65 protein-coding genes and 1 other RNA gene are annotated in these 86,057 nt (G+C 71.6%); 44 read left to right on the top strand and 22 right to left on the bottom strand.

From position 1 onward, the window contains the following. Nucleotides 1-108: 108 nt before the first annotated feature. Entirely contained in the window at nucleotides 109-3,603 is a 3,495-nt protein-coding gene (locus ACZ6QQ_RS17590) for a discoidin domain-containing protein (RefSeq protein ID WP_465877403.1), read from the bottom strand. Between the two features lie 301 nt (nucleotides 3,604-3,904). Between ACZ6QQ_RS17590 and ACZ6QQ_RS17585 the strand changes: the two genes are divergently transcribed. From ACZ6QQ_RS17585 to ACZ6QQ_RS17575, 3 genes are all read left to right on the top strand, one after another. Then, entirely contained in the window at nucleotides 3,905-4,399 is a 495-nt protein-coding gene (locus tag ACZ6QQ_RS17585) for a hypothetical protein (RefSeq protein ID WP_465877402.1), read from the top strand. A gap of 6 nt (nucleotides 4,400-4,405) precedes the next feature. Continuing rightward, entirely contained in the window at nucleotides 4,406-8,833 is a 4,428-nt protein-coding gene (gene eccCb, locus ACZ6QQ_RS17580) for a type VII secretion protein EccCb (protein WP_465877400.1), read from the top strand. A 99-nt stretch (nucleotides 8,834-8,932) separates the two neighbouring features. Further along, the gene (locus ACZ6QQ_RS17575; protein WP_465877561.1) at nucleotides 8,933-9,892 is read left to right on the top strand and encodes a TIGR03885 family FMN-dependent LLM class oxidoreductase; all 960 of its coding nucleotides are present in this window, start codon (nucleotides 8,933-8,935) and stop codon (nucleotides 9,890-9,892) included. Nucleotides 9,893-9,980: 88 nt separating this feature from the next. Here the strand turns inward: ACZ6QQ_RS17575 and ACZ6QQ_RS17570 are convergent, their stop codons facing one another. Then, on the bottom strand, nucleotides 9,981-11,087 hold the full coding sequence (locus ACZ6QQ_RS17570) for a hypothetical protein (protein WP_465877398.1): 1,107 nt from the start codon (nucleotides 11,085-11,087) through the stop codon (nucleotides 9,981-9,983). Between the two features lie 34 nt (nucleotides 11,088-11,121). After that, a complete protein-coding gene (locus tag ACZ6QQ_RS17565; protein WP_465877396.1) occupies nucleotides 11,122-11,472 on the bottom strand; it encodes a PadR family transcriptional regulator in 351 nt (116 codons plus the stop codon). 252 nt (nucleotides 11,473-11,724) lie between these two features. Here ACZ6QQ_RS17565 and ACZ6QQ_RS17560 point away from each other — a divergent pair, with 252 nt between their 5' ends. Further along, nucleotides 11,725-13,368, top strand: a complete 1,644-nt coding sequence (locus tag ACZ6QQ_RS17560) for a lectin (RefSeq protein WP_465877394.1) — start codon at nucleotides 11,725-11,727, stop codon at nucleotides 13,366-13,368. Nucleotides 13,369-13,490: 122 nt separating this feature from the next. Continuing rightward, on the top strand, nucleotides 13,491-14,609 hold the full coding sequence (locus ACZ6QQ_RS17555; protein WP_465877392.1) for a polysaccharide pyruvyl transferase family protein: 1,119 nt from the start codon (nucleotides 13,491-13,493) through the stop codon (nucleotides 14,607-14,609). A gap of 28 nt (nucleotides 14,610-14,637) precedes the next feature. Here the strand turns inward: ACZ6QQ_RS17555 and ACZ6QQ_RS17550 are convergent, their stop codons facing one another. From ACZ6QQ_RS17550 to ACZ6QQ_RS17540, 3 genes are all read right to left on the bottom strand, one after another. Further along, on the bottom strand, nucleotides 14,638-14,844 hold the full coding sequence (locus tag ACZ6QQ_RS17550) for a hypothetical protein (RefSeq protein WP_465877391.1): 207 nt from the start codon (nucleotides 14,842-14,844) through the stop codon (nucleotides 14,638-14,640). Nucleotides 14,845-14,950: 106 nt separating this feature from the next. Beyond that, nucleotides 14,951-15,895, bottom strand: a complete 945-nt coding sequence (locus ACZ6QQ_RS17545; protein ID WP_465877389.1) for a GNAT family N-acetyltransferase — start codon at nucleotides 15,893-15,895, stop codon at nucleotides 14,951-14,953. Nucleotides 15,896-15,933: 38 nt separating this feature from the next. Continuing rightward, nucleotides 15,934-16,521 carry an alpha/beta hydrolase gene (locus tag ACZ6QQ_RS17540; RefSeq protein WP_465877388.1) on the bottom strand — a complete coding sequence of 196 codons (588 nt, stop codon included), beginning with the start codon at nucleotides 16,519-16,521 and terminating at the stop codon, nucleotides 15,934-15,936. A gap of 180 nt (nucleotides 16,522-16,701) precedes the next feature. Here ACZ6QQ_RS17540 and ACZ6QQ_RS17535 point away from each other — a divergent pair, with 180 nt between their 5' ends. Further along, the gene (locus tag ACZ6QQ_RS17535; protein WP_465877386.1) at nucleotides 16,702-19,833 is read left to right on the top strand and encodes a DEAD/DEAH box helicase; all 3,132 of its coding nucleotides are present in this window, start codon (nucleotides 16,702-16,704) and stop codon (nucleotides 19,831-19,833) included. Next, on the top strand, nucleotides 19,830-20,813 hold the full coding sequence (locus tag ACZ6QQ_RS17530) for an SWIM zinc finger family protein (protein ID WP_465877384.1): 984 nt from the start codon (nucleotides 19,830-19,832) through the stop codon (nucleotides 20,811-20,813). Before ACZ6QQ_RS17535 ends, ACZ6QQ_RS17530 begins: the two co-directional genes overlap by 4 nt. 198 nt (nucleotides 20,814-21,011) lie before the next feature. Here ACZ6QQ_RS17530 and ACZ6QQ_RS17525 read toward each other — a convergent pair whose 3' ends face one another. Beyond that, nucleotides 21,012-21,269 carry a DUF3040 domain-containing protein gene (locus ACZ6QQ_RS17525; RefSeq protein WP_465877383.1) on the bottom strand — a complete coding sequence of 86 codons (258 nt, stop codon included), beginning with the start codon at nucleotides 21,267-21,269 and terminating at the stop codon, nucleotides 21,012-21,014. Between the two features lie 447 nt (nucleotides 21,270-21,716). Here ACZ6QQ_RS17525 and ACZ6QQ_RS17520 point away from each other — a divergent pair, with 447 nt between their 5' ends. From ACZ6QQ_RS17520 to ACZ6QQ_RS17500, 5 genes are read left to right on the top strand one after another with little or no spacing between them, the layout of a single operon-like run. Continuing rightward, entirely contained in the window at nucleotides 21,717-23,909 is a 2,193-nt protein-coding gene (locus ACZ6QQ_RS17520) for a DUF1800 family protein (protein ID WP_465877382.1), read from the top strand. A gap of 7 nt (nucleotides 23,910-23,916) precedes the next feature. Further along, nucleotides 23,917-25,296 (top strand): DUF1501 domain-containing protein, encoded by a 1,380-nt coding sequence (locus tag ACZ6QQ_RS17515; RefSeq protein ID WP_465877381.1) that lies wholly within the window; start codon nucleotides 23,917-23,919, stop codon nucleotides 25,294-25,296. Continuing rightward, complete coding sequence (locus ACZ6QQ_RS17510) at nucleotides 25,293-26,843, top strand: ferredoxin reductase family protein (RefSeq protein WP_465877379.1); 1,551 nt, start codon at nucleotides 25,293-25,295, stop codon at nucleotides 26,841-26,843. The genes ACZ6QQ_RS17515 and ACZ6QQ_RS17510 overlap by 4 nt, the downstream gene beginning before the upstream one ends. Before the next feature lie 14 nt (nucleotides 26,844-26,857). Then, nucleotides 26,858-27,481 (top strand): FMN-binding protein, encoded by a 624-nt coding sequence (locus ACZ6QQ_RS17505; protein WP_465877378.1) that lies wholly within the window; start codon nucleotides 26,858-26,860, stop codon nucleotides 27,479-27,481. 55 nt (nucleotides 27,482-27,536) lie between these two features. Continuing rightward, nucleotides 27,537-28,259 carry an FAD:protein FMN transferase gene (locus ACZ6QQ_RS17500; RefSeq protein WP_465877560.1) on the top strand — a complete coding sequence of 241 codons (723 nt, stop codon included), beginning with the start codon at nucleotides 27,537-27,539 and terminating at the stop codon, nucleotides 28,257-28,259. A gap of 18 nt (nucleotides 28,260-28,277) precedes the next feature. Here the strand turns inward: ACZ6QQ_RS17500 and ACZ6QQ_RS17495 are convergent, their stop codons facing one another. After that, on the bottom strand, nucleotides 28,278-28,445 hold the full coding sequence (locus ACZ6QQ_RS17495; protein ID WP_465877376.1) for a hypothetical protein: 168 nt from the start codon (nucleotides 28,443-28,445) through the stop codon (nucleotides 28,278-28,280). Between the two features lie 158 nt (nucleotides 28,446-28,603). Next, entirely contained in the window at nucleotides 28,604-29,290 is a 687-nt protein-coding gene (locus ACZ6QQ_RS17490; protein ID WP_465877374.1) for a bifunctional DNA primase/polymerase, read from the bottom strand. Nucleotides 29,291-29,565: 275 nt separating this feature from the next. Here ACZ6QQ_RS17490 and ACZ6QQ_RS17485 point away from each other — a divergent pair, with 275 nt between their 5' ends. The 5 genes from ACZ6QQ_RS17485 (at nucleotide 29,566) to ACZ6QQ_RS17465 (ending at nucleotide 34,457) form a co-directional block, all read left to right on the top strand. After that, nucleotides 29,566-30,795 carry a helix-turn-helix domain-containing protein gene (locus tag ACZ6QQ_RS17485; RefSeq protein WP_465877373.1) on the top strand — a complete coding sequence of 410 codons (1,230 nt, stop codon included), beginning with the start codon at nucleotides 29,566-29,568 and terminating at the stop codon, nucleotides 30,793-30,795. A gap of 16 nt (nucleotides 30,796-30,811) precedes the next feature. Further along, on the top strand, nucleotides 30,812-31,381 hold the full coding sequence (locus tag ACZ6QQ_RS17480) for a flavoprotein (protein ID WP_465877372.1): 570 nt from the start codon (nucleotides 30,812-30,814) through the stop codon (nucleotides 31,379-31,381). Between the two features lie 217 nt (nucleotides 31,382-31,598). Then, nucleotides 31,599-32,498: a Nif3-like dinuclear metal center hexameric protein gene (locus tag ACZ6QQ_RS17475; RefSeq protein ID WP_465877558.1), complete on the top strand. Its 900-nt coding sequence runs from the start codon at nucleotides 31,599-31,601 to the stop codon at nucleotides 32,496-32,498. Continuing rightward, nucleotides 32,495-33,235, top strand: a complete 741-nt coding sequence (locus ACZ6QQ_RS17470) for a zinc ribbon domain-containing protein (RefSeq protein WP_465877371.1) — start codon at nucleotides 32,495-32,497, stop codon at nucleotides 33,233-33,235. Before ACZ6QQ_RS17475 ends, ACZ6QQ_RS17470 begins: the two co-directional genes overlap by 4 nt. An 82-nt stretch (nucleotides 33,236-33,317) precedes the next feature. Beyond that, nucleotides 33,318-34,457 carry a bifunctional RNase H/acid phosphatase gene (locus ACZ6QQ_RS17465; protein ID WP_465877557.1) on the top strand — a complete coding sequence of 380 codons (1,140 nt, stop codon included), beginning with the start codon at nucleotides 33,318-33,320 and terminating at the stop codon, nucleotides 34,455-34,457. 9 nt (nucleotides 34,458-34,466) lie between these two features. On the opposite strand, the gene ACZ6QQ_RS17460 is transcribed toward ACZ6QQ_RS17465, so the two are convergent. Further along, nucleotides 34,467-35,339 carry an alpha/beta fold hydrolase gene (locus ACZ6QQ_RS17460; RefSeq protein ID WP_465877369.1) on the bottom strand — a complete coding sequence of 291 codons (873 nt, stop codon included), beginning with the start codon at nucleotides 35,337-35,339 and terminating at the stop codon, nucleotides 34,467-34,469. 101 nt (nucleotides 35,340-35,440) lie between these two features. On the opposite strand from ACZ6QQ_RS17460, the gene ACZ6QQ_RS17455 reads away from it, so the two are divergent. The 5 genes from ACZ6QQ_RS17455 to ACZ6QQ_RS17435 all read left to right on the top strand — a co-directional run bounded on the left by ACZ6QQ_RS17455 (nucleotide 35,441) and on the right by ACZ6QQ_RS17435 (nucleotide 42,221). After that, on the top strand, nucleotides 35,441-36,769 hold the full coding sequence (locus ACZ6QQ_RS17455) for a glycoside hydrolase family 18 protein (RefSeq protein WP_465877367.1): 1,329 nt from the start codon (nucleotides 35,441-35,443) through the stop codon (nucleotides 36,767-36,769). Between the two features lie 330 nt (nucleotides 36,770-37,099). Beyond that, entirely contained in the window at nucleotides 37,100-37,306 is a 207-nt protein-coding gene (locus ACZ6QQ_RS17450; protein ID WP_465877556.1) for a DUF3311 domain-containing protein, read from the top strand. A gap of 6 nt (nucleotides 37,307-37,312) precedes the next feature. Further along, nucleotides 37,313-38,971, top strand: a complete 1,659-nt coding sequence (mctP, locus tag ACZ6QQ_RS17445; RefSeq protein WP_465877366.1) for a monocarboxylate uptake permease MctP — start codon at nucleotides 37,313-37,315, stop codon at nucleotides 38,969-38,971. A 216-nt stretch (nucleotides 38,972-39,187) separates the two neighbouring features. Next, nucleotides 39,188-41,467: a tetratricopeptide repeat protein gene (locus ACZ6QQ_RS17440; protein WP_465877364.1), complete on the top strand. Its 2,280-nt coding sequence runs from the start codon at nucleotides 39,188-39,190 to the stop codon at nucleotides 41,465-41,467. Between the two features lie 46 nt (nucleotides 41,468-41,513). Further along, the gene (locus ACZ6QQ_RS17435) at nucleotides 41,514-42,221 is read left to right on the top strand and encodes a hypothetical protein (RefSeq protein ID WP_465877363.1); all 708 of its coding nucleotides are present in this window, start codon (nucleotides 41,514-41,516) and stop codon (nucleotides 42,219-42,221) included. Between the two features lie 57 nt (nucleotides 42,222-42,278). Here ACZ6QQ_RS17435 and ACZ6QQ_RS17430 read toward each other — a convergent pair whose 3' ends face one another. Further along, the gene (locus tag ACZ6QQ_RS17430; protein ID WP_465877362.1) at nucleotides 42,279-43,025 is read right to left on the bottom strand and encodes a sulfite exporter TauE/SafE family protein; all 747 of its coding nucleotides are present in this window, start codon (nucleotides 43,023-43,025) and stop codon (nucleotides 42,279-42,281) included. Between the two features lie 92 nt (nucleotides 43,026-43,117). Here ACZ6QQ_RS17430 and rnpB point away from each other — a divergent pair. Both rnpB and ACZ6QQ_RS17420 read left to right on the top strand, forming a co-directional pair. Further along, an RNA gene (gene rnpB / locus ACZ6QQ_RS17425) (RNase P RNA component class A) lies at nucleotides 43,118-43,558 on the top strand. A gap of 234 nt (nucleotides 43,559-43,792) precedes the next feature. Further along, nucleotides 43,793-44,035 (top strand): hypothetical protein, encoded by a 243-nt coding sequence (locus tag ACZ6QQ_RS17420; protein ID WP_465877360.1) that lies wholly within the window; start codon nucleotides 43,793-43,795, stop codon nucleotides 44,033-44,035. Between the two features lie 80 nt (nucleotides 44,036-44,115). Here ACZ6QQ_RS17420 and ACZ6QQ_RS17415 read toward each other — a convergent pair whose 3' ends face one another. Further along, nucleotides 44,116-44,466, bottom strand: a complete 351-nt coding sequence (locus ACZ6QQ_RS17415) for a PPOX class F420-dependent oxidoreductase (RefSeq protein ID WP_465877359.1) — start codon at nucleotides 44,464-44,466, stop codon at nucleotides 44,116-44,118. Nucleotides 44,467-44,880: 414 nt separating this feature from the next. Here ACZ6QQ_RS17415 and ACZ6QQ_RS17410 point away from each other — a divergent pair, with 414 nt between their 5' ends. The 4 genes from ACZ6QQ_RS17410 to ACZ6QQ_RS17395 all read left to right on the top strand — a co-directional run bounded on the left by ACZ6QQ_RS17410 (nucleotide 44,881) and on the right by ACZ6QQ_RS17395 (nucleotide 47,642). Continuing rightward, a complete protein-coding gene (locus ACZ6QQ_RS17410; RefSeq protein ID WP_465877357.1) occupies nucleotides 44,881-45,600 on the top strand; it encodes a TetR/AcrR family transcriptional regulator in 720 nt (239 codons plus the stop codon). Nucleotides 45,601-45,769: 169 nt separating this feature from the next. Then, complete coding sequence (locus ACZ6QQ_RS17405; RefSeq protein ID WP_465877356.1) at nucleotides 45,770-46,510, top strand: hypothetical protein; 741 nt, start codon at nucleotides 45,770-45,772, stop codon at nucleotides 46,508-46,510. Beyond that, nucleotides 46,507-46,956, top strand: a complete 450-nt coding sequence (locus ACZ6QQ_RS17400) for a phage holin family protein (protein WP_465877354.1) — start codon at nucleotides 46,507-46,509, stop codon at nucleotides 46,954-46,956. Before ACZ6QQ_RS17405 ends, ACZ6QQ_RS17400 begins: the two co-directional genes overlap by 4 nt. A 5-nt stretch (nucleotides 46,957-46,961) precedes the next feature. After that, nucleotides 46,962-47,642: a DUF3618 domain-containing protein gene (locus ACZ6QQ_RS17395; protein WP_465877352.1), complete on the top strand. Its 681-nt coding sequence runs from the start codon at nucleotides 46,962-46,964 to the stop codon at nucleotides 47,640-47,642. A 10-nt stretch (nucleotides 47,643-47,652) separates the two neighbouring features. Here the strand turns inward: ACZ6QQ_RS17395 and ACZ6QQ_RS17390 are convergent, their stop codons facing one another. Both ACZ6QQ_RS17390 and ACZ6QQ_RS17385 read right to left on the bottom strand, forming a co-directional pair. Next, nucleotides 47,653-48,312, bottom strand: a complete 660-nt coding sequence (locus ACZ6QQ_RS17390; RefSeq protein ID WP_465877350.1) for a DUF6766 family protein — start codon at nucleotides 48,310-48,312, stop codon at nucleotides 47,653-47,655. A gap of 106 nt (nucleotides 48,313-48,418) precedes the next feature. Further along, the gene (locus ACZ6QQ_RS17385) at nucleotides 48,419-48,853 is read right to left on the bottom strand and encodes a DUF6789 family protein (protein ID WP_465877349.1); all 435 of its coding nucleotides are present in this window, start codon (nucleotides 48,851-48,853) and stop codon (nucleotides 48,419-48,421) included. A gap of 148 nt (nucleotides 48,854-49,001) precedes the next feature. Between ACZ6QQ_RS17385 and ACZ6QQ_RS17380 the strand changes: the two genes are divergently transcribed. Continuing rightward, complete coding sequence (locus ACZ6QQ_RS17380) at nucleotides 49,002-49,256, top strand: CDGSH iron-sulfur domain-containing protein (RefSeq protein ID WP_465877347.1); 255 nt, start codon at nucleotides 49,002-49,004, stop codon at nucleotides 49,254-49,256. A gap of 53 nt (nucleotides 49,257-49,309) precedes the next feature. Here the strand turns inward: ACZ6QQ_RS17380 and ACZ6QQ_RS17375 are convergent, their stop codons facing one another. The 3 genes from ACZ6QQ_RS17375 to ACZ6QQ_RS17365 all read right to left on the bottom strand — a co-directional run bounded on the left by ACZ6QQ_RS17375 (nucleotide 49,310) and on the right by ACZ6QQ_RS17365 (nucleotide 51,774). Then, on the bottom strand, nucleotides 49,310-50,335 hold the full coding sequence (locus ACZ6QQ_RS17375; protein ID WP_465877345.1) for a glycosyltransferase family 2 protein: 1,026 nt from the start codon (nucleotides 50,333-50,335) through the stop codon (nucleotides 49,310-49,312). Beyond that, a complete protein-coding gene (locus ACZ6QQ_RS17370; protein WP_465877343.1) occupies nucleotides 50,332-51,369 on the bottom strand; it encodes an iron-containing redox enzyme family protein in 1,038 nt (345 codons plus the stop codon). The genes ACZ6QQ_RS17375 and ACZ6QQ_RS17370 overlap by 4 nt, the downstream gene beginning before the upstream one ends. Nucleotides 51,370-51,555: 186 nt before the next feature. Continuing rightward, a complete protein-coding gene (locus ACZ6QQ_RS17365; protein WP_465877342.1) occupies nucleotides 51,556-51,774 on the bottom strand; it encodes a hypothetical protein in 219 nt (72 codons plus the stop codon). 458 nt (nucleotides 51,775-52,232) lie between these two features. Here ACZ6QQ_RS17365 and ACZ6QQ_RS17360 point away from each other — a divergent pair, with 458 nt between their 5' ends. The 4 genes from ACZ6QQ_RS17360 (at nucleotide 52,233) to npdG (ending at nucleotide 55,651) form a co-directional block, all read left to right on the top strand. Next, complete coding sequence (locus ACZ6QQ_RS17360; protein WP_363592098.1) at nucleotides 52,233-52,436, top strand: hypothetical protein; 204 nt, start codon at nucleotides 52,233-52,235, stop codon at nucleotides 52,434-52,436. A gap of 87 nt (nucleotides 52,437-52,523) precedes the next feature. Continuing rightward, a complete protein-coding gene (locus tag ACZ6QQ_RS17355; protein WP_465877341.1) occupies nucleotides 52,524-53,333 on the top strand; it encodes a histone in 810 nt (269 codons plus the stop codon). 56 nt (nucleotides 53,334-53,389) lie between these two features. Further along, the gene (locus ACZ6QQ_RS17350) at nucleotides 53,390-54,880 is read left to right on the top strand and encodes an RNB domain-containing ribonuclease (RefSeq protein WP_465877340.1); all 1,491 of its coding nucleotides are present in this window, start codon (nucleotides 53,390-53,392) and stop codon (nucleotides 54,878-54,880) included. A 72-nt stretch (nucleotides 54,881-54,952) separates the two neighbouring features. Further along, on the top strand, nucleotides 54,953-55,651 hold the full coding sequence (npdG, locus tag ACZ6QQ_RS17345) for an NADPH-dependent F420 reductase (protein WP_465877338.1): 699 nt from the start codon (nucleotides 54,953-54,955) through the stop codon (nucleotides 55,649-55,651). 44 nt (nucleotides 55,652-55,695) lie between these two features. Here npdG and panB read toward each other — a convergent pair whose 3' ends face one another. Both panB and ACZ6QQ_RS17335 read right to left on the bottom strand, forming a co-directional pair. Further along, complete coding sequence (gene panB / locus ACZ6QQ_RS17340) at nucleotides 55,696-56,574, bottom strand: 3-methyl-2-oxobutanoate hydroxymethyltransferase (RefSeq protein WP_465877337.1); 879 nt, start codon at nucleotides 56,572-56,574, stop codon at nucleotides 55,696-55,698. Between the two features lie 118 nt (nucleotides 56,575-56,692). Beyond that, complete coding sequence (locus ACZ6QQ_RS17335) at nucleotides 56,693-58,582, bottom strand: NAD+ synthase (protein ID WP_465877335.1); 1,890 nt, start codon at nucleotides 58,580-58,582, stop codon at nucleotides 56,693-56,695. Nucleotides 58,583-58,905: 323 nt separating this feature from the next. Here ACZ6QQ_RS17335 and glnA point away from each other — a divergent pair, with 323 nt between their 5' ends. Continuing rightward, a complete protein-coding gene (gene glnA / locus ACZ6QQ_RS17330; protein ID WP_326556599.1) occupies nucleotides 58,906-60,258 on the top strand; it encodes a type I glutamate--ammonia ligase in 1,353 nt (450 codons plus the stop codon). A 294-nt stretch (nucleotides 60,259-60,552) separates the two neighbouring features. Beyond that, the gene (locus ACZ6QQ_RS17325) at nucleotides 60,553-62,631 is read left to right on the top strand and encodes a S8 family serine peptidase (protein WP_465877334.1); all 2,079 of its coding nucleotides are present in this window, start codon (nucleotides 60,553-60,555) and stop codon (nucleotides 62,629-62,631) included. Nucleotides 62,632-62,719: 88 nt separating this feature from the next. Here the strand turns inward: ACZ6QQ_RS17325 and ACZ6QQ_RS17320 are convergent, their stop codons facing one another. Then, on the bottom strand, nucleotides 62,720-63,205 hold the full coding sequence (locus ACZ6QQ_RS17320; protein ID WP_465877333.1) for a hypothetical protein: 486 nt from the start codon (nucleotides 63,203-63,205) through the stop codon (nucleotides 62,720-62,722). Between the two features lie 154 nt (nucleotides 63,206-63,359). Then, a complete protein-coding gene (locus ACZ6QQ_RS17315; RefSeq protein WP_465877332.1) occupies nucleotides 63,360-64,322 on the bottom strand; it encodes a S66 peptidase family protein in 963 nt (320 codons plus the stop codon). A gap of 51 nt (nucleotides 64,323-64,373) precedes the next feature. Between ACZ6QQ_RS17315 and ACZ6QQ_RS17310 the strand changes: the two genes are divergently transcribed. The 5 genes from ACZ6QQ_RS17310 (at nucleotide 64,374) to mptB (ending at nucleotide 72,242) form a co-directional block, all read left to right on the top strand. Then, nucleotides 64,374-65,153 carry a type 1 glutamine amidotransferase gene (locus ACZ6QQ_RS17310; protein WP_465877331.1) on the top strand — a complete coding sequence of 260 codons (780 nt, stop codon included), beginning with the start codon at nucleotides 64,374-64,376 and terminating at the stop codon, nucleotides 65,151-65,153. Continuing rightward, nucleotides 65,150-68,224 (top strand): bifunctional [glutamine synthetase] adenylyltransferase/[glutamine synthetase]-adenylyl-L-tyrosine phosphorylase, encoded by a 3,075-nt coding sequence (locus ACZ6QQ_RS17305; protein WP_465877330.1) that lies wholly within the window; start codon nucleotides 65,150-65,152, stop codon nucleotides 68,222-68,224. Before ACZ6QQ_RS17310 ends, ACZ6QQ_RS17305 begins: the two co-directional genes overlap by 4 nt. Then, on the top strand, nucleotides 68,217-69,914 hold the full coding sequence (locus ACZ6QQ_RS17300; RefSeq protein ID WP_465877328.1) for a hypothetical protein: 1,698 nt from the start codon (nucleotides 68,217-68,219) through the stop codon (nucleotides 69,912-69,914). Before ACZ6QQ_RS17305 ends, ACZ6QQ_RS17300 begins: the two co-directional genes overlap by 8 nt. 151 nt (nucleotides 69,915-70,065) lie before the next feature. After that, nucleotides 70,066-70,758 carry a hypothetical protein gene (locus ACZ6QQ_RS17295; RefSeq protein WP_465877327.1) on the top strand — a complete coding sequence of 231 codons (693 nt, stop codon included), beginning with the start codon at nucleotides 70,066-70,068 and terminating at the stop codon, nucleotides 70,756-70,758. Nucleotides 70,759-70,799: 41 nt separating this feature from the next. Next, a complete protein-coding gene (gene mptB, locus ACZ6QQ_RS17290; protein WP_465877326.1) occupies nucleotides 70,800-72,242 on the top strand; it encodes a polyprenol phosphomannose-dependent alpha 1,6 mannosyltransferase MptB in 1,443 nt (480 codons plus the stop codon). A 110-nt stretch (nucleotides 72,243-72,352) separates the two neighbouring features. Here mptB and ACZ6QQ_RS17285 read toward each other — a convergent pair whose 3' ends face one another. Next, complete coding sequence (locus ACZ6QQ_RS17285; RefSeq protein WP_465877324.1) at nucleotides 72,353-72,664, bottom strand: hypothetical protein; 312 nt, start codon at nucleotides 72,662-72,664, stop codon at nucleotides 72,353-72,355. A gap of 180 nt (nucleotides 72,665-72,844) precedes the next feature. Between ACZ6QQ_RS17285 and ACZ6QQ_RS17280 the strand changes: the two genes are divergently transcribed. The 4 genes from ACZ6QQ_RS17280 to ACZ6QQ_RS17265 all read left to right on the top strand — a co-directional run bounded on the left by ACZ6QQ_RS17280 (nucleotide 72,845) and on the right by ACZ6QQ_RS17265 (nucleotide 85,768). Then, entirely contained in the window at nucleotides 72,845-73,744 is a 900-nt protein-coding gene (locus ACZ6QQ_RS17280) for a helix-turn-helix domain-containing protein (RefSeq protein WP_465877323.1), read from the top strand. Further along, entirely contained in the window at nucleotides 73,741-73,950 is a 210-nt protein-coding gene (locus ACZ6QQ_RS17275) for a DUF397 domain-containing protein (RefSeq protein ID WP_465877322.1), read from the top strand. The genes ACZ6QQ_RS17280 and ACZ6QQ_RS17275 overlap by 4 nt, the downstream gene beginning before the upstream one ends. A gap of 273 nt (nucleotides 73,951-74,223) precedes the next feature. Next, nucleotides 74,224-83,334 carry a LamG-like jellyroll fold domain-containing protein gene (locus tag ACZ6QQ_RS17270; RefSeq protein WP_465877321.1) on the top strand — a complete coding sequence of 3,037 codons (9,111 nt, stop codon included), beginning with the start codon at nucleotides 74,224-74,226 and terminating at the stop codon, nucleotides 83,332-83,334. 10 nt (nucleotides 83,335-83,344) lie between these two features. Next, the gene (locus tag ACZ6QQ_RS17265; RefSeq protein WP_465877319.1) at nucleotides 83,345-85,768 is read left to right on the top strand and encodes a DUF8189 domain-containing protein; all 2,424 of its coding nucleotides are present in this window, start codon (nucleotides 83,345-83,347) and stop codon (nucleotides 85,766-85,768) included. The last annotated feature ends 289 nt before the right edge of the window (nucleotides 85,769-86,057 follow it).

Here is an 86,057-nt window from a genome sequence, read left to right as displayed (position 1 = left end):
GGGTGCGTCGCCGCCAGGACGGGGGGTGTAGGCGCACTGGTGGGGGGGGGGGGGGGGGGGGCCGCCCCCCCCCCCCCCCCCCCCCCCCCCCCCCCCCCCGGGAGGGGGTTAGCTCTGGGGTTCGATCCAGATGTTGCGGTAGCGGACGTTGGCACCGGGGTCGCCGTGGTCCTGGAGCCTGATCGGGGCGATCGCCGGGCTCTCGGCGGCACCGCCACCGGTCGACCCGTTGATCTCGACGTTGTTGTGCACGGTGACGCCGTTCCAGACCACGGTCACCCGGGCGTTCTCGGTCTTGGTGGTGCCGTTCCACCGGGCCGCCCGGAACGTGATCTCGTACGTCTGCCAGGTCTCCGGCGCGGTCGCCCGGTTACTGTCCGGGGCCCGCTTCTGGTAGAAACCGCCGCACTCGTTGTCGGCCGGGGTGGTGTCGCCGAACGAGTCCAGCACCTGCAACTCGTACCGGTCCTGGAGGTAGATGCCGCTGTTGCCGCGCGCCTGACCGGTCACCTCCGGCGGCAGGTTCGGGATCCAGAACTCGGCGTGCAGCTTGAAGTCACCGAAGCTCTGCTTGGTCCGCAGGTCCCCGCCGAGCACCTCGGCCGAACCGCCGGACACCGGCCAGGTCGGGGCGGCCCCGTTGGTGTGCTCCCAGTTCGCCGACAGGTTCGTGCCGTCGAACAGGTTGATCCGGGTCGGCGGCGGCCCGGCGGTGCCGTACGCCTCGAACTCGTAGATCCGGGCCGCGTTGTCGGTGGTGCTGGTCGGTGCGGTGATGTTCAGCCGGACGTACCGTGCCTGGACCGGGGTGATGTTGTGCGTGGTGGTCGAGGCGGTGTTGCCGGTGACCGTGGCCGCGGTCGCCCAGGTGGTGCCGTTCGTGCTGGTCGCGAGCGTGAAGTCGCGGGTGTTCCAGGCGGTGTTCTCGGCCCCGGCACCGGCGTGCTGGACTACGAACCGGCTCACCGTCTGGCTCTGGCCCAGGTCGACCTGGAGCCACTTCGAGGCGCCCAGCGAACACCACTTGTCGGTGCCGCCGCCGGTGACGCTGCCGTTGACCGCCTTCGTCGGGCCCTCGTCGGCGTTGCACGAGGAGTCGGCGGTCGCCGGTTTGCCCAGGGCCAGGTTCGTGGTCGGCGGCGGTGCGGCGGCGCCGTACGCCTCGAACTCGTAGATCCGGGCGGCGTTGCCGCCGGTCTGCTCGCCGGCGGTGATGTTCACCCGGACGAATCGGGCCTGGACCGGGGTGATGTTGTGGGTGGTGGTCGGCGCGGTGTTGCCGGTGACCGTGGCGGCGGTCGACCAGGTGGTGCCGTTCGTGCTGGTCGCGAGGGTGAAGTCGCGGGTGTTCCAGCTCGCCTGCTCACCGCCCGCGCCCGCGTGCTGGAGGACCAGGCGGCTCACCGTCTGGCTCTGGCCCAGGTCGACCTGGAGCCACTTGCTGGTGCCGGTCGAGCACCACTTGTCCAGGACACCGCCGGTGACGCTGCCGTTGACCGCCTTCGCCGGGCCCTCGTCGGCCTTGCAGGAGGAGTCGGCGGTCGCCGGTCGGCCCAGCGCCAGGTTCGTCTGGGCGGTGGTGCCGGGGATGTTGTTCAGGGTGTACCAGGCCTCGGTGCTCCACAGCGACTGGCCGGTGCCCGAGGTGAACGGCCGGGGCGACCGGAGGTAGACCACCCGGTTGGGCATGAGGCCGGGGATGACCAGGCTCACCTTCTTGCCGTCCGCGGACAGGGTCGCCGACGAGACCGGCAGCGTCTGCAGGTCGAGCTTCGGGCCGCCGTACGCGGCGGTCGGCTGGTAGCGCCACTGCTGGACCTTGTACGAGGTGGACAGTGCCGCCGCGGTCGCCGCCGACAGGGGCTGGGTGTACTCCACGTCGAAACCGGTGGCGGTGGCCCGCATCGCCAGCATGTCGAAGGTGCTCGCCCCGTTCGGCGTCAGCTTCTGCAGGCCGTAGCTGAGTTTGCCCTCCTGACCCCAGTTGCCGCCCGCGCCCAGCCCACCGGCGTAGATCGCGCCGTCCGGCCCCTGGGTCAGCTCGGTGACACCCGCCTCCAGGCCCTGGGTCAACCGGAACAGGGCGCCCTGGTACTCGCCGTTGACCTTCTCCAGGTACGCCCGCTGGATCCCGCCGTACGTCACGTCGGAGATGAGCATCTGGCCGGCGAAGGTGCCGCTGTTCAGATAGACCGGGGTGCTCGGCGAGTTGGCGATCTCGTTCTGCGGCATCCAGAGCACCGGTGCGGTCGCCGGCCGGTTGTCGAACGGGCCGGCCGGGTTCATGTAGTGGTTGAAGAACCGGTCCTGCTTGACGTGCAGCAGCTTCGACGAGGGCAGCCAGCCGCCCTGGTTGTCGGTGACGAAGATGCCGCCCTCCGGACCCCAGCCGATGCCGTGCGGCGTACGCAGACCGCCCGCGACGTACGACACCGCGCCGGTGTTGCGGTCCACCTTGATGGTGGTGCCCCGGTTCGGGGCCGGCTGCGGGTCGGTGGTGTTGCCGCCCAGGTTGATCGAGACGGAGAGGTTGAGGTAGAAGAACCCGTCCTGGTAGAGCAGGCCGAAGCCGAACTCGTGGAAGTTGCCGCCGAACGGCCAGGTGGCGACCGTACGGTAGTTGTCGGTCACCCCGTCGCCGTTGGTGTCGTTCAACTCGGTCAGCCGGTGCTTCTCCGACACGTAGATCTTGCCATCCACGATCTTGATGCCCTGCGGCTCGCGCAACCCGCTCGCCACCCGCTGGGTCGTCACCTGGCCGGGACCGGTGTTGCCGGTCGTGTTGCCCAGGATCCAGACCTCACCGAGCAGGTTGTCGGTGCCGCCCCAGGTGGTGATCGCCAACCGGCCGTCGGGGAAGAAGTCCATCCCGGTCACCTGCGGCTGGAAACCGCTCGGGCGCAGGTTGGTCAGGTTGTAGCTCGGGTGCACGCCGGTCAGCGGCAGCCCGTCGCCGGGGGTGTCGGTGCTCGCCTCACACTGCTTCTGGCCCGGTGCGGTCACCCGTACGACGCCCGAGTCGGTGCTGAGCACCGAGTTCGGCACCAGCGTGTACCCCGAGGCGCCCGGCGGCTGCCAGTGCAGGGTGATCTGCTGGTCCGTACCGCGTTCGAAGTGGTCGATGCGCAGCGCGTGGTAGCCGGCGGTGAGGGTGATCGAACCGTCCACCGGCGGGTTCGCGCCGTGCAGGCCGTCGTGGTCGATGACCACCGTGTCGTCGATGATCAGGCGGGACCCGTCGTCGCTGTACAGGCGGAAGTTGTGCGCCCCCGGCTGGGTGACGTTGATGTTGCCGATGACCTGGGTGACGAAGTTGTCGGCGATCCCGCCGAAGTCCGCGGTGGTGGTCCAGTTGATCGTCGGCATCAGCTTGTCGACGTTCGGGGTCTGCCCCGGCTTCAGTACGCAGATCTCCTCCAGCGGCACCTGTACGTCGAAGACGCGCAGCGTGACACCGGGTTCCTGGGGCGGGACGGCGAGCGCACCGGGCAGTGCGCGCGGGGCCTGGGCCGGGCTGGCCGCCGCTGCCGAGGGCAGGGTGGTGGGCACGAGGAGGGTGAGGGCGGCGGCTACGAGGGCATGACGAAACAGTCGTCTGTCCATGGCGTCTCCTGGGCGACGGGGGTGGGACGGTCCACATGCGACGCGTGTCGGGAGACGCCCCCGGGAGACGCCGACTCGGGGGGACCTCTACGCCGACGGTGTAACCTCGCCGAAACGTCGCGCTGAGTTGGCGTCACACTAATCGACATTCGTCGAACTATCTATACCTTTCGGGTTCCGCACCCGAACTTCCGCTCGCCGATGCAAAAGCGTCCAACGCAGCACCAACGCAGCGCCCGATGGGGTCCGGCGGCGGAAGTGGTGTTCAATGTAGACGCGCCGAGCTCTGGGAGGATCCACGATGTCCGAGGTCGCCGTCGCGATCCAACCGCACACCCCCGTCGCGCCCGAACGGCTCGACGCCCTCGCCGCCGGACTCGCCGACGACCTCCGTGCGGTCCGGGGGCTGCGGATCGGCAACGCCGGCTCGACCGCCGTCGGCCCCGGCAAGTCACCCCAGGCGTGGGACCTCGGCACCCTCATCGTCAGCGGCGTCTTCTCGGCCGCCACCGTCGGCGCCGTCGCCCAGGTCCTCGTCGCCTACATCAACCGGAGTGCCGCCCGGTCGATCCGGCTGCGCCGGGGCGAGGACGAGATCGAGATCGTCGGCTCGACCCGGCTCGACGACCCCGCCGTGATCGCCCAACTGGCGCAGCTCCTCGGCGCCGAACCGTCGCCCGCGCCCCGGGCGGACGCCGCGCCACGAGCGGACGCGCCACGGGCGGTCGGTGGCCCGGGACGCCCCGCCGGCCCCGGTGGCGACGGCCGCCCCGGTGGCGACGGCGACGGCCGCTGACCGACCATGGGACAGCGCCTCGCCCTGCTCATCGCCAACGACCGGTACATCGACGAGTCGCTGTCCGACCTCTACTCGCCGCGCGAGGAGGCCCGCGACCTGCACAGCCTGCTGGCGGACGTCGACGTCGGCGCCTTCGACCACACCGTCCTGCTGGAGAACGAGTCGAAGAGCGCGGTCGAACGGGCCATCGAGACGATGCTGCGTACGGCCGGACCGGACGACCTGATCCTGCTCTACTTCTCCGGACACGGCATCCGCAGCAACAAACGCGGCCGGCTCTACCTGGCGGTGGCCAACACCGAACTCGACGCCCTGTCGTCCACGGCCGTCTCCGCCTCCTTCGTCCGCGAACTGCTCGACGAGTCCGACGCGGCCAGCTCCGTCATCCTGCTCGACTGCTGCTACAGCGGCGCCTTCGACGGGCAGGGCCTCAAGTCCGGCGACGACCCGGCGATCGACGGGGAACTCAGCGCCGGCTACGGGCGCTACGTCATCACCGCCACCAACTCCGTCGAACGGGCCGACGACGGGCGCCCCGCCACCGAGATCACGCCCCGGCTGCGCTCCGCGTTCACCGAAACGATCATCCAGGGGTTGAGCACCGGCGCCGCCGACATCACCGGCAACGGTCGGATCACCCCGGAAGACCTCTGGCGCTACGTCCGGCTGGAACTGCCGAGGCGGGCACCGAACCAGTCACCGTGCCAGTTCGGCCGGGCCAGTGACGAGATCCACCTCGCCCTGTCCCGGGACGGCCACCACCGGCAGCGCCGCCACCGCGACCAGCGGGAGATCCGCCTCGGTGACCTGCTCGGCCCGCTCGAACCCAACGACGACGTACGCCTCTGCGCCACCGAGTGGCGTCGGCGCGGACTGCTCAAGGTGCCGATCGGGCAGGCCCAGCGGATCGACCAACCGGCCGGCGAGCCGGTCTGGCTCGACCTCGCCTCCACCGAGGGACACCTGCTGCTGATCGGCCGCGCCGGCACCGGCAAGACCACCCTGCTGCGCAGCATCATCGGCGGGCTCGCCCTCACCCACACCGACCACGAGGTCGCGTTCTACTGCCTCGAATCCGGCGGGAACTGGCTCGGCCCGATGCGTCGGCTGCCGCACGTACGGGCGGTCGTCGGTGACGACGAGGTCGGCGAGGTCGGCGAACTGCTCGGCCGGCTCGAACTCGACGTGCAGCGGCGCAAGCAACTGTTCCGCGAACACGAACTCGAATCACCCACCAGCCTGCGCGCCAAGCGGGCGGCGCTCGGCTCCGGCCCGTACCCGGACGTCTTCCTCGTCGTCGACCGCTGGCAGGACTTCGCCACCCTGATCGACGACTTCGCCCCGCGCGTCATCGACCTGGCCAACAAGGGCCTGGGGTACGGCATCCACGTCGCCGTGCTCGACCGGAGCTGGCGGACCATCCCCGAGGAACTGCTCGAACTGCCCCAGGCGCGGATCGAGACCCGGCTGACCCAACCGCACGAGTCACTGGTCAACCCCGACCACGCCGGCCGGCTGCCGGCCAACGTCCCGGGTTGGGCCATCCACGGCCGGCAGACCTTCCGCATCGCCCTGCCCGATCTCAGCCTGAGCGACGTCGACGGCGAGACCGAGCCGGTCGACGGGGCACCGGACGGTGCGGCGGCGCTGGTGTCGACGATCGCGGCGGCGTGGCAGACGCCGGAAACGACCGGCAGCCCACCGGGGCACCGGACCACCGGCAGGCCGCAATCGGGCGTCGTGCCGGAGCGCCGTCCGGTCGAGCCGCCGCTGCCGCCGCCCGACGAGGTGCTGGCCGTGCTCGGCGTACCGGACTATGCGGCGCTGCTGGAGTTCGCCGGCACCGGCACTCCGGTCGGGCCCGACTACCTGCGGGTGCCGATCGGGGTCGACGAACACGGCGAGCCGGTGTTTCTCGACATCAAGGAGGCGGCCCAGGACGGCGACGGGCCGCACGGCCTGCTCGTCGGGGCCACCGGCTCCGGCAAGAGCGAACTGCTCCGTACGCTCGTCGCCGCGCTGGCGATGCGACACACGCCGGAGCAGCTGAACGTCGTCCTGGTCGACTACAAGGGCGGGGCCACGTTCGGCCCACTGGGCCAACTCCCGCACACCAGTGCGTTGATCACCCACCTCGCCGACGACCTGTCCCTGGTCGACCGGATGACCGACGTGCTGGAGAGCGAGCTGCACCGCCGGCAGGAGATGCTGCGCCGGGCCGGCAACCTGGGCAGCCGGCGGGACTACGAACGGGTCCGGCAGGGCGATCCGGGCCTGGCCCCGATGCCGTCCCTGCTGGTCATCTGCGACGAGTTCGCCGAACTGCTCACCGCCCGGCCCGAGTTCGTCGAGGTGCTCGTCCGGATCGGACGGATCGGCCGCGCGCTCGGCGTACACCTGCTCCTGGCCAGTCAGCGGATCGAGGAGGGGCGGCTGCGCGGTCTGGAGACGCACCTGTCGTACCGGATCGGTATGCGTACCTTCTCCGCCGCCGAGAGCCGGGCCGTGCTCGGTGTGGCCGACGCGTACGAGTTGCCCAACGCACCCGGTTACGGCTACCTCAGGGCGAACACCGCGCTGACCCGGTTCCGGGCCGGGTACGTCTCCGGCCCGTACCTCGCCCACGCCCCGGAGCCGCCGACCGGGCAGGAGGAACTGGTCGACCGTACCGTCCTCGACGTGGTGATCCGCCGGTTGCGCGGCAGCGGGCCCCCCGCCCGCCCGATCTGGCTGCCACCGCTCGGCGACCCACCCAGCCTCGATCGGCTGATGAAGCTCGTGGTGAGCGAGCGGGTCGGGCTGCGCGCGGCGGAACGCGACCCATTGACCGCGCCGGTGGGCATCGTCGACCTGCCCCTCGAACACCGCCAGGACCGGCTGCTGCTCGACTTCAACCGTCCGGACGGCAACGCCGTCGTGGTGGGCGCGGCACAGAGCGGCAAGAGCACCCTGGTCGCCTCGATCATCGCCGCGCTCGCGCTCACCCACACCCCACACGAGGTGCAGTTCCTCTGCCTCGACTTCGGCGGCGGCGCGTTGGCCAACCTGGCGAGCCTGCCGCACCTGTCCGGCCTCGCCACCCGGCGCGAACCGGAGGCCGTACGCCGTTCCATCGCCGAGGTGCAGACGCTCATCGACGAGCGCGAGGCCCGCTTCGCCCGGTCGAACATCGACACGTACGACGCCTACCGGCAGCGCAGGGCGAACGGCGAGTTCCCGGAGGACCGGTTCGGCGAGGTGTTTCTCGTCGTGGACGGGTGGAGTGCGCTGCGCCAGGACTACGAGGAACTGGACCCGGCGATCGTCGCCATCGCCGCCCGGGGACCGGGTGTCGGGGTGCGCCTCATCTTCACCGCGTCCCGGTGGATGGAGATCCGGCCGGTGCTGCGGGACCTCTTCGGCATCCGGCTGGAACTGCGGCTGACCGACCCGTCCGACTCGGAGATCGACCGCCGGGCCGCGCGGCACGTGTCGAGCGGGCCACCCGGCCGTGGACTGACCGCCGACAAGCTGTACTTCGTCGCCGCCGCACCCCGGATCGACGGCGGTTCGGGCAACGCCGGGCTGGCCGAGGCGACCGTCGGGCTCGCCCGACGCGTACGCGAGTGCTGGCCGGGGGAGCCGGCGCCGAGCGTACGGCTGCTACCCCGTACGCTCACCGCCGCCGACCTGACGAAGCTGGCCGACCCGGCGCGGCCCGGACTGCCGATCGGGGTCGACGAATCCGCCCTCGCACCGGTCTACCTCGAACCCGCCGTCGACCCGCACCTGCTGATCCTCGGCGACGCCGAGTGCGGCAAGACCAACCTGCTGCGGCACATCGCCCAGACGATCGTGGCGCGGCACTCCCCGGCCGAGGCGCGGATCGTGGTCGCCGACTACCGGCGTGGCCTGCTCGGCGCGGTCCCGACCGAGCACCTGATCGGCTACGCCACGTCCGACAAGGTGTTCAGTTCCCTGGTGTCCGGTCTCCGCGAGGTGATGCAGACACGGCTGCCCGGCGAGGACGTCACCCCGGCCCAGCTCAAGGACCGGAGCTGGTGGCACGGACCGGAGCTGTACCTGCTGGTGGACGACTACGACCTGGTCGCGACCGGTAGCGGCAACCCGCTGACGACCCTGGTCGAGTTGCTGCCGCAGGCCCACGACATCGGGCTGCACGTGATCCTGGCCCGCCGGGTCGGCGGGATGGCGCGGGCCCAGTACGAGCCGGTCCTGCAACGTCTGCGGGATCTGGCCAGCCCGGGGCTGCTGATGTCGGGCAACCGGGAGGAGGGGGCGATGTTCGGCTCGGTCCGGCCGACCCCGATGCCACCGGGCCGGGGCACGCTGGTTCGCCGCCGCGACGGCGTACAGGTCGTCCAGACCGCGCTCGCGGATCCCGAGCCCCGCGAGGTCAGCCACCCGGAAGCGGCACCCGCTCCGGGGTGACCCGCCACAGCGAAATCCTTCGCGGTGGCCGGATGGTTTTGGGACGGCCGTGCGGTGGGCACCTGTTCGGTGACAGTCGACGACGGCCGGGAGGTCCTGGTGACCACGTACGGGTTCCACGCATCGCACGAGCAGCTTCCGCCGAGCGAGTTGCTGCGTCAGGTCCAGGCCGCCGAGCAGGCCGGATTCAGCCGGGCGATGTGCTCGGACCACTTCGCCCCGTTCGGCCCGGAACAGGGCGAGTCCGGGTTCGCGTGGTCCTGGCTCGGTGCCGCGCTGGCCACCACCAACCTGCCGTTCGGTGTGGTCAACGCGCCGGGCCAGCGGTACCACCCGGCGATCGTCGCCCAGGCCGCCGCCACCCTGGCCGAGATGTTCCCGAACCGGTTCTGGATGGCGGTCGGCAGCGGCGAACTGGTCAACGAGCACATCACCGGGGAACGCTGGCCGGCCAAGGACGAACGCAACGTCCGGCTGCTCGAATCGGTGCAGGTGATGCGGGCACTGTTCGCGGGGGAGTCGGTCAGCCACCGGGGCCTGGTCACCGTCGACCGGGCGAAACTCTGGACCCGGCCGGCGTCACCGCCACCGATCTTCGGCGCGGCGGTCAGCCCGGAGACCGCCCGCTGGGTCGGCTCCTGGGCGGACGGGCTGATCACGGTGAACCGGCCGGTGGAACAGCTCCGGCCGGTGATCGAGGCGTACCGGGAGGGTGGCGGTGCGGGTAAGCCGGTCAAGTTGCAGGTGCACCTGTGCTGGGACCGGGACGAGGAGAAGGCGCTGCGGATCGCGCACGAGCAGTGGCGTACCGGGATTCTCGGCAGTGACGTGGCCTGGGATCTGGCCATGCCGGCGGAGTTCGCCCGCGCCACCGCGTACGTCCGCCCCGACGACATGCGCGAACACGTGCTGATCTCGAACGATCCCGCGCGCCACGCCCACTGGCTACGCGAGTACGCCGACCTCGGCATCGACGAGATCTACCTGCACCACGTGGGCCAGGACCAACGCGACTTCCTCGACACCTTCGCCACCCACGTCCTCCCCACCCTGACCTGACCCCCTCCTCAAGATCGCGCAAATACAGAGAATGAGGGGTAATCGCGGGCCCGATTACCCCTCATTCTCTGTATGAGTGCGGATGAGCTCAGGGGGTGGGGTGTTCGCGGTCGGCGGTGCGGGCGAGGGCGAGCATGCGGAGGGTCTGTTCGCGGCGGCGGAGCAGGAGCAGGGCGACCGCGAGCGTCAGCAGCGGGATGGTGGCCAGCGCCACCCACTGGGCCGGAACCAGGTAGATCGGGCGGCCCATGTTCATGTTGCTCACCGCCCACCCGTCCAGGGTCTGGCCGACCAGCACCACCAGCGCGACCACCGGTGCGACCAGGACGGCGATCCGGCGCCGTACGGCTCCGTCGACCGTGGCCACCGCGACCAGCAGGGTCAGTCCGGCCGCCACCAGGAACCCGAGGTAGAGCAGGATCTGGCCGTCGGAACCGGCAACCAGGTCGAGTCCGCGCCGGACGATCTTGTTGTCGTGCAGCGGAAGCGACTGGTAAGCCGAACCGTCCCTGCCCACACTGCCGCTGGCCAGCCGGTTCACCAGGAAGACCGCCACAACGGTCGCCAGGGCCAGCGTGATCGCCAGCAGCCGGCGGGTGCCGAGCACCGCGAGTGCCCGACGTCGCGGCGCCGGTACGGTGAGTGCGACGGCGCCGACCAGGCCCAGCGCGAGCTGCCACAGGCTGTCGACGACGGGCACCGGGTCGGCGTTGTACTGCGCCGGGAGCAGGGCGATCTCGGTGAACAGCGCGGCCCAGCCGAGCGTGACCGTCAGCCGGGGCAGTCCGGCCAGGACCGCCGCGCAGACGGCCGCCCAGGCTCCGATCGGCAGCCAGTCGAGCGGTCCGACCCCCGGGCCGCCGAACGGGTGCGCCAGCGGCCCCTGGTCCGGTTCCATCTTCGACACCAGCGCGTGGCCGTTCATGGCCAGCAGGGTGAGCGCGGCCAGCAGGCCGGTGACCGCCGCCGCGGCGTGCCAGGCGGGGTCGGTGAGTCCGCGCGCGGTCCAGCCGAGCCGGGCCCGGACCCCGGCGACGACCAGGTTGGTCACGTCACCGACAGCGGGGTACCGCTGGTCCGGCCGGGCACCGTCCAGGAGTACGCCGAGCATCTCCTCCTCGTAGCGGCGGCGGTGTTCCCAGGGGTAGACGGCGAGCAGTCGGCGGTAGCGGCTCTCCAGATCGCGGCCGCTCATCCGACGTCTCCCCTGGTGAGCAGGTGTCGGGTGGTCACGCGGGGCCTCCTTGGGCGAGCGGGTTGCGGCGGCGCAGCCGGTCGGCGGCCGTGTTCGCGTTGTGCCGCAGGCGGGCGGCCTCCTCGGCCAGTCGTTGCGCGCCCAGGGCGGTGAGGCGGTAGTAGCGCCGCAGCCGGGACTGGACCACCTCTTCGTGGTCGACCTCGATCAGGCCGTCGCCCCGGAGCCGGTCGAGTACGGCGTAGAGGGTGCCGGCGCGCAGCTTCACCCGGCCGTCGGAGATCTGGAGGACGTCGCCGATGACGCCGTAGCCGTGTTGGGGCGTGTCGGCCAGGGCGGTGAGGACGAGGAATGTCGGTTCCGTGAGTGGCGGACCGTTGCTCATGGCAGCAGCATATACCGGATCACGGTATATGCCTGCCGGCGTGATTCCATCGCGAGGGGAGTGTGAAGAGTTGCGAAGAGTGAAGTAACTTCAAATTTGCCTTAGCTGTGGCTTTTCGGGGTTGATGCACCGGGCGACGATCTTTAGGTTTCCTTTGCGACGGCTACCGCGTTTGTCGCGGTTACCCGCATGGCTCGATGGGCGTGTCCCACGTGTGCCGGCGGGCGTGCGCCGATGATCCGAAGGAGCTCCATGGGTATCTCACGACGGTCGGTCCTTGCCTCCGCGCTGGCCGGAGCCGGCCTCGGGGCCTCGGCGTACCTGGCCGGACCGGCATCGGCGGCCAGCGGGCCGGGCGACGTCGTCGGCAAGATCACCGTCGGGTACCAGGGCTGGTTCGCCTGTGCCGGGGACGGGGCACCGATCAACGGCTGGTGGCACTGGAGCGAGAACTGGTCCCAGGCGCCGTCGCCGGCCAACAACGTGATCAAGGGCTGGCCGGACATGCGCGAGTACACGAACGTGTACCGGACCGCGTACCCGAACTTCGGCAACGGGCAGCCGGCGACCCTCTTCTCCTCGTACGACCAGCAGACCGTCGACACCCACTTCACCTGGATGCAGCAGTACGGCTGCGACACCGCCGCCCTGCAACGCTTCAACCCGAACAGTTCCGAGGGGCCGACCCGCGACGCCATGGCGGTCCGGGTCCGCAGCGCGGCGGAGCGCACCGGCCGCAAGTTCTACATCATGTACGACGTCACGAACTGGACGAACATGCAGTCGGAGATCAAGGCCGACTGGACCGCCAAGATGTCCGTCCACACCGGATCGTCGGCGTACGCGCGGCAGAACGGCAAGCCCGTCGTCTGCGTCTGGGGCTTCGGTTTCAACGACGCCGGTCGCCCGTTCGGCCCGGCGGCCTGCCTCGACGTGGTCAACTGGTTCAAGGCCCAGGGCTGCTACGTCATCGGCGGCGTGCCGACGCACTGGCGCTCCGGCAACGAGGACTCCCGCCCCGGTTTCGGCGACGTCTACCGCGCCTTCCACATGCTCTCCCCGTGGATGGTCGGCCGGATCGGCAACACCGCCGACTCGGACCGGTTCTACGAGAACGTGAACCGGGCCGACCAGGCCGACTGTGACGCGCACGGGATCGACTACCAGCCGTGCGTGCTCCCCGGCGACCTGGTCGAGGGCCAGCGGGCGCACGGCGACTTCATGTGGCGGCAGTTCTACAACATGGTGCGGGTCGGCGCCCAGGGCATCTACATCTCCATGTTCGACGAGTACGGCGAGGGCAACCACATCGCCAAGAACGCGGAGAACGCCTCGATGGTGCCGGCTGGGATCACCATGCCCTCGCTCGACGAGGACGGAACCGTGTGTTCTTCCGACTACTACCTGCGGCTCACCGCCGACGGTGGCCGGATGCTCAAGAAGCAGTTGGCGTTGACCGCCACCCGCCCCACCCCGCCGGTGGTCGGCGGCCCGGTCGTCGGCACCGGGATCGCCCTGCGCTCACGCGCCAACAACCTCTTCGTCTCGGCCGGTGCCGGCGGCAACTCGCCCCTGACCGCGAACGCGTCCGCTGCCGGGGTCGCCGAGCAGTTCGACCGGGTGGATCTCGGCGGCGGTGCGCTCGCCCTGCGCTGCCGGGCCAACGGCCTGCTGGTCACCGCCGAGGACGCGGGGGACGGCCCACTGATCGCCAACCGGCCGGCGGCCGGGCCGTGGGAGGCGTTCACCCTGGTGCAGAACCCGAACGGCACGGTCAGCCTGCTCGCCCGGGTCAACAACAGTTACGTCTGCGCCGAGAACGCCGGAGCCGCCGCCCTGGTCGCCAACCGGGCCGCGATCGGCGGCTGGGAGCAGTTCGACCTGGTCACCGTCTGACCGGCCCCGGCGGGGCCGGAAGCCCCGCCGGGGGCCACCGGTGAGCCGGGCGGGAGGTCGGCACGGGCATGGATCCGGCCGCAACGGGTACGCCGAGATCCGGTACCGGGGGGTGGTTGGAGATGCCGGAGGGCGACGGACCGACCATCGGTGTGATCGGGTCCTACGGCGGCCGCAACCTCGGTGACGAGGCGATCCTGACCGGTATCCTCGCCGACCTGCGCGCCGCCCGTCCGGATGCCCGGATCATCGTCTTCTCCCGCAACCCCGAACACACCCGGCACGCCCACGCCGGCGTCGAGGCGGCCGCCTGGGACGGGATCCGACGGGCCGACTCGGCGACCACCGTTGCCCGCCTCGACCTGCTGATCCTGGGCGGCGGCGGGATCCTGTACGACAGTGAGGCCCGCCGTTACCTGCGGCTGGTCCTGGCCGCCCAGGAACGGGGGCTGCCGGTGTTCACGTACGCGGTGGGCGCCGGCCCGTTGACCGACGCGGTCGACTGTTCGATGGTGCAGGAGAGCCTCGACGCGGCGGCCGAGGTGACCGTACGCGACGACGAGTCGCAGTTGGTGCTGGAGGACGTCGGGGTGACCAAGCCGATCACGGTCACCGCCGACCCGGCCTTCCTGCTCCATCCCGAGGAGTTCCCGGTCGAGTGGCTGCGCCGCGAGGGCGTACGGCCGGGGCGGCGACTGGTCGGCATGAGTGTGCGCGAGCCGGGGCGGGCCGCCTCCCGGCTGGACGTGGACGGCTACCACCGGCTGCTGGCCCAGATCGGCGACTTCCTGGTCCGGCGGCTGGAGGCGAACGTGTTGTTCGTGCCGATGGAGCGGGACGACATCAAACACTCCCACGGGGTGCTGTCGCACATGACCGCTCCGGACCGGGGCCGGATCCTGAACGGCGACTACTCGCCCCGGCAACTGCTGGGCCTGATGACGCATTTCGACATGGCCGTCGGGATGCGGCTGCACTTCCTGATTTTCGCCGCCATGTCCGGGGTGCCGTTCCTGCCGTTGCCGTACGCGGGCAAGGTCTTCGACTTCGCCCAGCGGATCGGCGTACCGGCACTGAGCGGGCTGGCCCGGGAGGTGGAGGGGCCGCTGCTGGCCGAGGTCGACCAGCTCTGGGACGAGCGGGAGGAACGGGCCGGGGACACCGCCCAGCGGGTCGAGGAGGTACGCGAACAGGCCCGGATCACCAGCCGGCTGGTCACCCCACTGCTCAACCGCCTCTGACCGGCGGCGCAACCACCGCCGGACGGGTTCAGGTCGCCGGGCCGCGCCAGCGGTAGACCCAGGGCGGGCCGTCGTCGCGCACCGACTCCAGCTCGTACATCTCCGCATGGGCCAGGCCGCCCTCGCCGAGATGCGGGTGGACCAGCGGTGGGCGGCCGTGCGCGTCCAACTCGACGGTGACCACCCCGCCGTCGCCCACCCCGCCGACCAGCGGCACCTGCGCCGTCGCTCCCATGCCACCATCTAACCGCCGGCCGGGACCGGCCGCAGCGGATCGCCCCGTCCGGCCCCGCCGCCCGTCCGAACCGGGGCGAACCCCGGTGGGATGGACGGTCGGACGCTCAGCCGGGCAGGTCGCGGATCCAGCGCACCTCGGTCGCACACTGCCGGTACCCGAACCACGTGTTGATCGCGAGCATCGGTGCGTTGCCGGTGTCGTTGTTGGTGAACGCCTCGGTGTAACCGGCCGCGCGGGCCCGGTGCAGGGAGGCGGACTTCGCCAGCTTCGCCAACCCCCGCCCCCGGTACACCCGCCGGGTGCCGGCCATGCCGGACATGTAGCGGGTCTGCCCGTCGGTCACCGCCAGGCTGAACGCGGCCACGGTGCCGTCCACGGTCACCACCGAGGTGAGTTCCGGGTCGTGTTCCGGGTGGCTCCAGAACTGGCTGTGCCACAGGTCGTAGCTGATCGCGGCGGCGTCCATGTCGTCCGGTTCGTCCTGGGCCGCCTCGTTGTCGGCCACCCAGAGTTCCCGCAGCAGGTCGTCGCCGAGGCTGGCGCCGGTGTGGATCTCGACACCGGGTGGGCGGGACGGCATCGGCGGTAGCGAGTCGTCGCCGAGCACCAGCCGCTGGAAGTGCGCCGAGCGGCCGCGCCGGTAGCCGTTGCGTTCGGCGAACCCGATCGACCGCTCGTCGTCCAGCGACCAGCAGAGGATGGCGCGGGCGTCGAGGCCGGTCACGTACGCCTCACCGGCCGCCAGCAGCGCGCGGCCGGCGCCCCGGCCGCGCCGGTCAGGATGGACGTAGATGTTCAGGTACGCCCGGCCGGGCTCTGCGCTGTCGTAGTAGATCCCGGTCCGGGCGCAGCCGAGCAGTTGGCCGTCAGCCTCGGCCAGCAGCAGCCGGTGATGCTGGGCGGCCGGCGCGTTCTCCACCTGCCAGCGCAGCACCCGTGGCGTCACCACGAGGTACGGCAGCACGGCGCGCAGCACCAGCGCGGCGGCCTCGGCGTCGGCGTCGGCGGTCGGGGTGTCCGGCCGGAACTCGCGGATCGTCACAGTCATGTGCCCGCACGGTACGGACCGACTGGCCGCGCCGCCGCTCAATTTTCGACCACGACCGGCGTACGCCAGAGCACGGTGTCGAGCCAGTCCTCGATCGCGGTGGCGACCCGGCCGAGTACCGCCGCCGAACCGGCCAGCGGTCCGGGGACGTGCATGCCGTGGTCGGCGTCGGGCACCTCCAGCACGTACGGCGAGAGTTGGCGGGCGAGCGCACCGTCCCACGCCCGGTCGGCGGTGCCGCCGATCAGCAGCATCGGCGCGGTGGCCCGGCGCAGCGCGGCGACCACCGGTTCGACGACGAGCAGCGGGGTGAGCCAGACCGCCGGCAGACCCCGGTCGGCGGCGAGCGCGGCGGCGTACGTGCCGAGGGACTTGCCGATCAGCAGCGGCAGGTCGCCGGCGGCCTCGGCGGTCAACTCGTCGAGCACCGGGGACACCTGCGCGGTCACCCAGTCGGGGAGGTCGTTCGGCGGCACCTCGGTCCGGTCCCCGGTCCAGGAGATCGGCCGGATCCGGGCGCCCCGCGCCTGCGCCGCGTCGGCGGCGTACATCAGCAGTGGTGCCTGTGGGCCGTACCCGCCGCCGGGGATGACGACGGCGGTGCGGTGCTTCGTCGACTCGGTCACCCGCCGAGGCTAACCGCGTGACGGGGGCGGCAGGGGGCGAAGGCGGTGTGCCGACAGGCCCGGCGGAGAGGCGGGTTACACCGGACCATCCGTCCGTCGGGGTGGGTCCGCCGGCTGACTAGCCTGGGATGTTAGGAAGGGACCTTCCATGAGCGGAAACGACGGGAAGGGGCTTCCTCCTTGCGGGTGATCCACGGGCTGTGGCTGCGCGGTGGTCGGCTCGCGCTCTGGGCGGAGGACTCGACCCTGCCGGTGTCGGGGGTGCGGCGGTCGGGTCGGGTGCCCCGGGAACGGCCGCACCCGTTCGCCGCCGGTCACGCCGCGCTCGCCGAGGTGCTCGACGAGATCGCGGCGAAGGCGGCGACCAGCACCGCGCTGCTGCGCCTGCCGACCCGCGCCGGTGCCCCGGTCGACTCGCCGGAACTGGTCCGCACGGACGCGGCCGAGCCGGTGCGCGGCAATCTCACCCTGGCCGGTTGGCGGGTGCCGACCCTGGAGTACGACGCCGACCACGCCCTGCCGGTGCTGCTCGCCCTCGCCGACGACCCGACCGTGGTCCGGGGCGGCACGCTGCGACTGCTGGAGGAACTCGCCGGGTTCGCCGCCGACCTGGTCGGCCGCGGCCGCACCCTGCCCGGCGTGGCCGCCGGGGCGGACCAGACCGGGGGTACGGCCACCGCCGTCTGGCGGCCGCTGCTCACCGGTGCCGACGCGGGCCGGATCCGGGCCCTGGCGATGGCGCTGCCCCCGGCGGCGCGGGCGGCCGAACCCGACCTCACCGTCGCCGCGCTGGTCGCCGATGCCCTGGACGCGCTCACCGACGCCGCCGCCCGGAGCGCGCTGGAGGGGGTGCGCCTGATCGACTCCCGGTCCACCGGCGTTCCGGTGGGCGTACGGGCCTGGTTGCGGGCGCTGACCGGGCGGCAGCGCCGGTTCACCATCGCCCCGGACGGGCTCGACGAACTCACGAACCAACTCACCGAGTGGCAGCGCGACGCCGCCGGCAGCCCGGTACGCGCCTGCTTCCGGCTGGTCGAGCCACCGCCGCCGGTGGAGGTCCTCGACCCCGACGAACTGGTCGACGGCGACGGGACCGAGGGCGACGGGGTCGGGATCGAGGTGGACTCCGACGGTGGCTGGCGGGTCGAGTTCGCGCTCCAGTCGGCCGAGGAGTCGAGCCTGGTGGTCGGCGCGGACCGGATCTGGCAGGCGCGGGGCGGCCTGCGGGCGCTCGCCCGGCACCTCGACGCCCCGCAGGAGACGCTGCTGGCGGAGCTGGGCCGGGCCAGCCGGCTCTGGCCGGAGCTGACCGACGCGCTGCGTACGGCGGCACCGGACGGGTTGGAGTTGGACACCGAGGGGGCGCACCGGTTCCTGCGGGACGGGGCGCCGGTGCTGCACGCCGCCGGTTTCGGGGTGCAGTTGCCGTCGTGGTGGTCCCGGCCGAGCGCCCGGCTCGGGGCCCGGTTGCAGGCGAAGAGCCGGACCGCGCCGGGCACCGTCGCGTCGCGCAGTTCGCTCGGCCTGGACGCGCTGGTCGACTACAAATGGGAGCTGGCCCTCGGTGACCAGGCGCTCTCCGCGCGGGAGCTGCGGGATCTGGCCAAGCTGAAGACGCCACTGGTCCGGCTGCGCGGGCAGTGGGTGGAACTGGACGCCCGCCGGCTGGCCGCCGGACTGAAGCTGCTCCGGGCCGGTGGGGAGCTGACCGTCGTCGACCTGCTCCGGCTGGGTCTGGAGAGCGCCGACGAGCCGGACGCGCTGCCGGTGCTGGCGGTCGGCGCCGACGGACCGCTCGGTGACCTGCTCGCCGGGCAGGTGGAGCGGCACCTGACCCCGCGCGACGAGCCGGCCGGTTTCCGGGGCACGCTGCGGCCGTACCAGAAGCGGGGTTTGGCCTGGTTGGCGTTCCTCCAGTCGCTCGGCCTCGGCGGGGTGCTCGCCGACGACATGGGGCTGGGCAAGACGGTGCAGCTGCTGGCGCTGCTCGCCGGGGACGAGCGCGGGGGCGGGGGCGACGGCGGGCGCGACGACGGGCCGACGCTGCTGGTCTGCCCGATGTCGCTGGTCGGCAACTGGCAGCGGGAGGCGGCGAAGTTCGCGCCGGAGCTGCGCGTACACGTGCATCACGGGGCCGAGCGGGCGCGGGGCGAGACGTTCGCGGCGGCGGTGCGGGACGCGGACCTGGTTCTGACCACCTACTCGGTGGCGGCGCGGGACGCGGCGGCGCTGGCCGAGGTCGACTGGCACCGGCTGGTGGTGGACGAGGCGCAGGCGATCAAGCACGCGGCGACCCGGCAGGCCGCCGCCGTCCGCGCGCTGCCCGCCCGGCACCGGATAGCGGTCACCGGTACGCCGGTGGAGAACCGCCTCGCCGACCTCTGGTCGATCATGGAGTTCGCCAATCCGGGCCTGCTCGGCACCGCCTCGGCGTTCCGCAAGCGGTACGCGGTGCCGATCGAGCGGCACGGCGACGACGACGCGGCGCAGCGGTTGCGCCGGATCACCGGCCCGTTCGTGCTCCGCCGCACCAAGACCGACAAATCGATCATCTCCGACCTGCCGGAGAAGCTGGAGATGGAGGTGCTCTGCAACCTCACCGCCGAACAGGGCTCGCTCTACCAGGCGGTGGTCGACGACATGATGGCCAAGATCGAGTCCAGTACGGGCATCGAGCGGCGCGGCCTGGTGCTGGCCACGATGACCAAGCTCAAGCAGGTCTGCAACCATCCGGCGCAACTGCTGCGCGACGGCTCGGCGCTGACCGGCCGGTCCGGCAAGCTCGCCCGGCTGGAGGAGATCGTCGACGAGGTGCTGGCGGCGGGGGAGAAGGCGCTGCTGTTCACCCAGTACGCCGAGTTCGGCGGCATGCTCCGGGCGCAGCTCTCGGCCCGACTCGGCCGTGAGGTGCTCTACCTGCACGGCGGCGTCGGCAAGACCGAGCGGGACGCGCTGGTGACCCGGTTCCAGTCCGACGCCGGTCCGCCGCTGTTCATCCTGTCGATCAAGGCCGGCGGCACCGGGCTGACCCTCACCGCCGCCAACCACGTGGTGCACGTGGACCGCTGGTGGAACCCGGCGGTGGAGGACCAGGCCACCGACCGGGCGTTCCGGATCGGCCAGCGCCGCGCGGTGCAGGTACGCAAGTTCGTCTGCGCCGGCACCGTCGAGGAGAAGATCGCCGCGATGATCAACGAGAAGCGCGGGCTGGCCGCGAAGATCGTCGGCACCGGGGAGCAGTGGGTGACCGAGCTGTCCACATCGGAGCTGCGCGGGCTGTTCGCGCTGGAGGCCGGGGCGGTGGTCGAGTGAGCCCGCAGCGCGCGGCCGGTGGACGGGAACCGGACGGCACGGCCGGCACCGGACGGTTCGCCGACTTCGGGCGCCCCCGGAAGGTCGACGGCGGGCTCCGGGCGCGTACGGCCCGAGGGTCGATCGGCGCGTCCTGGTGGTCCCGCCGGTTCGTCGACGTACTGGAGTCGTTCGCGCTCGGCACCCGGCTCACCCGTGGCCGGGCGTACGCCCGCGCGGGTCAGGTGCTGTCGCTGGAGGTCACGCCGGGGCTGGTGAGCGCGGTGGTGCAGGGCTCCCGGCCGAAGCCGTACCGGGTGACGGTCGGCCTGCGACCGTACGCCGGGCCGGTCTGGGCCCGGATCGAGACGGTGCTCGCCGGGCAGGCGCTGTTCAGCGCCCAACTGCTCGCCGGGGATCTGCCGCCGGAGCTGGAACGGGTGTTCGCCGAGGCGGACGCCCCGCTCTTCCCGGCCACGATCGGAGACCTCGCGATGCGCTGCGACTGCCCGGACTTCGCTGTGCCGTGCAAGCACCTCGCCGCCTCGTTCTACCTGCTCGCCGAGGCGTTCGACGCGGACCCGTTCCAACTGCTGCACTGGCGCGGCCGGACCCGGCGGGAACTGCTCGACCGACTGCGGGAACTGCGCGCCGGGCAACCGGCGATCGGCACCGGTGGCGGGAGCGACCCGGCCGACGACGAGGCCTACACCGGGCCGGTGGCGGCGCAGCCACTGCCCGGACTCGGGTCACCGGCCGGTGCGGTGCCGGTGGCCGGTGCCGGGCTGGCCCTGGCCGACCTGCCCGACCGGGCGCTCGGCACGGCGGTCGACCGCTACTGGCAACCACCGGTGCCGTTGCCGGATCCGGTGCCGATCCTGGCCACCGAACCCGACCTGCTGCTGCGCCAGCTCGGCGCACCCGGTGCCACGATCGGCGGTCCCGGCCTGGTCGAGCGGCTCCGGCGGGCGTACGGCCGGTTCGGCCAGCCGGAGCGGTGACGGTCCGGACGGCTCGTCCGCACCGGGTGGAACGCGAGCCGGCACGGGTGATGTGCCGCGCCCGACCCGACGCCGGTTCACCGAACCTTTTTGCAACCTGAACCGCGCGGCACCTTTTTTCAACCTGAACCGCGCGGCGCGCCCGCACCGCGTCCGACCCTGCTGTCCACCGGACCGCAAGGGGAGGTGGAAAAGGGTTCACTGGTGCAGCCGGCGGACCCGCCAGGCCAGCACGCTCGCGGCGGCGAGCACGATCGGTGCCAGCACCGCCGCCACCCAGCCGCCGATCACCACCACGGCCGGTACGGCGCTCCAGAGTACGACGGTCAACAGGAGCAGAAGTCTGCCCCGGCGGTGCTGGGCACGATCACTGAGCCGGGCGACGAAGTCCGGGTCGCTGATTCTCAGCTGGCGGGTGATCTCGTCGAACCGACGCTGATCCTCTTTGCTGAGCATGGCGGCAGCCTTCCCCTCACGCGTCAACTGTCCGGCGCGGGGATACCCGATCCCGGGCCGCTTTCACTCCCGCTCCGGATCGCACCGGATTCGCTCCGGTACAGAACTCGGATCGACGCAGGTTTTACTTATTCCCACCTTAAGTTTGTCTTTGCCGCCGAATCCCCGTGAGTGCTACACGCAGGTTACGGACCCGGGCGTAACCGCCGCTGGGCAGGCATCGGCGCTGCTGGCGACCGTCGTGGGCGGGACCGGGGCAAACCTCGCGCCGCTCATCGGCCTGAGCCATACCTTAAGTGGCCGCGCAATGGCGGTTTCAGCGGCCTTGAAGCGGATCGGCGCCTTGGCTACCTTGCCGTAGCAACCCCCTCAGGAACCGCCGTCGGACCACCGCCCCTGCCGTTCACGCGGCGCGGGTCCGGCGCGCCTCAGCAGACGGATTGGTACATGGCTGACCAGAATGTGCCACCACGCCGATCGCGTGACGACAGCCCTTGGGACGGTCGACCCCAGCCCGGCGCCGACGGATACCGGGCCGCGCCCGGCCAGTCCGGGTACGGCCGCCCGGCGCCCGGTGCCGACGCCTACCCGGACGCGCGCTACCCGCAGTCGGCGGGCCACCAGCAGTACCCCGGCCACCCCCAGTCGGGCCACCCCCAGCCGGGCCGCCCACAGCGCGGGCAGCAGCACCCGGACCAGTACGTCGACCAGTGGACCGAGCAGCACCGCGCGGGCGGCCCCCGTGGCCCGCAGTGGGTCGGTCCGGAGGGTTTCCAGCCGCAGGGCGGCGCCCCGTACAGCGGGCCGGCACAGCTGCCCGAACTGGACGACGACGAGCCGGGCAAGCGTAACGTCGGCCGTCGCCGGGCCCTGGTCGCGCTGACCGGTGCCGCCGCGGTGGTGGCCGGTGGCGGTGCGATCGCGTTGGCCTCGCGCGGCACCGAACTCGGCGACAAGATCCTCGGCAACACCCCGTTCGGCGGCGGCAACAGCGGCAACGCGACCGCCGCCGCGATCACCGACGGCACCGCCGACCGCCCCAGTGGACAGCAGCCGAGCACGGTGCGTACCTACACCGAGCAGAACGAGAGCTACATGGGCTCCAAGGCCGGAGCCGAGCTGAAGAAGAACGCGCCCGCCAGTGGCCGTACCCTCGCCGGCCCGGCCTCCGCAGCGGCCGCGACCGAGGTGACGGTCAAGACCGTGCTGGCCAAGGACCCGATCCGGCACCTCGCCACCCGGGCCACCTTCGGCGCCACCCCGAAGGTGCTCGCCGAGATCAAGACCATGGGCATCGACGAGTGGCTGCGCTGGCAGCTGGAGCCGGACAAGATCGCGCCGACCAAGGCCGAGCTGAAGCTCTCCGAGCTGCCCACCCTGAACATGTCCATCAAGCAGCTCCGGGAGCGGCGGGACACGGTCAAGGACGTCGACAACTCCGACAACGAGTTCGTCTGGGCGTCGGTCGCCCGCCAGATCTGGTCCGACCGGCAGCTCTTCGAGGTCATGGTCGACTTCTGGAACGACTTCCTGCACGTGGCAGCCTTCTTCGACGGCGGCGACATCACCCGGTCGACGTTCGACCGGGACGTGATCCGCAAGCACGCGCTCGGCAACTACGCCGACATGCTGGTGGCCGCGAACACCCACCCGGCGCTGCTCGTCTACCTGAACCAGACCCAGTCGCACAAGGACGCGATCAACGAGAACCTGGCCCGGGAGAACCTGGAGCTGTACTCGGTCGGCGTCGACGGCGGCTACACCGAGATGGACGTCCGGCAGGCCGCGATGCTCCAGACCGGCCTCGGCGTCGACAAGGACGAGTACGTCTACCGGGCCAACCGGCACTACGTCGGCAAGGTCAGCATCCTCGGCTTCACCAGCGACAACAGCTCCGCCGAGGGTGGTGAGGCGGTGATCAAGGCGTACCTGCGGCACCTCGCCCTGCACCCCTCGACCGCGAACTACATCGCGCAGAGCCTGGCCACCCGGTTCGTCTCGGACACCCCGCCGAAGTCCCTGGTCGACCGGCTGGCCAAGACGTACGCGGCGAACAAGGGCGCGATCAAGCCGACCCTGATGACGCTGTTCAGCTCCACCGAGTTCTGGGGCTCGGTCGGCCAGAAGGTACGCCGCCCGATGGAGTACCTGGTCGCCACGTACCGGGTGCTCGGCATGCAGCCCGACCCGTCGCCGGATTACCAGAAGCGGGCCGACCTCAAGCGGACCCCGTTCGCCGACGGGCTGAACCAGATCAAGAACAAGATGGAGGAGCTGGGCCAGTTCCCGGCCGGCCTGTCCACCCCGAACGGCTACCCGGACGTCTACGTCGCCTGGACCTCCGCCGGCACGATGGTCAACGGCTGGAACGAAGCCCACGACGTGCTCAACGGCAACCGGAAGGTCTTCTCCTACGTCAAGCCGGACAAGCTGGTGGCGGCCCCGCCGGCCACCGCGGGCGCCTACCTCGACGCCCTGTCGCTGCGGCTGGTGCACCAGAAGCTGACGGACAAGGAGAAGTCCCTGATCCTCGGCATCGCCGGGGTGACCGCCGAGACGAAGGTCGACGCCACGTTCAACGGCGCGATCACCGCCATCGCGCGGGCGCTTCTCGCCTCCCCCCAGCACCACCTCCGGTGAGCTAACAGTGGAGAAGACTGTGCACTCGTACCCCCTGCACCCCGACTGCCCCGACCTGCGGCGTCTCGCCCCGAACCGGACCGAGGCCGTGCTGCGCGCCGAGCACGCCGCGGTGACGGCGGAGAACGCCGCCGTACGCGAGCAGTTCCTCAACCTGTCCGAAGTGGAGGAGGCCCAGCAGGACGGGCGGGGCGTGACCCGTCGTACGTTCGTCGCCGGTGCCGCCGCCACCGTGACCGCGCTGGCCACCACCCAGTTCGTCTCGACCCAGGCGTCGTTCGCCGCCACCCCCGGCGGCACCCTGATCCACGTCTTCCTCTACGGCGGGCTGGACGGGCTGAGCCTGGTCGCACCGGACAACGACCCGGTGCTCAGCAAGGCCCGCCCCGACCTGCTGCTCGGCAACGACTCGCTGGCCCTCGACCGCGGGTTCAAGCTGACCAGCGCGTTCGCCCCGTTGCAGAAGTTCCTCGACGCCGGCCAGCTCGGCTTCGTGCCGGCCGCCTCCGACCCTCGGGTGTCGCGCAGCCACTTCCAGGCCGCGGACGCCTGCAACCTCGGTGGCCTGCCGAACGAGACCGGTGGCCGGGGCTGGCTGGACACCCTGGTCGACGCCCTCGGGCCGGGGACCGCGTTCCGCAGCGTCGGGGTCGGCAGCACGCTGCCCCGTTCGCTGGTCGGCAACAACGGCGCGCTGTCGCTGAACAACGTGGGCTCGCTCGGCTTCAACGGCGACGGCCGGTTCAAGGAGGCCACCGCCAAGGCGATCCAGGGCCTGTTCACCGGGATCAACCACCCGGTGGAGGAGTCGGTGCTCGCCGGGCTGGGCGCGCTGAAGACCGCGCAGCAGTTGGCCGCGAAGCCGTACGCGCCGGCAGAGGGGGCGGTCTACACCGGGATCGGCAACTCGTTCCGTACCCTGGCCCAGCTCATCAAGGGCGGCGCCAACGTACGGGTGGCGACGATCGGCATGGGTGGCTACGACACCCACGAGAACCAGGGCACAGCCGCCGGTGGGCAGCTGCACAACCGGCTGAACGAGCTGGCCAAGGGGATGGCGGCGTTCTTCACCGACCTCGGCCCGCTGGCCGCCGACGTCACCGTCATGGTCAGCAGCGAGTTCGGTCGCCGGGTCGCCTCGAACAGCGGCGGCACCGACCACGGCCACGGTGGTGTGGTCACCATCCTGTCCGGCAAGAAGCTGGCCGGCTCCCTGCTCGGCACCTGGAACGGGCTGGACAAGCTCGACAGCGGTGACGTGCCGGAGTTCAACAACATGTTCAACGTGTACGGGTCGGTGGCCCAGGGCCGCTTCAACCTGACCGACGCCGAGGTGAAGAAGATGTTCCCCCGTCAGACGTTCACCCCGGTGAAGCTGTACGCGTGACAACCTGGTCGACCTCGACTGGCCACCGTTCCGGGGACTACTCCCCGGACGGTGGCCAGCAGCCGTACACCTACGCCGACCAGTCCCGCTACGACGAGCTGCCGCGCTACGACGATCTGCCCGACCCCGACGACCCCCGCTACGACGAGCCGCCCCGGGTGGACAACCGGCGCTCCCGGGCGGCGCGGACCGAGCGGGCAACCGGCGTACCGGCGCAGGTGCCGGGGCGGCGCGGGCCGGTCGGCCGGTGGCTGGTGGTGCTCCTGCTCTGGGTGGGGCTGCTGGCGGCCGTGCTGCCGTGGTGGCTGGGCACCGCCCCCGGCTCGCTGAACAGCGAGTACGCCACCCTGACCGGCGCCGGGCGGATCAGCGGCCTGATCGCCGGTTACCTGCTGCTGGTCCAGGTGCTGCTGATGAGCCGGCTGCGGTCGCTGGAGCGGTGGATCGGCACCGAGCAGCTCAGCCGGTGGCACCGGGACGTCGGCGCCACCCTGTTCGTCGCGGTGCTGGCGCACGTCGGGCTGATCCTCGCCGGTTACGCCGCGATCGAACAGAAGACGCTGCTCGCCGAGGCGACCACCCTCCTGCGCGACTACGAGGACATGGTCGGCGCGTTCGCCGCCGCCGCGATCATCGTGCTGCTCGGCTTCACCGGCATCCGGTTCGTCCGCAACGCGCTGCCGTACGAGTTCTGGTACTACCTGCACCTGAGCAGCTATGCGGTGCTGCTGCTCGGCTTCGGCCACCAGTTCACGTACGGCCAGCAGTTGTTCCGGCCCGGCCCGGTGCGGACCGGGTGGATCGCCGTGTACGCCCTGGTGGTCGTGGCCGTGCTCTGGGGTCGGGTGGTCACCCCGTTGTGGCTGAACCTGCGCTACCGGCTCCGGGTCGCCGACGTGGTGGCGGAGAGCCGGGACACCATCTCGATCTACCTGACCGGCCGGAACCTGGACCGGCTCCCGGTGCTCGCCGGCCAGTTCCTCCGCTGGCGGTTCCTCTCCGCCGGGCGCTGGTGGCAGTCGCACCCGTTCTCGCTCTCCGCCGCGCGCAACGGCCGCTGGCTGCGGCTGACCGTGAAGGTGGTCGGCGGGCACACCGCCGACCTGCGTCGGTTGCGTCCCGGCACCCGGGTCTGGGCCGGCAGCCCGTCCGGTACGTTCACCGCCGCCCACCGGGTCGCCGAGCGGGCGCTGCTGATCGCCGGGGGGAGCGGGATCGCACCGATCCGGGCCCTGCTGGAGGAGTTGCCGCCCGGTGCGGCGCTGATCTACCGGGCCAGCACCCCGGACGACCTGCTGCTCCGGCGTGAGCTGGACTGGCTGGCCGAGGCCCGCGACACCGAGATGTGGTACGTGCTCGGCTCCCGCGACGATCCCGGCCCGCAGCAGATCTTCACCGCCCGGGGGTTGCGCCGGCTGGTGCCGGACCTGACCGACCGGGACGTCTACCTGTGCGGTCCGCAGGGTCTGCTGCGCGAGTCGGTGAAGGCGCTGCGTCGCGCCGGGGTGCCGCGCCGGCAGATCCACCTGGCCACGTTCGAACTCTGACGGAGGTTCCACCGTTGCGTCGCGCCATCCTCGGCATCACCGGTCTCGCCGCGAGCACCACCCTGCTGGTGGTGCTCAAGGGCGGGCCGGCGACGACCGCGACCGCCCAGGACGTACCGGTCGGGACGGCGGGCGCGTCGACCGACCCGAGTGCCGGTGCTCCGCCGCAACCGTCCCCGGACCCGGCCGAGGGCGGGCCGGTGCCGTCGGCGTCGGGTGCCGCTCCGGGGCGCTCGGGCGCGCCGAGCGCTTCACCGGGCCGGTCGAAGACCCCGTCGGGCAGGCCGACGTCGAAGGCGCCGACCGGTGGGGGAGCGACCACCACGAAGGCGCCCCCGCCGCCGAGCGGGCCCCGCAAGATCGACGGTTCGGTGGCGACGGCCGCCGACTTCGGCCTGGTGCAGGTGCAGATCACCGTCTCCGGGGACCGGATCACGAACGTCACCGCGCTGGAACTGCCGGGCGAGACGGCCACCTCCGAGGGGAAGAGCGAGCAGGTCGACCGGGCGTACAGCGGGTCGGGTGGGCAGGCGGTCGCGGCGGCGAACCAGGGCCGGCTGCCGGACACGGTCAGCGGGGCGACCGCTACCAGTTCGGCGTACCGGCGGTCGTTGCAGGCCGCCCTGGACAGGATGTGAGGTCGGAGTGACCAGCGTGCGGACCAGGCCGGGACAGCGCCGGGTCGAGTTCGTCATGGGTACGGCGATCAGCCTCGACCTCGCCGACGACCTGCCCCCGGCCCGTCTCGACCAGCTCGCCGAGATGGTCTTCGACTGGATGCGCGAGGTCGACCGGCGGTTCAGCACGTTCAAGGCCGACAGCGAGGTGAGCCGGTTCGACCGGGGCGAGGTGCTGCTCTCCGGGGCGTCGGCCGACCTGCGGGCGACCCTGGAACGCTGCGCCGACCTGTGGGGCGACACCGACGGCTTCTTCGACGCGTACGCCACCGGCCGGTTCGACCCGTCCGGGTACGTGAAGGGCTGGGCGGCGCAGGTCGCCTCGGACCGGCTGCTGGCGGCCGGGGCGCCGAACCACTGCGTGAACGCCGGGGGCGACGTGCGGGTGCGGGGGTGCTCCGCCACCGGTGAGCCGTGGCGGGTCGGGGTACAGGACCCGTGGGACCCGGACCGGGTGGCGCTGGTGCTGCACGGCACCGATCTGGCGGTCGCCACCTCGGGTGTCTACGAGCGGGGGCGTCACGTGCTCGACCCGCGCCGGGGCGCACCGGCCCGGGGCCTGCGTTCGGTGACGGTGGTCGGCACGGACCTCGGCACCGCCGACGCGTACGCCACGGCGGCGTTGGCGATGGGGCTGGCGGGGGTCGGCTGGCTCGGCCGGCTGCCCGGTCACGAGTGGGCGGTGGTCACCGACGACCGGCGTACGCCCCGCTCCGACCGCCTGCCGATCAGCGGCTGACGTACGTGGCGGCGCGGGTCAGCGTACGGGGCGATGGGTGCCGGCCGGTCGGGAGCCGGTCGGCCGGGCGCCACCGGGGCGGGAGCCCTTCGGGCGGGTTCCGGCCCACCGGCACGGCGGTGCGCCGCTGGTCGGTTCCGTTCCGTCCGGTCCGCCGGGTGCCGGCGGCAGGTTGTCAGTTCGCATCTCATCCCCCGTGTGCGCGTTGGTCCGGTTCGCCTCTTGCGCTGCCGGCCTCGGCTGTGCTACCTGCGTTAACGACCGTGGCCACGGCCGGTCGTCGTCTCCCGCGCGCCGACTCGCCGGGATCGCCGCCGGGGTCCGGGGCGGCGGCCCGGGTCGGTTCAGTAGCCGCGGCGGGGGGCGGGCAGCCGGCCGGGCAGCAGGGCGACCGGGATCGCGGGTGTGTGTGCCTGGAGGGCGTCGACCAGCAGTTCCTGTACGGCGTACGACTCGGGCAGTTGCCAGCGGGCCTCCTCCGGCGGTACCACCCAGCGCACGGTGCCCTCGGGCAGCCGGGTCGGTGGGGCGGGGATCCACGAGCCGTGACCGTGCCGGACGATGTAAAGGCACTGGTCGAGTTCCGGCCGGAGCGGGTCGCCGGGGCGGACCAGGAACATCCACCGCCCGCCGGGGGTGAGCGCGACCGGCCCGCGGACCCGGTCGAGGCCGGGGACGGTGACGCCGTGGTGCGCTCGGGAGACGTCGAGTACGTGCTGGCCGAGGTACGCCGGCACCTCCAGCACGTCGAAGGTGTTCCCGGTGGCGAGCAGGACCGCGTGTGGCCGGACCCGCCACCAGGCGCCGACCCGGGCCGGGTCGGAACTGGCCGCTGTCTCCCACTCCTCCAGAGCCGGGTGGCAGCCGGTGGTGGGGCAGCCGGCCCGGCCGCAGACGAAGCGCTGCCGGTTGAGGAAGGCTCCCGGGGTCACCTCCCAGCCGTGCATGGCGTACCGCACGGCCACGCGTCGCAGGCGCACCCGTTCCAACGTCGTCGGGCGGGTGATGGGTGGTCGGGTAGTCCCCCACATGGCACGCAGCTCCTCTCGGGATCGATCCGGTGAGATCGATGGGTGGGCGCCGTCACCGGCGCCGGAGGTGTTCGTTGCTCCTGGCATAAAGCCATCTGCAACTTGCATCGAAAAGTACGAGCCCCAAACAGGGGTCAGACGCACAGAATGTGCGACCCACATATACCGAGCAAAAAGCACAATAGATCTCGCACGGCTGCAAAGCACACGTGAACAGTGGATACCGCAACACCCGACATGGCTCGACCGCAGCATGACAAAGGGGAGGAACGGACGTGGACGAGCTGCCCATCGGGCGCCGCGTCGCCTATTGGCGCGGTCGACGAAAGCTGTCCCAGCAGGTCTTCGCCGATCGACTCGGCAAGTCCAAGAGCTGGGTGGACAAGGTCGAACGCGGAGTGCGCCGGCTGGACAAGTTCTCCGTCCTCTACGAGATCGCCGACGTGCTCACCATCGACGTACAACTGCTGCTCGGCAAGGACCCGGAACGGCGCACCGATGCGATGAACTGCATCGACGAGGTCGAGGTCGAGGAGATCCGGGCCGCCCTGGAGCGGTACGTCTCGATGAGCAAGTACTTCGACGCGCAGGTGGTGCCGCCGGCCCTGCCGGAGTTCCGCAAGGCGGTCGGCCACGCCTGGCTGACGTACCAGTACGCCCGCTACGGCGTACTGACCCGGGCGCTGCCGAAGCTGCTGCGCGACGCCCAGGCGGCGGACGCGTACTACACCGGCGACGACGGACAACTCGCCGCCAGCCTGCTCGGGCAGGTCTACCAGATCGCCTCCTCGGCCCTGCGCAAGCTCGGCGAGCACGAGCTGGCCTGGCTCGCCGCCGACCGGTCGATGGCCGTCTCCGTACGCGCCGACGACCAGCTGCTGGCCGGGGTCGCCACCTACCGGGTCGGCAACGCGCTGCTCGCCCTCGGGCGGGCCCGCTCGGCGCTGGAGGTCAACGTCAACATCGCCAACCGGCTCGCGCCCGGCGGTGCCAACGGTGCCGAACCGGACCGGCTCTCGGTCTACGGCATGCTGCTGCTCCAGGGGGCGATGGCCGCCGCCCGGCTGGGCGACAGCGCCACCGTGCGGGACCTGATCCGGGGCGCCGAGGAGGCGGCCACCGCCCTCGGCTCGGACCAGAACCACTACTGGACCAGCTTCGGCCCGACCAACCTGGAGTTGCACCGGGCGGCGGCGGCGGTGGAGCTGGGCGAGGGCCGACAGGCGGTGGAGACCCACGAGCGGCGGATCGACAAGCGGCGCTTCGGTGCCCTGCTGCCCGAGCGGCGGGCCCACCACCTGCTCGACATCGCCCGGGGCTTCGCCCAGATCGGCGACGTGAGCAGCGCCGGGGAGATGCTGGTCGACGGTGACCGGCTGGCCCCGTCCGAGATCCGTTGCCGGCCGATCGCGCACGAGGTGATGTCCGACATCCTCCGTCGCACACGGGGTGCGCCGCCCGCGCCGATTGCGGAGTTGGCTGAGCACATGGGTGTCGGCATATGAGTGGGTCGGTGGGCGGATGACCGGGCTGTCGGACGAACGAGTCCTCTACGTGATCACCTGCGGGTCCCCGCTGGCCCGCGACGTCGGCCGGCTGGTGACACTCGCCCAGCAGGACGGCTGGACGGTCTGCGTGGTCAGTACGCCGGACGGGCGCAAGTTCCTCGACGTACCGGCGCTGGAGGCGCAGACCGGCTATCCGGTCCGGTCGGCGTACAAACAGCCGGACGAGCCGGACCTGTTACCGCCGGCCGACGCCATGATCGTCGCCCCGGCGACGGTCAACACGGTCAACAAGTGGGCGGTCGGGATCACCGACAGCCTCGCCCTCGGGCTGCTGGTCGAGGCGCAGGGGCTGGGGCTGCCGCTGGTGGCGATGCCGTTCACGAACGCGGCCATGGCGATCCACCCGGCCTTCCGGGACAGCCTGGAGCGGCTGCGCGGCTGGGACGTGACGGTGCTCTTCGGTGACGACGTGCTGCCGCCGTTCCCGCCGGGCAGCGGTGCGCGTTACCTCGACCAGTACCCGTGGGAGCTGGGGCTGGACGCCCTGCGGACCCGATGCGCGGTCAACGGCCGCCCCGGCTGAGCGCGCCGGCCGGCCCGGCCGCCGCCTGGGGACGTCCCCGGGCGGGACTGGTCGGGCCGGACGGACCCGCCGGGCCGGTCGAGCCGGCGGCACGGTCGGCGGGCCGACCGGAAGGATCCCCCGGCCGGGTCGAGCCGGCGGCACGGTCGGCGGGCCGACGCCGGTAAGCTGGGCCGCCGTGGGGACAACTGGATCCGAGACGCCGAGCGTGGCCGAAGTGGTGGCCGCGCTGGACCGTCGTTACCCGCCGGCCTGGGCCGAGCAGTGGGATCGGGTCGGGTTGGTGCTCGGCGACCCCGAGGCGCCCGTACGCCGGGTCGCCTGCGTGGTCGACTGCGTGCCGGAGACCGTCGCCGAGGCGCTGGCGCGGGGGGCGGACCTGATCGTCGCCCACCACCCGCTGCTGCTGCGCGGGGTGTCGTCGGTGGCGGCGACCACGTACAAGGGTCGGATCGTGCACCAGTTGATCAAAAACGACGTCGCCCTCTACGTGGCGCACACCAACGCCGACGTCGCCGACCCCGGTGTCTCCGACGCGCTGGCCGCCCGGCTCGGCCTGACCGACCTGCGCCCGCTGCGCCCGGCCACCGGCCCGGCGGCGGGATCCGGACGCGGCATCGGCCGGATCGGCCGGCTGCCCCGACCGATGACCCTGACCGAACTGACCCGGTACGCGGCCGCCGCGCTGCCACCCACCACCTGGGGCGTACGCGCCGCCGGTGACCCGGACCGCGTGATCCACACCGTCGCGGTCAGCGGCGGCGCGGGCGACGGGTACCTCGACGACGCGCGTGCCGCCGGGGTGGACGCGTTCCTCACCGCGGACCTGCGTCATCACCCCGCCAGCGAATACCTGGCCGAGGGCGGGCCGGCCCTGCTGGACGCCGCCCACTGGGCGACCGAGCGTCCCTGGTTGGACGACCTCGCGACCCACCTGCGGGAACAGTTGCCCGTCACCGCGTACGTGTCCGACCTGGACACCGACCCGTGGACGGTCCGGGCCGGATCGCCGTCCCCCGACGCGCCCGCGTCGACCGTCACCCCCGTACCTCCGGCTGCGGCCGCCGTACCTCCCGCGCACGCCGCATCCCCCGTGGACAAGGAGCACCTCCCGTGAAGGCCAATCCGCAAGAGCAGCGTCGCCTGCTCGACCTACAGGCGATCGACACCGCACTGGCCCAGCTCGCCCACCGGCGCCGCATCCTGCCGGAGATCGCGGAGCTGGAGGCGCTGGCCCGGCAGCTCTCCGCCCTGGAGGACGAGCGGGTACGCGCCCAGGTGGCCGTCGACGACCTCGACCGGGACATCAACCGGATGGAGAAGGACATCGACCAGGTTCGGGCCCGCAAGGACCGGGACCAGGCCCGGCTGACCATCGGTTCCGGCCCGCCCCGCGAGCTGGAGGCGCTGCAACACGAGCTCAACTCGCTCAACCGGCGGCAGAGCGAGCTGGAGGACGGCGAGCTGGAGCTGATGGAGCAGCGGGAGACCGCCCAGGGTGTGCTCGACGGCATCGAGGCGCGGTTGGCCTCCACCCGCGAGACGCGCGAGGCGACCGAGCGGAAGCGCAGCCAGGCGCTGGCCGACATCGCCAAGGAGGAGGAGTTCAAGGTCGGCGCGCGGCAGCCGCTCTCGGCGGACCTGCCGGCGGACCTGGTGGCCCTCTACGACAAGATCCGTGAGCAGTCCGGCGGGCTCGGCGCGGCGCTGCTGACCCACGGCCGGTGCGGCGGCTGCCGGCTGGAGCTCTACGGCGCGGACCTGGCCCGGATCAAGGCGGCGGCGCCGGACGAGGTGGTGCGCTGCGAGGAGTGCCGGCGGATCATGGTCCGAACCACCGAGTCGGGGTTGTGACGGTGTCCGCCCGGCGCCCGGTCGCCGGCCTGCCGGAACCCGTCGATCGGGAGCACCGGTGAGCCGCCGGCTGCGGGTCGTGATGGAGGCCGACGGCGGGGCGCGGGGCAATCCGGGCCCGGCCGGCTTCGGCGCGGTGGTCCGGGAGGCCGAGTCCGGCGAGGTGCTGGCCGAGCGGTCCGAGTCGATCGGGGTGGCCACCAACAACGTCGCCGAGTACCGGGGCCTGATCGCCGGTCTGGAGGCCGCCGTCGAGCTCGGGGCCGCCGAGATCGACGTACGGATGGACTCCAAGCTGGTGGTCGAGCAGATGTCCGGCCGCTGGCAGATCAAGAACCACGGGCTGCGTCCGCTGGCGGCGCAGGCGGCGACCCTGGTCCGCCGGTTCGAGTCGGTGCGGTACCAGTGGATTCCGCGCGAGCAGAACCGGCACGCGGACGCGCTGGCGAACGCGGCGATGGACCTGGCGGCGGGTCGGCCGGCGGTTGCCGAGGCGGCCGCCACGGCCGGTCCGGACGCCTCCGCCCGCGCCCGCGCGCAGGAGGTGGCCGCGCAGGGCTCGACCACCCGCAGTTCGTGGGAGCCGAGGCCGGCGTCGACCGCCACTCGGCTGCTGCTGGTCCGCCACGGCGAGACCGAGCGGACCGCGCAGCGGCGTTACTCGGGCCGCGGCGACGTGCCGCTGTCCGAACGCGGCCTGGCCCAGGCGCGGGCGACGGCGGTCCGGGTGGCCGCTCTGGCACCCTCGGTCGCGGCCGTGGTCAGTTCACCGTTGTCCCGTTGTACGGCGACCGCCGAGACCGTCGCCGGTCAGCTCGGCGGCAAGCCGGTGGCGATCGAGCCGGACCTGATCGAGTGCGACTTCGGCGCCTGGGAGGGGCAGACCTTCGCCGAGGTGCAGGCGCGCTGGCCGGGGGAGATGAACGCCTGGCTGGCCTCGCCGAGCGTGGCCCCGCCGGGCGGGGAGTCGTTCCGGGCGGTGACCACCCGGGTACGCCGGACGGTGGCCGCGCTGCTGGCCGGGTACCCGGGGGAGACGGTGGTGGTGGTCTCGCACGTGTCGCCGTTGAAGATCCTGCTCCGGGACGCGCTCGCGGCCGGGGACGCGTTCCTGCACCGCCTCTACCTGGAGCCGGCCGGGCTGTCGATCGTGGACTTCTGGCCCGACGGTGGTGTCGCCGTACGCACCGTCAACGACACCGCCCACCTCAGCGGGGTCTGAGCCCGGCGGTCACCGGGGGACCGTGGTGCGGCTGAGGAAGGTGAGCAGGAGCTGGGCGAAGGTGTGTGGGTCGTCGACCCAGGGGTAGTGGCCGGCGCCGTCCTGCACGACGAGTTCGGCGTACGGGAACAGGTCGGCGAGCGCCCGTGCGGCGGCCGGCGCCGGCATCGGGTCGAGTGCGCCGGCCAGCACCAGCACCGGTACGTCGAGCGCGGCGAGCCCCGCCCGGACCGCCTCGGTGTCGGGCGCGAAGCCGGCGTGGAAGCCCTCGGTGGCCGCGTCCGAGCGTTCCCAGGCGTCGGCTTCGCGGTGGGCGCGGGCACGTTCGTCCCAGCGGCCGTAGGTGAACGGGGCGGCGGCGAGCCGCAGCGCGGCGGTGTCGGCCAGGCTCGCCCCGCCGGCCACCGCCTCCTGCCAGGTGGCTCGGGCCGCCCGAGCGCCCCGGTACCACCATTCGCCGGCCCGCGCGTCCAGCGCGTCGTCCACACCGATCGGCTCGGTGCCGGTGGCCCGCAGCGCCGGGGTGATCAGCAGTAGCCGGTCGAGCCGGTCCGGGAACCGGGCGGCGTAGAGCTGGGCCACGTCGCCACCGGCGGAGTGACCGAGCAGGGTCATCCGGTCCAGCCCGAGGTGCCGGCGCAGCGCCTCGACGTCGTCGACCAGCCGGTCGGCCCGGTAGCTGGCCGGATCGGCCGGCACCTCGGATTCGCCGGTGCCCCGGTGGTCCAACATGATCAGAGTGCGGTACGCGGTCAGCCCGCCGAGATCGTCCAGATAGGACGATGCGCGTCCGGGGCCGCCCGGTAGGCAGACCAGCGGTGGCCCGGCGCCGTGCACGTGAAAGGTCAACTCGGTCGCGTCGTACGAGGGGAACCTCGGCACGCGACCAGCATGCCAGAGTCAGGCCTTGACCGCAGCAGGTGATCAGCAGATCATCGATCTGCAAGGTTTCCTTACAGATCACGGCTCCTCAAGGAGTGTGGATGAATAACCGTCTCGCCCGTCGACTCGGTGTCCTGGTCGTCACCGCGTCCCTGCTGCTCACCGCCGCCCCACCGACCGCCGCGAACGCCACCGGAAACGACCGGCGCCCGGACGGCTACTACAAGGTCGGCTACTTCACCCAGTGGGGCATCTACGGCCGGGCCTTCCCGGTCAAGAAGCTCGACACCTCCGGTGCCGCCGCCCGGCTCACCCACGTCAACTACGCCTTCGGCAACGTCTCCGAGGACGGCAGGTGCTATGTGGACGGCGGGCCGGGCGAGGGCGACGCCTGGGCCGACTACCAGCGGCCGGTGCCGGCGGAAGAGAGCGTGGACGGGGTCGCCGACGCACCCGGACAGGCGCTGAACGGCAACTTCAACCAGCTCGCCAAGCTCAAGGCGAAGCACCGCGACCTGCGGGTGCTGATCTCGCTCGGCGGCTGGAGCTGGTCGACGTACTTCTCGAACGCGGCCGCCACCGACGCCTCCCGCAAGGCGTTCGTCGCGTCCTGCATCGACCTCTACCTCAAGGGGAACCTGCCGGGCACCGCCCCCGGCACGGCGGCCGGAGTCTTCGACGGCATCGACCTCGACTGGGAGTGGCCGGGTTCGGCCGGTGAGCCGGGCAACGTGATCCGACCGGACGACAAGCAGAACTTCACCAAGCTGCTGGCCGAGTTCCGCAAGCAGCTCGACGCGTACGGCAAGAAGAAGCGGGAGCACTTCGAGCTGACCGCGTTCCTGCCGGCCGCCCCGGCGACCATCGACGCCGGCTTCGAGGGCGACAAGATCTTCAAGTACCTCGACTTCGCGACCGTGCAGGGGTACGACTTCCACGGTGGCTGGGACGCCCGCGCCAACCAGCAGTCCGCGCTGCGGGTGCCGGCGGGTGCGCCGGACAACCCGGACTTCTCCGTCGAGGTCGCCGTCGACACCTGGATCGACCGGGGTGCGCCGGCCCGCAAGCTGGTGCTCGGCGTGCCCTACTACGGCCGGGGTTGGACCGGGATCAGCGGCGGCGGCACCGGGCTCTTCGGCCCCGCCACCGGTCCCGCACCGGCCACCTTCGAGGCCGGGTACGAGGACTACAAGGTGCTGAAGGACCTGGCCGGCAACGGCTTCACCGTGCACCGCGACCTGCGCGCCGGGCACGCCTGGCTGTTCGACGGCACCACCCTCTGGACATACGACGACCCGGCGGTGCTGCTCCAGAAGGCGCTCTACATCCGCAAGGAGGGACTGGGCGGGGCGATGATCTGGTCGCTCGACGGTGACGACGACAACGCGTCGCTGACCCGGGCCCTCTCCCTCGGACTCTGGACCTTCTGAGCCGGGATCTTCTGAACGCCCGGACCCGCCGAGGCCGGGAAAGCGTCGCCACCTGCGTCTGTTACACCGGCTGCCCCGTCGACCACCCGGTCGGCGGGGCAGCCGCCGTATCGGCCGTTCGGCGCATCGCGCTCGCCGTTCGGCGCACCGCCACCGCTGACGGTACGTGACGGCGGTCACAGCCTCGATAACCTCCGCCCGCGTACGAGATCAGAACGCTGGCGGAGGTGTGCGATGAGCGAAGCAGAATCGGCCAACCCCGGCACGGCCGACCCACCGGATCAGGCCGGCACCGGCACCCCGCCCGGTTCCGCCCCCGACCCGGCGCCGGTGGTGGCGTCGAAGGCCGGCGACCGCAGCCCGTGGAACTGGCTGCTCTTCCTGCCGATCCTGGTGCCGCTGGCGACGCCACTGTTCAACCGGGACACACCCCGGCTGTTCGGCTTCCCCGCCTTCTACTGGCTGCAACTGGCCTTCATCCTGCTCGGCGTCACGACCACGACGGTGGTCTACCAGCTCACGAAGCGGCGGGGGTGAGCCCACATGTGGCGCGACCATCTCACTGAGATCATCATCTTCACCCTGCTGTTCCTGCTGGTCAGCGGCATGGGATTCGTCGCCGCCCGGTGGCGGGCACCGAAGGACATGGCGCACCTGGACGAATGGGGGCTGGGCGGGCGCAGCTTCGGCGGCTGGATCACCTGGTTCCTGGTCGGCGGCGACCTCTACACCGCGTACACCTTCGTCGCCGTACCGGCGCTGCTGTTCGGGGCGGGCGCGGCCGGCTTCTTCGCGGTGCCGTACACGATCATCGTCTATCCGTTGATCTTCCTGGTGGTGGTCCGGCTCTGGTCGGTGTCGCACCGGCACGGCTTCGTCACCCCGGCCGACTTCGTCCGCACCCGGTTCGGCTCACCACTGCTCGCCCTGCTGGTCGCGATCACCGGCATCGTCGCCACCATGCCGTACATCGCGCTGCAACTCGTCGGCATCGAGGCGGTGCTCAAGACGATGGGCGTGACCGGGGAGAGCACCATCGCCCGGCACCTGCCGATCATCGTCGCGTTCGCCATCCTGGCCGCCTACACCTACCAGTCCGGACTGCGCGCACCGGCACTGATCGCCTTCGTCAAGGACACCCTCATCTACATCGTGATCCTGGTGGCGATCATCTACCTGCCGTACAAGTTGGGGGGTTGGGGGGAGATCTTCGACGCGGCGGACGCCAAGTTCGACGCGAGCGCCGCAGCCGGTGACGGCACCCTGCTCAACCCCAACAACCAGATCCAGTACGTCACCCTCGCGCTCGGCTCCGCACTCGCGCTCTTCCTCTACCCGCACAGCATCACCGGCATCCTGGCCAGCAAGAACCGCGACGTGATCAAGCGGAACATGTCCGCGCTGCCCGCCTACAGCCTGCTGCTCGGGCTGATCGCGCTGCTCGGCTACATGGCCATCGCCGCCGGGGTGCAGCCGCTGCCCGGCGCCACCGAGGGCACCGTCGACAACAACACCGTGGTCCCGTTGCTCTTCGAGTCTCAGTTCCCGAGCTGGTTCGCCGGCATCGCGTTCGCCGCCATCGGCATCGGTGCCCTGGTCCCCGCCGCCATCATGTCGATCGCCGCCGCGAACCTGTTCACCCGCAACATCTACAAGGAGTACCTGAAGCGGGACGCCTCCCCGGCCCAGGAGGCGAACGTCTCGAAGATCGCCTCGCTGGTGGTGAAGGTGGGCGCGGTCGCCTGCATCGTCTTCCTCGACCCGCAGTTCTCCATCGATCTGCAACTCATCGGTGGCGTGATCATCCTCCAGACGCTGCCGGCGGTGGCGCTCGGCCTCTACACCCGCTGGTTCCACCGGGGTGCCCTCATTGCCGGCTGGGTCGCCGGCATGGCCTTGGGCATGTGGATGCTCTACCAGATCCCGAACGCCGCCGGCACCCGCGCCCACTTCGGCGGCTCCAACTTCGCGCTGGAAAAATTCGGCCTCGACACCCCGAAGACCATCTACGTCGGACTCGTGGCCGTCGCCGTCAACCTCCTGGTCGCGACCATCCTCACCCTCGCCCTGCGCGCCCTGCGCATCACCGAGGGCCCCGACGGCACCAGTCGCGACGACTACTTCGCCGACGAACACGACCCCCGCATCATCCCCACCCAACGCCACCCCACCACCGAAACCCCCACCGAACCCGTAGCCTGACCCCCCGCCACCCCCACCCCCGCTCCCCCCGCGCGCTCGTCCCGTTGATCATGAAGTTAGCGACAGGAATCGGGTTCGACACTGTCGCTAACTTCATGGTCAACAACGTTGGCGGTGAGGGCGGTGTCGGGAACGGGGTGGGGGGTTGTTTGGGGTGGGGGAGGGTGGGAGGGTGGGGCGCTGGTGGGTGGTTGAGGGTCGGGAAATGGTGGAGACGTGGTTGATGCTTCCGGTGGCCGGGGCGTGCAGGTCAACCAGGGTGGCGTCAACACCCAGCAGAACAACTACTACGTGCAGGCCGGGCCGCCGCTGGCCTGGCCGCAACGGGTGGGAGCCGTACCCGCGCTGGCGTCGGCGTACCAGGACCGCGCCGGGCTCCGGGCCACCATCGAAACCAGCCGTACGGGCCGAACCGGGATCGTGTCGACCCAGGTGCTGACCGGCGGGGGCGGGGTCGGCAAGTCACAGCTCGCCGCCGCGTACGCCACCGAAGCCGCCCGTGACGGCGTCGATCTGCTGCTCTGGGTCGACGCCAGCGAACCCGACGCGGTGGTGGCCGCGTACGCGCAGACCGCCGCCCGCGTACAGGCCCCCGGTGGCAACGGCTCCGACGCCGTCACGGCGGCGCGGGCGCTGCTGGACTGGCTGGCCGGCACCGAACGGAGCTGGCTGATCGTCCTCGACGACATCACCGACCCGGAGCGGATGCAACCATGGTGGCCGGCCGGTCACACCGGCAACGGTCGGGTGCTCGCCACCACCCGCCGCCGGGACGCGATCCTCTCCGAAAGCGGCCGGACCGTCGTCGACGTCGACGTGTACGACGAGCACGACTCCGCCGGCTACCTCGCCGAACGGCTCACCACGGCCGGAGCGCCGCACCTGCTCGACGCCGGCGCCGGCCCGCTCGCGGCAGCACTGGGGCATCTGCCGCTGGCCTTGTCCCACGCCGCCGCGTACATGGTCAACGAGGCGGTGGGCTGTGCGGCGTACCTCGGTCTGTTCGGCGACCGGCGGTCGCGGCTCGACTCGGTGCTGCCGGCGGCCACCGACACCAGGGGCTGGCGCCGGTCGATCGCCACCACCCTGCTGCTCGCCCTCGACGCCGCCCAGGCGTGCGAACCCGTCGGCCTGGCGCTGCCCGCACTCCGGCTCGCCGCCGTGCTCGACCCGGCCGGACACCCCGACACCCTCTGGACCGACCCCGCCGTCGTCGCCCACCTGAGCAGGCAGAACCCGCCGACGGGGAGCGGAGTCACCGCCAGCCGGGCACGGGCCGCGATGCGCCTGCTGCACCGCTACGGACTGCTCGCCCACGACCCGCGAACCGGCCCCCGGGCGGTACGCGTCCACGCGCTCACCGCACGGGCCGTCCGTGAGACCACCCCACCGGTCGAACTGGAGGCCGCCATCCAGGCCGTCGCGGACGCGCTACTGGAGGCGTGGCCGGACCCGGACACCCACCCCGACCAGGCGGAACTCGTCGCGGCACTGCGCACCAACACCACCGCCCTGATCGAGCACACCACCGGCGGCCTGTGGTATCCCGATCCGCCGGTGGTCCTGCTCCGGCTCGGCGACAGCCTGCTCGCCAGTGGCCTCAACGACGCCGCCGAGCGCTACTGGAAACATCTGATCGCGGTCTCCGCGCGCCTGGTCGGCCCGCGACATCCGGGTATCTCGTCCCTCTGGCTCGGTCTCGCCGAGGCGTACCGGAACGCCGGTCGCATCGCGGAGGCGATCACCATCGAGGAGCGCCTGGTCATCGACCGGGCACGAGACCTCGGTGACCAGCACCCGAACACCCTGACCGCCCGTACCAACCTGGCGGCGTCGTACTGGCAGGCCGGTCGCGTCGCCGAGGCGATCACGATCGAGGAACAGGTGGTGGGCGACGCCGCGCGAGTCCTCGGCGACCTGCACCCGAACACCCTCACCGCACGGATGAACCTGGCCGCCTCCTACCGGGACGCCGGGCGTACGGCCGAGGCGATCGAACTCGCCGAACGGGTGGCCGCAGACTGTGCCGAGATCCAGGGCGACGATCATCCGCAGACGTTGACGGTCCGCACCCACCTCGCCGCCACGTACCGGGCCGCCGGCCGCGCGGCCGAGGCGATCCCGATCGAGGTACGGGTGCTGGCCGACAACGAGCGGGTGCTCGGCGACCGGCACCCGAAGACCGTGATCGCGCGCGGCAACCTCGCCGCCTCGTACGCCGACGTCGGCCGGCTCGCCGAGGCGATCACCCTCCTGGAACGGGTGGTCGCCGACAACGTGGGCGTCTTCGGCGAACTGCACCCGACCGTGCCGGACACGAGGGGCGGCCTCGCCGTCCTCTACTGGCGGGCGGGACGCACCGAGGAGGCGATGGACACGCTCGAACGGCTGGTCGCCGACAGCGGGCGGTACGTCGGCGAAGAGCACCCGCAGACCGTGCAGTTGGCGGAGGTACTGCGTACATGGCGGGCGACCGCGTCGGGATCGCGGCCCTGACCGTACGATGCCTCGTCACGCAGGTTCGGTCGGCAGGAGAACATCGGTGGACACGAGTCGGGTCCAGGCAGGGACAGTCATCATCGGGCTCGCGGTGCTCCTGCTGGCAGGCTGTGCCTCGGCCGGATCCGATCCGCAGACGTCGGCGGCGTCCGGTCGCCCCTCGGACGCGGTGACACCGTCGGCTTCACCCACACCGAGGCCGATCCCCTCGAACATGCAGAAGCAGGCGGACGAGGCGCTGATCGCCCCGGATGGCCTGGTGATAGTCGACGGGGCACAGTCGCCGTCAACCGACGACCCGGACATCTACAGCACCACCGATGTGTGCGGCAAGAGCATCGCGGCAGACAAGGATCGGGCGCACCGCAGTCATCTCCGGGTCTGGGACAGTGATGGCATGTGGGCGCGGAACATCACCCACGCGTACGGCACCACCACGGCCGTTGAGGTGATCGACCAGGTGAAGGCGGCGGCTGAAAGCTGTGTGGAGTACACGTCGGAGGAGGATCGGGTGAAGATCCTCGGCCCGGTGGAACTGCCCCGGTATCAGGGTGTGGAGGCTCGTTTCGGCTTCTGCTACGCCGTCGACCAGGCCGCCGGCGAAGACTACTTCGCCTGCGAGGCGTACCTTGCCAAGGGCCAGGTGGTGTCGTCGGTGATGGTGATTCGGGGTACGACGCGGAGAACCGCCGAGGCAGGGATGGTGTTCGTCGGTGCGGTGGCAGCCGAAGCGCTCGCCAAGCTCACCTGAGCACTGGTTCTCGTCGCCGAACCGAGGCGGTCGTGCAGCCCGGTGGGACGTGGGTCGTCAGATCAGGAGCAGGCCGATGGTCGTACCGAAGGCCACGATCACGACCTTGAGCACGGCCGGCGGGAGTCGGCGGGCGAGCCGGGCGCCGAAGTAACCGCCGACCAGGGTGGCGGGCGCGATGATCGCGACGGCGGCCCAGTCGACCGGCCCGAACGCGGAGAAGATGGCGATCGTGGTCAGCCCGACCACCGCCGAGATCACGTTCTTGAGGGCGCTGACCCGAGCCAGGGTCTCGTCCAGCACCAGGGCGAGACCGGCCACCAGCATCACGCCGAGCGCGGCACCGAAGTAACCCCCGTACACCGAACCGAGCGCGACCATGCCCTGGAGCGTGAGGGTACGACGGCGCGGGCCCAGGTCCGCCGGATGCCCGACCAGGCGGCGCAGCCGATCCTGGAACGCGAGTACGGCCGTCGCCCCGAGCACCAGAATCGGGATGACGACCTTGAAAGCCCCCTCCGAGGTGTTCAGCAGCAGCACACCCCCGGCGGCGGCGCCGAGTACGGCAGTCGGGAGCAGCGGCAGCAGTCGGCGATAGTTGGGCAGATCGTCCTTGCTGCCGACCACCGCCGCCAAATAACCCGGACAAACCGACACGGAATTGGTCACGTTAGCCTGGATCGGCGGCATGCCGATCGCGAGCAGGGCCGGGAAGGTGATCAGCGACCCGCCACCGGCAACCGCGTTGATGGTGCCCGCGGCGAGCCCAGCGCCGAGGAGCAGACCCGCGTCGAGGAAATCCATCGCTGCCGAGAGTAACGATCGTGCAGGTACGGACCGCGTCATGCCCGGCGGGGTTGTGACGCTGTCGACAAGTAGACTTGCCGGGCGACGGACGAGTTGACCGGGCGGTCGCGTCGGCGGGGTCACACCCGTCGCCGAGGAACGTCCGGACTCCACAGGGCAGGGTGGTTGTTAACGGCAACCCGGGGCGACCCGCGGGACAGTGCCACAGAAAACAAACCGCCGGGTTGTGCCCGCCGAGCTGGCTAAGCTCGGCGGATTACGCCCGGTAAGGGTGAAACGGTGGGGTAAGAGCCCACCAGCACCCCGGGTGACCGGGGTGGCTAGGTAAACCCCGCCCGGAGCAAGGCCAAGACAGGGCCATCACCGCGAGGTGACGGCCCGCGCAGACGCTTGAGGGCTGCCCGCCCGATGTCTGCGGGTAGGCCGCTGGAGCCTGCCGGCAACGGCAGGCCGAGATGGATGGCCGCCGCCGGTGGTACCGGCAACGGTGCCGCCGGGCACAGAATCCGGCGTACAGGTCGACTCGTCCGTCGCCCATCATGTCAGGGCATCCGTCATGTCGCTAACCGGCGGTTTCGTCCGACGTTGCGGTCGTCATTGGCCACCATTGGTCTACATCTCACGGCCCGGCGACGGCGGGGAAGCCCAGTGACGGCCCAGTTGGCCGCCCTCGTAGACCTCTTCGTTCCTAACTCGGACGATGTGTACGGCTGGGCGTGCGAGCGCCGATCGACACCCTTCCCGGCATCTGCTTGACTCGCCATATGACCTGGCGGCTCCTGGCGTGGCGGACGTTCGTCGTTGCTGCCTGGGGCGGCTGGCTGGTCTGGGGTGTCGCACTCTGGCGGAACTGGGAAGGCACCGCTCTCATCGGGATCACCGCCGGCGGCGCGCTCGTCCTGGTGAACATTCTCGCCGGGCGTCGTGCGACGGTACGTGGTCGGCAGCCGGACGCCGATCCCACGATCCCCACGGAGCGCGGCGACACGCCGCCCGTACGACCTTGAACCACGCCCGCCGACCTCGGTGCCGGCCCCGATGGTTCAGACGGAGAAGTTGATCACCTTCAGTGGCGTGACCCGGACGATCAGGCGGAGTACGTCGGCCGACTCGGCCAGCGGGTCCACGCCGAGATACTTGTGCGAGACCTTATGTGGCAATGCCTTCTCCGGGTCTCGATCAGCTCGGCCGTGCCACGAACCTCCACCGACCGGTACGGGTTCGCCGAGTCGAAGACCGTCAGGCTGATCCGTGGGTCACGGGCAAGGTTGCGCGCCTTCTGCCGTCCGGCGGTGGTGGAGAACAACACCGTGTCGCCGTCGCGGTCGATCCAGACCACCGAGGTCTGCGGCCCGCCGTCCGGGTTCAGGGTGGCCACCGTGGCGAAGTTGCGCCCGTCCAGCAGTTCGCGTGTCTCCTCGTTGAATTCGACCGGCACGGCGTCACCCTCCAGTTTGATCGATTGCCCCCTCCTCGGTGGGCAACCCGGGGATCGACCGACCCCTTCCCGGATTCGGTAGCTTCCTGCCATTCGAGATAGCGGGCGAAGATGCCGGTCAAACCGTCGCGCTGTTCTCTGATCGACAGGAACTCGTCCAGCAGCTCGAACATCCGCTCGATCGCCGCAGCCTCGAAGCGGGCTCACCAGATGAGCGTGGCCACCAGGATGAGCAGGGCGGTCAGCGCCAGCGAGAGCAGGATCGAGCCGAGGCAGCCGAGCCGGTTGGAGAAGAAGACGAACATCCGGCTTACACCTTTCCCCGACCGTGGTTCCTCGTCACACGATCCCATCAACCGGCTCCGGCCGCGCTCCAAACGGTTCCAATGCCGCTACGCCGGGTAATGTAGCGCCGTGCAGCCCGAGGTGACGCCGCTCAGCGAGGCCGCCCCGGCCCGGGACCGGCTGCTGCTGGCCGCCGCGCAGCTGATGGGGGACGACGACCAGTCCTTCTCCACCCGGGCGATCTGCGAGCTGGCCGGGGTGACCGCACCGACGCTCTACCACCACTTCGGCAGCAAACAAGGGCTGGTCAATGCGGTGATCCACCATGGTTTCACCCAGTATGTCGCACCCACCGAGTCACCCGAACTCTCCGACCACCCGGTACGGGACCTGCGTGACGGGTGGGACAAGCACGTCGCCTTCGGCCTGGAACACCCGAACTTCTACGCCCTGCTCTACGGGGACGTCGTACCGGGGCGGCCGTGCGCGATCACCGGTCCGGCCACCGACATGCTGCTCGGGCTGCTGGAGGACGCGGCCCGACGCGGACTGCTCCGGGTGCCGCCGGCCGACGCGGCGGCACAGATCCTGGCCGCGAACGTCGGCGTCACGCTCAGCCTGATCACCCGCCCCGATGACGACCGTGACCTGCGGCTTTCCAACCGGGTCCGGGACGCGATTCTCGGCGCGATCCTGATCACGCCACCGCACGGGGAGACCGGAGGCGCCGCCGGGTCACGTACGACGGCGGCGATCGCCCTGCTCGCCGCGCTCGACCTGGACGCCGCCGGCCTCACCCCCGGCGAACTGACCCTGATGCGCGAACTGCTCACCCGCATCGGAAGCTGACCATCTCGGCCCGGCAGCTGCAATGCGACCGGAGGCGAAGGCCCCTGGACAACGACTGCGGCCGTGCGGACAACGGCGGCGGGCTCGGGCATAACCGTTGGAAGGGCGGGTAGCCGTGACCGACTCGGCGGATCCGTCGAGCCGGTGACGGCACTGTTGGGGGTCGGTCATGGCGCAGAACGCGGGCGATGGTCGGGGGGCGAAGGCGCAGGCTGCCAAGCAGGGCGCCGCGCAAACCGGCCAGCAGGTTTCACAGGCGGGTGGTCAGCTGGCGCACAGCGCCGTCGACCAGGGCCGGGACGTGGCAAACGAGGCCAGCAGGCAGGCGCGGGAGCTGATGGGGCAGGCATCCAACCAGCTCAAGCAGCAGGCCAGCGAGCAGCAGCACCGGGCGGCCGACAGCCTGCGGGCCCTCGGCGACGAACTCCAGACGATGTCCGAGCGGACCGAGCAGCAGGGCGTCGCCACCGACCTCGTACGGCACGCCGCCGACCGGGCACACCAGGCCGCGCAATGGCTCGACCAGCGGGAACCGGGCACGGTGGTCAACGAGGTACGCGACTACGCCCGGCGCAATCCCGGCATCTTCCTGGCCGGCGCGGCCGTTGCCGGAGTCCTCGCCGGCCGGCTGGGCCGAAGCATGAGAGCGATGCAGCAGGACAGCGGCGGCATGCCCCAGCACGGCGACGGCCACCACGGCGACGGCCAGCACGGCGACGGCCAGCACGGCGACGGGCATCGCGGTGACGGGCGTCGGCAGGGCCAGCCCGGTGCGATGCCGCCGTTCCGGCCGACCGACTCGACCGCGCCCGGCGCGTCGTTCGGCGCCACCGGTAAGGGGAACGTCGACGAGGAGGCGGATCCGGGGGTACCGGCCGCAGACTCGCGACCCGGCGGAGCACGGCTGTGAGCAGCGCGGCCGGCGGCCCGAGAGCCGCCCAGGAGCGGGAACGCGATCCGGGGAAGGCGTCGATCGGCGACCTGCTCGGGGCGATCACCCGGGACACCTCGACGCTGGTTCGTCAGGAGATCCAGCTGGCGAAGGCGGAGGCGCGGGCTGAGATACGTACCGCGGCCAAGGTCGCGGGCATGTTCGGCGGCGCCGCTCTCGGCGGGTTCATGGTGTTGCTGTTCCTGTCGTACGCCATGTGGTGGGGGCTGTCGAACGTCATCGACCAGGGCTGGTCGGCGCTGATCGTCGCGGCGGTCTGGGCGGTGATCGCGGCCGTCCTGGTCGGCGCCGCCCGGCAGCGGATGCGCGGCCTGAAGGCCCTGCCGCAGACCCAGGGAACGGTCCGGCGGATACCGGAGGCGGTCAGGGGCCAGGGAGACCATCGAACGGGGGGACACCAGTGAGCAGCATGGATCCGGATCAGATTCGAGCCAACATCGAGAACACGCAGGACGACCTGGGCCGCCATGTGGACGCCCTCGGTGACAAGGTGAACCCGCGCCACCAGGCCCGGCAGCAGGTCGACCGGGCCCGGGGCACCTGGCAGAAGGTCAAGGAGAACGTCATGGGTACGGCTTCGCACGCGCGCGACGCGTCCGTGCACGCGGTCGACACCTCCCAGTCCCGCCTGTCGGAAACCTCGTCCAACGTCAGCGGCCGGGCGCAGGAGATGGGCCACGCGACCAGTGCCCGGATGCAGGACATGGGGCACATGGCCAGCGACCGGATGCACGGGATGGGCCAGAGCGCCCAGCAGCAGACGCAGGGCCACCCGCTCGCCGCCGGCCTGGTCGCCTTCGGCCTCGGCGTCCTCGCCTCGGCGCTGTTGCCGCCGAGCGATCGGGAGCGTCGGATGGCGGGCCAACTGCGCGACCGGGCCTCGGCACATTCCGGCGACCTCAAGCAGCAGGCCACCGGGATGGCCCGGCAGGCCCAGGACAACCTGCGCGGGCCGGCGCAGCAGGCCGCCGAGTCGGTGAAGTCCAAGGCCGGCCAGAGCGCCGGGAACCTGCGTGACCAGGCCCAGTCGAGCGGGCAGAACCTGCGTGGACAGGCCCAGCAGACCGTGCAGGACGTACGGCAGCGGTGAGCCGTCGGGGCTAGTTGCCGGTGGTCGCGTGCGGGGCGGTCACCGGCTTCGACTCCGGTGACCCGTGCTGCCGCAGGAAGATGCTGAGCACCACCAGCGCCCCGACGGCGAGGAACTCGCTCTGCCAGTTCTGCATCGACTGGAACCAGAAGTCGCTGGTCTGTGCGAACTGCCAGACGCCGATCGGGTCCGCGCCGCTCTGCATCGCCTGCTGCTCGTTGTACTCGGCGGTGCCGCCGAGCAGGTGTCCGACGAACGAGCCGGCGAAGAGCAGCAGCAGGGCGATCGAGAGGCTGTTGCGGTAGACGACCAGCGCCACCCCGCGTACGTGCACCGGCCACGGCGAGTCGGGCCTGGCGTGGTCGGCCCGGTCGTCCGGTCGGTCCGAGTTCTGCTCGGGCTTCGACTCCGACGAGCCGCGCTGCACCAGGTACGCGGTCAGCAGCACGTAACCGCCCATCTGGAGGAACTCCGACTCCCAGTTCTCGAACACCGCCTCGGCGAAGTGTCCCGTACCGAGATAGGTGAGGTAGCCCTCGGGGGCGAGACCGTACTGGGTCAGCTCCTCGTTCCGGGTCTGCCACCCGAAGACGCTCTGGAGGACCAGAAAGAGGAAAAAGGCTCCGAACATCGTCACCGAGAGCGCGTTGCTCCGCAGCCAGCGTTTCATCTCCGGCTCCTTCCGCTGAACGCCGACCTTCCTGCCCAACCGGGAGGGAATGGAAACGCGCAGCTCAGCGTGGCGTCGGCGAGTCGTACGAAGGGGCCGGCCGGAGTCAGTCGGCGTTCGGCCAGGGGGAGGAACCGACGACCACGCCGTACAGGGTGTGGTCGGCGAGGAGGGCCAGCATTTCGCCGAGCCGCTGCGGCCTGCGGCCGATGCCGAGCTTCGGTGCGCCGAGCGTCTCGAACACGGTCCAGAAGGCGAACCCGTACGCCGGTCCGACCCACGCCCGGCGTCGTACCGGTCGGGGCAGCAGGCCGAAGAAGGCGCCTCCGACCGCACCGACACTCCAGTGGATGAACTCCACCACCGCCGGTCGCCGGTTCACCGGTATCCGGGAGAAAAGCGCGGGCGTGGCGTGCTTGAGCAGCTCCTCCGGCGGGGTCTGCTCGACCAGCCCGAGCGAGGTGGTGGCCTGCCGTACGCCGGACATCGCCATCGCGGCGATCGCACCCCGAGCCGCCGCCCGTACCGTGGTGTCCGCCACCTGCCGAACCTGTCGCCTGCCGCCCACGGTTCCCCCTCTCGCGGGAACCGTCCGCTCCCGGCCGGTGCTACCCGTCCAGCACGGGTCGAAACCGCCGCCGCTGACGCGTCGGGGGTTTCGCGGGGCGGGCATCGGGCAGGCAGGCGCCATGCCGGACGAACGGGCCGACCGCGCCGCCACCGTGACCGTCTACGAGAACGGTCCGCTGCTGCTCCGGGGCGAGTTCACCCTGCGTACGGCGGCGGGCGAGACGGTCGACCCGGGCCGGGACACGATCGCGCTCTGCCGGTGCGGCAAGTCGTCGATCAAACCGTTCTGCGACGGCACGCACAAGGCGATCCGCTTCCGGGCCGGCGCCGACCCCGACCCCCGCCCCGCCGCCGAAGCAGAGCCCGATGAATGAAACAGAGCCCGATGACGAAACAGAGCGTGCCCGCTGCCGGGACAGAACGTGACTCAGTGGGCGGTGCGTAACCATCGTTGGCTGTGCGCCGCGATCCGGATCCGGCGACCCGCGTACGGGATGCCGCCCCGACCGAGACGCAGGGCCAGTGCCGCCCAACTGCACATCGCGCGTTCCAGCACCCAGAGCGGCGCGAGCAGGGACGCGCGGACCGGGAAGACGGCCCGGCCACCGGCCCTGCGGCGGCCCAGTTCGGCGACCGCCACCACACCCGCGACCGCGGCCGGCAACACCCACCGGTGGAGCCGGACCAGCGTCAGCGTCACCGACGCCGGCAGTACGGACAGGAACAGCATCATCCGGGGCGGCATCGCCAGGTCGTCGTAGGCCTGGCGTACCCGCTGGGACCAGAACCGGCGCGCGGTCGGCGGCAGGCGACGGACGTACAGGCCCGCCGGGCACGCCTCGACACCACCGAACCCGCGTACGGTCCGGAGCAGTTCGAGGTTCTCGAACAGCACGTCCCCGTCGTAGCCGCCCATCGCCAGCACGGTCGACCGGCGCAGGCCGAAGGTGCCCGGGTAGTCGTCGCCGACCGCGCGGTTGAGCAGCGTACGGCCGGTGTCCCAGCAGGCGTGCCAGGGCAGCGGGTCGAAGTAGTTCTGCGGGCGTACCAGGTCGGCGTAGGCGAGCAGCCGGAACACCTCGCGCAGCGCGCTGTCGTCGTAGCGGACGTCGTCGTCGGCGAGCACCACCCGCTCGTGCCGGGCCAGCCGGATCCCGGTCAGCACACCGTTGACCTTGCCGTTGCGGTAGCGCAGCGCCGGGTCCGGGGCGAGGTGGCGCACCAGGGCGGACCAGCGGTCGGCGTGCCGGCCGAACAGTTCCGGCGGCGAGCCGTCGACGACGGTCACCGACACCCGTTCGGACAACCAGCGCAGGTAGCCGGTCAGCTCCGCGCCGCCACCGCCACCGCCACCGCCATCGCCATCGTCGTCGGTCCAGCGCAGCGGCAGGACGTACTCCACCGGCAGCCGCCGGGTGACGGTCGGACCGACGGTGGGACGGGTGGCGGTCAATGGCCCGCCGCCAGCGGCAGCCGCAACGAGGAACGGTCGGCCGCCCAGCAGTCCAGCACGTGTTCGGCGACGAGTCGGTCGAGGGCGAGGCAGCAGGCGGCACCGAAGAGCACGTCACCGGAGCGCGCCGGTTCGGTGAGCGCGAACGACCCGCACAGGTCGTACGCGGCGATCTGCTCGTGCACCGCGTCGGCCTCGACGTGCTCGTCGTAGAAGCGGGTGGCGGTGGGCGTGCCGCCGAGCCGCCGCAGGACGTCGCCGTAGCGGCGGTTCGGCAGCGAGGAGGTCATCTCGAACGCGGCGAGGTGGCCGAGCAGCGCGCCCCGCCAGCGCCGGTGCAGGCCGAACAGGGAGATGAGATTGTTGGCGGCCAGGGTCACCGCCGGCACCGCGTCGACGTACGCGCCGTAGCCGGTGTCGAGCCCGAGCCAGTCCATGGTGTCGCGGAAGAGCTCGGCGTGCATCCGGGGCAGTTGGCCCCGGCCGTACTCGTCCATCTGGATCTCGACCAGGGCGGCCTTGGCCGGACCCCCGAGCCGGGGGATGCCCCAGGTGTGCGGGTCGGCCTCCTTGAGGTGGTAGACCGAGCGTTGGGTGACGAACTCACGGAACCGCGCGAGGTCGGCCTCCCGGTGCAACGCGGCGGCGAGCGACGGGCCGTCGTCGGCCGCGACCAGCGCGGTCAGGGCATCGGGTACGGCATCCGGCGCGATCGCCGGTAGCGGTCCGACCGCGCGGTGCAGCGCCGTCTCGAACCGGCGTTCCGCCGCCGCCCGTACGGAGAGCAGCGCCGGGTCCCACTCCCACCGCTCGTCGACGCCGTCGAAACCCCGGTAGTGCAGCTCGTAACAGACGTAGAGGAACAGTTGCAGGTCCTCGTCCCGGACCGGATCGAGGCCGGTGTCGGGGGCGGTGTCGGGGGCGGAGCCGGTCGGCCACCAGCGGTCGGCGTCGTCGGGTAACCCGCCCGCGATGCCGGAGAGTGCCTCGACCAGCGTCGCCGACGCCGGTCCCCGACCCGTCGGCAGTCTCATCCGTTCCCGCCCCGTCCGGACACCCGACCCCCTACGACGACGGCGCGCCGCGGCGGCACCACCCCGGTCCGCCACGGCCCCGGTCCGCCACGGCCCCGGTCCGCCACGGCCCCGGTCCGCCACGGCGGCAAAAGCCGGTGGTTCCCGTCGGCTACCGGGTCAAACCCGCGACGGGCGGCGCGGTGTTCAGCCGACGGGACGGCGCACGGTGTAGACGCGCAGGTTGCCGTAGGTGGTGGCGGTGACCAGGTCCCAACCCTCGCTCGACCAGGCGGTGAGCAGGGCGACCGGATGGATCCCGCCGAGCGGGTGCGTCTGACCGTTCGAGTCCACCCACTCCCGCACCACCGCCGGACCGTGAAGCACGCATTGAGCGACAATTTCGGCGTACTCGTAGCGAGACATGATCCGATGATGTGACCGTGCGATCACCTCGGCCATCAGCCGACCAGCCGATCCGCCGGCCACCGCTCACCGGTCGTCCGGATCCACCTCGCCGCGCACCGACCGGTCGAGCAACCCCGAGCCGCCGATCACCGCCACCGACCGGTACCCCATGTCCGCGGGCTACCGACAGGTCCGACCATGGGTGTCGCGGGTCGTCGGGGCGGCGCACGAGTGGCGCGGGGCGGCTGTGGGCGTACCGGTGGCGGATATTTTTTTTCCGGGCCCGGATGGGTCGAGGGTGCCTGCTCCGGGGGCGGACATCGCGCGATTGCCTTTAATAGCAAGCATTTCCCGGATAACGGTCGAGTCGGTGGATTCCTCACCTGCGGAAACGGAAGTTATCTACTGTGGAGAAGAGTCCGACTTTTTGTCTGAAAAGGTAGCGCTCCAGTTACTTTGCGGTGCACAGTTATCACATGAGCGACAGCGGAAGTGGTGAGCGGTACTACTGGTGCCTCCGACACCACCGGGTCGAGACGGATGCCGACGTGTGTGCGGCGCGCTACGTCCTCGGTCCGTACGCCTCGGCACACGACGCGGAGCACGCGCTGGAGAAGGTCCGGCAACGCAACGAGGAGTGGGACGCCGAGGATGCCCGTTGGGCCGGGGAGGAGAGGTAGCGGCGCGGCGCAGAGCCCGCGTCGTCGAAGGACTCCGCGGTCTCCACCCGGAGACCCCCGAGAGCATGTCCCGCAAGGAGGACCCAGATGGCCGAAGCAGTAAAGGCCACCAGCCGCCCGGCTGCCAAACGTACCGGCGCGAAGACCACGTCGGCCCGTAGCACCACCGGCGCGAAGAAGACCACGGCCGCGCGCAAGAGCACCGGCGTGGCCAAGAAGACGTCGCCGGCCCGCGCGACCGGGACCCGCACCGCGGCCACCCGGGCGACCGCGACCCGACCCGCGACGGCGAAGAAGGCGCCGGCCAAGAGGGCGCCGGCGAAGAAGGCCACCGCGAAGGCGACGACGGCGAAGAAGACCGTGGCGTCGAAGGCGGCCACCGCCCGGAAGAAGGCGACCACGGCAGCGACCCGGGCCGCCGGTGCGGTGAAGAAGACCGCGGCGAAGAAGGCACCCGCGAAGCGGGCGACACCGGCCAAGTCCACGCCGGCAAAGTCCACCGCGACCCGTTCGACGGCGACCCGTTCGACGGCGGCGAAGTCCGCGCTGAAGAAGACCGTGGGAGCGAAGTCCACGGCGAAGAAGGCTCCGGCGAAGAAGGCCACCGCGACCCGGTCGACCGCACCGGGCACCCGCGCCACCGCGAAGAAGGCACCGGCCAAGAAGGCCACCACCGCGAAGTCGACCACCTCGCGCGCGGCCACCGGCGCCCGCAAGACCACTGTTGGCGCGGCCAAGAAGGCCCCCGCCAAGGCGACGGGCACGCGTACGGCGACCGCCACGCGTACGCCCGCGAAGAAGATCACCGCGCGCAAGGCGCCGGCGAAGAAGGTCGCCGCTCGGCAGGCGCCGGCGAAGAAGTCGACCCGGGCGACCGTACGCAAGGCGGCCGGCTGAGAAACCGGTGCCGGGCGCTCCGGCATGTCCTCGCGTCGCGCTGATAAGAATGACCCGTGGTGATCAGACGCGTAGTGGCGCCCCGCATCGACTTCAGCGCGTTGCGCCGCGAACTGGAACTGCCCACGCGGTTCCCGGTCGCGGCGCAACGCGAGGCCGACGAGTCGGCGGCCGCCCCGGCGGCGCCGGCCGTCGACCGGACCGACATCCCGTTCGTCACCATCGACCCGGCCGGCTCACGCGACCTGGACCAGGCGATGTGCCTGGCCCGGCGCCCCGGCGGCGGCTACCGCGTGCGGTACGCGATCGCCGACGTGGCCGCCCACGTCCGCCCCGGCGGTGAACTGGAGGCGGAGACCTGGCGGCGCGGGCAGACGATCTACCTGCCCGACGGCAACATCCCGCTGTACCCGTCGACCCTCAGCGAGGGCGCGGCGAGCCTGCTGCCCGACGTCGACCGGGCGGCGGTCGTCTGGACCATCGACCTGGCCGCCGACGGCGAGACCGTCGCGGTCGGATTGGAACGCGCACGGGTGCGCAGCCGCGCCAAGCTCGACTACCTCGGTGTGCAGGCCGACGCGGACGCCGGTCGGCTGGCCGAACCGATCGCCCTCCTGCCCGAACTCGGCAAGCTGCTGATCGCCCGTGGGCTGGACCGGGGTGCGATCAACCTGCCGTTGCCGGAGCAGGACGTCGAACCGGACGACGGCGGCTGGCGGCTGGTGCTCCGGGCACCGGCGCCGATGGAGGACTACAACGCCCAGATCTCCCTGCTGACCGGGATGGCCGCCGCCGACCTGATGCTCGCCGGTGGGATCGGACTGCTGCGCACGATGCCGACACCGAAGCCGGAGGCGGTGGCCCGACTGCGTACGGCCGCGGGCGTGCTCGGCATCGACTGGCCGGACGGCGCGAGCGTCGGGCAGGTGCTCGCCACCATCGACCCGGCGCAGCCGAGAGCCGCCGCGTTCCTCGACCACGCCGCCGAGCTGATGCGCGGTGCCGGGTACACCGCCTTCGACGGGGAACCGCCCGCCGATCCCCGCCACGGTGCGGTGGGTGCGGCGTACGCGCACGTGACCGCGCCGCTGCGCCGGCTCGCCGACCGCTACGCGACCGAGGTGTGCCTGGCCCTGCACGCCGGCACGGCGGTGCCGCAGTGGGCCCGTACGGCGTTGCCGAAGCTGCCGGCGGTGATGGCCGGCACGGACAGGGCGGCCTCGGCCGCGACCCGTGCGGCGGTCGAACTGACCGAGGCGGTGCTGCTCGAACACCGGGTGGGGGAGACCTTCGAGGCGGCGGTGCTCGACGTCGACCGCCCACCGGCGACCGCCGGCCCGACGCCTCCTGCTTCTCCCGCTCCCGCCGCTGTTCCCGCGAGCCGGCAGTCGGGGCGGTCGGCGCGGCGGCCGGGTGGGACCGTCGCGCTCGACGAGCCACCGGTACGGGCCCGCTGCGAGGGCGACCTGCCGCTCGGCGAACGGGTACGGGTACGCCTGGTCACCGCCGACCCGGTGACCCGCAAGGTCCTCTTCGCCCTGGACTGACCGACCGGGCCCGGTCGACCGGCTGTCGACCAGGCCGACCGGTGGATGCCGATCGTTTGGCAGGATGCGGGTATGGCATACGAGGCGAGCGAACTGCCCGACGTTTCCGGGCTCACCGTCGGCATCATCGGCGGCACCGGTGACCAGGGACGGGGGCTGGCCTACCGGTTCGCCCGCGCCGGGCAGCGGGTCCTGATCGGCTCCCGGTCGGCCCAGCGGGCGGCACAGTCGGCGAAGGAGATCGCCGAACTGTCCGGCGTACCCGCCGACGCCGACGTCACCGGGGCGGACAACGCCACCGTCTGCGCCGAAGCCGACGTGGTGGTCATCGCCGTGCCGTGGGACGGTCACCACGACACCGTCGCCGCGCTCCGTGAACCGCTGGCCGGCAAGATCGTCGTCGACTGCGTCAACCCGCTCGGTTTCGACAAGCAGGGCCCGTACGCGCTGACGGTGCCGGAGGGTAGCGCCGTGCAGCAGGCCGCCGCACTGCTGCCCGACTCCCGGGTCTGCGCCGCGTTCAACCACGTCAGCGCGCCGCTGCTGGCCGACCCGGCGATCGAGCGGATCGACCTGGACGTGCTGATCTGCACCGAGGAGCGGGAGCTGGTCGGTGTCGTCGCCGCCCTGGCCGCCCGGATCCCCGGCATGCGCGGGATCTACGCCGGCCGGCTGCGCAACGCCCACCAGGTCGAGGCGTTCACCGCGAACCTGATCGCGATCAACAAGCGGTACCGGGCGCACGCCGGTATCCGGGTCACCGACGTCTGAGTCGCACGTCCGGGGGTGGACCGCCACACCCCCGGACGGCCAGGTCAGAACGTGTGCTCGGCGCTCGGGAAGTCGCCGTCGCGTACCTCGGTGGCGAACCGTCGGGTCGCCTCGGTCAGCACCCCGGACAGGTCGGCGTACCGCTTGACGAACCGGGGCGCCCTGCCCGTACGCAGACCGGCCATGTCCTGCCAGACCAGCACCTGGGCGTCGGTGTCGGGGCCGGCGCCGATGCCGATCGTCGGGATCCCCACCTCGGCGGTGACCTGCTTGGCCACCTCGCCCGGCACCATCTCCAGCACCACCGAGAAGGCGCCCGCGTCGGCGACCGCGCGGGCGTCGGCGAGCACCTCGTCGGCCGCGTCGCCCCGGCCCTGCACCCGGTAGCCGCCGATCGTGTGCTCGCTCTGCGGGGTGAAGCCGATGTGCCCCATCACCGGGATGCCGGCGTTGGTCAGCGCGGAGATCTGGGCGGCGACCCGTCGGCCACCCTCCAGCTTCACCGCGTGGCAGCCGCCCTCCTTCATGAACCGCACCGCCGTACGCAGCGCCTGGGTCGGCCCCTCCTCGTACGAGCCGAACGGCAGGTCGGCGACGACGAGCGCGTACCGGGTCGCCCGGACCACCGCCCGGACCAGGGGCAGCAACTCGTCCACGGTCACCGGCACGGTGGTCTCGTAGCCGAAGACGTTGTTCGCCGCCGAGTCGCCGACCAGCAGCACCGGAATGCCGGCCTGGTCGAAGATCGACGCCGTGTACTGGTCGTACGAGGTGAGCATCGCCCACCGGTCGCCGCGTTCGCGGGCGGCGGCCAGGTCACGGGTACGGATCCGCCGGCTCGCCGGCCCGCCGTACAGCGCCGTCACCTCGGGCTCCGCCGGGTCGGTCCCCGGCGTCGTGGGGTTGTTCGCCTGCTCGGACATCACGACTCTCCTTCCACCTCGAGGCCGCGCTCGCGGTCCCCGGGTCCGGATCGATCGTCGCACCGTGGCGCCGGACCGGGTCAGGGTGCAGTGGAGGATTTCACACCTCGCGGGCGGTTCAGCCGCGCTCGCGCCACCGGTTGGTGATCGGCAGCCGGCGGTCCCGGCCGAACGCCTTGATGGTGATTTTGGTGCCGGGTGCCGCCTGCCGGCGCTTGTACTCGGCGGTATCCACCATCCGCAGCACCCGGTCGAGCACCGCCGGGTCGTGTCCGGCCGCGACCAGGTCCTCGCGGCCCTGGTCGCCGTCGACGTAGCCGACCAGGATCGGGTCGAGCACCGAATAGTCGGGCAGCGAGTCGCTGTCGAGCTGGCCGGGGCTCAACTCCGCGCTCGGCGGTTTCCGGATCGAGTTCTCCGGGATCGGCGGCTGTTCGCCGCGCGCGACCGCGTCCGCGTTGCGCCAGTTCGCCAACTGCCACACCAGCGACTTCCACACGTCCTTGAGCGGGTTGTAACCGCCGACCGAGTCGCCGTAGAGGGTGGAGTAGCCGACCGCCAGTTCGCTCTTGTTGCCGGTGGTGAGGACGAGGTGCCCCTCCTGGTTCGACAGCGCCATCAGCACCACTCCGCGTACCCGTGCCTGGAGGTTCTCCACCGCCAGCCCGGACAGCGACATGTTGGCCAGGAAACCGTCGACCATCGCCTGCACCGGTTCGACCCGGAAGTCCAGCCCGGTCCGCTTGGCCAGGTCGGCGGCGTCCTCGCGGGAGTGCTCGGAGGAGTGCTGGCTGGGCAGTGACACCGCGACCACCCGGTCCGGTCCGAGCGCGTCGACCGCGATGGTCGCGACCACGGCGGAGTCGATGCCGCCGGAGAGGCCGAGCACGATCGACGGGAAGTTGTTCTTGTTGACGTAGTCGCGCAGCCCGAGCACCAGCGCGGACCAGACCTCCGCCTCGTCGGCGAGCGGTCGGGCGATGCCACCGTCGGCGGGCGGTGCGGCGGGTGCGGGGACGGTGCCGCCGACGGTCACCCGGGCGATCCGCATCGTGGTCGGGTCGCCGCTGCCGGCGTACCGGGTTCCGGCAGCCACCTCGTCGGTGGTGCCGGTGGCGGTGACCGTCTGTTCGGTGGCCCGGTCGGCGGTCGCCGCCGGCAGCTCCAGGTCGTGCACGAGCAGGTGCTCGACGAACTGCGGGGCGCGGGTCAGCAGGGTGCCGTCGGCGGCGACGATCATCGAGTCGCCGTCGAAGACCAGCTCGTCCTGGCCGCCGACCATGTTGACGTACGCCACCGTGGCGCCCGCCTCGGCGGCCCGGCGGCGGACCAGCGGCAGCCGTACGTCGTCCTTGTTCCGCTCGTACGGCGAGCCGTTGATGTTGACAACCAGGCCGACCCCGGCCCGGCGGGCGACCGCGAACGGCCCCCCGGCCTGCCACAGGTCCTCGCAGATGGTGAGCCCGACGTCGACGCCGCCGACCCGGACCACGGTGAGCGTGTCGCCGGGGACGAAGTAGCGGTCCTCGTCGAAGACGCCGTAGTTGGGCAGGTGGTGTTTGAAGTAGGTGGCGACCACGGTCCCGCCGTGCAGGACGGCGAGGGCGTTGCGCGGCCCCCGGCTCCGGTGCGGTCCGGTGCCCGTGCCGCTGCCGGTGGTCCCGCTGCCGCCGTCTGAGCTGTCGGAGTCGTCGGTGTCGGCGCCGTCGGCCGTGCGCCCGAACTCGTCCGAGTCGAGGTAGCCGAGCAGCACCGGTACGGCACCGAGGCCGTCGGCGTCGAGGTCGGCGGCGAGCCGGTGCAGGGCGGCCCGTGAGGCGGTCACGAACGACCGGCGGAACACCAGGTCCTCGACCGGGTAGCCGGTGAGCATCATCTCCGGGAAGACGACCAGTTGCGCCCCGGCGGTCACGGCGGTGCGGCTGGTCCGGCGGACCGTCTCGGCGTTGCCGGCGAGGTCTCCGACGGTGGGGTTCACCTGGGCGAGAGCGAGGCGCAGGGTGGGCATGCCCTCATCTTGCCGCGCCGCCGCCCCGTCCGCTCGCGCCGGGGGAGGTAGCTCGGGACCGGTGCGATCGCATTTTGCGTAGGAAGGGGCCCTTCCTGACATTCGGGGTTGGTTCGGGCGGGTGGGTTTGCCGGCCGGGGCTGCTGGAAAACGCTTGTCCTCGTATCTTTGGGGTGGAAGACCATGAACGGGACAGTCGCCGTCCCGGCGTACCGCGCGCGACGGAGATCACGTAACGTCGGCGTAACGAGGTCGGGTAAGACTGGTCCGCTAGGTCGGGGGTCGGCTGGCCAGGTCAAGCAGGAGTGTCACGAGGGGTTGAAGTGGACCGTCAGCAGGAGTTTGTGCTCCGCACCCTGGAAGAGCGCGACATCCGTTTTGTCCGGTTGTGGTTCACCGACGTACTCGGCACGCTGAAGAGCGTCTCGGTCGCGCCGGCCGAACTGGAGGCCGCCTTCGAGGAGGGCATCGGCTTCGACGGCTCCGCCATCGAGGGCTTCGCCCGGGTCTTCGAATCCGACATGGTCGCCATGCCCGATCCGACCACGTTCCAGGTCTTCCCGTTCGAGGGCGGGGTCAGCGGCGAGAGCGCCCGGATGTTCTGCGACATCCTGCTCCCCGACGGCACCCCCTCCTGGGCCGACCCACGGCACGTCCTGCGCCGCGCGCTGTCCCGCGCCGCAGAGAAGGGCTTCACCTTCTACACCCACCCCGAAATAGAGTTCTTCCTGCTGGAGAACGGCCCCAACGACGGCTCGGTCCCGGTCCCGGTCGACGCCGGCGGCTACTTCGAGCACACCACGCACGCCATCGCCCGCGACTTCCGCCGCCAGGCGGTGCTGTCGCTGGAGCGGATCGGCATCTCGGTCGAGTTCAGCCACCACGAGGTCGCTCCCGGCCAGCAGGAGATCGACCTGCGCTACGCCGACGCCCTCACCACCGCCGACAACATCATGACCTTCCGGCACGTGATCAAAGAGGTGGCGCTCTCCACCGGGGTCCAGGCCAGCTTCATGCCCAAGCCCTTCACCGACCAGCCGGGCAGCGGCATGCACACCCACCTGTCGCTGTTCGAGGGCGAGCGCAACGCCTTCCACGACGGCGGCGACCCGTCGAAACTGTCCAAGGTGGCCCGCGCGTTCATCGCCGGGCTGCTGGTGCACGCCCGCGAGTACACGGCGGTCACCAACCAGTGGGTCAACTCGTACAAGCGGCTCTTCCCGCAGGCGCTGCCCGACCGGATCACCGAGTCCCCGGCGTACGTCTGCTGGGGGCACCTGAACCGGTCCGCGCTGGTCCGGGTCCCGGCGTACGGCAAGCCGAACTCGGCCCGGGTGGAGGTGCGCTCGCTGGACTCGGCGACCAACCCGTACCTCGCCTTCGCGGTGCTGCTCGGCGCCGGCCTCAAGGGCATCGAGGAGGGCTACGAGCTGCCGCCGGGAGCCGAGGACGACGTCTGGTCGCTGTCCAACGCCGAGCGCAAGGCGATGGGGTACGAAGCCCTGCCGGAGAACCTCTCCGAGGCGATCGACGTGATGGCCGGTTCGGAGCTGGTCGCCGAGGTGCTCGGCGAGCACGTCTTCGACTTCTTCCTGCGCAACAAGCGGGCCGAGTGGGAACAGTACCGCCGCGAGGTCACCCCGTACGAGCGCCAGCGTTACCTCGGCGCGCTCTGAGCGGAGCGGTTCGTCGGCTGGCCCCGGTCTCGGGGCCAGCCGATTCTGTTTGTGTGCGGACAGTCGGTCGGTGTGCCGCCCGGTTCGCTCCGTGAAGGTTCGGTGAAGGCCCGTGGACGCAACGGTGGAGATGCGGGGCGCGGTAACGGAAATCAGCCGAAAGGACGACGCCCCGATATCGATAGTCGCGGAGTATTAAGCGGCTGTCACCGGCCGGCAAATTCTCATCGCGGCCGGTGATCTCGTGACCTACTATCCTTTGTGGACAGTGTCTAGCAACGGGGAGAACAATCTATGGAACGTCGTGGCGTACTGCGCCGCTGGGCGGCGGTGGGGGTTGCCCTCACCGTCGTGACGACCATGCTCGGCGCGGCCACCGGCGGTGCCGCGATGGCGGCTCCGGTCGAGCCCGTCAACCCGGTCCGGAAGGCGGGGCCGAATCCGGCCCCCTCCGACGTGATCAAGGACCGGTACATCGTCGTCCTGAAGGACGGCAAGGCGAGCGCCGAAAAGACGCGGGCCAGCGCCTCGTCGTTGGCCCGGGCCAACGGTGGAACGGTCCGCCGGGTCTACACCTCCGCCCTGCGCGGCTACTCCGCCCAGATGACCGAGGCGCAGGCCAAGAGCCTCGCCAAGCACGCCGACGTCAAGTCCGTCGAGCCGGTGCGCACCTACTCGAAGACCGACACCCAGACCAACCCGCCGTCGTGGGGCCTGGACCGCATCGACCAGGCCGGTCCGGTGCGGAGCAACACGTACACCTACCCGAACACGGCGAGCAACGTCACGGCGTACGTCATCGACAGTGGTGTCTGGCTGAGCCACCCCGAGTTCGCCGGCCGGATCCAGTCCGGATACGACTTCGTCGACAACGACCCCGACGCGACCGACTGCGAGGGCCACGGCACGCATGTTGCGGGCACCCTCGGCGGCACCACCTACGGCGTGGCCAAGAACGTGAAACTGGTCGCCGTACGGGTGCTCGACTGCTGGGGCGTGGGGTCGACCGAATCGGTGGTCGGCGGAATCGACTGGGTGACCGAGAACGCGGTCAAGCCGGCCGTGGCGAACATGAGCCTCGGTCGGGCGTCGGGCGACCCGGCGATCGACGCCGCGGTCACGGCGTCGATCGCCTCCGGCGTCACCTACGCGGTCTCGGCCGGCAACGGCATCACGACCCAGTTCGGTGTCCAGCCCCAGAACGCCTGCAACGCCTCGCCGGCGAGGGTGTCGGCCGCCATCACCGTGGGGGCGACCGATCACCTCGACTACCGGGCCTGGTTCTCGAACTTCGGGCCCTGCGTGGACCTGTTCGCCCCGGGAGTCAACATCCGCTCGGCGGCGGCCGGCATCCCCGAGGGGCTGGTCGCGGACGGCACGTCGATGGCCTCGCCGCACGTGGCGGGTGCGGCGGCGCTGCTGCTGTCGGCGAACCCGACCTGGACGCCGCAGCAGGTGCGTGACGCCATCGTGACCGGTGGCACCTCCGGTGCGGTCTGGGACAGCATCGGCTCACCGAACCGCATGCTGCGCATCGGCACGGGCGAGATCGCGCGATCCGGCATCGGTCTGCGCTCGCACGCCAACGGCAAGTTCGTGACGCCGGGTGCCGGCGGCAACCAGCAGCTCGTCGCTTCCGCTGCGGCGCCCGGTCCGGGCGAGCGATTCGACCAGGTGGACGCCGGCAACGGCTTCGTCGCCCTGCGGTCGAGGGTGAACGGTTTGTACGTCTCGGCGGACTTCGCCGGGGGTCGGCCGCTGATCGCCAACCGACCCGCGATCGGGCCCTGGGAGCTGTTCCAGGTTGTCCACAACGCCAACGGCAGCGTGAGCTTCAGGGCGAACGCCAACGGCAACTACGTGTCGGCGGACTTCGCCGGGGGTCACCCGCTGATCTCGAACAAGCCCGCGATCGGGCTCTGGGAGATGTTCGACTACGTGCTGCCGTATCCGACGGTCAGCATCCGGGCGAACGCCAACGGCAAGTTCGTGTCGGCGGACAGTGCGGGTGCCGCACCGCTGATCGCCAACCGTGACGTCGTCGGCCCGTGGGAGCGGTTCGAGGTCGTCGACCAGGCTGACGGCACCTTCTCCTTCAAGGCGAACGCCAACGCCAAGTACGTTTCGGCGAACGCCGCGGGGACCAGCTGGTTGATCGCCCGGGCCGGGGCGGTCTTCGACTGGGAGAAGTTCTACGTCGAGCAGTACAACGCGCAGGGCAGCGTCTACCTCACGGCGCTCGTCAACGGAAACGCGGTGACGGCGGAGTCCGCCGGTGCCGCCCCGCTGATCGCCAACCGGACGATCAACTACCAGTACCCCGATCTGGGTCTGGGCGTCTGGGAGCAGTTCTACATCGAGCCCATCAACTAGGGTTTCGTGATCACAAGGGGTCCGGCTGGCTGCGGCGAGCCGGACCCCTTCGTGATCGCCCGAGTCGTCCGTCGACGGGCGGCGCGGGTTACTTCGGCTGGGCGGGGGCGGCGCCGGGGCCGCCACGGCCGTGGCCGCCGAAGGCCGGCAGGATGCCGGCGTCGAGTGCCGCGGTGATCGCGTCCGCCTGCTCCTGGGTCAGCTTGCCGTCCTTGACCGCCTGGGCCAGCCGGTCGGAGATCTTGGCCGTCCAGTCCGCCCTGTCGCCCTTCGGCTTGCCCTGCGGCTTGGCGTCGGCCTTGCGCTGCTCCCGCAGCTTCTCCAGCGCTGCGGTCACCTTGTCCGTGGAGATGCCCAACTCCTTGGCCAGGTCCTCGGCGAACGCCGCCGATCCTCCGGGCCCTTCCGGCCGGTCGCCCCGGTCACCGGGAGCCGGTGCGGGCGCCGACGAGGCCGACGGGGCCGGGGTCGGATCCTCGGCGAACGCCACGGTCGGTACGGCGACCCCCACGGCGAGTACGCCGGCAGCGGCGAGCCCGCCGAGCGCCGTCTTCCTGGAGATGGTCCTCAACATCGAAACCCCCATGTTCGGTGTGCGGTGTCTGACCCACCCACCGTCACGGGTCGACCTGTACGAAGACCGTGCCGAACCTATGCAAGGCCTGTGAATCAGCCATGAGAACCGAAATGCCCTCCCAGACCCGGCAAAACTCACGGGGAGGTCGACGTCAGCTCACGGCGGACGAGACGGTCAGGGTGCCGGCGGTGGTGTCGAGCGTGGCCGGCGTACCGACGGCGACGGTGAGCTGGCCGTGACCGTGCCCGATCGGCAGGCCGCCGAGGACCGGCACGCCCAGGTCACCGAGGCGTTCGGTGATCACGTCGGCCACGCTCACCGCCCAGTCGTCGGCACAGTTGGTGAACTGGCCCACCGCCACCCCGGCCACCCCGGCGAGCACCCCGGACCGGCGCAACTGGGTGAGCATCCGGTCCACCTTGTACGGCGGCTCCTCGATGTCCTCGATCAACAGGATCGCGTCGGTCAGGTCGGGCATGTCGGGGGTGCCGACCGACGACACCACCAGGCAGAGGTTGCCGCCGATCAGCGGGCCGCTGGCCGTACCGGGCACCAGGACCGGGGCGGTCTCCTCGTTGGGCAGCCGGGTGACCGTGGCCGGTTCGGTGGTCATCAGCGCCCGGCGCAACGACTCGGCCGACTCCGGCGGGGTGCGCCGGTCCAGCCAGGCGGCACCGGGACCGTGCACGGTGGCGAGCCGGGCACCGCGCCAGAGCGCGAACTGCAACGCGGTGATGTCGGAGAAGCCGGCCACCACCTTCGGATCGGCGCGCACCGCCGCCATGTCGATCGCGTCGACCATCCGCTGCGCGCCGTAGCCGCCCCGGGTGCACAGGATGCCGCGTACGTCCGGGTCGGCGAAGGCGGCGTTCACGTCGGCGGCCCGCAGCTCGTCCGAGCCGGCCAGGTAACCCTGCCGGGCGTACGCGTTGGTCGCCAGCACCGGGCGCAGACCCCAGCCGCTGAGCAGTTCCAGCCCCCGGGCCACCCGCTCCGGCGCGGTCGGACCGGACGGCGAGACCAGCATCACCCGGTCGCCGGGACGCAACGCGGGCGGGCGTACGGGCTGCGTGCGGGCCAGCGGGACGGCGGTCACCGGTCGGACATCGGTCATGGGGTGCCAGCCTATCCGGATCGTCTTGGGCCACCGGATAGCCTCGACGTCGTGGCAACCGCTCTGGTGATCGAGAATGACCCGACGGACGACCTCCGTCGGCTGGGGGAGTGGCTGACCGAGGCCGACCTCGACCTGCACGTGCTCCGGCCGCACGCCGGTGACGACCTGCCCGAGGACCTCGCCGGCTTCGACGCGCTGGTGGTGCTCGGCGGGCAGCAGCAGGCGTACCCGCTGCCCGACGGCAGCCCCGAGGAACCCTGGTTCCCGCAGTTGGAGGGACTGCTGCGCAAGGCGGTCCGGCACCGCCTGCCCACGCTGACGATCTGCCTCGGCGCGCAACTGCTGGCGACCGCGCACGCCGGCACCGTCGCGCTCAGCTCGGCCGGGCCGGAGGTCGGTCCGGGGGTGGTCGGCAAGCGCGACGCCGCCGACGGCGACCCGCTGTTCAAGTGGGTGCCGCTCATCCCCGACGTGCTCCAGTGGCACCAGGACGAGATCACCGAGCTGCCGCGCGGCGCGGTGCTGCTCGCCGCCTCGACCCGCTACCCGCACCAGGCGTTCCGGCTCGGTGACCGGGCCTGGGGGCTCCAGTTCCACATCGAGGCCGACACCGACATGATCGCGAACTGGGCGACGGACTCGGCGATCCTGGCCGAGCTGGGCTACGACCGGGACGCCGTCATCGCCGCCGCCGACGCGGTGATGGCCGACGTCGAGGAGGTCTGGCAGCCGTTCGCCGTACGCTTCGCCGCCCTGGCCCGGGGCGAGCTGGACGTGCCGGCGCCCCGGCTCGACCTGCCGCTGCTCCGGCCGCAGGAGCCGCGGTGACCAGACCGACCAGCGCACACGGCCGGCTCGCCCGATACGGCTTCGGCACCGCCGACGGCGACCACGGCTCCCGCGCCGCCGACCTGCTCGGTCCGACCGGCCTCGGGCTCTGGGACGACACCGCGCAGGAGCCGGTGGACCCGTCCGCCGCCGACCTGATCACCGCCCTGTCCCGGTCCGCCGACGCCGACCTGGCCCTGCGTCAACTGCACCGCCTGGTCGAGGCGGAGCGGCGGGCCGCCGGCCCGGACACCGGGGCCGGGTCGGCCGTGCTGGACGCGGTGGCCGCCGATCCGGGGCTGCGCCGCCGGCTGGTGGCCGTACTCGGGGCGTCGTCGGCGCTCGGCGACCACCTGGTGGCCAACCCCGACCAGTGGCGGGTGCTGGTCACCGATGCCGACGGGCTCGCCCCGCGCGCCGACGGCACACTGTACGACGGCACCCTGCCCGGCGTCGCCCTGCCGCCGCTGCCGGTGGTGGCCGCGCTGCGGCGGTCGTACCGGTTGAGCCTGCTGCGGATCGCGGCGGCCGACCTGACCGGCGGACAGGGCCTGGAGCAGACCATGTCGGCGCTCTCCGGGCTCGCCGACGCCACCCTGAGCGCCGCGTACGACATCGCGGTCGCCGAACTGCCCCCCGGTACGGCACTGCCCCGGCTGGCCGTGGTCGCGATGGGCAAGTGCGGGGGCGACGAACTCAACTACGTCTCCGACGTCGACGTCATCTTCGTCGCGGCCACCGACGACGACCTGACCGCCGCGACCTCGATCGCCACCCGGCTGATCCACATCTGCGGACTGGTCGCCTGGCCGGTCGACGCGGCGCTGCGCCCCGAGGGGAACCGGGGTCCGCTGGTCCGGACGATGGCCAGCCACCTCGCCTACTACCGTCGCTGGGCCCGCACCTGGGAGTTCCAGGCGCTGCTCAAGGCCCGCCCGGCCGTCGGTGACCTGGATCTGGCGCGGGAGTGGATCGACGCGCTCGCGCCGCTGGTCTGGACCGCGGCCGAGCGGCCGGAGGCGGTCGAGGACGTCCGCGCGATGCGGCGTCGGATCATCGACAACATCCCGCCCCGCGAACTCGAACGGGAGATCAAGCGCGGGCCGGGCGGGCTGCGCGACATCGAGTTCGCCATCCAGTTGCTGCAACTCGTGCACGGTCGCGGCGACGATTCGCTGCGCGCCTGCGGCACCATTCCGGCCCTGCGGGCACTGGTCGCCGGTGGGTACGTCGGCCGGGCCGACGGTGAGTCGCTGCTGCGCGGCTACCGGTTCCTGCGTACGGTCGAGCACCGGCTGCAACTACAGGGCCTGCGGCGTACGCACACCGTGCCGACCGAGCCGCAGGCGTTGCGCTGGCTGGCGCACGCGCTCGGCTACACCGCCACCCCGGAGCGGGACGCGGTCGAGGCGTTCCGCTCCGAGTGGGTCACCCACGCCAGCGAGGTACGCCGACTGCACATCAAGATCTTCTACCGGCCGCTGCTGGAGGCGGTCGCCCGCGTCAACACCGACGGGCTGCGGCTGACCCCGGAGGCGGCCAAGCACCGGCTGGAGATCCTCGGCTTCGGCGACCCGACCCGCGCGTTGCAGCACCTCCAGGCGCTCACCGGCGGGGTGACCCGGACCGCCGCGATCCAGCGCACCCTGCTGCCGGTGCTGCTCCAGGAGTTCGCCGACGCACCCGTTCCGGACCAGGGGCTGCTCAACTACCGGCAGGTCTCCGACAAGCTCGGCAGCACCCCGTGGTACCTGCGGCTGCTGCGCGACGAGGGGCCGGTCGCCCGGCGGCTCGCCCGTACGCTCGCCCTGTCCCGGTACGTCGCCGACCTGCTCGCCCGCGACCCCGAATCGCTGCGGCTGCTCGCCGACGACACCGAGCTGGTGCCGCGCGACCCGGCCGTACTGCGCGACGGGTTCACCGCCGCCGCCAGCCGGCACCTGCCCGGACGGGGCCCGGACCCGGCCGACCCGACCTCGGCGATCAGCGCGGTCCGGGCGCTGCGCCGCCGCGAGCTGATCCGGCTCGCCTGCGCCGACGTGCTGCACTCCGCCGGTTCGCTGGCCCCACCGTCGCCGGAGACCGAGGAGGCGCTCGGGCCGGCGGTCGCCGCCGAGTCCGACATCATCGGCACCGGCGCGGCGCTGAGCGCGGTCACCGACATGACCCTGGCCGCCGCGCTCCAGGTCGCCCGCGCGGCCGTACCGGAGTTGCCCGGACTGCGGTTCGCCGTGATCGGCATGGGCCGGCTCGGCGGGTACGAGCAGAACTACTTCTCCGACGCCGACGTCCTGTTCGTCTACGATCCGCCGCCGGGGGTGGCCGAGAGCACGGCGAGCGCCGCCGCGCACGCCATCGCCGAGGAACTGCGCCGGCTGCTCGGCACCCCGAGCTCCGACCCGCCGCTCGGCGTCGACGCCGACCTACGCCCCGAGGGCCGCCAGGGTCCACTGGTACGCAGCATCGCCGCCTACGCCCAGTACTACGCCCGCTGGTCAAAGGTGTGGGAGGCGCAGGCGCTGCTGCGCGCCCGGTTCGTCTGCGGTGACGCCGACCTGGGCCGGGAGTTCGAGCTGATGGTCGACCCGGTCCGCTACCCGGAACTCGGGCTGAACCGCGCCCAGGTGACCGAGATCCGGCGGATCAAGGCACGGGTGGAGACCGAGCGGCTGCCCCGGGGAGCCGACCCGGCCACCCACACCAAGCTCGGCCGGGGCGGGCTCGCCGACGTCGAGTGGGCGGTGCAACTGGTCCAGCTCCGGCACGCCGGTACCGTCCCCGAACTGCGCGGTACGCGTACCCTCGACGCGCTCGGCGCGGCCCGCGACGCCAAGCTGATCGACCCGGCCGACGTAGGCGTGATGGCGGCCGGCTGGACCCTGGCCGCCCGGGTACGCAACGCGTTGATGCTGGTCCGGGGTCGGGCCGGCGACCAGTTGCCCCGGCACGGGGTGGAGTTGGCGGGCGTGGTCCGGCTGCTCGGCGGCGACGATCCGGGCGAGTTCCTCGACCACTACCTGCGTACCGCGCGACGGTCGCGGGCCGCCGTGGAGCGCGTACTCGATGCCTGACCGGCGCCGCCCGCTGGGGACCGGTGCCGTCCGGGCCACCGGCGGGCGGCTCGGTTCGCCGGTCGGCGTGGCGGGGGTGGTATCGCTGCTGTTGGCGGTCGCCTTCCTGCTGGCCCCGAAGATGGGCACCGACCTGGCCGCCCAGGTGGCCCGGGCGAACTTCGTCGACCGGTTCGGCGCCACCCCGATCGACCTCGGCTGGTACGGCGGCATCAACCAGTTCGGCTACAGCCTGTTCACCGCCGCCCTCGGTGCCACGCTCGGCGTACGGGTGGTCGGCGCGATCGCCGCGGTCGGCTCGGCACTCGCCTTCGCCTGGCTGCTGGTGGCCACCGGCGCCCGGCGCCCGGTGTTCGGTGCGCTGCTCGGCGCCGTGGTGCTGGTCGGGAACCTGGTCAGCGGCCGGATCACCTTCGCCGTCGGCCTGCTGCTCGGCCTGCTCGCCCTCTGCGCCGTCGCGGCTTCCGCGGGGAGGAGTCCGGTACGGGCGACGCGGGTCGGCTGGTTGGTGGGGGCCGGGGTGCTGGCCGCGTTGAGCACCTGGGCCAGCCCGGTGGCGGGGCTGTTCGTCGGGCTGGCCGGCGGGGCGCTGCTGCTGGTCAACCTGCGTCGCCCGGTGCGTCCGGGCCCGCCGCCGCGACCGGGAGCCCGGGGTACGGGCCGGTGGCGGCCGGTTCGTTGGCGGTTCGGCAACCAGTTGGCCGGGGCGCTGGTGCTCTGCGTTGCCCCGGCGGTCGCGTTGGCGCCGATGGCGTTGTTGTTCGGCAACGGCGGGGTGCAGCCGTACAGCTTCGCGTCGATGCGCACGAACGTGGTGTTGGCGCTGGTGGTGCTGGTGGTGCTACCGCGCCGGTGGCGGGCGGTCAAGGTCGGCGCCGCGCTGACCGTGGCGCTGCTGGTCGGCGCCTACTACCTGCACAGCCCGGTCGGTTCGAACGCTCTGCGGCTGCCGATGCTGTTCGCACTGCCGGTGCTGGCCGCGTTCGCCGACCTGCGTCTGCGTTGGCTGGTGCCGCTGCTGGCGCTCGCCGTCTGGTGGCAGAACCCGGTGATGGTCAGCGACCTCGGTCGGGCCGGCTCGACCGAGAGCCGGGCGGCGTTCTACCGGCCACTGGTCGACGAACTGGCCCGACGCGGACCGGTCGGCCGGGTCGAGGTGGTGCCGCTGCGCGACCACTGGGAGTCGACGTACGTCGCCCCGACCGTTCCGCTCGCCCGAGGCTGGGAACGTCAGGTCGACGTCGACCGCAACCCGCTGTTCTACCGCGACCGCCTCGACCCGCAGGAGTACGTCACCTGGCTGCGCCTCAACGCCGTCAGTTACGTGGCCCTCGCTCCCGACAGCGTCCCCGACCGGTACGCCCGCGACGAGGCTGCCCTGGTCACCGCCGGCCTGCCCGAGTTGCGCGAGGTGTGGCGGGACCCCACCTGGGTGCTGTACGCCGTGCAGGACCCCATGCCGCTGGTTGGTGCGGCGGGACGACTGACCGAATCGAGCCCGGCCGGGGTGACGTTCGTCGCCGAGGCTCCCGGCGAGGTGGTGGTCCGGGTGCACTGGTCGCGCTTTCTTAGCGTGACCGGGCCGGGCGCCTGCCTGCGAGCCACCAGCGACGGCTGGACGATCGTTCGGGTCACCACCGGCACCTACCGCCTCGGCAGCGACCTGCTCAACCCCGGCCCCCACTGCTGACTCCGACCCGGTCGCACCCACCCAAACTGCTCGCGTCGCCTCATGATCTCGAAGAGTTTGGCTCGCCACAGCCGGCCGAAGTCTTCGGGATCCTGAGGGCGGCGCGACGCACCGGAGGTCGGCGTGAGTCGGTCACGATGGAGAGGGAATCATGGATGCTGGACGACTGAACTACTTTGCCTTCTTCAAGGAGCTCGGATACCGCGTCGGGCGTACGGTGAGCGCTAGCGAATTTGCGCGGTCACCGTGTCCAGACAAAGCGGACGTCGTGTCGTACCTCCGCTCTGGATCAGGGCTGGTGGTGGTGCCCGGATACCAGAATGACCCATTCGTCGGGCCGGCTCGGTCGATCATGGGTGGGGGAAGTGTTTGCACCGACAGTGAGTGGGTGTGGCCGACCATTGCGGCAGATCTCGTGGATCTGTACGACATCGCTGTCCCGGGTCAGTTCATTCGGCACATGAGAAACGTGGGGTTTGCGGCTCGTTCCCTTTCGCGTGACGAAGTTCTCGCGATCTTCCTGCGTGCTCGGGAGGAGCTCTCGGTCGAACCGTCGGCAGACACGTCCGATGGCGTGGCGCGGCTGCGGATTCTGGATACTCGGAAGATTGGCGATCGAGTCGTCGACTGCATAGCTCGGGCGGATGGTGGGCCCGTCTCGGAAGGAAACGAGCTGGGGCATGTCGACGGTGATGAAACGGGTGTCGGATCGGTTGAAGTCGAGAAGATTCTCCGTCGAGAGGAGCGCCTGCCGCAGCTTGCCGTGGGGGAGACTGCCAGAGTGATGCTCGCTGGCGACAAGGTGGCTGCGATAAGGGCGGGAATGGTCTTGGTCGTGGCGTGACATCGAGGGGGTGACCAGGGCATCCGAGCCCCCATGACACGATGGTCGCCGTGCCCCGGTTCCGTCTCGTCCGCTACGCCGGCCTGGCCGGGGCGATTCTGCTGGCGGTCGCGGCCCGGTTCGGCGGTGTGCTGCCGCGGTGGCGCGCCGGGGTCACCCCGGCCGGCATCTGGCAGGGAGAGCACGGGCCGCTGATCCTCGGCTGCTGGCTGGTCGGCACCGCCCTGCTCGCCGGTGCCTGGTGGGCCGCCCGCGACGGCGTCCCGTCGACCCGATGGGCGTACGTCACCACCGGGCTGTGGCTGCTGCCGCTGCTCGCCGCGCCGCCGCTGGGCAGCCGTGACATCTACTCGTACGCCTGCCAGGGGGCGGTGCTGCACGACGGCGGCAACCCGTACACCGGTGGCGTACGGGAGCTCGGCTGCCCGTGGCTGGACTCGGTCTCGCCGACCTGGCAGGACAGCCCGGCACCGTACGGGCCGGTGTTCGTGCTGCTCGCCGGGCTGGCGGTGGCGATCGGCGGGACACTGGCCGGCACCCTCGCCGTGCTGCGCCTGTACGCCGTGATCGGGGTCGCGCTCACCGCCGCCTGCCTGCCCGCACTCGCCCGCCGCTGCGGGGTGGCGCCGCAACGGGCGCTCTGGTTGCTGCTCGGCTGCCCGGTCGTGGCCGTGCACCTGATCTCCGGGGCGCACAACGACGCCCTGATGATCGGGCTGCTGACGGCCGGGCTGCTGGTGACCGTCGCTCGGCCGGGTCGGCCGCTGCCGCTGTTCGCCGGGGGAGTGCTGCTCGGGCTGGCGGTCGGGGTGAAGGTCACCGCCGGCGTGGTGGTCCCGTTCGCGGTGCTCGCCGCGCTGTCCGGTCCGTACCGGTTCCGGGCGCTGCTGCGCGACGGGATGCCGGTGGCGGCAGGGGCGGCGTTCGCCGTACTCGCGGTGTCCGGGCTGTCGGGGCTGGGCTGGGGCTGGGTCGATGGGCTCGCCCGCAGTGGTGACTCGGTGCAGTGGACCTCGCCGCCGACCGCGTTCGGGTTGACCGTGGACTACGCCGGGCGCCTGTTCGGGGCCGATCTCGACGCTGTGCCGGCGACCCGACTGGTGGGGTTGGGGCTGCTCGGCGTACTCCTGGTGTTGCTCTGGTGGCGGGCGCGGCGCGCGGATCCGGTGCTCGGGGCGGGCCTGGCCCTGACCGCCACGGTTGCCCTCGCCCCGGTCTTCCACCCCTGGTACGCGACCTGGCCCCTGGCGGTTCTGGCGGCGACCGCGATCGCGGGCCGGTGGCTGGTCGTACCCGGATTGTTGATCTCGTTTCTGACCCTGCCGGACGGGACCAACCTGGCCCGGTTCAGCAAGCTGCCCGGCGCCCTGGCGATGACCGGGTTCGTGCTGGTCGTGGCGCTGCTCGGGGTGCGTTCGGCCCGGCGGCGCCGGGTGGAGCCGGACCTACCGGAGTTGGCGGAGACGGCCCCGAGCGGCCGCTAGGACACCGCTCAGCCGGCCAGAGGAGCGCAATCTATTTGTTGCGAAGGATGCATCCATGAGCCTCGGCCGGTGGTGACGAGGCCCGTACGCCTTCCTGGCACGTCATCGGCTCAGTTCCTGTCGCCGAGGGTCTGGTCACCCGACGCGGGGACCAGGACCGCGGTGCCGGACCAGTCGATGTCCTCGTGCGCTGTGGCCAGGTACGGTTCGCCGTTCTCGTCCAGGGTGCCCAACGCGGCGTAGTAGCGGCCGAATCCGTACCCGCCCGCCGCGAGGGTGGCCAGCGCCCAGGAACGCAACTGCTCGCCCAGCTTCCCCGGCTCGCGACGGTCGGGCTTGACCTCGATCACGCCGAGCAGGTCGTACCGCTCGTCGGCCGTCCCGGCCTCGACCACGCGGCACAGCGAGAACGCATGCCGCACGTCTGGCTCCTGGTAGGTCCACCCACCCGAGAACGCCATCGTGCCCCCTTCGTCGACCTTGGTTGAGCTGTCCCAAGACAGCTTCGAGCAAGTTTTTGTTTATATCAACCCCCTATGTCTTGGAGTCTTCCTCGCATATAGTCTCGACGTGTCCGCCGGACTCGTCTAGGAGTAGTTGTGATGTCAGCGAAGCCGTCAAGGCCCGGTGCCTTCGCCACGAGCGTCCTCACGTCGCCCACTGTGCAGGCATGGGAGCTGGGCATTCGGTTGCGCGAGCGCCGCGAGGAGCTGGGCATGACCGCAGTGGCTGCTGGTCGGGCGACCGGCATCGCCCAGGCGTACGTGTCCGGAGTGGAGGCCGGGCGAGTTAAGCTCCCGGCCGATCGCCTGGTTCAGCTCGTGCGGATCTATGAGATCGACCCCGAGGACGCGGCTGAGTTGGAGGAGCTACGGGTCGCGGCCAGTCGACGAGCCTGGTGGCACCAGTACGCCCAACTCTTCCCCGCCGAGTTCCTGCGGTTCCTCGGTTACGAGGCAGGCGCCCAGCAGATCCGCAGCTACTGCAACGAGCTGGTTGATGGGCTGTTGCAGACCCAGGACTACGCGCGAGCCGTGATCCGAGGCGGCAACACCTACGTCAGGCTGACAGAGATGGAGCGCCGGGTCGGCGTCCGGATGGCCCGGCAGCAGCGGCTGGATGCCGAGCACCCGCTGCGGCTGACCACCGTCATCTCCGAAGGCGCACTGCGCCAGCAGATCGGCGGACCGGCGGTGATGCGCGACCAGCTTGAACACCTGGTGCAACTCGTGACCGCGCGACCGGAGCAGATCGAGGTACGGGTCATGCCGTTCACGGCAGGAGCGCATCCCGCACTCGGCGGCCCGTTCCAGATCCTCTCGTTCCCGTCGCCTCGCCTGCCCGATTTGGTCTGGCAGGAAATCCTGACCTCCAGCGACATCATCGATCAGTCGACCAGGGTGGCGGACTACTCGGTGACTTTCGAGGAGGCGCGGGAGCGCGCGTTAAGCTCGGTGGACTCGCTGGCGCTGATCCGGCGGATTGCCAAGGAGATGACGTGACTCCCCTCAACGACAACCCGAACTCGGGCTGGTTCAAGTCGTCCCGGAGTGCGAACAACGCGGCTTGTGTCGAGGTGCGGTTCATCGACGGTGCCGTGGACGTACGGGACACCAAGGATCGCGGTGGGCCGGTGCTTGCCTTCGGTGGGTCGGCCTGGTCCGGCTTCGTGACCGCACTGCGAGCCGGGTCGGACCTGCGCCCCTGATCGACGCGGCAACTGGCGCTTCCCGCTCGGGAGGCGCCAGTTCCGTCTGTGCGGACCGTGGCTGTCGGCTGAGGCTGTGGGCAGGGCGCGGCCCGAGATGTCAACCATCGTCCGCTGTCGTGAATCTGCAAGAAATCCTCAAGTTCTTTCCGGGACGAGCGTGATCCATCGACGACCGTGCGACGGTCTACCCGCCGTCGAACCACTCCTTCGCCCACGGGGACGTCGATGTTCGCCTTGCGCCGCAACGGAAACAGGCACGTCAAAGGTCTATTGAGGACAATCGCGCCGCTGGTCGCGTTCGTGCTCGTCTCGGCCCTGCTGGCCGGCACCGGGGACGCGGTCGCCGCGTTGCCGGCACCGCAGCCGGGACCCGGACGCACCGGCACCGCCCGGCCCGAGTCCGCCCCGCAGCAGCGCTGGCGGTCGGCCGGTGGGGAGAGCCACCTGACCGGCGAGCGGGTCAACCGGAACCTGCCGCCGTCCCAACGCTCCCGCTATCCGCTGCGCGAACTCGACCAGACCCCGCAGGCCGGCACCAACACGGCCTCGGTGGTCGAGCCGCCCGCGTCGACCGCGCGCGGCTTCGACCGGGCCACCAGCCGCGAACTGCCGGCCGAACGCGGCGAGTTCGAGCGGACGTACGCGAACGCCGACGGGACCACCAGCAGCGAGTTCTCCGGCGCCCCGATCAACAGGCGGCTCGCCGACGGAAGCTGGGCGCCGATCGACAGCGCGTTCGCGGCGCAGGGCGTGGACCTGCCGGTCGACCCCGGCAGCTCCGACAGCAGCATGTACGTCCAGGGCGGCGGCTCGGCCTCCGGTGGTTCGGAACTTCGGGTCGGGGCGATGTCCGGCGGCAACGCCGCCTCGTACCTGAAGTTCAACGGGCTCAGCGGCCGGTTGCAGCATCACACGATCTACGGTGTGCAGCTCCAGGTGGTCAACTACGACTCGGGGTCCTGTCGGCCGCGTTCGGTCAGCGTGCACCCGGTCACCTCCGCCTGGACGGCCGGCTCCGGTTACTCGTACCCGGGGCCGGCGGTGGGCGGGGCGCTGGCCAGTCGGTCGTTCGCCCACGGGTTCATCGCCACCGGGCAGTCGTCGTCGGCCTGCCCGGCCGCCGCCGAGCTGATCGATCTCGGGGTCGCCGGTCGGGACCTGGTGCAGCGCTGGGTGAAGGGGACCCAGGCCAACAACGGGCTGTCGCTGCGCGCCTCCACCTCGGACTCGTCGGCGTGGAAGCGGTTCGCCGGCTCCAACACCGCGAACCCGCCGAGGCTGTACGTCACGCACAGCCCGTACAACGCGAAGTACGCCATCCCGAAGCCGGTGCCGGAGCCGCCGGTGCTGCAGAACCAGAACGGCAAGGTCAAGGTCACCGTCACGAACCTGAGCGCCGACGCGTGGGCACCCGGTTCGTACTACCTGGCCTACCGGGCGTACAACTCGGTCACCGGGGCGGCGGTCGGGCAGCAGCGGGCCGCCGACCTGACCGCCACGGTGGCGCGGGGTGGGAAGGTGACGTTGGACGCCACGATCAGGGCGATGCCGCCGGGGAGCTACTTCCTCGACTTCACGATGGTGCGTACCGGGGGAGTGGTCTTCACCGACCACCAGGTGCCGCCGGGCCGGATCGTGCTGAAGGTGATCGACATCCCGCCGGTGGTGCAGGCGCTGTACCCGCCCAACGGCTATCAGGCGCCGACACTCACCCCGCAGCTCTGGGCCCAGGCGCTCGACATCGACGCGCCGCCCGGACTCGCCCTGCGTTTCAAGTACGAGGTCTGCCGCCGTGACACCGCAGGCAACCCGGTCGAGTGTTTCAACTCCGGCTACCTGACCAGTACGGCGTGGACGGTGCCGGCGGGCAAACTGCGGTGGAGCGAGAGCTACCAGTGGCGGGTGTACGTCAAGGACGCCACCACCGAGGTCGTCTCGCCGTACTCGACGGTGCTGGCGGACGTGCCGCAGCCGGAGATCGTCTCCCGGATCGCCGGTGCGCCGTACGGCACCCAGGACCGGGAGTTCGACGCCCAGGTCGGCAACTTCAGCACCGCCGCGATGGACGCCACGGTGACCACCGTCGGACCGGAACTGAACCTGGTCCGCACCTACAACAGCCTCGACCCGCGCCGCGACACCGCCTTCGGCGCCGGCTGGACGACCAGGTACGACATGCGCCTGGTCCCCGACGACGACGGCACCGGCAACGTGGTGATCACCTACCCGGACGGGCAGGCGGTCCGGTTCGGCCGCAACCCCGACGGCACGTACGCCGCACCGACCGGCCGCACCGCGACCCTGACCGCCGACAGCACCGGTTGGAAACTGGCCGACAAGGCCGGCAGCACCTACCAGTTCGCCACCAGTGGCCGGCTCAGCCGGATCACCGACACCAGCCTGCGTTCGGTGGTGCTCACCTACAACAGCGGCGACGGCCGGCTGGCCAGGGCACAGGCGGCGACCAGCACCACCAACACCGCCGGTCGGGCGCTGCACTTCACCTGGTCCGGCGCGCACGTGGCGAGCGTGCGTACCGACCCGGTCGACGGCACGGCGCTGACCTGGAACTACACCTACACCGGTGACCTGCTGACCCGGGTCTGCGCGCCCGGCGACGTCTGCACCGGCTACGCGTACGCGGCCGGTTCGCACTACCGCAGCGCCGTGCTGGACTCGCGGCCGGAGTCGTACTGGCGGCTCGGGGAGGACGAGGGGACCGGCGCCGGCAGTGAGGTGGCGCTGAACCTCGGCCGGGACGCCGGCACGTACCGGAACGTCACGCTCGGGACCGCCGGGGCGTTGGCCGGTGGGGCCGGCACCGCCGCCACGTTCAACGGCACCTCGTCCTCGGTCGAGCTGCCCAAGGGCACGCTGAAGAAGAGCCGGGACGGGGCGGTCGAGCTGTGGTTCAGGTCGACCACCACCGGCACCGGCGGACCGCTGCTCGGTTACCAGGACAAGGCGCTGGGCGGCGCGTCGACGCTCGGCGTACCGCTGCTCTATGTCGGCACCGACGGCCGGCTGCGCGGCCAGTTCCGGACCGCCGGGGTCAACCCGATCGCCTCGGCGGGCCCGGTCAACGACGGCCGGTGGCACCACGTGGTGCTCTCCACCATGTCCGACACGCAGACCCTCTACCTCGACGGGGTGAAGGCCGGCGAGCTGACCGGGAAGGTGCTCGACCACTCGACCCTGACGTTCAACCAGATCGGTGCCGGGTACGCCAGCACCCCGGCGTCCTGGCCCGGCTGGGGGAGCACACCTCAGCGGCACTTCGCCGGGGTGATCGACGAGGTGGCCCTCTACTCCCGCCCGCTCGGCCCGGCCGCCGTCAGCGCCCACCACCGGTACGGCCTCGGCCAGGCCGACCAGCTCACCACGGTCACCCTGCCCAGCGGCAGAACCGCCGCCACCGTCGCCTACGACGTCAACCTGGACCGGGTCGCCGAGTACACCGACAACCACGGCGGACTCTGGAAGATCGGCGCCCCGGCGGTCTACGGCGGTGACGACGACCTGCGCCGCAGCGTGCAGGTGCTCGACCCGGCCAACCGCCCCCACCTGTACGAGTACGACGCGCTCGCCGGCCGGCTGCTGCGTACCGGCACCCCGCTCGGGTTGGAGACCCGACCGGAGGACCGGCCCACCCCGCCGACCCCGACGCCGTCACCGCCGCAGGAGGTCTGCTCCCGGCCGGACCCGGCCGACCCGGCGTTCTGCACCATCATCCCCGGCGGCTCCGGTGGCCCGGTATTCGTGTCGCATCCGCTGGACGGGATGGCGATTCGCACCTTCTCGTACGACGACAACGGGTTCCAGAACGTCGTCACGAACGAGAACGGCGACTCGGTGACGATGACCTTCGACAGCCGGGGCAACGTCACCTCGCGCAAGACCTGCCGGACCAGCACCCAGTGCTTCACCAGCTACGACAGGTACCCGGCGACGGTGACGAACCCGTTCGACCCGCGTAACGACCTGCCGATCGAGAGCCGGGACGGGCGGTCGGCGAGCGCCACCGACAACACGTACCGGACCACGTTCACGTACCACCCGTCGGGGCAGCTCGCCACGCAGACGAACCCGGACGGCAGCTCGGTCGGCCACACGTACAGCAACGGGGCGGAACCGGCGGCCGGCGGCGGCACCGTGCCGGCCGGGCTCGTGCTCACCTCGACCGACGCCCGAGGCAAGGTCACCAGGTACGGCTACACCGCGCACGGCGACCTGGCCCGGACCACCCAACCCTCCGGCCTGGTCGTCAACAGCACGTACGACCCGCTCGGCCGGAAGATCACCGACACCGAGATCTCGGACAGCTTCCCGGCCGGGGTGACCACGACCTACACCTACGACCCGTTCTCCCGGCCGGTGGGCACGACCGAACCGGCCACCACCGACCCGGTCACCGGGACCCGGCACCAGCAGCGGTCGTTGCAGACCTACGACGTCGACGGCAACGTGACCCGGGTCGACGTGCAGGACCTGCTCGGCACCGACACCGCCCGCTCCACCACCTGGGAGTACGACGAGCACAACCGGCCCGAGCGGGTCACCGACGCCGAGGGTAACGAAACCGCGTACACCTACGACCGGTTCGGCAACCGTACGTCGATGGTGGACCCGGCCGGGAACCGGTACGACTACGCGTACACCGCCCGCAACGACATCGCCGAGGTACGGCTGCGGGCGTGGACCGGTGACCCGGCCGGCGCCCCGCCCACCGGCGACTACCTGGTGCTGCACTCGTACTCGTACGACCTCGCCGGGCGGACCGCCAGCGACACCGACGCCATGGGCCGGCGGCTGGAGTACCACTACTACGGCGACGACTCGCTGCACCGGGTGGTGCTGAAGAACTTCCGCGACCCGGACGGCGGCACCCGTGACCACGTGGTCGAGGAGAACACCTACGACGGCGCCGGCAACCTGGTCCGGCAGGTCGCCGGCAACGGTCGGGTGGTCACCACGCAGACCGTCGACCGGGTCGGCAAGGTCCTGACCAGCGTCTCCGACCCCGGCGGGCTGGACCGGACCACCAGCTACAGCTACGACCAGAACGGCAACGTCCTGCGGGCCAGCACCTCCGGCAAGCCGTCGAACGTGCCGTGGATCATGCCGACCGCCCCCGAGGTCGTCGACTACGTCTACGACGACAGCGGCAACGCCGTCCGGGAGACCGCCAGCGACGGCACCACCACCCGGACCACCACCTACGCGTACGACCAGCGCGGGCTGCTGGTCGCCGAGACCGACCCGCGCGGTAACGTCGCCGGGGCCGACCCGGCCGCGTACACGAGCAGGTACGGCTACGACGAACTCGGCCGGCAGATCGCCGTACGGGGTCCGGCGGTGGCGGCGGAGAGCGGCGGGCAGGCGGCGGCCACGGTCACCCCGACCCAGCAGTTCGGCTACAACACCTTCGACGAGCGGGTCGCCACCTCCGACGAGCTGGGCCGGGTCAGCCGGGCGACGTACGACCGGGTCGGCCGGCAGGTCGCCCTGACCGCGCCCCGGTACTTCGGGCCCGGCACCCTCGCCGAGATCACCCCGACCGTCACCTCCCGCTACGACCCGCTCGGCAACGTGGTCGAGGAGGTCGACCCGCGCGGCAGCGTCACCCGGTACGGCTACGACCAACTCGGCCGGATGACCGTACGGGACGAGCCGGTCCGTACCAACGACGAGCGCGCGGTGTGGCGGTACGAGTACACCCGTACCGGTGAGGTGCTGTCGGTGACCGACCCGACCGGTGCCCGGACCGAGTCCACCTACGACGACCTGGACCGCCAGCTCACCGCGACCCAGGTGGAACGCCGACCGACCCTGGACCGGCTGACCACCCGGTACGGCTACGACGACGCGGGCAACCTGACCGAGGTGACCAGTCCGACCGGCGCTCGCAGCCTGTTCGGGTACGACGCGGTCGGTGAGCTGACCCGCAGCACCGACCCGACCGGCACCGCCGTCCTGTACGGCTACGACCACGCCGGCCGGCAGGTGCGCACCAGCGACAGCCTCGGCCGTACGTCGCAGCGGATCTTCGACCCACTGGGGCAGGTGAGCAGCGAGTCCGACCTGTTGCCGGACGGGACCGTGCTGCGGACCGAGCGGTACCGCTACGACCCGGCCGGCAACCTGACCGCCTCCGTCGACCCGTTGGGCGTCACCACCACCTACGCCTACGACGCCGCGAACCAGCTCGTGCAGCAGGTCGAGCCGGTCGACCCGACCACCTCGATCAGCACCGGCTTCGGTTACGACGCCGCCGGGAACCGCACCCGGTACACCGACGGGCGCGGCCACAGCACGATCTTCACCGTCAACTCGCTCGGCCTGCCCGAGTCGGTGATCGAACCGTCCACCCCGGCCCATCCCGCACCCGCCGACCGCACCTGGACCGTCGCGTACGACGGCACCGGCAACCCGATCCGGATGGTCTCGCCCGGCGGGGTGGTCCGGCTCCAGTCGTACGACGCGGCCGGTCGGCTGGAACGGGAAACCGGCGACGGCACGAACTCCGGCACCGCGACCCGGCAACTCGGCTACGACCCGCTCGGCCGGCTCACCTCGGTCAACGCCCCCGGCGGCACCGACACCTTCGGCTACAACGACCGGGGTGCGCTGCTGAACGCCGCCGGCCCGTCCGGCAACGCCAGCTTCGGCTACGACCGCGACGGCAACCTGTCCAGCCGTACCGACGCCGCCGGTTCGGCGGTCTTCGGCTACCGCAACGCCCGCCTCGACACCGTCCGCGACGGGCTCACCGGCACCACCCAGACCCTCGGCTACGACGCCGCCGGTGCGCTGAGGACGATCGACTACGGCTCCGGTCGGGTCCGTACGTACACCTTCGACGACCTGGGCCGGGTCGCCTCCGACACGCTGCGCAACGCGACCGCCCGGACCGTCGGCGCGACCAGCTACCGCTACGACCTCAACGACCAGCCGACCGGCAAGACCACCACCGGTACGGCCGGCGCCGGGGACAACACCTACCGGTACGACCAGGCGGGCCGGCTGCGGGAGTGGACCAGCGCGACCGGCACCGTCGGGTACGACTGGGACGCCTCCGGCAACCGGATCCGGGCCGGGGCGAAGACCAGCACCTTCGACGCCCGGAACCGACTGTTGAACGACGGCGACTACAGCTACGCCTACACCCCGCGCGGCACCCTGGCGTCGAAGACCAGTTCCGGGCTGACCGAGACGTTCGACTTCGACGCCTTCGACCGGCTCATCTCGGCCGCCGGGCAGACCTACGCGTACGACGGGCTGGACCGGGTGGCGTCCCGCAACGGGACCGGCTTCACGTACGCCGGACTCGACGACTCGATCGTGGCCGACGGCACCGAACGGTACGCCCGGGGTGCCGCCGATGAACTGCTCGCCGTCGCGGTCGGCAGCGAGAAGCAGGTGGCCCTCAGCGACCAGCACGGTGACGTGACGATCGGGTTCGACCCGGCGGACACCGCACTGGCCGGGACGGGCGACTCGACCGCGTACGACCCGTTCGGGGTGGTGACCGCCCGTACCGGCGACACCGGCAACCTGGGCTTCCAGGGCGACTGGACCGACCCGGTGACCAGCCAGGTCACCATGGGCGCCCGCTGGTACGCCCCCGACACCGGCGCCTTCACCTCCCGCGACAGCGTCGACTACGTCGAGGGCGACTCGATCCTCGCCAACCGGTACGTCTACGCCGCCGGTGACCCGCTCGGCTTCACCGACCCGGACGGCCACTGGCCCTCCTGCGGCTGGTGCAAGAAGGCGGCGAAGAAGGTCGGTGGTGCGATCAAGTCCGGGGCCAAGGCGGTCGGTCGCGCGATCAGCACGGCGACGAGTTACGCCTGGTCGGCGATGCGGACCGCGGCCAGCTACGCCTGGTCGGCGATCAGGACGGCGGCGTCGGCGATCTCCTCGGCGGCGAAGTGGGTCTACAGGAAGGCGAAGGCGGCGGTGCGCTACGTCGCCAAGAAGGTCTCCGCCGGTGTCCGCTGGGTGGCGAGCAAGGTCGCCTCGGCCGGGGCGGCGGCGGCCCGCTGGGCGCAACAACGCGCCGAGGAGGTACGCCGGGCGGCGGCCGAACGGGCCCGGCAGATCACCAGGGTGGCCAGGGCGGCCGTCGCGTACGCGGCGAAGCACAACCCGCTGCCGGCGATCCGGGCCGCGCTCAAACCGCTCGCCTCCGGCCTGAAGACCCTCGTGTCGGCCGCCGCGCACCTGCCGGCCACGGTGCTCGCCGTCACCCGGGACGTGGTCGCCGACGTGGCCAAGTCGGTGGAGGTGATCTACCAGGCGGCGGTGAAGGTGGCCGGCAACGTGATCGAGGACGTCTCCCGAGCCGTCGACGCGGTGGTCGACCTGGCCCAGGCGGCAGCCCCGTACGTCAAGGCCGGGTTGAAGATCGCGGCCGACGCGGTCGGCGTCACCGACCTCGTCAACTGCGTCACCAAGGGGGACCTGGAGGCGTGCGCCTGGACGGTCGCGACGGTCGCCGGCACCCTCGCCGGCGGGGTCGGCGGCGGCGCGGTCCGGGCGGCACGGGCCGGGTCACTCGCGGCCAAGCACGCCGACGAGGCCGTCGACCTGGTGAAGGCGGCCAAGGGTGCGAAGGGCGCCAGCAGGTCCGACGGCGCGGTGAAGCAGCTCGCCTCCTGCCCGGTCAACAGCTTCACCGCCGACACCCGGGTCCGGATGGCCGACGGCAGCGCCAGGCCGATCGCCGAGGTCGGGGTGGGCGAGCAGGTGCTCGCGACCGATCCGACGACCGGGGTCAGCGGCGCCCGTACGGTCACCGACCTGATCATCGGTGACGGTGAGAAGAACCTGGTCGAGGTCACCGTGGACGACGCCGGCACCAGCGCGTCGGTCACCGCCACCGAGGGCCACCCGTTCTGGGTGGCCGGCGAGCGGCGCTGGGTCAAGGCCGGCGACCTCCTGCCGGGGCAGCGGATCGAGACCGCCGACGGGGTTTCCGCGACCGTCCTGGCCAGCCGGAAATGGACCGAGCGGGAGCGGGTCCACAACCTCACCGTCGACGGGCTGCACACGTACTACGTGGTGGCCGGCGGTCGGGACCTGCTGGTGCACAACGACGAGTGCCCGAAGCGGGGCGCCCTGGACCGGGTGACGAACCTGGACGACATCGACTCGCAGCTGGGCCGGGTCCGGGCCGAGGACACGCACGAGATCGTCGGTGTGCCGAACCCGCAGAAACCGTTCAGCCGGGGCGGCAACCGTGGCGACCTGCGGCACAACCAACCGGAGATCATCCGCTACACCTCGGACGCGCCGAGCAGCGGCAGCAGGGGGAGGTTCGTGGTGTTCAAGGTCTTCCAGATCCTGCGCGGTGCCATCAAGCACGGAAACCAATAGGGAGGTTCACTTGTCCAGAGCAGAGCTCCATCGGGTACGACCGGTACGACTGCTGGCCGTACTGGCGGTGCTGCTGGCGGCGGTGGCCGTGGTGCTGACACCACGACCCGCTCCGGCGATGGCCGACGCCGCCGGGGTGGGCGGGGACTTCGTGGCGTTCCCCACGCCCCGAGCGGTCCTCGACACCCGTACCGGCATCGGCGGGGTGACCGGCGTACGCGGCCCGGCCAGCACCACCGCGTTCCCGGTGCTGGGGGTCAACTCGATCCCGGCCACCGGGGTCAGCGCGGTGCTGGTCCGGGTCGCAACGCACAGCCCGACCGCGACCAGCTACCTGACCGTGTACCCGGACGGCACCACCCGCCCCGGCACCTCGAACATCAACGTCACCGCCGGGCAGAACATCTCCAACACCGCCATCACGAAGGTGGGGGCCAACGGCAGGGTCGCCGTCTACAACAGCGCCGGCAACACCGGCATCCTGATCGAGGTCCAGGGTTACTTCACCAGCACTCCCGGCACCAGCGGCGGTGGGTTGGTGCCGATCCCGCAGACCCGGATCTTCGACACCCGCAACGGCACCGGCACCACCACCGGGGCGATGGCGGCCGGATCGAGCCGTACCTTCACCGTCACCGGCGCGGTCGTACCGGCCGGCGCGGCGGCCGTCTACGGCACCATCACCGTCGGCGGCGCCACCGCCGCCGGCTGGCTCGCCGCCGCCCCGGCCGGCACCACCACCGGCGTCGGCCTGCTCAACTACGAGGACGGCGCGGCCACCAACAGCGGCGCCACCTTCAAACTCGCCGCCGACGGGCGGGTCACCCTGAGCAACAAGGGGACCAGTGCGGTCGACGTGTTCATCGACCTGAAGGCGTACTTCGGGGCCAGCCCGACCGCCGGCGCCGGGTTCCGGCCGGTCAACACCCGGCTGTACGACAGCCGCAACACCGCCCAGGTCGGCGCGAACGCCACCGTCGACGTGCAGGTGGCGGGCACCAACGGGCTGCCGCTGCGCGGAGTCGCCGCGGTGGCGGTGGACGTCGAGTCGAACAGCACCGGTGAGGGTGGCTTCCTCAAGATGTGGGGCGTCGGCGACGTCGAGGCACCGAACTCGTTCGCCAACCGGGCCGCCGGCATCACCCGCTCGGCGCTGTCGTTCGTGAAACCCGGCACCGACGGCAAGATCCGGATCCGGAACTCCAGCAACAAGCCCGCCAACCTCATCGTCGACCTCCAGGGCTGGTTCGCCGACCCGATCCCCCCGGTCCCGGTGGCCCAGTACGCCCCGACCACCGTCCTGCAGGGCACACCGCCGGCCGGCGCCACCGCCAGCATGGTCGAGTACGCCTACGTCGACAACATCGGCCGGGTCGTCTCCGGGCACCAGACCGACCCGGACAACTTCGGTTCGGTGCAGTGGACGGTGCTCTCCGGCAACGAGGCGCTCACCGGTCGCCCCGCCCTGACCCAGCTCAGCGACGGCCGGGTGCAGCTCGCCGCGCAGCACACCGGCAGCAACATCTGGGTGAGCAGCCAGACCGCCGCCAACGCCGCCACCTGGAAGTCCTTCTCCGACGTGGGCGGCTCGCCGGCGTCGACACCGGCGATGACCCGACTGACCACCGGCACGACGGTGCTCTTCGCCGTCGATCCCGACGGCAGGCTCTGGGCGTACGCGCAGACCGGGACGGTGCCGTACTGGCGCAACCTCGGTGACCAGAACCTCGTCGGTACGCCGGTGCTGGCGGCCGTCAACGGCGGCGTACAGGTCTTCGGCGTCGACACCACCGGGACGGTCAAGACGATCAGGTACGCCACCGACGGTGCCGTCTCGGCGTGGACCAGCCTCGGCGGCTCCGGTGCGACCGGGACCCCCTCGGTGGTCCTCTACCCCGGTTACCGACTCCGGGTCTTCGTACGCTCCGCCGACGGCACTATCGCCACCCTGCTCCAGGACGCCACCGGTGGCACCTGGCCGGACACCTGGACCCGGGTCGGCACCCTGGCGGCCGCCGGTGCACCCGCCGCGATCCTCGACCCGGTGCTCGGCCGCACCGCCGTGGTGGTCCGGGGCACCGACAACACGATCTACCGCAGTTTCGAGACCGCGCAGGGGACCGGCGTGTTCGGTGAGTGGGCGCCGGTGTTCGACTTCCCCGACCCGGCCGCCACCGATCCGACCGTCGCTCCGCTGACCAACGTCAACGGTCAGACCTGGATCATCGTGTTCCGCACCGTCAACAACGCCAGCCGCGTGTACGTCGCCAGCGACCTCCCCGCCGCCGCGTCGTCTCCCACCGCTTCGTCCGCCACCCGTTCGACCGGTGCCGACCGCCAGCGTGCGGCCGACCCGGACCCGCGGCAGGCGATCGACGTACCGGCCCGGACCTTCCGCGCGGTAACCCTGCCCACCCCACCCCCACAGAACTAACCAACCCACCCGCCGTGCATTCCCGCCCGTAGAGCCATCGGGGGCGGGCGGGAAGCCACAGCGCCCCCTCACACACCCTCCCCCGAGGGCGCCTCATGTAGAGAATGTGTCGTTATCAGAGGGGAAATTCGCACTCTTTCTCTACAAGAGTGGGGATCTTGAGGGTGGGGTGGGGGTGGGGGGAATGCGGCGAGGGGGGGGGGGGGGGGGGGGGGGGGGGGGGGGGGGGGGGGGGGGGGGGGGGGGGGGGGGGGGGGGGGGGGGGGACGGGGGGGGGGGGGGGGGGAGG

The organism is Micromonospora sp. NPDC049529 (assembly GCF_055586685.1).
Note: the sequence above shows the minus strand (reverse complement) of the source record. Positions and strands in the feature narration are given on the sequence as shown.

Bases quoted from the DNA above. Each gene is read 5' to 3' on its own strand.
- ACZ6QQ_RS17590 (WP_465877403.1), bottom strand. From the start codon at position 3,603: ATGGACAGACGACTGTTTCGTCATGCCCTCGTAGCCGCCGCCCTCACC.
- ACZ6QQ_RS17585 (WP_465877402.1), top strand. From the start codon at position 3,905: ATGTCCGAGGTCGCCGTCGCGATCCAACCGCACACCCCCGTCGCGCCC.
- eccCb (WP_465877400.1), top strand. From the start codon at position 4,406: ATGGGACAGCGCCTCGCCCTGCTCATCGCCAACGACCGGTACATCGAC.
- ACZ6QQ_RS17570 (WP_465877398.1), bottom strand. From the start codon at position 11,087: ATGAGCGGCCGCGATCTGGAGAGCCGCTACCGCCGACTGCTCGCCGTC.
- ACZ6QQ_RS17565 (WP_465877396.1), bottom strand. From the start codon at position 11,472: ATGAGCAACGGTCCGCCACTCACGGAACCGACATTCCTCGTCCTCACC.
- ACZ6QQ_RS17560 (WP_465877394.1), top strand. From the start codon at position 11,725: ATGGGTATCTCACGACGGTCGGTCCTTGCCTCCGCGCTGGCCGGAGCC.
- ACZ6QQ_RS17555 (WP_465877392.1), top strand. From the start codon at position 13,491: ATGCCGGAGGGCGACGGACCGACCATCGGTGTGATCGGGTCCTACGGC.
- ACZ6QQ_RS17550 (WP_465877391.1), bottom strand. From the start codon at position 14,844: ATGGGAGCGACGGCGCAGGTGCCGCTGGTCGGCGGGGTGGGCGACGGC.
- ACZ6QQ_RS17545 (WP_465877389.1), bottom strand. From the start codon at position 15,895: ATGACTGTGACGATCCGCGAGTTCCGGCCGGACACCCCGACCGCCGAC.
- ACZ6QQ_RS17525 (WP_465877383.1), bottom strand. From the start codon at position 21,269: ATGCTCAGCAAAGAGGATCAGCGTCGGTTCGACGAGATCACCCGCCAG.
- ACZ6QQ_RS17520 (WP_465877382.1), top strand. From the start codon at position 21,717: ATGGCTGACCAGAATGTGCCACCACGCCGATCGCGTGACGACAGCCCT.
- ACZ6QQ_RS17500 (WP_465877560.1), top strand. From the start codon at position 27,537: ATGGGTACGGCGATCAGCCTCGACCTCGCCGACGACCTGCCCCCGGCC.
- ACZ6QQ_RS17495 (WP_465877376.1), bottom strand. From the start codon at position 28,445: ATGCGAACTGACAACCTGCCGCCGGCACCCGGCGGACCGGACGGAACG.
- ACZ6QQ_RS17490 (WP_465877374.1), bottom strand. From the start codon at position 29,290: ATGTGGGGGACTACCCGACCACCCATCACCCGCCCGACGACGTTGGAA.
- ACZ6QQ_RS17480 (WP_465877372.1), top strand. From the start codon at position 30,812: ATGACCGGGCTGTCGGACGAACGAGTCCTCTACGTGATCACCTGCGGG.
- ACZ6QQ_RS17465 (WP_465877557.1), top strand. From the start codon at position 33,318: ATGGAGGCCGACGGCGGGGCGCGGGGCAATCCGGGCCCGGCCGGCTTC.
- ACZ6QQ_RS17455 (WP_465877367.1), top strand. From the start codon at position 35,441: ATGAATAACCGTCTCGCCCGTCGACTCGGTGTCCTGGTCGTCACCGCG.
- mctP (WP_465877366.1), top strand. From the start codon at position 37,313: ATGTGGCGCGACCATCTCACTGAGATCATCATCTTCACCCTGCTGTTC.
- ACZ6QQ_RS17430 (WP_465877362.1), bottom strand. From the start codon at position 43,025: ATGGATTTCCTCGACGCGGGTCTGCTCCTCGGCGCTGGGCTCGCCGCG.
- ACZ6QQ_RS17420 (WP_465877360.1), top strand. From the start codon at position 43,793: ATGACCTGGCGGCTCCTGGCGTGGCGGACGTTCGTCGTTGCTGCCTGG.
- ACZ6QQ_RS17405 (WP_465877356.1), top strand. From the start codon at position 45,770: ATGGCGCAGAACGCGGGCGATGGTCGGGGGGCGAAGGCGCAGGCTGCC.
- ACZ6QQ_RS17395 (WP_465877352.1), top strand. From the start codon at position 46,962: ATGGATCCGGATCAGATTCGAGCCAACATCGAGAACACGCAGGACGAC.
- ACZ6QQ_RS17390 (WP_465877350.1), bottom strand. From the start codon at position 48,312: ATGAAACGCTGGCTGCGGAGCAACGCGCTCTCGGTGACGATGTTCGGA.
- ACZ6QQ_RS17380 (WP_465877347.1), top strand. From the start codon at position 49,002: ATGCCGGACGAACGGGCCGACCGCGCCGCCACCGTGACCGTCTACGAG.
- ACZ6QQ_RS17370 (WP_465877343.1), bottom strand. From the start codon at position 51,369: ATGAGACTGCCGACGGGTCGGGGACCGGCGTCGGCGACGCTGGTCGAG.
- ACZ6QQ_RS17365 (WP_465877342.1), bottom strand. From the start codon at position 51,774: ATGTCTCGCTACGAGTACGCCGAAATTGTCGCTCAATGCGTGCTTCAC.
- ACZ6QQ_RS17360 (WP_363592098.1), top strand. From the start codon at position 52,233: ATGAGCGACAGCGGAAGTGGTGAGCGGTACTACTGGTGCCTCCGACAC.
- ACZ6QQ_RS17355 (WP_465877341.1), top strand. From the start codon at position 52,524: ATGGCCGAAGCAGTAAAGGCCACCAGCCGCCCGGCTGCCAAACGTACC.
- npdG (WP_465877338.1), top strand. From the start codon at position 54,953: ATGGCATACGAGGCGAGCGAACTGCCCGACGTTTCCGGGCTCACCGTC.
- panB (WP_465877337.1), bottom strand. From the start codon at position 56,574: ATGTCCGAGCAGGCGAACAACCCCACGACGCCGGGGACCGACCCGGCG.
- ACZ6QQ_RS17335 (WP_465877335.1), bottom strand. From the start codon at position 58,582: ATGCCCACCCTGCGCCTCGCTCTCGCCCAGGTGAACCCCACCGTCGGA.
- ACZ6QQ_RS17325 (WP_465877334.1), top strand. From the start codon at position 60,553: ATGGAACGTCGTGGCGTACTGCGCCGCTGGGCGGCGGTGGGGGTTGCC.
- ACZ6QQ_RS17320 (WP_465877333.1), bottom strand. From the start codon at position 63,205: ATGTTGAGGACCATCTCCAGGAAGACGGCGCTCGGCGGGCTCGCCGCT.
- ACZ6QQ_RS17315 (WP_465877332.1), bottom strand. From the start codon at position 64,322: ATGACCGATGTCCGACCGGTGACCGCCGTCCCGCTGGCCCGCACGCAG.
- ACZ6QQ_RS17300 (WP_465877328.1), top strand. From the start codon at position 68,217: ATGCCTGACCGGCGCCGCCCGCTGGGGACCGGTGCCGTCCGGGCCACC.
- ACZ6QQ_RS17295 (WP_465877327.1), top strand. From the start codon at position 70,066: ATGGATGCTGGACGACTGAACTACTTTGCCTTCTTCAAGGAGCTCGGA.
- mptB (WP_465877326.1), top strand. From the start codon at position 70,800: ATGGTCGCCGTGCCCCGGTTCCGTCTCGTCCGCTACGCCGGCCTGGCC.
- ACZ6QQ_RS17280 (WP_465877323.1), top strand. From the start codon at position 72,845: ATGTCAGCGAAGCCGTCAAGGCCCGGTGCCTTCGCCACGAGCGTCCTC.